We start from the raw sequence: 100473 nt of genomic DNA on the forward strand, positions 1-100473 counted from the left end.
GCTGTGGGCCTCCGGCAGCGCGTAGTGGGCGCCCGTGCCCGTGTCGGCGATGCCGGGGCCGGCCTCGCCGGGCGCTGGTATCACGACGATCGGACTTTCGTCCGCCGCATGGGCGAAGGCGTCCCGCAAATGGGCGGCGGCGACCCGCCATCCGTTGGTCGGGAGATCAACGAGCGCGTAGATCAGCGCCCGGCCGGCGCGCTGCGCCACGAGATCGCGGATGAGGCCGTGAGAGTTAACGCCGTCGGCGGCGCCCAGATCGGACACGCGGAGCACCGGCTCGTCCGCAAGCCGCTCCGCTGCGGCCATCACCGCCGGGTGCGTCGCCTCGAAGCAGGCGCGTTGCGAGAGGGCGTGCCGCGCATAGTCGTCCGCCATGCTCGAGAGCTCGTGGCGACGTGGCGGCGTGGTGCTTGCCTCCCGCACAGTTCCTCCGTGGTCCGGACGCCATAACAGGGCTTATCGTCCCACCGGGCACCGGGTCCGCCAAGCGCGACAAGAGCAGGGCCACTGTTTGGAAATAGACCAAGTCTCGAACGCCTAGACGTCGGGCCGCAGCGGGTTGACCGCGAACTGGATCACCCGGTACGGCGCGGCAACGCGTGCCCGAGTGTCCCACTGGCTCACGAAGATTCGCAGCTCGTCAAGCGTCGAACCGGGCGAGATGTAACCGCCATACGGTTGCGCGAGCCGGTTGTCGTAGGGCGCCGGCAGGCTCTCGGCCGGCTCCGGCCACTCGTCGTGCTGCACCACCGTGGTGACCGGCGCGTCGCCCAGCGACGTCGGGTCGTTGGCCACCCGGACCTCCATGTTGCCGGTGACGGCATTGAAGTAGGACAGCACCGCCTTGCCGTCGATCTGCCGGATGCACAATTCGCCCACCGCGTCCGGCCACAGCGGCGTCGGCGGCTTGCCCCAGCCCCCGCCCGGGCCCGCCGCCCAACCCTGCCACTTCGACCGGTCGGTGAACGCCTGCGGCGTCGCCCGATACAGCAGCACCGGGTCCCTGCGGGTGAAACTGTCGGCGACCATGTACACCCACCCGCCCGGTGAGTCCGGGGTCGGGATCGGGTCGTAGTAGCCGCTGATCTGGGTCTGCGAGCCGCCCTGGTACGACGCGGGTCGCTTGGATCCCGGGATGGTCTGCCAGCCCGAGCGCGCCGGTTCGGCGGTCACCAGCCGGGAGGTTTGCGGCTCGAGGTTCTTGGTCGTCGTCACCATCAGGTAGTTGCGCCGGTTGATCTGCACGACCCCGGCGGGCAGCTGCGAGGTTCCGGGCGGGGTGGGATCGGCCAGCAGCGGTTTGCTGACGCCGGTGACCCCGGTGTAGCGGACTCCGCCGGGGTCGTCGACGGAGGAGGTGTCGACGCGCAACGCGACCGGTGCGTACCAACCGCCGAATCCGACCCCCTCACCGGCGAAGCTGTCACCGCACACTTGGAGCAACTCGGCGGGAAACTCGATGAACTCGCACAGGTCCGTCGCGCCGATGCCGTAGTCCACGGTCGGCGTGCCGGTTCCGGCGCTGGGACCGATGCGCAGCACCTGACCGGGCGCCAGCGGCTGCAGCACGGGCTCGGGGGCCGGTGCCGCCGGGTCGGCGCACGCGACGCTCATCCACTGCGGCAGAACCAAACAGACGGCCGACGCGGCGAACAGTGAGCACCGCGCGACCAAGCGAGTGTGGGTGATGCTCACCCGCTTGTCACAGCTGGGCGGCCAGCAGCTCGGCGATCTGGATGGTGTTCAGCGCCGCCCCCTTGCGCAAGTTGTCACCGGAGATGAACAGTGCCAGGCCGCGGCCGTCGGGTACCCCGGGGTCGTGCCGGATCCGGCCGACCAAGGATTCGTCCACGCCGGCGGCCGCCAGCGGGGTCGGCACGTCGACCACCTTGACGCCCGGCGCAGCCTCGAGCAGCTCGCGAGCCCGCTGTGGTGAGAGCGCCCGGGCGAATTCGGCGTTGATCGACAGCGAGTGCCCGGTGAACACCGGGACCCGCACACAGGTGCCGCTGACGGCCAGGTCGGGAATGCCGAGGATCTTGCGGCTTTCGTGGCGCAGCTTCTGGTCCTCGTCGGTCTCACCCGAGTCGTCGTCCACCAGCGATCCGGCCAGCGGCACCACGTTGAAGGCGATCGGCGCCACATAGGTCTGGGGCGCCGGGAACTGCACCGCGCTGCCGTCGTGCACCAGCTGCTCGGCGCCGTCGATGACCGCGCGCGCCTGGGTGGCCAGCTCCTCGACCCCGGCGACCCCGCTGCCGGATACCGCCTGATAGCTGGACACCACCAGGCGTTGTAGCCCGGCTTCCTCGTGCAGCACCTTCAACGCGGGCATCGCGGCCATCGTGGTGCAGTTCGGGTTGGCGATGATGCCCTTGGCCAGCGAGCGCGCATCCCCAACGTCCCGGTCGAAGTTCACCTCGGATACCACCAACGGCACTTCCGGGTCCTTGCGCCAGGCCGACGAGTTGTCGATCACCGTCACCCCGGCCGCGGCGAATCGCGGCGCCTGCACCAGCGACATCGTCTTGCCGGCGGAGAACAGCGCGATGTCCAGGCCGCTTGGGTCGGCCGCCGCCGCGTCTTCGACCTCGATCTCCTGGCCGCGAAATCCCAGCTTGCGGCCTAGGGAGCGCGATGACGCAAAAAACCGAACCGACGTCGCGGGGAAGTCCCGCTCGTCGAGCAACCGGCGCATCACCTGGCCGACCTGACCGGTGGCGCCCACAACTCCAATGGCAACCATCTATCTACCCGTCCCCGCATACACCGTCGCCGACTCCTCGCCGCCGAGCCCGAACGCCTCGTGCAACGCCACGACGGCCTTATCTAGTTCGGTGTCGCGGCACAGCACCGAGATGCGGATCTCGGACGTCGATATCAGCTCGATGTTGACGCCCACCTCGGCCAGGGACTCACAGAAGGTGGCGGTGACCCCGGGGTGGCTGCGCATGCCCGCGCCGATCAGCGACACCTTGCCGACGTGGTCGTCGTAGAGCAGCTGGCTGAAGCCGATCTCTTCCCGGAGGGCGTCCAGCCTGGCAACCGCGGTGGGTCCGCTGTCGCGCGAGCAGGTGAAGGTGATGTCGGTCTTGCCGTCCTCGACCTTGGAGACGTTCTGCAACACCATGTCGATGTTCACGTCGGCATCGGCGAGCGCCCGGAAAACCCGAGCGGCATATCCGGGGATGTCGGGAATGCCGACGACGGTCACCTTGGCCTCGCTGCGGTCGTGCGCGACTCCGGTCAGAATGGGGTCTTCCATGGGTATGTCCTTGATCGATCCGACGACGATGGTGCCCGGGTTTTCCGAATAGGAGGACCGGACGTGCACCGGAATGTTGTAGCGGCGTGCATATTCCACGCAGCGCAGCATGAGAACTTTGGCGCCGCAAGCCGCCATCTCGAGCATTTCCTCGAAGGTGACCGTGTCCAGCTTGCGGGCGTTGTGCACGATCCTCGGGTCGGCGCTGAAGATGCCGTCGACGTCGGTGTAGATCTCGCAGACGTCGGCGGATAGCGCCGCGGCCAGGGCCACCGCCGTGGTGTCCGAACCTCCGCGGCCCAGCGTGGTCACGTCCCGGGTGTCCTGGCTGACGCCCTGGAATCCGGCCACCAACACGATGCGCCCCTCGTCGAGCGCGGTCTGCAGCCGTCCCGGAGTGACCTCGATGATCTTGGCGTTGCCATGAGTTCCGGTGGTGATCACCCCGGCCTGCGAGCCGGTGAACGAGCGGGCCTCCGCACCCATCGATTCGATCGCCATTGCGACCAATGCGTTGGAGATCCGCTCGCCGGACGTCAGCAGCATGTCAAGCTCCCGCGGTGGCGGCGCCGGACACACCTGGTGGGCCAGGTCCATCAAATCGTCGGTGGTGTCGCCCATCGCGGAGACGACGACGACTACGTCGTTGCCCTGCTTCTTGGTAGCGACGATGCGCTCGGCCACCCGCCGGATCCGGTCGGCGTTCGCCACTGAGGATCCGCCGTACTTTTGCACGACGAGCGCCACGTTATTCCTGCCTCTCCGGCCTGAGCATTTGGTTTCGGCTATAAGTCCACAACAGAATACGTGTCGGTGCATGGTGATTTACGTCGCGATACCGCCCACCCGCGCCCCTGCATTCGCTGCGGTCTAGGCGCAATTTTTGCCTAAGCGCCAAAAGCGGTAAAGTTTTCAACGTGCAGCGGGTGCTCCTCCTCGGACGCCGCGACGGGGTCTGATCCAGACCGGCTTCCCGTCGCGGGTGTTCGCGATGCGCCGGTCTGAAGTTTCCCTTCTGAAATCCCCGGAGCAATCACCGTGACTTCCAATCCCGACGCATTCCGCTCGACACGAACCATCGTTCGCCCGGCCGGCCCACCGGCCGCCGGGCAGCCCGCCTGGAATCCGCAGCGGGGCTCGTCGATGCCGGTCAACCGGTACCGGCCGTTCGCCGACGAGGTCGAGCCCGTCCGACTGCCCGACCGCACTTGGCCCGACCGCGTCATCACTCATGCACCGCTGTGGTGTGCGGTGGATCTGCGCGACGGCAACCAGGCGTTGATCGACCCCATGAGCCCGGCGCGTAAGCGCCGCATGTTCGATTTGCTGGTCCGCATGGGCTACAAGGAAATCGAGGTGGGATTCCCGTCGGCCAGCCAGACCGACTTCGACTTCGTCCGCGAAATCATCACCGACGGCGCCATCCCCGACGACGTCACCATCCAGGTGCTGACCCAGTGCCGGCCAGAGCTGATCGAGCGCACCTTCGAGGCGTGCGCCGGTGCGCCGCAGGCCATCGTGCACTTCTACAACTCGACGTCAATCCTGCAGCGCCGCGTCGTTTTTCGTGCCGACCGGGCCGCCGTACAGGCCATCGCGACCGATGGCGCGCGCAAGTGCGTCGAGGAGGCCGCCAAGCGTCCGGGCACGCGGTGGCGGTTCGAGTATTCGCCGGAGTCCTACACCGGCACGGAACTGGAGTACGCCAAGCAGGTGTGTGACGCCGTCGGCGAGATCATCGCACCGACGCCGGACAACCCGATCATCTTCAACCTGCCCGCCACCGTCGAGATGGCCACGCCCAACATCTACGCCGACTCGATCGAGTGGATGAGCCGCAACCTGGCCAACCGGGAATCGGTCATCCTGAGCCTGCATCCGCACAACGACCGCGGAACCGCCGTTGCCGCAGCGGAGTTGGGCTTTTCTGCCGGTGCCGACCGCATCGAGGGCTGCCTGTTCGGCAACGGCGAGCGCACCGGCAACGTCTGCCTGGTGACACTGGGGCTCAACCTGTTCTCCCGCGGCGTGGACCCGCAGATCGACTTCTCCAACATCGACGAGATCCGCCGCACGGTCGAATACTGCAACCAGCTGCCCGTGCCCGAGCGTCACCCCTACGGCGGCGACCTGGTCTATACCGCGTTCTCCGGCAGCCATCAGGATGCCATCAACAAGGGCCTGGACCAGATGAAGGTCGACGCGGACGCCGCGGACACCGACGTCGAAGACATGCTGTGGCAGGTGCCGTATCTGCCGATTGACCCCAAGGACGTCGGACGCACCTACGAGGCCGTGATCCGGGTCAACTCGCAGTCCGGCAAGGGCGGGGTGGCCTACATCATGAAGGCCGATTACGGCCTGTCGCTGCCGCGGCGACTGCAGATCGAGTTCTCCCAGGTGATCCAAAAGATCGCAGAGGGCACAGCAGGGGAAGGCGGCGAGGTCAGTCCCAAGGAGATGTGGGACGCGTTCTTTGAGGAGTACCTGGCCCCGGTGTTACCACTGGAGCGGATCAAACAGCGCGTCGACGCTTCCGAGGAGGACAGCGGCGTCACCCGCATCACCGCGACCGTCAAGATCAACGGCGCGGAGACCGAGATCAGCGGGGAGGGCAACGGCCCCCTTGCCGCGTTCGTCCACGCGCTGGGCCGTGTCGGTTTCGACGTGGCCGTCCTGGACTATTCCGAGCACGCGATGAGCGCCGGTGACGACGCGCAGGCCGCTGCCTATGTGGAGGCGTCGGTGGACGTGCCGATCGCGAGCGCGGAGCAGCCGGGCGAAGCGGGTGGGCACGCGTCCAGCGAGCGCCGCACGGTGTGGGGAGTCGGCATCGCGCCGTCGATCACCGCCGCGTCGCTGCGTGCGGTCGTGTCGGCGGTCAACCGCGCCGCTCGCGGCTGATCAAAACAGCGCCAGCTGCTGGTCCAGCGTGCTGGCGTCGGTGAATTCGTCCATGCTGGTGCCCCCGATGACGGCGCCGACGTAGTCCATGAACTCCGCATCGCAGATCACCGGCACCCCCAGTTGCCGGGCGAGGTAGCCCTTGCCCTGCTCGGCAGCGGGATCGTTGCAGACGACTAGCGAGGTCTCCCGGTCGACGGCCTCGGTGTAGGCCAGCCCGGCATGCAGGATGCGTTCCACGAGTTCCTCGTGGGTGCGGCCAACCTCGGCCGCGAGCGCCACGCGCATGCCCTGCACAAGCGGTCGGCCGCCCACGTAGGGGCCGGGGTTGAGATACGGACACGGCATCCGGGACGCCAGCACCTTGAGTGGTCGCAGCTCGTCATGGGTGACCCGGCCGTTCGGCCAGCGACGCCGGGTCACCGGATGTATCGGCAACCAGATGTCGCTTTCGCGGGCCAGCTTGAGTGCCGAGGCCAGCACGCCGGTCAGCACCATCGCATCGTCGAAGGCGTCGTGCGGCCGCTCCTGGGTGACGCCCCAGTGCGCGGCGAGCGTCTCCAGCCGCAGGTTGTCGATGCCGAGGTCCAGCCGTCTGGCCAGCTCGACGGTGCACATCACACTGTCGACCGGCAGCTCGGTCTCGGCCAGTTCTGCTTCGGCGGCAAGAAACGCGTAGTCGAACGCCACGTTGTGGGCGACCAATGTGCGACCGCGCAGCACCTCGGCCACGTCGCCGACGATGTCGGCGAACTGGGGCTGGTCTTCCAGCATGGCGGAGGTCAAGCCGTGCACGTGGGTGGGACCCGGGTCCACGCCGGGGTTGAGCAGGCTCACCACCGAATGTTCGACGTTGCCGTCGGCGTCCAGGCCGAGCGCCGCGACGCTGATGATCCGTGCCTGACCCGGCCGAAAGCCCGAGGTCTCGACATCGACGACGGCCCAGCCCCCGTCCGGCTCGCTGGCCGGCCGTCCCCAGGACACCCCGCTCATGCACTGAGGATGGCACGGGCGACCGACATCGCCTGTTCGTTGCGCGCCGTGTCGGGCGATGGAATTACGCCGGGCGACCCGCCGCGCCCGGCGACAACCGCCGCGCTTGCGATCGCCTGAAATAACGCGGGCGACCCGCCGCGCCCGGCGACAACCGCCGCGCTTGCGATCGCCCTGGAAGTCGAAACCGGTGGGGGCGCGCATTTAAACTTCCCGGGTGGTTACCACCCGTGCCCGTCTGGCCCTCGCCGCAGGAGCGAGTGCGCGCTGGGCGTCGCGGGTGACCGGGCGCGGGGCCGGGGCGATGATCGGCGGCCTCATCGCGCTGGCGCTGGACCGCTCGGTGCTCCGGCAACTCGCCGTCGGACGGCGCACCATCATCGTCACCGGCACCAACGGCAAATCCACCACCACGAGGATGACGTCGGCCGCCCTGGCGACGCTGGGTGCGGTCGCCACCAACGCCGAGGGCGCCAACATGGACGCCGGCCTGGTCGCGGCGCTGGCCGGCAGCCGCGATGCATCCCTGGCGGCCCTCGAAGTCGACGAAATGCACGTCCCGCACGTATCCGACGCCGTCGAACCCAGCGTCGTCGTACTGCTCAACCTTTCACGCGACCAGCTGGACCGGGTCGGCGAGATCAACGTCATCGAGCGGACCCTGCGCACCGGGCTGGCCCGGCACCCCACGGCGGTGGTCGTCGCCAACTGCGACGACGTGCTGATGACGTCGGCGGCGTACGACAGTGCCAACGTGATTTGGGTGGCCGCGGGCGGTTCGTGGTCGAACGACTCGGTCAGCTGCCCGCGCAGCGGCGAGATCATCGTCCGCGACCGGGGTCACTGGTATTCCACCGGCGCGGACTTCAAACGGCCCAGCCCGCAATGGTGGTTCGACGACGACACCCTCTACGGGCCCGACGGCCTGGCCCTGCCGATGCGGCTGGCGCTGCCCGGCGCGGTCAATCGGGGCAACGCCGCCCAGGCCGTCGCGGCCGCGGTCGCATTGGGCGCCGATCCCGCATCGGCGGTGGCGGCCGTGTCGGCTGTCGACGAGGTCTCGGGCCGTTATCGGACCGTCCGCGTCGGCGCGCACGAGGTGCGCGTCCTGCTGGCCAAAAACCCGGCGGGCTGGCAGGAGGCGCTGTCGATGGTGGACAAGCATGTTGCCGGGGTGGTCATCTCGGTCAACGGCCAGGTGCCCGACGGAGAAGATTTGTCGTGGCTCTGGGATGTGCGATTCGAGCACTTCGATGAAACCGAAGTCGTAGCCGCCGGCGAGCGCGGCACCGACTTGGCGGTGCGTCTGGCATACGCGGGCGTCGAGCACACCCTGGTGCACGACACGGTCGCCGCGATCGCGTCGTGCCCGCCCGGGCGGGTGGAGGTCGTCGCCAACTACACCGCGTTCCTGCAGCTGCAACGAGCATTGGCGCACCATGGCTGACTCGACGGTGCGGATCGGGTTGGTGCTGCCCGACGTCATGGGCACCTATGGCGACGGCGGCAACGCGCTGGTCTTGCGGCAACGACTTCGGCTGCGCGGGATCGCCGCCGAGATCGTCGAGATCACGCTGGCCGACGCGGTGCCCGAGTCGTTGGATCTCTACACGCTGGGCGGAGCCGAGGATTACGCGCAACGCCTGGCCACCCGGCACCTGGTCAAGCACCCGGGCCTGCAGCGCGCTGCCGAAAGGGGTGCTCCGGTGCTGGCGATCTGTGCGGCCGTGCAGGTGCTCGGGCACTGGTATGAAACGTCGGCCGGGGAACGCGTCGACGGCGTGGGCATGCTGGACGCGACGACGTCACCGCAAGAGGCGCGCACCATCGGCGAGCTGGCGACCAAACCGCTGCTGGCGGGCCTGACCGAGCGTCTCACCGGTTTCGAAAACCACCGAGGGGGCACCGTGCTGGGTCCGGCGGCGTCGCCGCTGGGCGCGGTTGTCAAGGGCGTGGGCAACCGGGCAGGCGACGGCTTCGACGGCGCGGTGCAGGGCAGCGTCGTTGCGACATACATGCACGGGCCCTGCCTGGCCCGCAACCCGGAGCTGGCCGATCTGCTGCTCAGCCAGGTGGTCGGCGGGCTGGCTCCGCTAAAACTTCCCGAGGTGGACTTGCTGCGCCGCGAGCGGTTAGCCGCGCGCTGAGGCACGACCGGTTCCGTGCAGCAAAGTTGTGGGTACGCGACGTGTCAATGAGCATCCGACGCGTCCGGCACGGCACAGGCACTGACTCCCGGGGCACCGGTTCGACGATGCGCCGGGACACACTGGCGACTGCCATCGGCAATTTCATGGAGTGGTACGACTTCGGCGTCTACGGCTACATCGCGACCACCATTGCGCAGGTCTTCTATCCCGGCAATAGCGTCAGCGCGGTCCATCTCATCGCGACCTTCAGCACGCTGGCGGCGGCGTATGTGGTGCGCCCGCTCGGCGGGTTCGTCCTCGGCCCGCTCGGGGATCGCGTCGGGCGCAAGCGGGTTCTGGTGATCACAATCCTGCTGATGGCGGTGGGTACCACCATGACCGGCTTGCTGCCCGGCTACAGCACCATCGGCATCTGGGCGCCGATCCTCCTGCTGGTCGCGCGGATCTTTCAAGGCCTGTCTACCGGCGGCGAGTTTGTCGGCGCCATGACCTATCTGGTCGAGCGGGCCCCCGACCGCAAGCGGGGCATGATGGTCGGGTTCCTTCCGCTGGGCAACCTGGTCGGCTTCGTGCTCGCCGGCCTGCTGGTGACCGCATTGCAGGCCTCGCTGCCAAGCCACTCGATGCTGGTGTGGGGCTGGCGGATTCCGCTGTTGCTGGGAGCGCCCTTGGGGGTCCTCGCTCTCTACTTGCGGCTGCGGATCGAGGAGTCACCCGCCTACAAACTGGTGAGCGACAACACCGATACGCCAGTTGAGCGCGGCTGGCAGCAGATTCGCAGCACAGTGGTGGAGCAGTGGAGGCCGATGGTGGTCTGCGCGGCAATTGTGGTGGCCTCACAGGTGCCCGACTTCATGCTCACCGGCTACTTACCGACATACCTCAAAGTGGTTGTGCACGTGGGTAATACGCCCAGCCTGGTGATAATCGTCGCAACGTTGGCGATCCTGATGGCCGCAGTGGTGTTCGTCGCCATGTTGTCCGACCGTATCGGCGTCAAACCGATCATGTGGACTGGCTGCGGATTGCTCGTTTTGGCGTCGGTCCCGGCATTCTTGCTGATGCGCTTCGGCGGTGTCTTTCCGTTGATCTTCATCGGCGTGCTGCTCGTCGGGCTGATGGAACTATGTTTCGACAGCACCACCCCCGCGGCGCTGCCCGCGCTGTTCCCGACCAGGGTGCGCAATGGGGCCCTGGCAATTTCGTACAACATCGCACTCTCAACCGTGGGCGGAACCACCCCGGTGATCGCTCAAGCGCTGATATCCCGCACCGGCAGCGCCATGGTGCCGGCCTACATGCTGATCTTGGCGGGCCTGGTGGGGACGGTCGCCGTTCGATTCATGCCGGAAGTCGCCGGCAAACCGCTGCCGGGATCGGGGCCCGCAGTCGAAAGCGACGCCGGCGAGTTGGCCGGCGCGTGAGAGCTTGCGAGCCGGTGTTCTAAACCATGGCCCGGCGGCCGGCGAGCGCACGGCCGAGCGTCAGTTCGTCAGCGAACTCCAAGTCACCGCCCATCGGCAGCCCCGATGCGATCCGAGTCACGGTCAGGCCGGGGATGTCGCGCAGCATCCGCACCAGGTAGGTGGCCGTCGCTTCGCCTTCGGTGTTCGGGTCGGTGGCAATGATCACCTCGGTGATGTCGACGTCGTCGACCCGCTCCCCGATCCGGCTCAGCAGCTCGCGGATCCGCAGCTGATCGGGTCCCACGCCGGATAACGGATCGAGCGCACCGCCCAGCACGTGGTAGCGGCCACGGAATTCGCGGGTGCGCTCGACGGCCTGAACGTCTTTGGGCTCCTCGACGACGCACACCTGCGAGCCGTCCCGGCGGGGATCCGCGCAGATCCGGCAGCGCTCGTTGTCCGAGACGTTGCCGCACACCACACAGAACCGCACCCCGTCACGGACCTTCGCCAGCACCGCGGTCAGCCGGTCGATATCCGGCGGTTCAACCGACAACAGGTGAAAGGCGATGCGCTGGGCGCTCTTGGGCCCGATGCCCGGCAGCCTGCCGAGCTCGTCGATCAAGTCCTGAACGGGTCCTTCGAACATGTTGGTCGCGCGGCCTAGAGTCCCTGCGTCGGGGCGGGCGGTTGTCCTGTCGGCGGGCCGAAGCCGCCCGCCAGCGACCCCAGCCGTTCCTGGGCCATCCGGGTGACCTGTTTGGACGCATCACCCATGGCGCCGACGATCAGGTCCTGCAAGGTCTCGACGTCAGACGGGTCGACGACGGAGGGATCGATCTTCACCGCGACCACTTCGCCGCTGCCCTTGACGACGACCTCGACCAAGCCTCCACCGGCCTGACCATGCACCTCGGCGTTCGCCAGTTGTTGCTGCGCCTCCATGAGCTTTTGCTGCATCTGCTGCGCTTGGGCCAGCAGCGCCGACATATCGCCTCCGGGTTGCATGACAATCCCCTCGCATCTTGGTCTCGAGTTGGTTTCGCTCGTGAGTCTCCGGCGATTCGAAACTCCCAGCGTAGACCGCGCGGCGTTAGCTTTGCGCCGTGGACCTACGACTGAGCAGACGTGTCGGGATCAAATTGGCGGCCGGTGTGCTCGCCGCTGCTTCGACGGCGATCATGCCGACCGCGACGGCGGTCCCATCCAACATCGCCGGCATGGTGGTCTTCATCGATCCGGGACACAACGGCTCCAACGATGGCTCCATCAACCGCCAGGTGCCCACCGGTCGCGGTGGCACCAAAGACTGCCAGACCAGCGGGACGGCCACCAACAGCGGCTTTATGGAGCACACCTTCACCTGGGACACCGCGCTGCGCGTGCGCGCCGCGTTGAACGCCCTGGGCGTGCGTACCGCTCTGTCCCGCGCCAACGACAACGGCCTGGGACCATGTGTCGACGAACGCGCTAATGCGGCCAACGCGCTGCATCCCAACGCGGTCCTGTCCATCCACGCCGACGGTGGGCCGCCATCCGGCCGGGGATTCCACGTCAACTACTCGGCGCCGCCGCTCAACCAGGTGCAGGCGGGCCCATCGGTGCAGTACGCGCGGATCATGCGCGACCAGATGCAGGCCTCGGGGATCCCGCCGGCCAACTACATCGGCCAGAACGGTCTTTACGGCCGCTCGGACCTGACCGGCCTGAATCTGGCGCAGTACCCGTCGATCCTGGTCGAGTGCGGCAACATGAAGAATCCCGCGGACTCGACGCTGATGGAGTCCGCGGAGGGCCGGCAGAAGTACGCCGACGCGCTGGTCCGCGGTGTCGCGGGCTTCCTCGCCTCACAGGGCCAGGCTCGCTGACTGCGCGGCGCTAACTCAGCCTTCCAGTTCCTTCTTCAAATTGGCCAGCACCTCGCCCTGAATCCTCTTGAGCCCCAACGGTGCAAAGGTCTTCTCGAAGAAGCCCTTCACACCGCCGGCACCGGTCCACGTGGTCTTCACAGTGACGCTGGAGCCGGGTCCGGCCGGAGCGACCGTCCAGTTGATCACCATCGACGAGTTCGCATCCTTTTCGATCACGGTATGTCCAGCCACATCGACGTTGACCTGCACGTCGCGCACCCGCGATTTGGTGGCCTGCAGCTTCCACTTGGCGACGGTGCCGGACCCCTGCCCACCCTGCAGTACCTGGTAGTCGCTGTACTGCGGGGAGAGGATCTTGGGACGGACAGTCTGATAGTCCGCGACGGCGGCCAGGGTTGCCGCAGGCTCCGCGTTGATCAAGATGGTGCTGTCTGCGCTCACCTGTGCCAAGGCGACCCCTCCTCATGATGTTTTCCCCGGCGCTCCCCTTTCGGCGGGTGCACGGGCTGTTGTCGAAGACTAGGGTATATCTGGTGCCTGTCCTTGGATCTGCACTCTCGGCCCACAAGTCCGGCGTTGACCGGCTGCTGGCAAGCTATCGATCCATCCCCCCGACATCCGCCGTCCGGCTGGCCAAGCCGACCTCAAATCTGTTCCGCGCCCGCACCAAACGCGACGCGCCCGGCCTGGACACGTCCGGGCTGACCGGCGTGCTGAGCGTGGATCCCGAATCCCGCACCGCCGACGTGGCCGGCATGTGTACATACGAGGACCTGGTTGCCGCGACACTGCCGTACGGGCTTTCACCGCTGGTCGTGCCGCAGCTGAAGACCATCACCCTCGGCGGTGCGGTCAGCGGCCTGGGCATCGAGTCGTCGTCGTTCCGCAACGGTCTGCCGCATGAATCGGTGCTCGAGATGGACATCCTCACCGGCGCTGGCGATTTGCTCACCACCTCACGCACCCAACACCCCGACCTCTTCCGCTCCTTCCCGAATTCGTATGGAACGCTTGGGTATTCAACTCGGCTTCGGATCGAGCTGGAATCCGTCACCCCGTTCGTGGCGCTGCGGCACATCCGATTCCGCTCGCTGCGCGATCTGGTGGCGGCCATGGAACGCATCATCGACACCGGTGGCCACGGTGGGACGCCGGTCGACTACCTCGACGGCGTCGTCTTCAGCGCCGACGAAAGCTACTTGTGCGTCGGTCGGCGGACCACCACGCCCGGCCCGGTCAGCGACTACACCGGCCAAAACATTTACTACCAGTCCATCCGGCACGACACTTCCGGGGTCGAAGCCACCAAGGATGACCGGCTGACCATGCACGACTACTTTTGGCGCTGGGACACCGATTGGTTCTGGTGCTCACGCGCGTTCGGCGCGCAGAACCCGCGGCTGCGACGCTGGTGGCCGCGCCGCTATCGGCGCAGCAGCGTCTACTCGAAGCTGATCTCCCTGGATCGGCGCTTCGGGGTGTCCGACCGTATCGAGGCGCGCAGCGGCCGGCCGGCCCGCGAACGGGTGGTGCAAGACATCGAGGTACCGGTCGAACGGACCTGCGACTTCCTCCAGTGGTTCTTAGACAGCGTGCCGATCACGCCAATCTGGTTGTGCCCGTTGCGTTTACGCGATAACCACGGCTGGCCCTTGTACCCGATTCGGCCGGATCACACCTACGTCAACGTCGGCTTCTGGTCGTCGGTGCCGGCCGGCGCCACCGAAGGTGCCACCAACCGGATGATCGAAGCCAAGGTAGCCGAGCTCGGCGGCCACAAGTCGCTGTATTCCGAATCCTTCTACTCCCGTGAGGACTTCGACGAGTTGTACGGCGGCGAGGCCTACAACACCGTCAAGAAAACCTATGACCCCGATTCTCGTTTACTCGACCTCTACGCGAAGGCGGTGCAACGACGATGACGACGACAAAAGAACCCCACCGCTCGCCGACCGGCAAACTGAGCATGGCCGAGATCCTGGAGGTCTTCGCCGCAACCGGGCGACATCCGCTGAAGTTCACCGCCTATGACGGCAGCACGGCCGGAAGCGAAGACGCCGAACTGGGTCTGGACCTTCGGACGCCCCGCGGCGCCACCTACCTGGCGACCGCGCCCGGCGAACTCGGTCTGGCCCGCGCCTACGTGTCGGGCGACCTGCAGGCGTACGGCGTGCATCCGGGTGATCCGTACCAACTGCTCAAGACGCTGACCGACCGGGTCGAATTCAAGCGGCCACCCGCGCGCGTACTGGCCAACGTCGTCCGTTCGATGGGCTTCGAGCGGTTGTTGCCGGTGCCACCGCCACCCCAGGAAACCCGGCCCCGGTGGCGCCGGATCACCGAAGGGCTGATGCACACCAAGACCCGCGACGCGGAGGCCATCCATCACCACTACGACGTCTCCAACACCTTCTACGAATTGGTGTTGGGTCCCTCGATGACGTACACCTGTGCGGTGTATCCCGACCCCCAGTCAACGCTGGAGGATGCGCAGCAAAACAAGTACCGGCTGATCTTCGAAAAGTTGCGGTTGCAGCCGGGCGACCGGTTGCTCGACGTCGGCTGCGGTTGGGGTGGCATGGTGCGTTACGCCGCGCGGCGCGGCGTCCGTGCGATCGGTGCCACCCTGTCGGCCGAGCAGGCGAAGTGGGCGCAGCGAGCGATCGCCGACGAGGGGCTGTCGGAGATGGCCGAGGTGCGGCACTCCGACTACCGCGACGTGAGCGAGACGAAGTTCGACGCCGTCTCCTCGATCGGGCTGACCGAGCACATCGGCGTCAAGAACTACCCGACCTACTTCGGGTTTTTAAAGTCGAAGCTGCGCACCGGCGGTCTGCTGCTCAACCACTGCATCACCCGCCGCGACAACACCGCGACCTCGTTCGCCGGCGGATTCACCGATCGCTACGTCTTCCCCGACGGAGAGCTCACCGGCTCGGGCCGCATCACCAGTGCGGTCCAGGACGTGGGCTTAGAGGTGTTGCACGCGGAGAACTTCCGCCATCACTACGCGATGACATTGCGCGACTGGTGCCACAACCTGGTCGAGCACTGGGACGTGGCCGTGGCCGAGGTCGGCTTGCCGACCGCCAAGGTGTGGGGCTTGTATATGGCGGCTTCTCGGGTGGCGTTCGAGCAGAACAACCTTCAGCTCCATCACGTGCTGGCGGCCAATACCGACTCGCGGGGCGACGACGACCTGCCGCTGCGGCCGTGGTGGACGGCCTGACGCCCTAGCCGTTGGTGGCGACCCGTTACGCCCGGCTACGCCGCGCTTACGGTCGCCACTAGCCGTTGTCGATGCGACGGGCGCCCAGCTCGTTCTGCAGCAGTTCAAGCGCGACCTCTTCGGGGTCGCGGCGCGGCGCCGACGGCTCGTCGCGGACCGCCTCGGCGAGCATGTGTTCCTCTTCGTCGCGGCGCGCGGAATCCACGTCGGCTGCGGGCTCGGCCGCGTCGGGAACCGCTGGACGGGCTTCCCCGGCGGCGGGTGTGGGTGGCGCGGCCGGCGCCGGTGCGCCGGCCTCGCAGCGCACCCGCCAATCGACACCCAGCGCGTCTTTGAGCGCCTCGGCGATGACATCGGCGTTGCGTTGCTCGCAGAGCCTCTTGGCCAGCGGCGCCGATTCATGGCTGAGCACCAATGTGTTGCCCTCGATGGCCCGGACGGTCGCCCCGGCCAGCATCACCTCGGTGGTACGGCTGCGCTGACGCACTTTCTCGCGCACCGTGGGCCACATGCTGCGCACCGCCGCGGTGTTGAGTTCACCTGGCGCAGAAGCCGATTCGGTTACAGGCGCCGGAGCCGGTTCGGGGGGCGCCGCCGCTGCCGGTTCGGCGACCGGAGCCGGCTTGGGCTCAGGCTTCGGCTCGCGCTTGGGTTCGGGGTCGGCGGCGGGGGCCGCGGACGCCCGGGTGAACCGGACGGATTGCTCGGGTTGCGGCCGCGCCGGTGCGCTGCGCGGCGCCGCGGCGGCTTCGGAGCCGGGAATGGACATGTCGAGCCGGGTCTCGATTCTCTCGACGCGTTGCAGCAGCGCCGATTCGGTGTCGCTGGCCGAGGGCAGCAGCAACCGCGCACACACGACTTCGAGCAGCAGACGCGGCGCCGTCGCTCCGCGCATCTCGCCCAGCCCCGCCTGCACCACCTCGGCGTAGCGGGTCAGGGTCGCCGGCCCGATCCGGGTCGCTTGCTCACGCATCCGCTCCAGCACGTCCTCCGGCGCATCCACCACGCCACGGCTGGCGGCATCCGGTACGGCCTGCAGCAGGATCAGGTCGCGAAACCGCTCGAGCAGATCGGTGGCGAAACGCCGTGGGTCGTGGCCGGCATCGATCACCGATTCCACCGCCCCGAACAGCGCCGCGGCATCGGCAGCGGCAAGTGAGTCCACGGCGTCGTCGATCAGCGCGATATCGGTGGCCCCCAAAAGGCCCAGCGCCCGCTGATATGTCACATGGGCGCCCTCGGCGCCGGCAACCAGCTGGTCCAGCACCGACAGGGTGTCGCGAGGCGAGCCGCCGCCGGCGCGGATCACCAGCGGGTAGACGGCGTCGTCAACCACGACGCCCTCCTGCTCGCAGATCCGCGCGATCAACGCCCGCATGGTCTTCGGCGGCAACAGCCGGAACGGATAGTGATGCGTGCGCGATCGAATGGTCGGCAGCACCTTCTCCGGCTCGGTGGTGGCGAAGATGAAGATGAGGTGCTCGGGGGGCTCCTCGACGATCTTGAGCAGCGCGTTGAACCCCGCCGTGGTGACCATGTGCGCCTCGTCGACGATGAACACCCGGTAGCGCGACTGGGCGGGCGCATAGAACGCGCGGTCGCGCAGCTCGCGGGTGTCATCCACGCCGCCGTGGCTGGCGGCGTCGAGTTCGACCACGTCGATGCTGCCGGGCGCGTTGGGCGCCAGCGCCTGGCACGAGTCGCAGACTCCGCACGGGGTGGCCGTCGGGCCCTGAACGCAGTTCAGCGAGCGGGCCAGGATGCGCGCCGACGACGTCTTCCCGCAGCCCCGCGGGCCCGAGAACAGATACGCGTGGTTGATCCGGCCCGCTTCCAGGGCGATCGACAGGGGTTCGGTGACGTGCTCCTGCCCCACCACTTCGGCGAAGGTTGCCGGTCGGTACTTGCGGTAGAGGGCCACGGTCAGCAGGCTACCGGCGCCCGCTGACGAGGGCCCGCGGGGCGGCGAATGTGAACGTAGGGCGGGATTTCGGCGATTTTTCCGCCGTCAGTTCACGCTGGACGCGGACGACGCCAGCAGCGACTCGGATGCCGCCAGCAGCGCGCAGGTGGCCAGGCCGTCTACGGCGTCGCGCAGATCCGGCAGCGACGGAAAGGTGGGCGCGATGCGGATGTTCTTGTCCTCGGGGTCCCGGCGGTACGGGAACGACGCACCCGCCTCGGTGACCGCGATGCCGGCGTCCTTGGCCAGCGCGACGGTCCGTTTCGCCGTGCCGGGCAGGACGTCCAGGCTGATGAAGTAGCCGCCCTTGGGGTCGGTCCACGACGCGATCTTGGAGTCGCTGAGCCGCTGATCCAGGATCTCGGCGGCCAACGCGAACTTCGGCGCCAGGATCTGCTGGTGCCGCAGCATGTGCAGCCGCACGCCGTCGGCGTCGCGGAAGAAGCGCAGGTGCCGCAGCTGGTTGAGCTTGTCGGGTCCGATCGACTTCTTACCCGCGTACTGCAGGTACCAGGCGATGTTGCCCAACGATCCGCCCAGGAAGCTCACGCCGGCACCGGCGAAGGTGATCTTCGAGGTGGACGCGAATACGTAGGGCCGGTGGGGGTTCCCGGCCGCGGCCGCCAGCCCGAGCACGTCAACCTGCCGGACGAAGTCATGCGTCAGCGTGTGCACCGCGTATGCGTTGTCCCAGAACAGCCGGAAGTCAGGCGCCGCGGTCCGCATCTGGACGAGCCGCAGAACCGTGTCCCAGGAATAGGTGACCCCGGTGGGATTGCCGAACACCGGGACCGTCCACATGCCCCTGATGGCCGGGTCGGCGGCGACCAGCTCTTCGATCAGGTCGACATCCGGCCCGTCGGACAGCATCGGGACGGGGATCATCTCGATCCCCATCGTCTCGGTGATGGCGAAGTGCCGGTCGTAGCCGGGGGCCGGGCATAAGAACTTGATGCTCGGTTCGTCCTTCCACGGCCGCTGCGAGTCCACGCCGCCGTACAGCATCGAGAAGGCGACGATGTCGTGCATCAGCTCCAGGCTGGAGTTGTTGCCCGCGATCAGGTTCTGCACCGGGATGCCCAGCAGCTCCCCGAAGATGGCCCGTAGCTCGGGCAGGCCGTGCAGGCCACCGTAGTTGCGGGTGTCGGTGCCCTCGTTGTCGCGGAAGTCGTCCCCTGGCAGGCTCAGCAGTGGGTTGGACAGGTCTAGCTGCGCGGGAGCCGGTTTGCCTCTTGTCAGGTCCAGGGCGAGCTTCTTGGCTTGCAGGTCGGTGTAAGCCTGCTGATGACGATTGTTCGCGGCCGCGAGCTCGGCGTGGGTGAGGGACTCCAGCGACACCATGGATCCTTTCGCTTTCGAAGGCGGGAAACCCCCTAGTGGCGATCGCAAGCGCGCCGAAGCCGGGCGAAGCGGATCGCGACTCACGGAGATAGGGGACCCCGCGCACCCGACAGAGCCCATTGACCCTTGCTGCCTTCCGGCCCTGGGGGAGTTCACAGGATAGACGCCGCGCGGGGTCCAGCGACGAGTCTAATACCTGGCCCGAAGTCGACGGCGAGCAACTGGCGGGGGCCGCCGGGCCCTCGGTTACCATGGCCACGGAGGATTCGCCTAGTGGCCTATGGCGCTCGCCTGGAACGCGGGTTGGGTTAACAGCCCTCGCGGGTTCAAATCCCGCATCCTCCGCCATCGTCCGCAAAGCGGACACGTACGAATTGATATGGATTCGGGTCGGCCGCCTTTAGGCTGGCCTGAATTCACCAGCACGAGGAGGGGTATGGGGCGCAAGGTCGCCATCCCGTGGCACGCGCTATTTTCGATCGCTGCCGGCTTCCTCTACTTCTTCTTCGTGTTGCCCCGCTGGCCTGAGCTGATGGGCGAGACCGCGCATACGTTGGGGACGGCGCTGCGCATCGCGACGGGTGCGCTCATCGCGCTCGCGGCGCTGCCCGTGGTGTTCACCCTGCTGCGCACCCGCAAGCCCGAGTTGGGGACGCCGCAGCTGGCCCTGTCCATCAGGGTCTGGTCGATAGCGGCCCACGTGCTGGCCGGTGTGCTGATCATCGGGACGGCGATCAGCGAGATCTGGCTGAGCCTGGACGCCGCCGGACGGTGGTTGTTCGGAATCTACGGGGCGGCCGCCGCGATCGCGTTGCTCGGCATTTTCGCGTTCTACCTCTCCTTCGTCGCCGAGCTTCCCCCACCGCCGCCTAAACCGATCAAGGCGAAGAAACCCAAGGAGCGTCGCGTGCGGCGCAAGAAAGGCGCCGACGCCGCGGAAGCTGAAGAAGCCGACGCCGAAGAACCCGAGGAAGCCGAAGAGACCCAACAGGCCGAGGCCGCTGAAACTGACGCGGACGCGACGGGCGAGGCGGAAACCGCCCCGGCGGAAGCCGAAGAGACCACGGAAGTTGAGGCTGCGGAGCCGGCGGCGGCCCCCAGCGAAATCACCGCAGAAACCGCGGAAACCGTCGACTCTGAGGCGGCAGCGGAGTCGGCGACCGACGCGTCACCCGTCGCAGACACCACCCAGACGTCCGAGGCGACCGGCGATGCGGGCGACGAGTCGAAGGCCAAATTGCGCAACCGACGCCCGACCGGCAAGGGGTCGCACCGGATGCGACGCAGGCGCACGCGTGCAGGCGTGGCGCTGGACGAAAGCGCCGACGAGAACTAATCAGCGGCGCCGCAGCCGCTCCGCGTAGGCCGCTATGCGTTGCAGCGTCTCGTCGGTGCCCCACATCCGCCGAACCTCGCCATCAACGCCGCGGGCCTCGCGGATCCGCGCCATGGTCGGGGCGTGCAACTGGTTCTTCGTCTGCCGGTAGGCGTCGGCCGGGATGCTGCCCAGGTCCGACGCTTCCGCCACGGCCGCCGCGACGAGCTCGTCGGCGACGACGCGGTGGGCCAGTCCCCGCGCCACGGCCTCCGCGCCCCGATAGTTGCCGCCGCCCAGCAGCACCTCATCGGCGTGCCTCCCGCAGGCGTAACGCATGACCTCCAACGCCGGGACCGGAAACGGCACCCCAACGCGCACCTCGGCCGCGCCGATCTGCGCCTCGGGGCTGATCAAGCGGCGGTCGCAGGCGCATGCAAGGACGCAGCCGCCCGCGATGGCGGCGCCGTTGATCGCGGCGACGGTCGGTCCCGGATAGCTGAACATCGCCTCGAACGCCACGGACAGCGCGGGTACCAGCCGATCGGTGTAGCCCGTGCCGCCCTGCACCACGCGATTGAGGTCGACGCCGGCGCTGAAGGCACGCCCGGCACCCGTGACAACCAGCGCGCCGGCGCCCGAACGTGCCAGCTCGCGCACCGCCGAAACCAGCTCCTCGAGAAGCTCGACATCCTGCGCGTTGACTGGGCCCGACGAAAGGGTCAGCACCCGTACGGTTCCCACGGTGCTGATGTCGATCATGATCATTTCTCCGATCAGCGGCTGACGGCCGCGAGGACCACGGGAATGGGTGTGTTCTCGTCGGTGTGATAGCTCGCGCAGACGCGGTGGTAACCGTCGGCGATCTGCAACGCAACCCCGCTCGTGAAGTCGCCGCGCACCAGCAGGATGGGCGACAGCGGCAAGCCTTTTTCGACCTTGGTCAGGTCCGCGGCGACATGGGGATTGTCCGCCGGCAGCAGGCTCAGCTGCGCCGCCCGCAGAATGTCCTTGGCCTTCCTGTGTGTCACGGTGCCCGATTTCAGCTTCTTGATCACCTTCTTCACGGTCTGTCCGTGCGCAACCATGGTGAGGTAGTCCGCCGCCGCCGGAAAGTCATGAGACTCAGGCTTTTCCAACCATTTCACGCTCAGCATCGCGATACTCCCTTCGGCGGCTCCGACATCGACGCAGCCTACCGGCTCGTCCCCGACCGAATTTGGGATCTTTTCGCCGAAGTATTGGCCTCGGAATCTGCCTATTAGGCCTACTAAGAACCCGGGCCATTCCCTATGCTGAGCGAGTGCCAAACACCTTTCGTGTCGTTCAGTGGAATACCGGAAACGTCGGCAAGAGCTCACTGAAATCGATCGTCACCAACCCCACCCTGGAATTGGTCGGCTGCTACGCCTGGTCGCCGGAGAAGGCCGGGCGCGACGCCGGCGAACTCGTCGGGATCCCGCCGCTTGGGATCACGGCCACCAACGACATCGACGAGTTGCTGGCCCTCAAGCCGGACTGCGTGGTCTACAACCCGATGTGGATCAACGTCGACGAACTGGTCCGCATCCTGTCCGCGGGCGTCAACGTGGTGACCACGGCCTCGTTCATCACCGGGCACAACCTCGGCGACGGCCGCGACCGCATCTTGGCGGCCTGCGAGAAGGGCGGGTCCACGATCTTCGGGTCGGGTGTCAGCCCGGGTTTCGCCGAACTGTTGGCCATCGTGTCGGCCATGGTTTGCAACCGGATCGACAAGGTCACCGTCAACGAGGCCGCCGACACCACCTTCTACGACTCGCCGGAGACCGAGAAGCCCGTCGGCTTCGGCCAGCCGATCGACCACCCCGACCTGCCGGCGATGGCCGCGAAGGGCACGGCCATCTTCGGCGAGGCCGTCCGGCTGGTGGGCGACGCGCTCGGCGTCGAGCTGGACGAAGTGAAGTGTGTCGCCGAGTTCGCCCAGACCACCGAGGATCTCGTCATGGCTTCCTGGACCATCCCCGCGGGACACGTCGCGGGGACCTACATCAGCTGGCAGGGCATCGTCAACGGCAAGACGCTGATCGACCTCAACGTCCGCTGGAAGAAGGGCCAGACCCTGGAGCCCGACTGGAAGATCGAGCAGGACGGCTGGGTCATCCAGGTCGACGGGCAACCGACGGTCACCACCAAGGTCGGCTTCCTGCCACCGCCGTACTTCGAGGCCACCACGCTCGAGGAATTCATGGACCTCGGCCACATCATGACGGCCGTGCCGGCCATCAACGGGATCGCCGCCGTGGTCGCCGCGGCGCCGGGAATTGCCACCTACGCCGATCTTCCGCTGACGCTGCCGCGCGGCAACGCGTATCTCGGGTAGCCGGATCAGCCCTCGCCCGCCGCCACGGCCTCGCGGACATTAGCCCGTCGCCGAGCGGGTTTGGCGTAGCGGGCACCCAGCGGCGGCACCGCGAGCGGGCCCTGGTCACGGACCGCCTCGATGGCGTTGCGCAGCGGACGGGCAAGGCCCGCAAAGGATCCCATGTCGAACAGCAGCGGTGTCAGCAGTCGGTTGTGAATGAAACCGAAGGCGCTGCCGGTCTCGGGGTCGGCCCAGCCGAGCGTTCCGCCCAGACCGACGTGACCGAAACCGCGGAGTAAACCGGGAACCGGCGACTCATGGTAGCCCAAGTGAAAAGGCATGGGCACCACCATGTTCGCATCGGGCCACTTGCGGCGCGCCTGCCCGGCCAGTCCGTGCGCCAGATCTTCGGACAGGAACTTTTTTCCATCGATGCGGCCGTCGTTGGCCAGCGCGCCGAACATTTTGGCGAGCGCGCGGCCGGTGACCACGCCGTTGGCCGCGGGGACCTCGCCGTCCAAAAACGCGGTGTCGCCCTTGATCAGGGAGATGACGCCGGGGAAGTACATCGCGCCCAGCGCACCGGAGAATGGCAGACCGGCCACCCTCGGTGCGATGAAGTTGAACACCGGTGCGCGCAGCCTGCCCTGCGGTATCAGGATTTGCGCCGGTGTGGTCGGTGAGCCCTGCGGTGGGCGGCCTAGATGCAACCCGTCGGTGTTGAGCGGGCGGGCCACCTCCTGCCGGATCAGCTCCCGCATGCCCTTGCCGGTCACCGCCCGGGCCAGACCGGACAGCAGCCAGCCGAAGGTGAGCGCGTGGTAGGCCTGCACGCCGCGCAGGTGGTCGACCGGCGCCGCCGCCAGCCGCTCCTCCATGAGCAGGTGATCCATCAACTCCGTCTTGGTGACTCCGCGCAGGTGTGACAACCCGGAACGGTGCCGCAGGACGTCGCGGACCGTGATCTCGCCCTTTCCATTGGCGCCGAACTCGGGCCAATATTCGGCGACCGGCGCGTCGTAGGACAGCAGGCCGCGGTCGGCGAGCCGGTGAATCACCGTCGCCGCGACCCCCTTGGTCGCCGAGAACACCATGGCGCCGGTGTCCGCGGTCCAGCGCTGCGTGCCGGCCCGGTCCGACCACCCGGTCCACACGTCCACGACGGGAATCCCCCCGACATAAACACTCAGCGCCCCGCCACCGAAGCGACGACCGGGAAAAAGCTGGGAGAACACCCTGATGGCGCTCGCGAAGCGCGGGTCTGCAGCGCCGGACACACCGCGTGGCAAGCCAGCGTCGGTGACCAGCAGAGTCGACGGCGTCACCGCGTCGCGACGCCTCGATCGTTCACGAACTTGAAGCTATCAGCCCTCCGGTGGCTCAGGTTTCGAACCGGGGGCTTGTTCGGTGGGTGAGTCCCTCAAATACCGCCTTAGCCGCAGCAGCTGGTTGACCACCATGCCGATGCCGAGCAGCATCAACACCACCACTACTGCCACCACGATCGCGGTGCTCACCCGTCCATGATGACAGGGTGGGCGTTTTGATAACTCTCATTGCTGGGTAGCCACAGCGGCATGAGCAACGAAGACAAGCTGAAGAACAAGGTCGAGGACCTGGGCGGCCGGGCCAAAGAGGCCATCGGCAAGGCCACCGGAGACCCCGACACCCGGGACGAGGGCAAGGCGGACCAGGCGAAATCCAGCCTGAAGGACGCCGGCGAAAAGGTGAAGGACGCCTTCAAAAAGTAAATGAACAACCGCATGGAGTTGGCCGTGATGTCGGTGCGCCGGTTGGTCGTGTCCGCGCTGTCGGTGGCGGCGGCGGCCGGTTCAGTGGTGTGGAGCGCATCCGTTCCGTCCGCGGCGGCCGAGCCGTGTCCCGACGTCGAAGTCGTTTTCGCCCGAGGATCCGGCGAAGCACCAGGTGTCGGCGGAATAGGTCAGACATTCATCGATTCGTTGCGCTCACAGGTCGGTGACAAATCGCTGACCGTGTATCCAGTCAATTACCCTGCCAGCACTGATTTTTCGAGCCCTGACTTCCCGTTGACCGTCATCGACGGCATCCGGGACGCCAGTTCGCACATCGAGTCGATGGCCGCGAATTGCCCCAACACCAAAGAGGTGCTCGGCGGCTACTCGCAGGGCGCGGCGGTGGCCGGCTACACCACCTCGGCCGCCGTGCCCCCGGGCGTGCCCGCGTCGGCGGTGCCCCCACCGATGCCGCCTGACGTCGCAAAGCACGTCGCCGCCGTGACGTTGTTCGGTACGCCGTCGGGCCAGTTCCTGCGGAAGTACAACGCACCGCCGCTGATTATCGGCCCGTCGTATCAGGCCAAGACGCTCGAGTTGTGCGCGCAGGGCGACCCGATCTGCGGCAACGCCGACGGCAACGACCTCGCCGCGCACACGTCGTATCCGCTTAACGGGATGACCAATCAAGCTGCCAACTTTGCTTCCAGCCACCTCTGATATTGCGGTCTTGCAGAATGAGCCAATGCGGGTTCTGATCACGGGCGGCACCGGATTCGTCGGCGGATGGACCGCCAAGGCCATCTCCGATGCGGGGCACGCGGTCAGGTTCCTGGTCCGAAACCCCGACAAGCTGCACACCACCGTCGCCAAGCTGGGTGTCGACGTCTCGGACTTCGCCGTCGCCGATATCACCGACCGCGTAGCGGTGCGCGCGGCGTTGCAGGGATGCGACGCCGTTGTGCACAGCGCCGCGCTGGTCGCGACCGATCCGCGCCAGACGCCCGAGATGCTCGCCACCAACATGCAGGGGGCCCAGAACGTGCTGGGCCAGTCGGTCGAACTCGGCCTGGATCCCATCGTCCACGTCTCCAGCTTCACCGCGCTGTTTCATCCGGACCTGGAGACGCTGACGGCGGACCTGCCGGTGGTCGGCGGGGCAGACGGATACGGAACGTCCAAGGCGCAGGTCGAGATCTATGCCCGGGGGCTGCAGGACGCAGGTGCGCCGGTCAACATCACGTACCCCGGCATGGTGCTCGGTCCGCCGGTCGGCGACCAATTCGGTGAGGCCGGCGAGGGTGTGCGGGCGGCCGTGCAGATGCACGCGATCCCCGGTCGCAGCGCCGCGTGGCTGATAGTCGACGCCCGCGATCTGGCCGCGCTGCACGCGGCGTTGCTCGAGCCCGGGCGCGGGCCGCGCCGCTACACCGCCGGTGGTCATCGCGTGCCCGCGGCCGACCTCGCGGATCTGCTCGGCGAAGTCGCCGGGACGCCGATGGTCGCCGTCCCGATCCCGGACACCGCGCTGCGCGTTGCGGGCGCGGTGCTGGATCGGGCGAACCGTTTCCTGCCCTTCGATACGCCGTTCACCTGGGCCGGAATGCAGTACTACACGCAGATGCCGGCGTCCGACGATTCCCTGAGCGAACGCGACCTCGGCATCACGTATCGCGACCCCAAACAGACTGTGGCGGACACCTTCGAGGCCATGCGTGCCGGCGGCGGTTAGCCGCCGCGCGATTCAGCTGGCGGGCTTGATTTCCAGGCCGACGTGCACCTTGTCGATGCCGCCCCGGACGATTGAGTGCACGTAGAACCACGGCGCGTGATACCAGTACCGCTTGAGGACGGCGTTGTAGACACGTCGGGTCTCGGACTTCGGCAGCACGCGGGCCTTCGCTTCGACCTCTTCGCTCTTGGGCTTGCCCAGCACCCCACTCCTGGCGATCGTCACCCTGGGAGTGTTGTTGATCCGCTTGGTTTTCCACGAACCGTCGTCGGTGATCACCAACAGCGTGTCGTCGCCGTCGGGCACGCCCCAGATCGGTGTCGGCTTAGGACGCCCGTCCTTGGTGAATGTCGTCAGCAGCAAATACTTGGATTCGATAACGTCTTTGAAGCTGGGGGCCACGCGTGTTCCCTATCTGTGAGTGGATTTGCCCCATCATTCCCCAATCGTGACGTTCCCAATCATCGAGACCGGCGTCGAAACTTCCGCCGAGGCGTCAATTGGTTGCCGCGGCCGAAATGGATTGGCTCACCGTATAACTGTCGATGCCTTCGGTACCGAGGTCCCGGCCGTACCCACTGTCCTTGACCCCGCCGAAAGGTGCCGCCGGATCCATGATGTAGCCCTCGTTGACGGCCGAAGGTGCCCGACCGCACCCTGGCCGCCACGCCGTAACCGCGCTCGACGTCGGCGGTGAATACCGATCCCGCCAGCCCGTACTCGGAGTCGTTGGCGATTCGAACCGCCTCGTCCTCGTCCCGGTAGGAGATGACGGTCAGCACCGGGCCAAAGATCTCCTCGCGGGCGATCCGCATGCCATTGGTGGCGTCACTGAACAGCGTCGGCCTTACGTACCAACCGGTTTCGAGGCCATCAGGCATCTCGCTGCCGCCGGTCACCAGGCGCGCCCCTTCGCTGCTGCCCTCTTCGATGTAGCCGCGAACCCGCTCCTGCTGCCGTTGGTAATTCGCTGCCATGCCGCAGAACGCCGCGATCATGATCAGCGGCAGGCGGACCTGCGCCATCTTGGCGAACGTGATGCGAGCGCCGATCTCGGCCGAGATCAAGGCGGCCATATCGGCTGGGCGCTCCTTGTAGACGCCGGCCAGGCGGGTGAGCGCCTCGATCCGTTCCGCCGGTTGCATGCGCGGCCACGGCCCGGTGTGAAAGCCGTGCGCGCCGCGCCGACGGCGCGGTTCACATCCTGGGGTCCCGCGGCAACCGCGTGACCGATCACCGCCTCGCTGTGCGGCGATATCACCGAAATGACGGTGTCGTGTCCAGAGGCTGGCGCCCTGCACTCCCCACGATGAAGAGCCGGTCCCTTTCGTACATCGATCTCCTTGCGGCTCTGCGTGTTCAGCGATCAGGTGTTGCGCCCGCCATTGACCCCGAGTATCTGGCCGGTGATGTAGCCGGCTTCCTCGGAGACAAAGAACGCGCATGCTGCGGCGATGTCCTCCGGCTTGCCGACGCGGCGTACCGGGGTGCGCTGTATGTGGTCCTCCACCGTGCCACCGAGCAGGTGCCGCCGCTCGGCGCTGCGCAGCATGGGTGTATCGATGAACCCCGGCGGCACCGCGTTGACGGTGATCCCGGCTGGTCCGTATTCGAGGGCCAGCGACTTGGTCAGGCCGTTCACCGCGGACTTCGCGGCCACGTAGTGGGCCATGTACGGCTGGCCGGAGTGGGTGCTCGACGACGAGATGTTGACGATCCGCCCCCATCCCGCCTCGACCATGTCGGGCAGCACCGCCTGGATGGTGTGAAAGACCCCGTGCAGGTTCACGTCGATCACCTTCGACCAGTCCTCGAAAGACATGTCGGAGAACTTTCCGAACCCCTCCACGCCCGCCGCGTTGACCAACACCAGAATCGGCCCGAACTTCTCGCGGATCTTCGCTATCGCGGTCTCGACCTGGGCGCGGTCCGTGACATCGGCGCGGTAACCGAAGCCGTCGTCGGTGGGAGACAGATCGAGGACGGCGACTTGAAATCCGTCTCTACGCAATCGCTGGGCGACGGCTCGGCCGATCCCCGAAGCACCGCCGGTAACGACCGCCGTCTTCACGCGAGCACCACCCGACTTTTGCTGAGCGACCGCCCAAATGCTGGGCTTCACATGCCTATCACCCGGCCTCGGCGACGGTCAAGCGCGCGTTGCCGATTTCGCCTTGATTCCGCTCAGTCGCCCCTCTTAGGGTCCGTCGATGGACGGAGTCACGGTGCAGCAGTCGCAGATCGAACTGTTTGCGCCCGTGGTGGCGCGCCTGCACGGACGGTGAGCCTTGACCACTGCCACCGGAGGTGCAAACATGTCAGCTACCCGGTTTGGGCGATCGCTCAAACGAGCGGGCCGACAGTTTGTCGCAGAATGAACGGCTCAATGGCTAAGCGCACCAGATACAGCGAAATACCACGATCAGTACGCGAATTACCGGCTCGAGCTCGGTATGGCATTGCATGAACAGGATGCCGTCTTGGTCGATCGAGGCCACCCATTCCGCCCTGAAGACGCGCGCGCAGAACACCTTTCATCTCAGCGATCAGGAATTGCCCATCCGCCAGTTCCACACCGTCATTCGCGACACGGTGGACGCCTACCGGTCCGTAGAGTCGTCATGACGCTGGCCCAAGAATTCTCCGACCTTGAACCGTTTGTCGACGACTGGGCTTTGCCAACCCGGGCCGACCGCTACGAGGCGCGGCTGTCCAAGCCCTACGACGACCTCGTCAGGTTTTACGACGCCATCGCACCGCGGGCCGAGGAGGCGATCGCGTACCTGAATGAGCGTGACATCAACGCATTACCGGACGATGCGCGACCAGGCCGCTGCACCTGCTCTATTCGATGATCCTCGTCTCCTATGCTGTCAACGTGTTCAAGCGGAATCGCATCGGACTCCGGCGCCGCGTTCTTCGACATGGCTGTCGAACCGGCCGTGTGATGTGACCTGCCCGTGACCGCATCCGAGCGACCGAAAGCACGCGACTCCACGACGCGCGACATGCTGGTGGAGGCGACGAGTCAGATCATGCTCGAGGAGGGTTACGCCGCGGCCACGTCGCGGCGCGTCGCGGCCAAGGCAGGTGTCAAACCGGCGTTAGTGCATTACTACTTCCCCACGATGGACGATTTGTATCTGGCCGTATTTCGCCGCGGTGCCGCGATCTATCTTGAGCGCCAGCAGAAGGCGTTGGCCTCCGACCAACCGTTGCACGCCTTCTGGGCAACTCTCACAGAGCCCAAGGACACCCGGTTGCTGCTCGAGTTCATGGGGCTTGCCAACCACCGCAAGGAGATTCGGGCCGAAATCTCGGCGTGGTCGGAACGCTGGCGTGAACAGCAGATCACCGCGCTGAACTTCATCATCCGCGAACACGACATCGACACCGACGAATTCCCGCCAGCGGCACTCGCGGTTGTCATCACATCCATCGGGCGCACCCTGATCCTCGAGCAGGGGCTCGGCACCCACGGTGGACACGACGAGGCCGTCGCGTTGGTCAACCGCTTCCTGGACCGGTTTGAGATGCCCGAACCCAGAGCGCGCCGGGAACGCGGCGCGAAGTAGCTCGAATCCCATGCGCCGCATCACTGCGAGCTTTACGATGCGATCCTGCGCCATAGCTACGGCGCTCAAGGAGGCCCGCCATGGCACTGCCCGCTTTGGTTCTTGTGCACGGAGGCGGACTCGCCGCCGATTCTTGGGATCTGACCATCGATGAGATCCATCGGTTGGCACCGGAGTTGACCGTGCTTGCCCTGGACATGCCTGGACGGAGGAACAAACCGGGAGACCTGAGAGAGATGACTATCGCCGACTATGTCGACTCGTTGGTCGGTGACATCGAAAGCGCCGGCTTGAAAGAGATCGTCATCGCTGGTCACTCAATGGGGGCCATACCGCTGCCAGGAGTCGTCGCCAGGTTTGGACCGGCTCTGGTCCGCGAAATAATTTTTGCCGCCGCGTTTCTGCCGCCGGAAGGCACATCGATCGTGGACGACTCACCGTGGCAGATCGCGATGATCGCACGCCGCAGGGCAAAGAAAAACATGCCGACGCCAACGCCGAAGTTGTATGCACGGTTCTTATTCATGAACGGGGTTCCTGCGCGTGGCCGCCGATTCATGACCGGCAAACTCTATCCAGAGTCACTGCGCATTCTCACCGAGAAGGTGTCTCGACGGGGAATGCCCGATGACATTCCGCGCACCTGGATCCTGACCCGGCGGGATCGTGCTCTCGCTCCTAAGCTGCAGCGCAAATACATTGACGCGCTCGGCGGTGTGCAGACACTCATCGAGATCGACACCTGCCACATGGTTATGGTCAGCGAGCCCGAACGGCTGGCGAAGATCCTCGTCGGGCGCTGCCTGCTCTATTCGTAGCCGCTCTCAGGGCAGCACCACCCGCAGCCGCTCCCAGCCGCGCACCGTGGACGTCGACGCCAATTGTGCGGTGTCGTAGTCGATGTCCCACTCCGGCCACCGGTTGAGGATCTCGTCGAGCGCGACGCGCCCCTCGAGGCGAGCCAGGTTGGCGCCCAGGCAGTAGTGCACGCCCTTGCCGAACGTGATGTGTGAGATGTTGTCGCGACGGATGTTGTAGTTGTCCGGATCGGTGTAGCGGCGGGGATCGCGATTGGCGGCGCCGAACAGCAGTAGCATCGCGCTGCCCGCCGGGACAGTCGTGCCGTAGCAGTCGAAATCCTTTGCCATCCAACGTGCGACGTGTGGACCGGTCGGTTCGAATCGCAGTGTCTCGTCGACGGTACGGGTCAACAGGGACCGGTCTTCGTAGACTTCGCGTCGCTGGTCGGGGTGCTCGGCGAGCACCTTGGCCAGCCAACCGATGAGCCGGCCGGTGGTCTCGTTGCCCGCACCGGCGACCACCTGCGTGTAGTGCAGCACCTCTTTGCGCGTCAGCTTGCGGTGCACCCCGTTCTCGTCATCGAATTCGACGTTTAGCAGCGTCGTCATCAGGTCGTCCGAGGGGTTCTTCGATCGCCAGTCGACGTAGTCGGCGTAGATGCGGCCGTCAGCGATGGAGTCGGCGTCGGCGACCTTCAACGGCGCGCCGGGCTTGGTGCGCAGGTTAGCGTCGTTGGCGTCGCGCACCGAGATCTGCTCGGACTCTGGTATTCCCAACAGCATGCCAATCACCCGCATCGGCATCATCGAGGCGAGTTCGGCGATGATGTCGAATCCCCCGGAGCCCAGCAGCGGGTCCAGACAACGCACGCAGTACTGCCGGATCTGATCCTCGAGGGCGGCCATCCGGCGCGGCGTGAACACGCGGGACATCAGCCCGCGGAGCCTGGTGTGCTCCGGCGGGTCCTGGAACATCATGACCCCGCCGGGCATGTCGAATTTCGACTGGACGAGCTCGAGGATATCGCTACGCCTGTTCGAGAAGGTCTCCCAGTCAGACAGCCCGTGCTCGACATCGGAATGCCTTGACAGAGCCCAGAAGTTGTAGCGCTCGTTGTAGTAGATCGGTGCCTCTTCGCGCAGCCGCGCGTAGACCGGGTACGGGTTGGCATTGATGTTGACGTCGTAGGGGTCGTAGTAGACGTCGGTGTCGTTGGTGACGGTCATCGATGCTTCCTGACTTCAGACGGCTGCCGGCATCGACCGGGAGCGCAACGCCGGTGATGTATCGCGCTTCGACGCGGGCCGGAACCACGCGGCATTGACCATGCCCGCGACGATGTCGGCACCTTCCGGTGCGAGCCGGGCGGCGTCACGTCTTCGCTGCGCCCGTGCCGCGCCTGTCACGAATGCGACCTTGCCGTTCATCCGACCCATGACATCCTCCACCCATCAACTTTGGGCGATCGCCCAAACATGTGGCGCAGGCCATGTCTAGCAGCATCGCGACGAGTCCGTCAAGCCCGCGCCGCGGCCTCGATCGGCGTTGCCGCGGCGGCGCGGGCGTGGACGACGAGCGCGGTCGCGTTCCAATCGGCGAGCCCGCCCCGGCGCTGTTGATGGTCCGCCACGCGCCCGACGGTGTGCCGTTCAATATCGGGGCGGCCAAGAGATGATGGTCGGGTGGCGAATGAAAAGGCGGCGACCGGGCTTCTGCTGATCGATCCCTACAACGATTTCATTTCTCCGGGCGGAAAGGTCTGGGACCGGTTACAGCGCGTCATCGAGAGCAATGACTGCGTCACTCATATGCAGCAGGTACTCGACGCCGCCCGCGGCGCGAACCTGCGCGTTTTTTATGCGCTGCATCGCCGCTACCGGCCGGGCGACTACGAAACCTGGAAATACGTCGCGCCGGTGCAACGAGCGGCCTGGTCGCGCAAGACCTTCGAATACGGCAGCTGGGGCGGCGAGATCCGGCCCGGGTTCGAGCCGCAAGCGGGCGACATCGTCGCCCATGAGCATTGGTGCTCAAGCGGTTTCGCCAACACCGACTTGGACCTGCAACTCAAGCGTCATGGCATCGAACGGGTCATCGTGATGGGTTTGATCGCCCATACCTGCGTCGAGGCGACGGTTCGCTTCGCCGCCGAGCTTGGTTATGACGTCACGGTGGTCCGGGACGCCACGGCCGACTACTCGGACGCCGAAATGCGCGCCGCCCTCGAGGTGAACATGCCCAACTACGCCTCGGCCATCGTGACCGCCGATGAGGCCGTTGCTGTGATCACCTCCCCGTAACGAGACGTCAGAAGCCAGATCAATTCCGTGAAGATTGGCGCGACACCGCGACAGTGACGTGGGATCAGTTACGGCGCGATGTGCGTGCTCGGCGCGTTCACGGCGGCGGTCCGGCGCGCCGGCGCCGGCCGGCGAGCTGGCAGGTGCGTTCATCGGGCTGGCCGGCAATGACTCCCTAGTCAGACGGGCCCGTCAGTGCGTCGATGTGGTAGCGGCTGGCTGTCCAGGGCGGTGAGTCCACGGTAGGCGTCAGGGTGACCGTCAGCTGCGCCTTGCCCGCCGTGACCGACCGCGGCACCAGGTAGGTGTCGTCCAACCATCGGTGAAAGGTGTTGCTGCGCGGCTGCAGCCAGTTCCCGGTCGGCACGCCGTCGACCGCAACGTCAACCGATTGGAAGCCGGTCGCCTGATCCGATGTGCGGCGCAGCAGGATGCCGTGGTTGTCCGGATCGATCTGAACGTGAAACGTGATCGCGCCCTGGGCCCTACGCACCGAGCCCACTACGGGCAGGGTGTCCTGGGTGCCCTCGTACTCACTGACCAGTAACTGATCGGTTGCTTCGGAATCGTTGTAGCCGTGCAGGACTCGATTGACCGGATCGGTGGGGCTCACGTCGTCTGCGCCGGTGACACCGGCGTCCGGCTGCGTGTAGAGGAATGCGGTTGAGCTGTAGTCGGGTTGGACCATGTTCCGCTTGCCGTGCTCGATACCGAACCGGATCGCGGAGTGATAACCGATAGCGTCGGCAAGCATGATCCGGTACACGCAGACGCAGTAGTCGGCGCACCCGCCCGTGGCCGTACGTTGGTCGGGTTGGCCGTTGAGTGGGTCGCTGAAGTGGGTGCCGTTCTTGAAGTACCAGCCGCCCTCGTAGAGGTCCTCGGTGCCGGTCCCGTACCACTGCGGTGATGCGGCGCCGTCGGTGTAGACCCGTTCGGCGCCTTCGAGAAAGTACGGGGCGTCGTCACTGAATGCCGTTTTGGTTCGATAGCCGTGAATGGTTTGACTGACGCCGACGAATTTGCCGTGTCCCTGTTCTTCGGCGAACACCCAATCCTGGCCGGGGATCGTGGGTCCGGCGTGTGAGCGCGCGGTGAAGTAGCCGGCGCGGCCGCTGGTCAGCGCGGGCGCCCACTGGGCGTCGGGTGTGGTGGCGACGTCGCTGTCTATCCCCGTCACCGGTTCGGTGCCTGCATTGACGAGCATCACGCGGACTGACTCAGCGAAAGGCATTGGCCACCAATCGGATAACACCAACGCCCCGTCGGGCTCCACGCTGGTCGCGAACATCAGGGACCGCACGGGGTTCGCGCCCAGCCCGGCGCCGAAGAATTCCCCAAGCGGTGAGTCGACCGTGGTTGCGCCGTCGAACTCGATCTGCAGCCGCAATCCGGTTAACTGTTCTGCCGCCGGCTCGGGCAGGTGCAGCCTCAGCGCCGAGATGCTGGCCGGTCCACCCGATTCGGCAATAGTCAGCTCGGCGCCTGCTGGGAGGTCGGTGACCCGATTGGTGTGTACGGCACTGGCTGCCGCCGGTTTGGGGTCTACCGCGCCGGCGGACCGGAGAGTGCTCAGCACATCGAGCGCGGGGTCGGATGGTGAGAACGTGTTTATCCCGTCGGCGTCGGGAAATTGCCGATAATCGACGTGGTAGTACTCCAAATGGGATGTGACGCTGACCCGCATGGACCGCCGATAAGGCATCGGCACCTTGACGTAGTCGCCTCCGGGCGATTGAGCGGCGTTGGCCACTAGAGGCCACACGAACGGGGCCCCCAAATTGCCGTCGACCAACGATTGCAGTGAAGTGTCTACCACGGACTGCCCGTCCAGCTCGATGCGGATGTTTCCGAGGGCGCGAACATTGCCGCCATCGCGGGTCAGCCAGATCGAATCGATCTCTCCCGTACCGTGATCCTCCGCGATGACGCAGCCGGCACCCCCTGGCGCCAGGCATCCGCCGCTGCCGTTGCGATTGCCGGTGGAGATGTCGAAGTCACCGCCGCTGCGATCAAAGCTCGACACCTGCAGGCTCTGCGAACCCGGGTTCAAATAGGGCAACCGGTCCAACCGGCGGTAGGTGTCCCAGCCGACCATCCTTTCACCGGCTGTGTCGGGGCCGGCCGGCTCCGCACCCGCCGCCCCCGTCCCGGAAATCGCCAGCAGCAGCACCGCGGATACCGCGCAACACGCCCGCGCCGCCACCAACATCCCGCTAGCCCTTGAGATCTCGATCCCGGCTGGGCTGAACACGTTTGGGTTCGCCCGGCATCTTCGGGTAGTTCGGCGGGTACGGCATGTCCCCGAGCCCGCGCTCTTCGTCGGCCTCGGCCATGTCCAACAATGTAGCGATCGATTGGACCGCGTCATCCATTGCGGCCCAAGGGTCTATTCGAGCCTTGACGACGTCGGGCACGGTGGCCATGGTGTAGTCGTCTGGTTCGGCGTCGGCCAGCTCCTCCCACGTCAGCGGCATCGACACCGTCGCGATCGGGGTGCGCCGCACCGAATATGCCGAGGCCATAGTGCGGTCCCGCGCGTTCTGGTTGAAGTCGATGAAGATGCGCTCGCCACGCTCTTCCTTCCACCATGACGTGGTGACGGCGTCGGGTGCGCGGCGCTCGACTTCGCGGGCCAGGGCGATGCCTGCGCGGCGCACCTCGATGAAGTCCCAGTCGCGGGCGATCCGCAGAAAGACGTGGATTCCGCGACCACCCGAGGTCTTCGGGTATCCCACCAGACCGAGTTCATCAAGCAACGGCCGCAGCACGTCGACCGCGACGGTGCGCGCCTGCTCGAACGCGACCCCGGGCTGCGGGTCCAGGTCGATGCGTAGTTCGTCGGGATGCTCGGTATCCGGGCAGCGCACCTGCCACGGGTGCAAGGTGACCGTGCCCATCTGCGCCGCCCACACGACCGCCGCCGGATGGGTCACCTTCAGCGCGTCGGCCGTCCGTCCCGACGGAAAAGTCACCTGGCAGGTCCGCAGGTAGTCGGGGTGGTGCTGCGGGATCCGCTTCTGGTAGATCTCCTCGCCGTCGATGCCGTCCGGGAAGCGTTGCAGGTGGGTGGGCCGGTCGCGCAGCGTGTCGAGCATCGGACCGCCCGCCACGGCACGGTAGTAGTCCACCAGGTGTCGTTTGCTCCCGTTGGATCCCAGTTTGGGGAAATACACCTTGTCCGGATTCGTCAGGCGCACCGCAATGCCATCGACGTCGAGCTCTTCTGCAGCAGCCATGCCTCCGATTCCAGCACAATCGGGCTATGGACCTCCCCGTCATGCCGCCGGTGTCGCCGATGCTCGCGAAGTCGGTTCGCTCGATACCCCCTGACTCGTCCTATGAGCCCAAGTGGGACGGCTTCAGGTCGATCTGTTTCCGCGACCACGACCAGGTCGAGCTGGGCAGCCGCAATGAACGGCCGATGACCCGCTATTTCCCTGAGCTGGTCGAAGCAGTCAGAGCTGAGCTGCCGGACCGCTGCGTGATCGACGGTGAGATCGTCATCGCCACCGACCACGGGTTGGATTTCGAGGCGCTACAACAACGCATCCACCCGGCGGACTCGCGCGTGCAGATGCTCGCCAAGACCACGCCGGCATCCTTCATCGCATTCGATTTGCTCGCCCTCGGCGACGACGACTACACGCGGCGCCCCTTCAGTGAACGACGTGCCACCCTCGTCGACGCTTTGGCCGCCTCGGGGCCCTCGATCCACGTCACGCCGGCGACCACCGATCTGGACACCGCGCAGCGCTGGTTCGACGAATTCGAGGGCGCCGGCCTCGATGGCGTGATCGCCAAGCCACTGAACATCGCGTATCAACCGGACAAGCGGGTCATGTTCAAGGTCAAGCACGAGCGGACGGCCGACTGTGTGGTCGCCGGCTATCGGGTGCACAAGTCCGGTGCCGGCGCGATCGGTTCGTTGTTGCTAGGTCTCTACCAGGACGATGGACAGCTCGCGTCGGTGGGAGTGATCGGCGCGTTTCCGATGGCCGAGCGGCGGCGGTTGTTCGACGAACTACAGCCGCTCGTCACCGATTTCGAGGATCACCCGTGGAATTGGGCGGCCCATGAGGCCGGCGAGCGGACTCCTCGTAAGAACGAATTCTCGCGCTGGAACGCGGGTAAGGACCTGTCGTTCGTGCCGCTGAAGCCCGAGCGAGTGGTCGAGGTCCGCTACGACCATATGGAAGGCCGGCGGTTTCGCCACACCGCACAGTTCAATCGGTGGCGTCCGGACCGTGACCCGCGCTCGTGCACCTACGAACAGCTCGAACAGCCGGTGACCTTCAGTCTCGGCGAGATCCTGCCGGGACTCGGTTCGGGCTAAGACGGCGGTCAATCGCCGGCCGGACGGCATCTGAGCCGGGATGTCGGCTTCTATTGTCACGATGCCGCTGTCGTGCGTATCACCAACGAATTTCTTGATACCTCAACACGTTTGAGGTTTTCCAATGCCGGTGAGCTATCTAGTTGGTTGTCGGTGGTGGTTGCGGCTGGAAGGGTTCGTACCACCACCAGTCGGCGCGCTCGCCGGTGGGCCCGGGACACGGCGGGACGGTGGGCGGGAGTTGAGTTGGTGGGCGCGCGACCGATCCCGGGCGCAGTGGTCGCCCGGAGCTGTCGGTGACGCCGAGATCGTCGGCGCGTCCGACGATGGCGATGACGCCCCGGTGGTGCAACCGATGGTGATAAGGACATACCAACACCAGGTTGGCCAAGTCGGTCAGACCGCCGTCCTCCCAGTGCCGGATGTGGTGTGCGTGCAGACCGCGGGTGGCCCCACAACCCGGAACCACGCACGCGGGATGGCGGTGCTCGAGCGCGCGGCGCAGCCGTCGGTTGATCACCCGCGTCGCACGGCCCGCACCGATGACCTTGCCGTCACGTTCGAACCACACTTCGCAGGTGGCATCACAGGTCAGGTATCGACGTTCGGCGTCGCTGAGCAGCGGACCGAGATGCAGCGCCGCGACGGGCTGCTGAGCATCGACGTGCACCACCACCGTGGTCTGATGGCCGTGTGGCCGGCGGGCCGCCTCAGCGTCCCATCCGGCCTCGACCAGGCGCATAAACGCTTCACCGTTGCTCGGCAACGGCGGCGCCTGATCGCTGGCGCCCTCGGCATTGCTCCGATCGTGCTTCCATTCGGCGATTAGCGCATCACGATGCGACGCCAGCGCCGTGTCGAACTTCGCCGCATCCAGGTGTGGAAGCGTGATCCGCCAACAGGTGAACCCCTCGCCGGAGGTCACGGTGATCGAGCGCTGCGGTTCAGGCCGAGAATCGGGTTCGGGTCGGGGTTCCAGCTTGACCGCCGTACGCAGCTGGTTAACCGTCGCGACGGCGGCCAGCTGCGCATAGTGCTCATCAGACCCCTCCCCGGCCCTCGCGACGATGACGCCAACCTGGTCGAGCGACAGTCGGCCCTCCCGCAGGCCTTGGGCGCAACGAGGAAAAGCCTCGAGCCGGCGCGCGACGGTGGTGATCGTATGGGCGTTCGCCGATGACGAGCCCATCTTCCAGGCCACCAACGCCGGAACCGACCGTGCGCCCGTGACGCCGCCGAGCTCGTCGCGATCAATCTCGGCCACGATCTCCACGATGCGCCCATCAATCGCGTTGCGCTGACCTGTCAACTCCGCCAGCTCGTCGAACAGCACCTCCAGCCGCTCGGCAGGGCTCACCGCGACCGGAGGCGTTGCAGTCGAAGACATGGCCTCATCATCGCAACCGGGTACGACAAATCCGGGCCACCCAATACGGCGACGGCAAGTGACCGCATTACCAAGCCGCGTGACGACCGCGGACCCCGAATCATGAGCCGAAGCGGCGGCTCAGCCGTCGATGTGCGTCGGCGGGTCGGCGAAGGTGAAATCCGAGGGCTGCTGGCCGGGACCCATCAGACCGCAGTGATTGTCGGGCACGAGGTACGAACTCATGCCATTGGGAACCAAGCGGGTGACGGCCACACAACGTTGCCAGGTGCCGTCGGGCTGGACGGGTCCGTCGCACTTGCTGAGTACGGGTCCCCCGTACTGACAGCCGGCGCGGGCGGGTGGCGATGCGGCGATCCAGTGTGCGGCCAGCAGCAAGGCAGCGAATCCTCCGACGATGCACCGCTTCATGGTTGCCTCCCGTCAACGACGCTACCGTCTGTGCGACTGCAAACACACGGTTTAGCCGCGTTTGATCCCGATCGGAGCGGGCACGCGGCAACCATGTCAGTCACAGCCTTTCAAGACCTGCCGTTGGCCGATCGTGACCGCAAATGGGATGGGGACGCGGCCGAAACGCGGGTGCGTAAGTGGGCCGACGCACAGGACGGTCCGAACCAGAAGTACCGCGACGCGCACGTCTGGTACGACGCGGATAAAAAGGACAATTTCACGGCCTACAAGCTGCTGATCGCCGATGTCATCGACGGCAACCTGAAGGCCGTACCCCGCGGCGTGATGGCGGCGGGCGCGATCATGGACGGGGCGCGGGGCGGCATCGACGTGCCCGAGTCCGATGTCGATCGGATCAAGAGCCACTTGGCGAAGTACTACAAGAAGATGGACGAAAGCCCGCCGTGGGAACGGGACTAGACCCTGACCGTGAGCTGCGATAGCCCGCGCAGCGTCACATTGGGCTTGTACTGGGGCTCACTGTCCAATCGGGCGTTCGGAAATCGCGCCGTCACCGCCGACAGGGCCACCCCGGCTTCCAGCCTGGCCAGCGGCGCACCCAGGCAGTAATGCGCGCCGCGACCGAATCCTAAGTGCCGCATCGCTTTCCGATCCGGATCGAAGACATCGGGGCGGTCATACTCGGCGGGATCGCGCTGGGCGGCGGCGGTCAGCAGCATCATGATGTCGCCCTCGGGCACCTCAATGCCCCCAATTGCCATGTCGTCGCCGGCGGTTCGGGCGATCATCTGCACCGGCGGGTCATAGCGCAACGTCTCCTCGATGACCGCGGGAGCACGGCTGGCGTCGGCGCCGAGCGCGGTCCATTGCGACGGTTGGCGCAGCATCGCCAGCACCGCGTTGCCGATCAGGTTCACCGTGGTCTCGTGACCGGCGACCAGCAACAGGACGCAGGTGGAGACGATCTCCTCGGCGGTCAGCTGGTCGCCTGACTCTTCCACGGCGATCAGTCCGGACATCAGGTCGTCGCCGGGCCGCGAGCGTCGCCGGTCGATCAGGCCGTGCAGGTAGGCGCGCAACCACATTCCGGCGGCCATCCGCTCTGTGAAGTTGTCTGATGGCGCTCCGGTGAAGGCGACGAACGGGTCCAGTGATTGCGCCAGCAGCGCGGACACGCGGCTGAACTGTGGCTCGTCCTCGAGCGGCACGCCGAGCAGTCGGCAAATCACCGCTACCGGCAATGGGTAGGCGAGGTCTTCGACGACTTCGAACCGCTCCTTCTCGGCGATCCGGTCGAGCAACCCGGTTATGAGCGCGGTGATGTCGGGCTGCAGCGCGTTCACCACTTTCGGTGCGAACGCCTTGCTGACCAGTTTCCGCAGCCGGGTGTGGTCCGGCGGGTCCTGAAACAAGAAGCCCGGCGGGCTCGGCGGCGGCGCCTCGGCACCCGTCTCGATGAGCTGGCGGGTCTGCGCTTCGACCTGCGCGCGGGCGGCCTTCGACTTGCTCCTGTCGTTACTCGACGACGGGTGGCGCAAGGCGTCGTCGCAGTCACGGTAGGTCGAGAACACCGCGAGGTTGCCTTCCGGCAAGGCGATCGACCCGCGTTCACGAAACTGCGCGAACAGCGGGTAGGGGTCCGCACGGACGGCCGGGTCCAACAGCTGTACCAACAATTGACCGGGCTTGGTGGACTCGGCAGGCGCGGTCGTCATCCTGACATTGTGCCCGGCGCCCGGCGCCCCCCTTACTCAGCGGCGCAAGAACTCCACGATGTGGCCGGCCAGCTCCGCTCCGGCATCCTCCTGCACGAAATGGCCGGCGCCACGGATTACCGGGTGGTCGATCCCCTGGGCGCCACGCATCTGGCGCTGGAAGATGGCGGCCATCGGTCCGGTGATCGGGTCGCTGTCGCTGAAGGCGACCAGCATGGGTGTCGGGCTGGCCGAAAGCATGGTCCAGGCGGTCTTGTTAGCCACCGCGGCGGGGTCGTCCGGTGAGGTGGGCACCAGGCCGGGCATGGCGCGCGGCCCGGCGCAGTAGTCGTCGGTGGGGAAGGGCGCGTCATAGCCGGCGCGCACCTCCTCGCTCATCTTTTGGCGGCAGCCGCCCTGGACGAACGCGCCGATGTTCAACGTCGGCGCCGAGGTGATCGCTTCGCGGAACTTCCACCAGACATCGGCCATGGGCTGCTCGCCATTCGGTAGCCCGGTGTTGGCGACCACCAGTCGAGCGAACCGTTCGGGATGTTCTGCGGCAAGGCGCAATCCGATCAGTCCACCCCAGTCCTGACCTACCAGTGTGACGTCGTGCAGGTCGAGGACATCGAAGGCCACCGCTCGCATCCACTCGACATGGCGGGCGTAGCTGTGGTCTTCGCGGCGGGTCGGCTTGTCCGAGCGCCCGAACCCGACTAGGTCGGGGCAGATGACGCGATGACCGGCGGCGGCGAGGATCGGCATCATCTTGCGGTACAGAAATGACCACGACGGTTCGCCGTGCAGCATGAGAATGGGGTCGGCGCTTTCCGGGCCGTCCTGGACCCAGGCCACGCGCAGCGCGCCGCCTTCGGCGTCGGGCAATTCGCAATACCTTGGGGTGTAAGGGAAATCGGGAAGACCGGCGAAGCGGTCCTCGGGTGTCCGCAGCGTTTGCATGTCACGACCCTTCGGATAGTCCGGCCAGGCCCGGATCCGCCATCAAGCGATCGAGAAAACCGTGCTGGCCTTTCAGCAATTTGACACGCGCGGTCGCCACCGCGAACCAGCCCACGCGATCGACCTCCGGAAACTCCCGGAGCGTGCCCGATCCTTTCGGCCACTCCAATTCGAAAGTGTTGCTGCGCGCGTCGGCGATGTCGAGGTCGCTATGGACGGCGAAGGCGGTCACGACCTTACCGCCGGATTGTTTCAGCTGACCTAGGTCGATGCGGGGCCCGGCCGGCACCGGTAGCCCCAGCTCCTCTGCGAACTCCCGCTGCGCGGCCGCCCAGGGATCTTCCCCATCGGTGTACTCGCCTTTCGGGATCGACCACGCGCCGTCGTCTTTGCGGGCCCAGAATGGCCCACCCGGATGCGCGAGCAAGACCTCGACGACGCGGTCGCGGGTCCGGTACAACATCACACCCGCGCTCAGTTTGGCCATCGAGGCCTATTCTCCCACAGCGCGTTCCAGATCCTTGAGCGAGGACTCCAGGTGCGCGAGCAGGCGTTGCAGGTGCGGCACGCTGCGCCGGCAACCCACTAGGCCGAAGTCCAGATTGCCGGCGTTGCTGGCCAGGGTGATGTTCAGAGCTTGGCCGTCCAGCGCGATGGACAGCGGGTAGTTGCCGTCGAGCCGGGCGCCCCCGTAGTAGATCGGCTGTGTCGGGCCCGGCACATTCGAAATGATGATGTTGAACGGTGGTGACGTCGAGGACACCCAGCCCGGGACCGCCGCCAACGCCAGCGCTGACGTGTTGACGGCCGAGAGCGCCAGCGCCTGGAAACGCGGTAACTGCGAGAACACTTTCTTGTTGCTGCGCATCGAGTCGCTGATGGTCAGCAGACGCTGGGCGGGGTCATCGGCGTCGGTGGCGAGGTTGCACAGAATGGCGCCGACCAGGTTGCCGCCGGCATCAGCCTCTTCCTCCGTGCGCAGGCTCACCGGGACCATCGCGATCAGCGGTGTGTCCGGCAGCGCGTCTTGCTCGAGCAGGTAATAGCGCAGGGCGCCTGAGCACATAGCCAAGACGACGTCGTTCACCGTCACCCCCGCCGCCTTCTTCACGTTCTTGATCCGGTCCAGTGACCAGGACTGCGCGGCACACCGGCGGGCACCGCCGATCTTGACGTTCAACATCGTCTTCGGCGCCCCGAAGGGCAACGTCAGTTGCTGCTCGAACAGCGCCGCGCGCGCCAACCCGATCGTCGAGGGAGCCAGTGCCGCAAGGGATCCCGCTGTGCGGGCCAATGAGCTCAATGGAGACGACGGACTGGACTTGCGCTTGGGCTTAGGCAGAGTCCACGGGGCGCGAATCTCGGGGTCCTCGGGGTCGGTGGTCAATGCGCGCTGCATCAGCTTCTGCGCGGAGACACCGTCGATCAGCGCGTGGTGCACTTTCGTGTAGATGGCGAACCGGCCATCTTTGAGACCTTCGACGATGTGTGTCTCCCACAGCGGGCGGTGACGATCCAGCAGGCTGCTGTGCCACCGCGAGGTGAGCTCCAGCAACTCGCGGACGCGTTTGGGGGACGGCAGCGCCGAGCGTCGGACGTGGTAGTCGATGTCGACGGCGTCGTCGTACGACCAGCCAAGGTTCGCGACTCCGCCGACAAAGCTCGCGGGACGCTTGCGAAATGTGGGCTGGAAATCCCGCTGAGCGGCCAGGCTCTTGTACAGCTCACTAACGAAGCCGCGGCCGGCGCCCGGCGGGGGCTCGAACAACTGCAAGCCTCCGACGTGCATGGGATGTTCGCGAGATTCCCCCAGAAGAAAGATCGCGTCGGTGGGCATCATCAGTTCCATCCACCTATTAGACCCATTTCGGCCTGATCCGGGAAGCTAACGCGGGATTGGACCCGCGTCAGATCATCAGGTCACGACCGACCATGTCGAGGTCGCGATCAAATCCCCGCGTTCCAGCCCGGCGGAGCGGTGCTCGTGCACCTTGGCGTACTCCCGGGTCGTCACCATGTCGACGAAGGCCTGCGGGGTTGGGTACTCGACGATGAGAATCGCGTCCCACCAAGGTCGTTCGCCATCGCCGATCACCACCGATGGCGCACCCCCCGCATACCGCAGGGTGGCGCCCACGCGTTCCAGGTGTGGAGCCACTTCTCGACCGTATTGCACGTAGCTCTGCAGGCCGCCCTCCGGCTTGAACTTCAACAGGTTGACCATCACCACCGGCGCATCAACCGGTCGCGCCGCGAGCGCGGCGAACTGCTCGGGCGTCGGCTGCAAGCTGCTCATGTGAATCTCCCTGCGCTGGTTACCTTCTGAATACATGCGGGGGCGTGGTTACAGCAGATCCGTGATCGTCTTCAGGCCCGCGTCATAGAGCACACCGGGCAGCATCCCACCGTCGCACTCGATGGTGGTGCCGTTGACGAAGTCGGCCTGTCCACCGGCGAGGAAAACGCAGACCCGCCCGACTTCGGCGGGCTCGCCGGCGCGACGCAACGGGACGGCGGCGAAATACTCTGCGCCATCGGGGTCGTCCTTGGGTAGCACGAACGATCGGAAGTTCTCCGTCATCGTCGGGCCCAGGGCGATGCAGTTGACCCGCACCGTGGGCCCCCACTCTTCGGCCAGGGAGCGGGTGAGGTGGTTGAGACCGCTTTTGGCCGCGCCGTAGGAGACCAGGGTCGGAGACCCGGCCGGATGTCCGGCGCCGCTGGAGATGTTGATGATGCACCCGACGCCGTCCTGGGTTTGCATCTGCCGATAAGCGCGGATCGCGAACCACAATGGGCTGATGAGGTTCATCTGCACGGCGAAGGCGTGAAACAGGGCCGTGCGCGCGTAATCGTCGTCGGCGGCGGGCGCGCCCTGAATGCGTTGCACCAGTTCGGGAATGCTTTCGGCATGCGGCGCGGGAACGGTTCCTCCGGCATTGTTCACCAGGATGTCGACCCGACCGTGGGTAGCCACGACCCCGGCGACGAACGTGTCGATCGAGCCATGGTCACCCTGATCGCACACCTGTTGGGAAGCGCGGTCCGCCCACTCCGGTTCGATGCCGGGAATGGTGGGCAGCGGTGACCGCGAGCAGCCGATCACGGTCGCACCGGCGCGCAGCAGTTCATGGGCGATGCCCACGCCCACGCCGCGGCTGGTGCCGGTGACGATCGCGACCTTGCCGTCGAGGACGCCCATTAACAGACCCTCTCACGAAACCACCGATTGTTGACAGTCACTGTCATCCAGTCATAGCCTGCCATTTCATTCGCCGATGTGTAAAGAGCGCACCGTCCGGGAGGTCAATGATGAGCAGGCCAGCCAAATTCCGCGTCATCCAGTGGGCCACTGGGGGCGTGGGCAAAGCGGCGATCGGGTGCGTCATCAATCACCCACAGCTGGAGCTGGTGGGGTGCTGGGTGCACAGCGCGGACAAAAACGGTGTCGATGTCGGCCGGATCGTCGGCACACAGGAGCTTGGCGTCACCGCCACCACCAGCATCGACGAAATACTGGCGTTGGATGCCGACTGCGTCATGTACAGCCCGCTGATACCCAACGACGACGAAGTGATCGCCATTCTGCGGTCCGGCAAGAACGTGGTCACACCCGTTGGCTGGGTCTACCCCGACCCGGACAACAAGCGTCACCGGGCCGTCGCCGACGCCGCGACGGAAGGCGGTGTGACGCTGCATGGTTCGGGCATTCACCCCGGCGGCATCACAGAACGGTTCCCGCTCATGGTGTCCTCCCTGTCGTCGGCGATCACGCACGTGCGTGCCGAAGAGTTCTCCGACATCCGCACCTACAACGCGCCGGACGTGGTGCGCCACATCATGGGATTCGGGGGTACCCCGGAGGAAGCCACACAGGGGCCGATGGCCGGTCTGCTAGCAGGGGGTTTCAAGCAGTCGGTGCGGATGATCGCCGACCACATGGGCTTTCGCATCGATCCCGACATCAGGACGGTTCAGGACGTCGCCGTGGCGACCGCCGACATCGACTACGATCCCTTCCCGATCACGACCGGCACGGTGGCCGCACGCCGGTTCCGCTGGCAGGCCCTCGTCGATGGCGAGCCGGTCATCACCGCGGCGGTCAACTGGCTGATGGGTGAGGAAGATCTGGCCCCGGCCTGGAATTTCGGCGGGCGGGGTGAGCGCTTCGAGGTCGAGATCACCGGTGACCCCGACGTGAGTCTGACCTTCAAGGGTCTGCAACCGGAGACGATCGCGGAGGGCCTGGTGAAGAATCCGGGCGTCGTGGTCACCGCCAACCACTGCGTCAACGCCATTCCTGACGTCTGCGCCGCCGAGCCGGGCATCAAGACCTATCTCGACTTGCCGCTGTTCGCCGGACGTCCGGCTCCCGGCCTCGCCGCGGGAAAGCCATGACCGAGTTCCTCGAAATGCAGCGGGGTGTAGGGCTGCAGATGGGACCCGCCAGATGAGCTACAGCCACCACGATTCGATGCGTGGGCACGTCGCGATCGTCACCGGTGCCGCCCAAGGCGTCGGAAAGGGCGTCGCCGCAGCGCTCCTCGAACGCGGTGCGGCGGTGCTACTGGTTGACATCCAGGAGGAGGTGCTGAACAGGACCGCCATCGAACTCGAGTCGATCGGGCGGATGGAACGGCTCGTCGCGGATTTGCGCGACCCGGACAGCGCGCAGCGTATCGTGGCCGCAGCGGTTGACGCTTTCGGCACGGTTCACGGCCTGGTCAACAACGCCATCGCCACCAACGAGCCGAAGGCGTTCGTCGACATCACCACCGAAGACCTGGCCCTCGGCTATGACGTGGGCCCCCGCGCGACGTTCCTGCTGATGCAGGCCGTGCACCCGTTGATGGTGGAGGCCGGCGGCGGATCGATCGTCAACCTCGGTTCGGGGACGGGCACGGGCGGCGAACCCAAGTGGGGCGGCTATGCCGCGGCCAAGGAAGGCATCCGCGGGCTGTCGAAGGTGGCCGCGCTGGAATGGGGGCGCGACAACATCCGTGTCAATGTCATCTGCCCCTTCGCCGAATCGGACGGCGTCAAGTTCTGGAAGTCGTTCGCGCCCAAGGAGTACGACAAGGCCGTGGGGCGGGTCCCGATGAAGCGTATCGGCGACGTCCGCACTGACGTGGGTGCGCTGGTGGCGTTCCTACTCGGCGATGACGCCACCTTCATCACCGGACAGACCATTCACGTCGACGGTGGGATCGGCTGCTTCCGATGACCGGCGAGTCGCTTCGCGACCGGCAGCGCGCGCAGATCCGGGCCGATATTCGGCGTGCGGCGTTTCGCCTATTCGTCGAGCGCGGGTACGACGCGGTGACTACAGAGGAGATCGCCACGGCCGCAGGCGTTTCGCCACGCACGTTCTTCCGGCATGTGCCGGCGAAAGAAGAACTTCTGCTCGCCCCGGTGCGATACGGTGGCGCCGCGATCGTCAATCTCCTCGAGGGGCGGCCCGCCGCCGAGCCACCCGATGTCGCCTTGATCAACGCCATCGTCACGCGGACCCGCTCATTCCAGCAGGCCGACACCGAGGAATGGCGCGAAGCCCTGCTGGTGGCGCCCGACCTGCTCGCCAAGGTCACGGTGCACCGGCCGGCCGATAAGGAGCGAGCCACCAAGCTGATCGCCGAACGGATGGGCGCCGACCCCGAGGCCGACATTCGTCCGGGCCTGCTGGTTCAACTCGCGTTCGCGGCCGCCGACTTCGCCTTTCAGCAGTGGGTGCGACGGTCGGGGACACCGTGGCCACTGGACCGCTACGTCACCGATGCGCTGGAGGCGGTCAAATCTGGGCACTGGAAACGGAAATGAGTTGTTCAGTGCCGCTGCAGCACTTCGGGATTGGCGAGCCGAATGGGCGTCCCGTCCAGCCACGCCAGCACCGATTCCACCGTTTCGGAGTAGAAGACGCCCAGCATTTCACGCGTGACATATCCCAGGTGGGGAGACAGCGTCACGTTTGAAAGCTGCCGCAGCCGATGGTCTTTCGGCAGCGGCTCGGTGTCATAGACGTCGAGGCCCGCCCCGGCGATGCGCCCGGTTTCCAGCGCGGCCAGCAGGGACGCTTCGTCGACGATCGGCCCCCTGGAGGTGTTGATCAGGTAGGCGTGTGGCTTCATCAGCGCCAGTTCCGCTTCGCCGACCAGTCCCCGGGTGCGTTCCGAGAGCACCAGGTGAATGGAGACCACGTCCGAGGATGCGAACAGCGTGGCCTTATCGACTCGGCGTGCGCCCGCACTCGCGGCGGCGTCCTCGGTGAGATTGCGACTCCACGCGATGACATCCATGTCAAAGGCCCTGGCGTACTCGGCCATGCGTCTGCCGACCCTGCCCAGCCCGAGCAGGCCGAGGGTCTTACCGGACAAGGTCATACCCGCGCTGGTCTGCCACCCGCCATCACGCATGCTGCGATGCTCTTCGGCGAGATTGCGCACCGTCGCAATCATCAGACCCCAGGCGAGTTCCGGCGTGGCGTCGCGCATGGACCTGAATCGGGGATGGGCAAAATCCGAGTGCGCCACCAGAATAGCGTGCTCGCCGGCCGCGGCCACGTCCATGTTCGGCAGGCTCCTGCCGACAATAGTGAGCAGCTTCAGGTTCGGTAGCCGCTCGATCAAGGTCCGCGGAAACGCCATTCGCTCTCGCAGGGTGCACACCACATCAAACGGCCGCAAGGCCTCGGCGGCCTCGTCTTCACCAAGGTGGCGGCCGAAAACGGTTACCTCGGCCCGCTTTTGCACCGGTGACCAGTCGGCAACCTGTAACGCCACGCCGGCGTAGTCGTCCAGAATCGCTACCTTGGGCATGCGGTCTCCCCACTCACCTGCATGACTCACTGGAACATCACGTCGCGGGCGCCGTCAAGGTCGCGACGGTGGTCTGCATGTGGGCGGACCCGTGGACATTGCCGAACACCCACCGCATACTCATCGACTGGGCCTCGGCTCGCTGTATTTCTGCTCGGGTCGGCATGGATGATCAGCGGCGCGCTCATGGCGCTCAACCCACCGCCGCACGATGTTCGCAGAGCGGCGGCGCTGCCGTTCATCGGCTGGATCACGCTGGCTTTCGGGGTCTACATAGCCATCAAAGCGTGTACACGACCGACATGGCGGGCTCCGGCGAACCGCCCCGCCATGAGCGGGATCACCGGGTGGACGGCACACATCATGGAGCAGACCGCGTCCAACGAGCTGATCCGTCCACTGAGCGGGTATGTCGGCCCCCGCAGCGCGCTCTATCGTAAAGACCGTGTTTGCGAAGGTACTGGTCGCCAATCGCGGGGAGATAGCGATCCGCGCGTTCCGCGCGGCCTATGAGCTGGAAATAGGCACGGTCGCGATCTATCCCTATGAGGACCGCAATTCCGTGCATCGGCTCAAGGCCGACGAGTCCTATCAGATCGGCGAGGAGGGCCACCCGGTTCGCGCATACCTATCGGTCGACGACATCGTCGCGACGGCACAGGCTTGCGGAGCGGACGCGATTTATCCCGGCTACGGCTTCTTGTCGGAGAATCCGGACCTGGCGGCGGCGTGCGCGGCGGCGGGCATCACCTTCGTCGGCCCGAGCGCAGAGGTGCTCGAGCTCACGGGCAACAAGTCGCGGGCGGTCGCGGCGGCGCGCGAAGCCGGCCTTCCGGTGCTGGCTTCTTCGGCACCCTCGACGTCGGTCGACGAGCTGCTGGCGGCCGCCGAGTCGATGACCTTCCCGCTATTCGTCAAGGCGGTCGCCGGTGGCGGCGGACGGGGGATGCGCCGGGTGGTCGACACCGCCTCGCTGCCCGAGGCGATCGAGGCCGCCAGCCGCGAGGCCGAATCAGCGTTCGGGGATGCCTCGGTGTTCCTCGAGCAGGCGGTGATCGACCCGCGGCACATCGAGGTGCAAATCCTGGCCGACAGCCAGGGCAATGTCATGCACCTCTACGAGCGCGACTGCAGTGTGCAGCGCCGCCACCAGAAGGTCGTCGAGATTGCGCCGGCACCGAATCTGGACCCAGAGCTGCGCCAACAGATCTGCGCAGACGCGGTGACATTCGCGCGGAGCATCGGGTATACGTGTGCCGGCACGGTCGAATTCCTACTCGATGAACGCGGCAATCACGTGTTCATCGAGATGAATCCCCGAATCCAGGTGGAGCATACGGTCACCGAGGAGATCACCGATGTCGACCTGGTGTCGGCGCAGCTGCGCATCGCCGGGGGACAGAGCCTAAAAGACATTGGTTTGACCCAGGATTCGATCGTCCCCCACGGCGCGGCGTTGCAGTGCCGGATCACCACTGAGGATCCGGCGAACGGTTTCCGCCCGGACACCGGCCGAATCACCGCCTATCGCACGCCCGGCGGCGCGGGAATCCGGTTGGATGGCGGCACGACGCTGGGCGCCGATATCAGCGCCCACTTCGACTCGATGTTGATCAAATTGACATGCCGGGGCCGCGATTTCGCGACGGCCGTGCGCCGGGCACGACGCGCGGTCGCGGAGTTTCGGATCCGGGGTGTGTCGACGAATATTCCGTTCCTGCAAGCGGTCCTGGACGACCGTGATTTTCAGGCCGGCCGCATCACGACATCGTTCATCGAACAGCGCCCGCAGCTACTCACCGCGCGCGGCTCCGCTGACCGCGGCACCAAGATCCTCAACTATCTGGCCGACGTGACCGTCAACAAGCCGCACGGTGAGCGTCCGTCGACGGTGTACCCGCACGACAAGCTGCCAGACATCGATTTGTCTGTTGAGCCCCCGGACGGTTCCAAACAGCGGTTGACCGAACTCGGGCCGGAGCGATTTGCGGCCTGGTTGCGCCAGTCGGCCGGCGTCGGCGTCACCGATACCACGTTCCGCGACGCGCACCAATCCCTACTCGCCACCCGGGTCCGCACCAGCGGCCTGATCAAGGTGGCGCCCTATATCGCGCGGACCACACCGCAACTGCTGTCGATCGAATGCTGGGGCGGGGCGACTTACGATGTGGCGCTGCGGTTCCTGAAAGAAGACCCGTGGGAACGATTGGCGACGCTGCGCGAGGCGTTGCCCAACATCTGTCTGCAGATGCTGCTGCGCGGGCGCAACACCGTCGGCTACACCCCCTATCCGGAGACGGTGACGACGGCGTTCGTCGAGGAGGCGACGGCGACGGGCATCGATATCTTCCGGATCTTCGACGCGTTGAACAACGTCGACTCCATGCGGCCGGCGGTGGACGCCGTGCGCGAAACCGGCGCGGCGGTGGCCGAGGTGGCGATGTCCTACACCGGGGATGTGAGCGATCCGGCCGAAAAGCTTTACACGCTCGACTATTACCTGAAGCTGGCCGAACAGATCGTCGACGCGGGCGCCCACGTGCTGGCGATCAAGGACATGGCTGGGTTGCTGCGTGCGCCGGCGGCAGCGACGCTGGTCTCGGCGCTCAAGTCGCGATTCGACCTACCGGTACACGTGCATACCCACGACACCCCGGGCGGTCAGCTGGCCAGCTACGTGGCGGCGTGGCACGCCGGGGCCGACGCCGTCGACGGCGCCGCGGCCCCCCTAGCGGGAACCACCAGCCAGCCCGCACTGTCGTCCATCGTGGCCGCCGCGGCCAACACGACCTTCGACACCGGCTTATCGCTTTCAGCCGTCTGCGACCTGGAGCCGTATTGGGAGGCGCTCCGAAAAGTGTACGCGCCCTTCGAATCCGGGCTACCCGCCCCGACTGGACGCGTCTATCACCACGAGATCCCCGGTGGCCAGCTATCGAACCTGCGCCAGCAGGCCATCGCGCTGGGACTCGGTGACCGTTTCGAGGATATCGAAAACGCCTACGCCGGAGCCGATGCCATCCTTGGACACCTCGTCAAGGTCACCCCCTCCAGCAAGGTGGTCGGTGACCTGGCGCTGGCACTGGTGGGAGCGGGCGTCAGCGCGCAAGAATTCGCCGACGATCCCGCACGGTACGACATCCCGGAGTCGGTGATCGGGTTTTTGCGCGGAGAACTCGGTGACCCACCGGGCGGCTGGCCCGAGCCGTTACGCACCAAGGCATTAGAGGGGCGCGGCCCGGCGAAACCCGAACAGGCGCTGTCGGCCGACGACGAAAAGGCGTTGGCCACCCCGGGCGTCGAGCGGCAGGCGGCGCTGAACCGGCTGCTGTTCCCCGGGCCGACCAGGGAGCTCGAGGACCATCGCGAACAGTACGGGGACACCTCGCGCCTGAGCGCCAACCAGTTCTTCTACGGACTGCGTCAGGGCGATGAACACCGCGTCGAGCTGGAGCGCGGTGTGGAGCTGTTGATCGGCCTGGAGGCCGTCTCAGACGCGGACGAACGCGGCATGCGCACCGTGATGTGCATACTCAACGGTCAATTACGACCCGTCCTGGTACGTGATCGCAGCGTCGCCTCGGACGTGCCCGCCGCCGAGAAGGCCGACCGTGCCAACCCGGATCACATCGCGGCGCCTTTTGCCGGCGTCGTGACTGTGACCACCGACGTCGGCCAGGAAGTCGAAGCCGGTCAGACGATCGCCACGATCGAGGCGATGAAGATGGAGGCGGCCGTCACCACCCCGAAGTCCGGAAAGGTCGCACGAATCGCGGTCTCGCAGACGGCACAGGTCGAAGGCGGTGACCTGTTGGTGGTGATCGACTAGCGGCGATCGCCGCCGTCAAGCGCGCCTGCCGTTGATCAGCGCCGAGCGCGCCAGCGTCCGCTCCGCCTGCTTCACGTGGGCAGCGTCGACCAGGACACCGTTCACGCCGGTCGCGCCGCGTCCGTTGGCCTCGGATTCCCGGTACGCAGCGACATTGGCTTCGGCCCTGGCGATTTCGTCGGCGGTCGGCGCGTAGACCTCGTTGGCGAAACTCGCCGGGGCTGTTGAATCAGATCAAGCAGGCCGCCCGGGTGGTGCCGAGCAATTTCCTCATCTTGTTCCCCGAGCATGAGAAGCACTCGCTTGACGGACATCAGGAGTCGCTCGACGCGCTCGGTGCCAAAGACGCCGAACGGGCCCGCACCATCGCCGAAAGACACGTGCTGGACGCCGGACGCTCGCTCGCCGACCGGCTGGAGCAGCGTGCGGTCACGCCCGGCGCGCCGCCTCCTGAGCCAGTTGAACGCGCGACGTGAGCCCGAGTTTCGTGTACACGTGGGTGAGGTGTGTTTGCACGGTCTTGGGTGAGACGAACAGCCGCTTGGCAATGTCCTTGTTGCCCAACCCTTCACAGACGAGGCGCACGACATCGTGCTCGGCAGGTGTCAACGACGCCCAGCCGCTGGACGGGCGCTTGCGCTCGCCGCGGCCACGCTGCGCGTAGGCGATCGCCTCCTCGGTCGACAACGCCGCCCCTTCGGCCCACGCCGCGTCGAAGTCCGCCTCATCCATCGCGTCGCGCAACGCCGCAACCGACGAATCGTAGCTGTCTTGATGGACCTTGAACCGCACGTTCTGGGTGCGCTGGCGGAAGGCGTCGGCGGCTCCGAAGAGGCGCGCGGCTTGCTGAGTGTCGATATCTCTGGCCAGTTCGGCGAGGCATTCAAGGATGCCGGCAAGCGGTTGATAAACCCCAGAGCTGGCGGCACAGGCAAGCGCATCATGGGCGTCACGTTCTGCGTTCCCTCGACTGCGCTCTGCGATAGCAACCCGAGCGCGGGCCAGTAGCGCCGCCACCAGGTGCCACCCCGTCGCCACCGAAGCCGCTTCGTCGGCCAAACTGCGCGCCAACACGAGGTCGCCCTCCGCCAGCGCCACTTCAATGGTGTTGAAGGCACGTTGCACCACTGCCATCTGGGGTTGGGACACACCGATGTGGTGCGAGGCCCGCTCGCTCGCGTCATGAGCGGCGCGGACGTCGCCCGCGGCCAGCGCCGCCACCGACGACGCCGCGTGGCCCATTCCCTTGAAAATTTCATCCATGTCCGACGCGGTCTCGAGTGCCTTATCTACCACAGCGCGCGCCGTATCGACGTCACCCTGGTGTGCCAGTGCCATAGCCAGACCCATCCCTGCGATTGGTTTGAGAAACTCGTCGTGATCGGCTTCGCACTCGGCGATTACCCTCTGGAATCGGGCAACGGCGGAGGCAACGTCGCCGTCCATCAACTGCACCCACGCGAGGTACAGGCGACACATCCGCGAGTTGGGCCGGTCGCCAATCGCATCCGCGATATCGCGACCTTCTTCACCGGCGGTGCGGGCCGCGATCGGGTCGCCCACGCTCACCCAGGTGTTCGCCTGCCAGGCGAGGATCCGGCTCAGGCTCCATCGATCGTCCAAACTGCGGGCATACACCATTGCCTCTGCGTAGTACTTTGCGGCCGCCTCCGCGTTGTAATGGACGGCGCCCGCGATCCAGCCACAGGCGGTCAACGTCCTTGCCAGCAGGGCCGGGTCACCGACTTCGCGAGCGATCGCCAGCCCGCGCTCGGCCCGATCGAAGCTGCCGCCGACAAACATGTTCAACACCGCCGCGTCGGCGAGCGCCCGGGCACGCACCGAGGCGGACACCTCGAGAGTGTTCAAATCGCGCTCTCCGAGAACGGTGTCGAACCATGCCCGGCCTTCCAGCACGCGTAAACGCGTGAGCCAAAGTGGTTGGAGCGAGGATGCCAGCGATAGCGCGCGCTCGGTATCGGATGTCTCCAGGTTCCATCCCAACGCGTTGCGCAGGTTGTCCATCTCGGCTTCCGCCTGATCTAGGCGCTGCGCGTAGTCAGTGCGGGCCGGCGCGTCGAGCAGCGCCGCCATCGCCGTGTAGTAGTCACAATGCCGCGACCGGACCACGTCGGCCTCGCCCGACTCCCCCAATTTCTCCAGCGCATATTGGCGCACGGTTTCGAGCAGCCGGTATCGCGTTCTTCCGCCGCTGTTTTCGGCAACCACCAGCGATTTGTCCACCAGCAACGTGAGCTGGTCCAGCACCTGGTAACGCTCGACACCATCGACTCCGGCGACCGCCTGCGCTGCGTCCAGGTCGAAACCACCCAGGAACACTGCCAACCTGCGGAACAAGATCCGCTCCGTATCGGTGAGCAGGGCGTGCGACCAATCCACCGACGCGCGCAACGTCTGCTGTCGACGCACCGACGTTCGCGCGCCTCCGGTGAGCAGACGGAAGCGGTCGTGCAGGCTGCCAAGGATCTCATCAACCGACAACGCGCGCATGCGCGCCGCGGCCAGTTCGATCGCCAATGGCATCCCATCCAGGCGCCGGCAGATCTCGGTGACCGCGCGGGCGTTGTCGTCGTTCACGGTGAAGCCACTTCTAACCAACCGCGCACGGTCGGCGAACAACTCGATGGCGTCGTCGGACAGTGACAGCGAGGGCACCTGCCAACCGGCTTCGCCCGTCACACCGAGCGGCTCACGGCTGGTGGCGAGCACGGTCAGCCGCGGTGCGGACCCGAGGAGGCCAGCGACCATCGCGGCGGACGAGTCGAGCAGATGTTCGCAGTTGTCCACCAGCAGCAGCATGTGGCGGTCGCGAAGATGCTGCTGCAGCGTGTCGATGGTGGATCGACCGGGCTGGTCGGGCAGCCCCAGCGCGCGTGCCGCGGCGACCGGCACGACATTGGGATGGGTGATGGGCGCCAGATCGACGTAACAGATTCCGTCGCCGTACTGCTCGGCGAGGGCCGACGCGACCTGCACGGCTAGGCGCGTCTTGCCCGCTCCGCCGGCTCCGGTGAGGGTGACCAGACGGTTGGTCGCCAGTGTTTCGCATAGGCCATGGATTTCCCACTGGCGCCCAACAAAATTCGTGAGTTGGGTTGGAAGATTATGAGAGACATGAGCTTTTGGTGTACGCAGTGGCGGGAAGTCATTGCGCAGGTCTGGGTGGCACAGCTGCACAACCCTTTCGGGACGGGGCAGGTCCCGAAGCGGATGGCTGCCCATGTCGGCCAGCGACACGTCCGGCGGAAGCTGATCGATGACCAACAGTTCCGTTGCACCCGACAACACCGTCTGTCCGCCGTGCGCGAGATCGCGCAGTCGGGCGGTGCGGTTGATCGTGGGACCGATGTAGTTGCCCTCATCGCGCAGGCGCACTTCCCCGGTGTTGATGCCGATGCGCAGCCGAATCGGCGCCAACGGGGCCCGCTGCAGGTCCAGGGCGCAGGCCACCGCGTCGGACGCGCGAGCAAAGGCGATCACGAAGCTGTCGCCCTCGCCCTGCTCGACCGGGCGGACTCCGTCGTGGGCCGCCACCACGTCCGTCAGCGTCTGGTCCAGCCGCGCGACAGCAACCGCCATTTCGTCCGGCTGGGTCTGCCACAGGCGCGTGGAGCCCTCGACGTCTGCCAGCAGCAACGTCACGGTTCCGGTCGGCAGCTCGCTCACGGCCAGGTCGCTCCACTCAGTCTCGCTCATGCTAGCCAGCATGCGGTGCTGCGGATCGCAGAACATCAGCAAAATTGCTGATGTTCCCTGGCGGCCATGTTCAGGTGGGTGTCTAACCCCGAGAGTAATTAGGTATTTCGCCCGATGGACTGGCGGCGGCGCCGACCAATAGTCGACGTCATGACAACCACCACTCCCGCACCGAGCATCTTTGACAGCACGTGGCCGACCTTCGCGTATCACGACGCGACAGACCCGGACGAGGCGCACCGCATCATCCGGCAAGCCCACCGGCAGGCGCCGATCGCGCTCGGTAAGTTCGGTCCCGAAATTCTCGACTATCGGATGGCCCGCACCGTGCTGCGCGATTCGCGGTTCGCCATACCGCGCGGCATCAGCCTGGTAGTGCAGGGCATCAACTCCGGACCGGTCTGGGACAAGGTCTGCCAGACGCTCATGTCGGTAGAGCCAAACCAACATCACCGGTTGCGCTGTTTGGTGGCAAGGGCTTTCACTCCCCGGGCGGCCGAGCGGATGCGCAGGGCGTGCATCGAGGTGATCAGCAAGCTGGTCGACCGGCACCGCGCCGCCGGCCACTGCGACATGGTCCGCGACATCGCCAGGCAGTACCCGGTTCCGATCATCTGCGCGTTGGTGGGCGCACCGGCTGAAGATTGGCAACTCTTCGCACGCTGGGCCGACGACCTCAGCAAAGCGTTCGACGGCAACGTTGCGGCCGAGGAGTATGCCATTCTGCGGGCCTGGCGGGAGCTCGACGCTTACCTCGAAGAACTGATCTCACGCCGTCGCCGGTCGCTTGGCGACGATCTGATCTCCGACCTGGTCCGCGTCGAAGAGTACGGTGACCGACTCACCCACGACGAACTGGTCAATCTTGTTGCGATCCTTCTCAACGCAGGCACCGACACCACGCGAAACCAATTGGCGGCGGCGGTGCAGGCGCTGTGTGACCATCCGGACCAATGGACGTTGCTGGCCGACCATCCCGAGCTAGCACCGAAGGCGGTTGACGAACTCATTCGCTACTCACCGGTCGTCTTCGCCGCGCTGCGTGTCGCCACCAGCGATGTCGACCTGGATGGTGTTCAGGTGCCCCAAGGGGCATATGTCATGGTCAACACTGCCGCCGCCAATCGCGATCCGGCGATCTACGACGACCCTGATCGCCTCGACATCACACGCGAAGGCGCCGCGCCGGTCCTTACCTTCGGCGGTGGCGTCCACTACTGCCTCGGCGTCCATCTGGCTCGAATCGAGCTCGTCGAGGCGCTGCAGGTGATCACGCAACGGATAGCCAAACCTCGACGGGTCGGACCTGCACTGTGGAAGCCCCCCGCGGGGATCAGTGGTCCGACGTCACTCCCGCTCGCGTTCGACCCCTGACAGGCGAATCCCAACACACTTGATTCCAACGTCTTTCGACGCGTCAGGTCAGTGCGGGCAAGACCTTGTCCGTGAGCAACTGGACCGACTTCCACGCTTCGTCGACCGGCATGCCGCCGACCAACGGGTGCATGACGAGCGGCCCGAAATCATCGGCCTCACGCACCTCCGTGATCAGCTGGCCGGGAGTGAGAAAGCGGTATCGTCCCGATGCCCTGACCTGGTCAAGAGTCTGGACACCCGGCAAGTGCATGAGCGAACGCTGGTCGGTCGACCATTGACCGTAAGTGACTGCTTCCCAGAGGATGTGTTCACCCAGCTCGGCCCATGCCCTGTCCGGATCCTCGTGCAGGTAGATCATTCCGCGGTTGACCGGTCCCGGCATGAGGATGAACGGTGACGTGCCGGCCTCGGCGCACAGCTCGCGGTAGTAATCGGCGATGTCGGGCAAGTGGTCCGCCAAACTGAGCGGCAGCCGGAACCGGGCCGCGCGACGCGCCGTGGCACGAGCGCCGCCACCTACGTACAGCGGTGGATGCGGTCGCGTCCAGGTGCCGGTGCAGATTCCAGTTTCCGCATCAGCGCCGGACCAGACCGCCAGCATGCGTTCGAGCAGGCCATCCATCAGCACGCCACGCCGCCCGAAATCGACTCCTAGGGAGTCGTATTCGACGGGGCGATATCCGAGTCCCACGGTGGTGTGCAGACGGCCGCGGCTCATGTTGTCGACGAGTGCGATGTCTTCGGCGAGCCGCACGGGATTCCACAGCGGTCCCAGTGCGCAATCGACGCTGGCGATCAGTTTCGACGTCCGGGCCAAGAACATCGCCGCGGCCATGATCGGATTGCAGCTCCACCCGTGCCCGGTCGCGTGGTGCTCGTCGACGCTGATCGAGGTGATGCCGCGGGATTCCCCCCACTCCCCGAGCTCAAGGGCGGCGGACAAGAGCGTGGCCTCAGTGCGTGGATCGCCGTGCGGGGACGCGAAGTTGAAGCGCAGCACCGTCAACAAGATGTCCGGCTCCGCTACGCTTCCGGCCCGGCCGCCGCCTGCAGGAAGGCAGGAAAGTCCGGGAACAGTGCTCGATCGACGATCTCGATGCGGGTGCCCGCCGCGTCCACGTAGTAGGCGAATAGCGCTAAATCCGGCGGTGTGGTGTCGGCAGTTGCTTCGAAGGTGAAGCCGTTGTCCGCCAGTACCTTTGCACTCTCGGCCAGGTTGTCCGTCCAGTAGCCGAGGTGATGAATCGCGTTGCCGGGTGCCGCAGTCCACGCCGTCCCTGGTACCTCTTTGATCAGCTCGACGTGTGGAGGCTGCAGCGAGTAGACGAAAGTCGAAGTCACCTCTTGTGTTCCGCTCACCGTGCGAAACGGCAATGTGTAGCTCACGGGGCTGATCCAGCGGTAGCCGGCCAGCGCGCTCAGCCGGGCCATCGCCGCGTCGAGGTCGGGCACGATGATGCCGGTGTGGTAGAAGTCCTCGGGCCGTAGTGCGAATGCCGTCATGCGTTCCTCGCTATCTGATTGCGAAGCCAGGCACTTTCCCAGAAGTTGGTGCTGCTGGCGAGAAGTTTTTCATGGGCGTCCCGCAACACCTCGCGCGCCCCCGGATGGTCCGCGGGGACAAGCGCGGCAAGGTGGATGGCATGCAACGCGCGATCGGCGGCCAGGTGCGCGCGGGCTCGATCCAGCAGCGCGTCGGCGCCGGCAAGCTCGACCACGTCGGCGGCGACGGCATCGAATCCGACGGGGTATAGCTCGGTGGTCGATTCGTGGTGGAACCAGCCCGAGTAGTTCTCCCAGATGGCCCGCACATCCCAGGCCACTTTGCCGTACCCTTGACCCACTTCGCATTCGGCGGGCAGGACGATTTCCCGCATCAAGGTGCGGACGTCCTTGCCGGCGTTCATTCCGGCGACGGTCTGATCGTGGATGCACTGAATCGCGTCGCGCAGCCGAGTCAGTTCCGCGTCGATACGTTGGGCACCGGTGATCGGCTCGAAGTGACCGGTCACCAGCACCTCGGCCTGCAGGCTGCGGACCCTCTCCACCGAGGCGATAGCCGCCAACGCGTCCCGATAGCGATCGCCGCGCATGGTGACGAGATTCGGAATGTGGCCAAAGAGCGGCCCAAACGTGTTTCCACACAGACAGACTCGCTCGTCCGGCAGCCAGATCACCAGCGAGTCGGTGGTCTCGCCGCCGGGCACGGAGATCAACTCCATGCGCCGCCCGCCGACCTCCAACCAGAGGGTGTCGTGGAAGTCGATGTCGACGACGGGCACGCTCTGACCGGGCAACCGCGTAGTGCCCAAGCGCCGTTGGATGGCGTGGATACCGCTGGCCAGGGTGTCCTTGAAGGCGAAAGCGCTGCGGCTGGCCCGGTACGGGATCAGCCGATCGTTGTCGTCTCGCCAGGCCTTCCAATTCGCCTGCGCGACAACGGTCGTGTCGGGATCGCGCACGCTGTCCAGGCCACCGACATGATCTACATGGCCCTGCGTGAAGATGATGTAACGCACCGGTGAGGAGTCCACGGCGTCGAAGTTGGCGCGATGCACCGGTCCCTCGAAGCCCATGCCGGTGTTGACGATTACCCGGCCCTCGGTGGTCGTGAGCAGATACGAGTTGGACAAGCCGGGTGAGCACCATAAGCCCGGTGCGATCTGTTCGGCCTGCTCGGCCGACGCCGGGCGCATCGCCTCAGCGCCCGGTCTGTTCCGATAGACAGGCTCTGACATCGCTGGTGGCTCCTCTATTCGGGACGGACGTCGAACTTGTCGAAGTAGAAGTCGAAGCGACTGCGGAGCTCGTCCGCGGAGATGCCGAAATGCCGCTGCAGCTCATAACGGATTCGGCCGTGTTTGCCGCGCGGATTACCGTCCAGGTAGCGCTGAAAACGTTGTTGCACCTTGGGCGGTAAGTCGACAGCCGCGCACTGGTAAAGCCGCTCGAGCACCGCCATTTCGTTGCCGCCCAACTGGTGGAAGTTGATGTCGATGCTGCGGTCGGACGCCACCAGCTGGCGGTCACGTACGCAGGCGCTGAGCAGCCGGTACACGCGGTCACTCCAATAGTCCAGCAGCCACTGCGGGTCAATGCTGGTGCGGCGCAGCCGATCCGAGTAGGCCATCATGGTGATCGCCGACTGGATCACCGCGCCGGGGTCGCGGTGGGTGAAAGCCACTGTCGCGTCGGGAAAAGTCGCCATGAGCGGACCGAGCTGCTCGCAGTGCTGCGGACTCTTGAGCACCCAGGTGTGCGGCCCGCGCAGGAAGGTCAGCGCCTGCAACACCTTCCTCATGTAGGCATAGTGCCGGGTTTGGTCGAGGCCCAGATAGTAATCTCGCCAGTCAGGCACTCGGGCATGCCATTCCAGCACGTATGAGGCCAGATCGAGGTCAAGAAGCTCGACCTCCTCCTCGATCGCCTCGGGGTACCGGTCATGCATGGCGGCTACCACCGGCGCGCTCGCCATCAACGCATCGTGTTCTGACTTGGCACGCGCATAGCGGGGATCGACGCCGCAGATAGCCGGGCCCTGCCCGGGGGCGGGGATGGGATCCTGGCTCTCCCAATACGGCAGGGCACGCCGGCGGGGATCGGCGGCAATGAGATTCACCAGATGTGTGGTGCCCGAACGCGGCATCCCAACGACGATGAACGGTTTTTCGATCGGGATGGATTCGATCTCGGGGTACCGCTGAATGAGCTCGGTAAGTGACAACCGGTTGCGCAGCAGGCGCACGATTCGTTGGCGCAGGGAGCCCCGGGTGAGCTGGCGCAGGCCTTCGTCGGCTTCGATCGAGGCGACGTGCATCCGCAGGCGGTCAATGAAGCCATCGGCGTCGTCGAGGTCGGCGGTTGCGGGTGTCAAGCCGGCCTGCTCGATCGCCTCCGCGACCATCCTGTCGATGTCGAGGTCGACGGGCTCGGCTTCGGTGAATTCCAGGATCCGGCGCTGCACGTCGGTCAGCTGGGGCGCGGTCAAGTCGTCGAAGTCGATGTCGTCCGCCACAGAACCCACCGGGACCCCTCTTTGACGCGTCAGGTGAGAGATATGACAGAGACGCTAGACGCGGCGCAGATGCGTCGCTCATCCGCCTCGCTCGCGGTCGCGCTACAGGTTGGCCAGGTCGTCGGGAACGTCGACCTTGTGTTCTTGCAGCGCCTCCAGCGGTACCACCTCAAGGGTGCTCTCGTGAGTTGCCGCCAACACCACCGGCGCGGCACAACCGTCGTCGTGGGCGCGTAGCCAGTTCAGCGCGGTCACGCACCAGCGGTCGCCCGGCAGCAGGCCGGGGAACCGATACTCGGGAACCGGCGTCAACAAGTCGTTGCCGATGGAGCGCTGGTGCTCCAAAAATTCGGCGGTCATCACCGCGCAGATTGTGTGGCGCCCGAGGTCCTGAGGGCCGGTCGAGCAACAGCCATCGCGGTAGAAGCCGGTCAGCGGGTCTGTGCTGCACGGTTCCAGCGGACCGCCTAACACATTTCGATCAGGCACCCGTTCAGTATTGCGCTCCCGGGGGTGAAGTTTGAGGCGATTCCGCCGACTGCCTTGATCGGGTTTTCCCGACGTGGCTAGCGGCGCCCGCCGGTGTGGACGCCTGCGCATCGGGCGTGTTAACTCGAAGCGATGTCGACACCGCCTAACCAACCCCTAAATGGGCCCGGTGAGCCGCCCTGGGGATGGCGGCCGCATGGTTACGGATCGCAGCCGGATCCGCACACCCCATCGCCGCCGCCGGGGTATCCGCCCCCTCAGGCCTACCCCGGATACTCCGGCTATCCGGGCCATCCCGGTTACCCAAGCCATGTTGACCCGCAGGCGCCCTTTGGGCGCGACCACGCTACCGGGCTGCCGCTTTCGGATAAGTCCGCCACCACCGCCGGCTTGCTTCAGCTTTTCCTTGGCATGTTCGGAATCGGTCGCTTCTACATCGACTCGACTCAGATTGCGGTGGCGCAGCTATGCCTTGGGCTGTTCGGAGTTCTCTTCAGCGTGTTCTGTTTAATCGGTCTGCCGGTTCTGCTCGGCAGCATCGTTTGGGCCATCGTCGACGCGATCATGATCTTCACCGGCAACGTCAAAGACAATCACGGTCGCAAGCTGCGGTAGGCATCCGAGAGCCCGCCGTCCTAGGGGCTTCTCATGATCGATTGCCCGACAAGGTATTTGGTACACAGTCGGGGCGCATTTTAACCTCACCGGCAGGCATGACGCTGTGGGCTCGCCGATGGCCGATGGTCACGGATTGGTCACGATGAGGAGCGAAGGTCACCGCTCGAGGATGCCCATGACGGCACCATAACGATCGTCATCTGAAGTCGTCGCGACGCGCTGAGCAAATCCCAGGGAAATCGCCCCGAAAACTTATCGTCACATCGTGGAACGACGTACGGCCTTGAAAATCCCTCTGTTATTGGCCGCGGGCGCCGCAGTTGCCCGGATGCCGCGGGCCGCCGCGGAGGAAGCGGGCCGATGGTCACCCGAGCGCGCCAATCGTTGGTATCAAGCGCAGGGCTGGCTCGTTGGATCGAACTACATTCCGGCGAGCGCCATCAACCAGCTCGAGATGTTCCAGCCTGACACCTTCGACCTGCGGCGCATCGATACCGAGCTTGGCTGGGCCCAGTTCTACGGCCACAACACCGCACGTGTGTTCCTTCACGATCAGCTTTGGGCGGCCGACCAGCGCGGCTTTCAAACTCGCCTCGGGCAATTCGTCGACATCGCGGCGCGTCACCGCATCAAACCGCTGTTGGTTTTCTTCGACTCCTGCTGGGATCCGCAACCCCGCGCAGGGCGCCAGCGGGCGCCGAGGCCCGGCGTGCACAACTCGGGCTGGGCGCAGAGCCCGGGCGCCGAACGCCTCGGTGATCCAAAGTACGTCCCGGTCATGCGTGACTACGTCACGGCGGTGATGACCCAATTCCGCAACGACGACCGAATTTTGGGCTGGGACCTGTGGAACGAACCCGACAACCCCGCGCGCCAGTACCGCAATGCCGAACGAAGCGACAAGGAGCAACTGGTCGCAAACCTGCTCCCCCAGGTCTTTCGCTGGGCCCGGGCCGTGGATCCCAGCCAGCCGCTGACAAGTGGTGTGTGGCGGGGTGATTGGGGACAGCCGCAGGGACGCAGCGCAATCAGTGACATACAGCTCGCCAACGCCGACGTGATCACCTTCCACTCCTACGCGGGACCAGCTGGGTTCGAGAACCGGATCAACGAACTCACCCCGTTGGGCCGGCCGATCCTGTGCACGGAATACATGGCGCGACCCCAGGGCAGCACCGTCCAATCAATTCTGCCGGTGGCAAAGCGCCACAACGTCGGCGCGATCAACTGGGGTTTGGTGGCCGGCAAGACGCAGACCTACTTCCCCTGGGATTCATGGGATCACCCTTACACCTCGGTCCCTAAAGTGTGGTTCCACGATCTGATCCGGCCCGAGGGGCGACCGTTCCAAGACATCGAAGCGCTGACGGTTCGAAAGCTGGCCGGCAGCCAGACCTGAATCAGGTGAGTTCGCCGCCGCCGTTCCGGTATTAGGGTTCTACCAGCACAGAAGCGGGCGGCGATGCGCGTCGGTGTTTGTCGGCGGCGGGCGGCACCATGCAGCTGATAAACCTGAGCGAGGCCGAGCTCATCGCGTCGGGCGGGGCGATCCGTGGGCGATCAACCAGAGCCTGCAGGCCGGCAGCCCCCTTCAGATTTCACTGCTGGCGGAGACCGTTCATGGCGCGGGGCGGCACACCGCCGAGGCCGACCGCGCCTTCGAGGAGGCCCAGAGACGCTTCACCGAATCTTGGAACCACATGCTGGTGGCCATCCCATCAAGGACGCCGATGAAGTACAGCGGGGTGACCAAATCCCTTGGCGCACAAACCGAGCAATCCGCAACGCCTACTCAGACACTTTGCGGAAGTCGATGGACGTTCTGGATACCGCCGGCTGCGACCCCCGGACAACGGTCGACACCCGGATGCAAAGCCCGTTGAAGCCGGGTGAGGCAAGAAACCTGGGCCCGATCGCCGGGACCGGCGGTATCCCAGGCATCCCAGGGATCGGGGCGGCGGACCTGGGAGAAGTGGTGGAGGTAGCTTCAGAAGCTGCGTCGTAAAGAAGACAAACGCACGTGGGCGTCACCACCTTCGCAACCGCCGTCAGCGGCAGCAAAACGTCCCACGAGGCACCGGCAGCTAGACGGCGACGTGGTCGGCGCAGTCGACTCGCAGGTCCGAGATAGACATTGGTGTGTCATAGAACTTACAGCGGTAGCTGCGCGCACCGGTCTGGGATGTTTCGAGTTGGACGCAGGTGCTGCAGGCACGCACGACGGGAAGCATCTGTGCGTCATGGAGTTTGGCCATCACAACGAGGAGCGTGTCGAGCAACCGTTCGGCTTCGGAGCGGTCGAGTTTGGATGTGGCGATCTCGGCAGGTGCGGTCCAGCGTGCCAGCTCGGTCGCGGTTTTGCGGCCGGCCGGGGTGAGTACCAGGCCGTGGCGGCGGCGGTCGTCGGGGTCTGGGGTGCGCACCACCAAGCCTTTGCGGACCAGTGCGGCGATTGCGTCGCTGACGGTGGGATCGGCCACGTTGAGTTCGCGGGCCAGCGCTGTGCTACGTGCCGCAGGCGGCGGTCCGACGTAAAGCCAACTGAGCACCCGCATTTGGGTGCTCGACAGATCATGTATTTCGGCGGCCCGCCTGGCCAGGACGTGCAGAGCGCCGCCGACTCGGTCGAGCGCGGCGACGATCTTGGAGTCCAGGCTTCGGTGGCGTGCGCCGTCGGATTTCAGAACACAACCTCGCTCAGCTTGTCCGTGGCGACGTCAAAGACGAAGCCACATACGGATTCGTGCTTGGTGACGAACGGGCCGGCCTCGATACGGCGCAGCGACTGGCGGACGTCATCCTTGGGGTCGAACGTGCCCGCATATGTGGCGTTGTCGGCCAGGTATTCGCCGGTGACCATCACTGTGACCTCTTCCTCGGTGCTTGCCGTCGAGTTGGCGTCCGCCATCGCAGCGTATTTGGGGCGCGCCTAGCACCCGACGTTGCGAATCACCGTGATCGTAACGCTTAGGACTCCTTGGGGTTTATTGCATCATGGTCTCATTCGCGTCATCAACGCAGTTCAACGCGGCTCAAGCCCGACCGAGGACGACATATGCCCAAACTTTCCCGCAGCGATTGGTACGACCTGGCTCGCGACACCAACTGGACGCTTCGCTACGTCACCGAGGACGAAGTGTTTCCCGAAGAGCTTTCGGGCACGCACCGGGTCTCCTCGGAGGCCTGGCTCAAGTGGGACGAGCCATACAAAGTCGGTTACCGCGAGTACGTGCACAATCAGGTCACCAAGGACACCACGACGTACTCGCTGAAGAACGCCATCGGACGATCGAAGCTGTTCGAGCAACTCGACCCGGGATGGAAGTCGGTCATCGTGGCGCATTACGGCGCCATCACCATGCCCGAATACCTGGCGTCCATCGGTGAAGCGCGGATGGGAAGGTTCGGCCGCTCGGCGGCCTGGCGTAACACCGCGACCTTCGGCACCCTCGACGAGGTCCGCCATGGCCAGATCCAGGCGTTCTTCCCCTACGGCCTACTCGCCAAAGAGCCGCGAGGCGATTGGGCGCTCAAGGCGTTTCACACCAACAACTGGATCGTGCTCGCGGTGCGCTACTTGTTCGACGACATGTTCGTGGCCAACGACGCGTTGTCGATCGCGCTGCAGTTGACCTTCACCCTGGAGACCGGGTTCACCAACCTGCAGTTCCTCGGCATGGCCGCCGACGCCATCGACGTCGGCGACCTGGAATTCGGCGCGCTGATCAGCTCCATCCAGACCGACGAGGCCCGCCACGCCCAGCAGGGCGAGCCCACGATCAAGGTGCTCACCGACAACGGTGAGGCCGAGTGGGGCCAGTTCCTCATCGACCACATGTTCTGGCGGTCGTGGCGCATCTTCGCTCTGCTGACGGGTCTGTCGATGGATTACTACACGCCGCTAAAGAGCCGGCGGATGAGTTTCAAAGAATTCATCGAGGACTGGGTGGTCAAGCAGTTCGCCGACCAGTTCCGCGACTACGGGCTCGAATTCCCCTGGTACTGGCAGGAATTCATCGACGAGCTGACCTGGTATCACCATGCCATCCATTTGGGTGTGTGGTACTACCGGCCCACCGTGTGGTGGAACCCCGACGCGGGCGTCTCCGAGGCGGAGCGGCTGTGGCTGGAGGAGAAGTACCCGGGCTGGAACCGCGATTTCGGCAAGCAGTGGGATGTCATCACCGACAACATCCGCGACGGCGACATCGACGCCACCCTGCCTGAGACGCTGCCGATCACCTGCAACCTGTGCCAGTTGCCGATCGTGCGAGCCGCCGGGGTGATCGTCGGCGCGCACACCGATGCCGCTCCACTGACGCACGTGCACAACGACCGCAAGTACCTGTTCTGCTCGGAGCCGTGCCGGTGGATCTTCACCCAACGGCCCGACCGGTTCGCCGGCCACCAGTCGCTGATCGATCGGGTCCTGTCCGGCGAGATCAGCCCACCCGACCTCGGCACCGTCTTGCAGTACTTCGGGCTGTCGGCCGACGAACAGGGCCAAGACGCCGACAACTACGGGTGGGCACGCAACGGTGCACGCCACGGATCGAAGGGCTGACAATCGTGGCGCTGCTTCCCCTGACTGCTCTGTTCGAGGGCGACGTGCTCGAACTGCTCATCCCCGTCGATGACGCCGACAGCGTCGAAGCTGTCAGCGCAGCGATCGCCCATCACGTGGTCGGTCACCGCGTCGCCGAACGCGATGCCCCAATCCGGCTGCGGCACAACGGCAACGTGCTGGACCCCAAAGCGGGAATCGGGGCGTCCGGAGTCGGGCCACTGGACCACGTCGAGGTGTTCTATGACCAGCGCTAGCATCTGGACCCCGGTGGCCACCCTCGATGATCTCTGGGAGGGCGAGGTGGCGGAATTCCAGGTGGGGGGTCGATCGATCCTGCTCGCCCACCTGCGCAGCGGAGAAATCCGCGCCTATGACGGTTTGTGCCCGCACGCCGGGTTCCCGCTGGCTGACGGCGACGTCGACGGCGACATCTTGACGTGCAGCGCCCACAGCTGGGAATTCGACCTCGCCACCGGCGCCGGGGTGAACCCGGCCGACTGCCGGCTGCACACCCACCCGGTTCGCCTCGACGGCGACCAGATCGCCGTGTCGCTCACCGAAGGAGACCACCGATGACCGCCGCTGCAGAACAGGACAAACTCGTCGGTCCGGTCGTGCGCGGTTTCGACCCCGACATCGTCGCCGCCCTGGCCGACGCCGTCGTCTCCGACAATCCCAACGCCGCCATCACCATTGAGGACCACGGCGGCTATGTCCGCATCCACGCACCGCGATTCCTGCGCGTCACCCGCGCGAGCCTGGAATCAGCTGCAGGCCAACCGTTCCCGCTGGCCACCCTGGAGCCGGCACTGGTGGCATTCGCCGGCCGTATCCGCTACATCGGCGACGACGAACTGCACTGGTACCTGGATCGAGAGGACTGACACATGACCGCCGCGAAAACCCGACCACTCAAGACCTGGAGCATCGCCGGCGACACCCGGCGCAAACCCACCGAGTACGAAGCCGTCACCGGCAGATTCCACTATCACTTCAACCGCCGGCCGGCTCCCTTCGACCTCGATCCCGGCAGCGCCATCAACCGCTGGTATCTAAAACATCGCGAAGGCTCACCACTGCAGGCCGAAAGCTGGGAAGGCTTCCGAGATCCGGCTGCGCTGAACTACCGCCGCTACATCGCGCTGCAACACGACCGCGAGGTCTACGCCGAGGGCGTGGTCGACCACTACGAGGCACTCGACGGCGACGGCAAGCTCGATCCCGCCTGGATCGAGACCCTCGCCCGCATCTACGTGCCCGCCCGCTACTTGTTTCATGTCCTGCAGATCACCAGCCTTTACGTCGGACAGCTCGCGCCGAGCGCGTACATCACCAACGCGGCGTTCTTCCAAGCCGCCGACGAACTACGGGCATTGCAGTGGATCGCCTACCGTGCCAAGTCGCTGTCGCTCACCCACGGCACGCATTTAGCCAATACCGAAGCGACACGGCGAACCTGGGAGACCGACCAGGCTTGGCAGCCCGCCCGCGAGACGCTGGAACGCCTGCTGCTGGCCTACGACTGGGGCGAGGCCTTCACCGCGCTGAACTTGGTGGTCAAACCAGCGCTCGACGCGTTGTTCAAAGAGGCGTTCGTCGCGCTGGCAACCGACCGTGGCGACGGCCTGACGGCGGCGCTGCTGCAGGAATCCGGCGTCGATACCACCCGCAACCAAGCCTGGAGCGCCGCACTCGCCCGCTACGCGCTGACCGCCAATTCCACCAACGGTGCGGTCATCGACGGCTGGATCGAAAAATGGCGCCCCCGCGCCGACCGGGCCGTCGCCGGCCTCGCCGACGCCCTGCCGGATCCCGGCGCTACCCGGGAGCGGGTCGCGCGCTCCGTCGCCGCATTCACCGACGAGTGGGCGGGCTAGTCACACCGACCACTCCGTAGACACCGTTACTGCCCCGGATGATGCGAAACGAAACGGCTTGGCGCAGCGTATTTACGACGCCGCGAAGTCACCGACGGCGGTCATCTTATTGCCGTCCCAGGCGGTGGCGAAGCCGCCCGCGTTATATGCACAATTCAGGATGATCGTACGGTGTGGGGGACTTTGCATCCACATATCGAGGGCTTTGTTGGGATTCGCGGCGGATCCGGTGCCCCAGAAGACGATCTCGCCCGAGTACCTGCTCCGATAGCCCGCATCCGTGATGCGCGCCTGCGGCGAAGAGCCATCCGAGCCGATGTGTCCGTTTACCCCGCTGCGCAGCATGTCGTCGGCGTGGCGCTGGGCCGCTTCGGCCAACCGCGGATCGTCACTGATAGGCCCGCATCCCTGACGAAGCTGGTTGACTCCGCTGTACAGCGCGGTCCCCGAATCGTCCGCGCGCGCTGGGAAGTTGGATAAGGTTCCGGGAGTCGTGACGAAGGCAGTACAGATCGCGATGACGGCGATGCTCTCGACGTTCCTGGCCATGATGCCTCGTGCCATGCGCCCGTTGTACTGCTTTTGGTATCCAAATGTTATCCGTTGTCAACCAAGAACGATGGCGAATCGCAAATCCGTCGGCGCCGCTGACATGGCGCATGACCGCGGTGTCCGACGCGAGCCGCTCCTAGTGGCCGACGTTGTGAACTAGATCGATGGCGTACTGGTTCACGAAGTTGCCGGCCGGTGGATCACCTTTGCCGCACGTCCCGTCGGATTCACCGGGACGTTTGATCCACAGGTAGGCGTCGGCATGCGCGCCCGCAGTAGCCGCGGTAGGCGGGGTGCCCAGCGCACGACCGCTGGGGTTGCACCAGTTCAGGTCGGAGTCGGGCGCCGGCCCAGCACCGTTGCGAGACGTGTCGATTACATAGTGCGAACCATTCGTGAGCCCGGAAATCGCCTCGCCGTAACCGATCTCGTCCTCGGTGGTGAAGAAGTTCGCAGTGTTGACGCTGAAACCCCGCGCGTGGCCGACACCGGCCTGGTTGAGCCTGGCGGCCATGTCGTCGGCGCTGTGCCAGCGCAGGTGACCCGCGTCGACGTAGACGGCCGCGTTCGGATCCCGGGTCAGCGTGTCGACGGCGTAGCGAATCAGGTCGAAGCGCTCTTGGCGCTGATCACCCGACAGGCAGTCGGCCATGGCGAGCGCATCGGGCTCGACGATGATCGCCACCCGGGAGGCGCCCACACCGGACGCGATGCCGTCGATCCAGCCTCGGTAGTCATCGGCCGACCTCATGCCGCCGGCGGCGAAGCTACCACAGTCGCGGTGGGGGATTCCGTACAGCGCGAGGATCGGGATGGCGCCCGCAGCGGTGGCATCGCCGACATACTTCCCGACCGTTCCCGCCGACGAGCCCGGGACGATCCAGTAGGCCTGCGGTGTGTTGGCGATGGCCGTCAGCTCGGGGCTTGGCGGATCGGCACTCTGCGCGGCGCGCATGGCGGCCGACGTCGGGTTGACGTAGAACGGCGCCCCCGCCAACGGATCCCCGTCGGCAACCAGGCGCACCGCCGGGGCAGGACGAACCTGGTCAGGGCCGCCGAATTGCGCAATGCCGGTGACGGCCGCAACCGTGAGCAAGGGGACGATCCATCGCGCGACTGCACCAGCAGCGGAGATCTTCACCTCAGAGAAGTTAGTGGCTCGCGGTCATCCAGCGCCAATCGTCGACGCCCCGATCCATGGTTCGGTCGTTCTGGAGATGGCCGGGGCCACCGGCTTACATCGATCCGGCCCCGCCTGGACCTCCGCCAAGCAGATTGGCCGCAAAGGCTGCGCCCTGGCCGATCACTGCCGTGTTGGTCGAATACGTGTCGTGTGCGGCGAAATTCATGCCCTCGGAGCAGATCGGGTCCTGGGCAGCGCACACCTGGATGGTCTTGGCCGCATAGAGCGGCCCGATGACGACGGGCGGCTCGCCGAAGAACTTCATCGCCTTTTCGTTGGGCAAGGCGTAGAGGACAACGGAGGAGACGTGGTTGGCCACTTCCGGATCCAATGGTTTGGGCACTGCCGCGGGATCGATCCCGTCCGGTACGACAGGCGAGGTGACGAAGCCCATCACGGCCGCGCCTTGGGAGTAACCGCCGAGCACCATCTTGGTGTTGGGACAGTTATGCGCCATCGAAACGACGTGCGCACCCGCGTCTCTGACGCCGGCCTCTCCCGCGTTCGTCCAGTCGTGGGTAGCGGGGTAATCCACCGGATATACGTCGAACGACCTAGCACCAATGCTCGAATGCAACGAGTCGACGAAAGCCTGTCCGGTCGGGCCGAGGCCGGGTGGATCGTCGGTGCCGCGGGCGAACACCACCTGAACGTCCGGGCACGGATCTGCGACGGCGGTGGGGACGGCGGACACGAGCACCCCAGCGGCAACACTCGACGCCGCGGCTACTGCAGCAGCAAGGAAACTAGAGCTGTGACGCGCAATCATGCCGCCGTGTTCCCTTAAGTGTGATTTTTAAACCGCGACTTTTCGGCCGCAGACGGTGCCGGACATAAATTTGCAGACACAATGATCAGCCAGCTTCTAGCAAATCTGAAACCGCTGAGGTTCCCCGCTGCCGTCGATAGACGTGGCGGATCGCTGCCGAATGAACGCGACGGGCGGAACGGACGTCGAGGGCGCTCCCGGGTTTGTCCACCACCTTGGCACCGCCAGCTGGTCCGCACCGGCTTGACGCCGTTCTCCGGGAAGCTCTCGTCTAGTAATCCCCACACTTGTGCGGTCATTAACCGCTCTGATGGGCGATAGCAAGGCTGTGGCCAGAGCCCGCGGCATATGCGACGACGTGGTCAATGCTCGTCACACGGGCAGGCCCATTGTCACCGATCACGCCGGTTCCAAGCTCGCCGACATCATTGCTGCCCCACGCCCATAGTGTTCCGTTGGGTTCATTCGTCGTGTTGAAGCTGGCGGTCCCAGAGGAAATATAGGTACGGCAGGTGACCCGTATTCAGGTCACTGGCTGTCGCTGCCGGGTATTGGTCTGTGTACACGATGGCGGCATACGACGCCGTGTGTCTAAATCCATTTAAGCGTGACCTATTTCGACCGACCTGTCCCGCCGTGCCAGGAGCCTGACCCTTGCTTGTGTTGGGAGTGGCTGTATGTGCCATCTGCGTCGGGAAGGTTGCTCCGTGTGTGGTCTGGCGAGGGCACGCATTGCCCGTTGGCATTTGTGTAGCCGCCGCACGACGAAAAATGGGGCCATCGGCGACAGCGGTGCCACCACCGAGAGCGGTTGTGCGCTGACGACGGGCGCCGTACCGATAGTGCCTCCGATGAAAATTGCAGTGCCAACGAGCACCGAACGGACCATTCGCATAACTCCCCTGAGTCCCCTTGCAACGATCTGTTGTGGCAGTCCCGAGTACCCCTAGGGAGGCTAGCTTGAGAGCCGACGTTCTGGAGGCAATTTTCAGACGAAAGTACCAAAAGGTCTCGCAGGACTCGACCAAAATCAAGCTCGCCGCTCGCGGACGACACCCACCACACGAAGGTCGGAACATCCGAGAAACCAAGAGCCTTGGTGTCATGCCATGCCGCACGTAGCACACCTGTTGTGGCGCAACGCCCGACTAAACTCGCCGATGGAGCCTGATCGTGGTTTCCGAAATCGCTTGTGTGGGTCCAGGCTGCAACCTCTTTCGAGATCCGCATATGTCGCCCAATACGAGACAGCGCTGAGTTGCGCTGGGGCCTGGTCGCTTTGGTTGACTACGTAGGTCACCACCGCGCCGGTTTTTAACCGGAACCCCTACGGCGCGACGTGGTGCGCCGTCGGTAGACGCTCCAATCGCCGCTTGAGCTGGGGTTGTGTTCCTGCAGCTACAGCCGTAGGGGTAAGCGCTGGGGGTTGTTTGGGCCTCGCCGTTTGTTTCACGAACAGCCTGTCCCTGGTTTCGGAAGATGGTCGCTGGACTGCTCCACCCCATTGGTCTCATCTGTCTCATTTGTCAAAACGGCGTACAGCCAACGGTATTCGCAGTAGGCTCGGCTCGAAAGTCTCGTCGCTGCCGATTCGGGTGTGCGGCTACGCCCCCGCTCAATCGGAAAAGACACTAGACGACTGATGAATAAACTGACCCGCGCTGTCGGGGCGTTGGCCGCGGTCGCGGCGGCAACCCTCCCCGCCAGCGGCATTGCAATCGCGTCACCTCACACGCAAGCACCGAATCCTCCGCAACCCGGCCACGGGTCGAGCGGTGGCGGGCTTGGCGGTGGCTCCTTCGGCGGCGGTGGGCCGTCCGGCGGCGGTCTGTTCCCGCGTCCGCAGCAACCCGTTCAACCGCCACCAGTACAGGCGCCACCGCCCGTGCAGCACCCCGCTCCGGCTCCTGTTGAGGAAGCGCCAGCGCCGCCCGTGCATCAGCCGCCCGTGCAGCACCCCGCTCCCGCTCCTGTTGAGGAAGCGCCAGCGCCGCCCGTGCAGCAGCCGTCCGTGCAGCAGCAGCCGCAGGAAGAACCTGCACCACCCGTGCACAAACCGGACCCGCCGCAGCATCAGGAACCTGCACCCGTGAACAAGCCCGACCCGCAATTGCAGGAACCCGCGCCCCCCGCACACGCACCTCAACAGAAGCAACCCAGCGGCCCGAACAGCGAGCCGCACGCTGGTGGTCCGACTGATGCGATACCAGGACAGCACACCGATTCTGGCTTCCAAACCGACGGGCCGATGCCGCCGCGCGGCGGTGGTTCGACTGACCCGCACACGGATGTAACCGTGCCCGACGGGCCGGTGCCAGGACACACCGGTCCCGGCACACAGACTGACGGCCCCCTACCCCGCGTCGGCGGGCAGACCATGCCCAGCGGTTCGCCGGAGCCGCTAGGACCGCATAACGCGCCGCGACCAGCGCACTCCGAGCCCGGTCAGCAAACCACGGTGATAAACCGCAACGGCGGGACGCAGCAAGTACCGATCGCGGCCAGCCCGCCAGGCGTGGAGGCGTCGTCGCATGAAGCGGTCGAGGCGGCTCGCACCGCACCGCCGAATAAGGTCGATGCTATGTCGCCGCCACCCGTGCGAGTCGACTTTCGTGACCGAACCGAGCACGCGATTCGGGTTAACGTCGACCATGACGAGTCATTCGTCCGACCGCGGCACTGGGATTACATCGACTACGACGAATATCACCGGCCCCGCTTCTTCAACCCGACGGCCAGCGAGATGTCGTTCAGATACTTCTACGGTGGCGACTACCGCACCGTCGTGGTACCGGTGGGTGGAAACGTTGTACTCGACGCCGCGATCGCCGGCGTGTACCCAATCACTGTGGTCGCCGGGGACGTCATCTCCGCGGCCACCTTCATTGGCGGGGCGTTTATCCCGCCTGACGGGTGGGTCGGCCCGCCGCCCGACGACTGGGCACCGTATCAACCGGTCGTGTACGACAGTGTCCCGGTCGACTTCGTCAACGCCGATGGCCAGACAGCGTTGGTGGACCGAGTCACGATGGTCGGTCACGATGACAGCCTGCCGCAAGGCCAGCGCGACGTATTCACTATCAACGATTCGACCCTGGCCCGCGGCCAAGTCACTCCGGCGCCTGATGGCGGGCCGCCGCAGGTGAAGGTGCAGCAGACCCAACCCCTGCCGGGTGTCAGTCCGTGGAACGACGGCAAGCAGTACGTCAATACGCAGGTGACTCCCCTGGCCGCCAGCCACCGCAACCTCGTCCCGTGGATTATCTGCGGACTAGCTGCTGTGCTGGCCGCCCTGAGCGGGATCGCAGCCTGGGTGTGGAAGCATCCACGCGGCGCACATGGGTATGCGGCCACCGCGAATGCGCCGACGGAAACCTTCGATCCGATACCGCCCACCAATTGGATGTATGACGGCGCCGACGCCGACCGCACCGGTCGCGCGTGGAGCGAAACGGCCAACTGGCGGCGGCCCCCGGCGAGCTGACTGCAAGCTCGTAGAAAGGACACAGCTACTGACGGCCAACACGCCGAGCGGCTGGCACTACATGGATCCAACGACGATCGGTGAAGGCGTCCATGAGAACCCTGATCACAGCCGTCGCTGTAATGGACGCGGTTTTGAGCGCCGTCCCGGCCCACGCAGACCCCAACCAGGGCGAGGGCGGCCAAGGCCAAGCTAGCTACCTGACCCAAGTTGAAGAGATGGCACCGGGTCTGGGTAAGAGCGACGCCGTGCTGCTCGCGGACGGTCGGCGGTCTGCGATTACCGGCGCGCTGGTCACGAAAGCATCGACCTGCCGGGTATCGCTGGACCGGAGGTCGCGCGCACTGACCGATCTTTGCCCAGAAGTCCGTGACTTGTGATGGCGAATCAAGTATGGCGGTGGCGGAGGGATTTGAACCCTCGGACGGTTTTAGCCGTCACACGCTTTCGAGGCGTGCTCCTTAGGCCGCTCGGACACGCCACCGCCGAGCAGCTTACCCAACCGAGGGCCGGTCACCCCAATCGCTGGCGGGCGAAGAAGGCCTCCAGCGGCGCGGCACACTCCTGCGCCAGCACACCACCGCGCACCTCCGGGCGGTGATTGAGCCGCCGATCGCGGACCACGTCCCACAACGACCCGACCGCTCCCGTCTTGGGCTCCCAGGCACCGAATACCAGCCGCGCGATGCGGGACAGCACGAGCGCGCCCGCGCACATGGTGCACGGCTCGACCGTGACCGCGAGCGTGGCGCCTTCCAGCCGCCACCCGTCCCCGAGCGCCTCGGCCGCGGCACGCAGCGCCAAAATCTCGGCGTGGGCAGTCGGGTCTCCGCATGCCTCGCGGGCATTGACCGCGCGGGCCAGTTCCGTTCCGTCGGCGCCAATCACCACCGCCCCGATCGGCACGTCACGCGGACCCGCCGTCGCGGCAACCGACAATGCGGAGCGGATCAGGTCCTCGTCGCTGGTCACCGATGGTCCTGATGGCGGCGACCCGCCGCGCCCGGCTCGGTCATTCGTGGCGACCCGCTGCGCCCGGCTCGGCCGCGCTTGCGATCGCCACCGCCGCGCTTGCGATCACCGACCGAGGCGGTCGATCACCGCCGACAACTCATCGGCGAAGCCCATCTCACGGGCAATCCGGCCCAACTGTTCGTCGGCGTACAGATCGGTCTCGTCGAGGATTACCCCAAGCACCGCCTCGGGCAGCCCGACGTCGGATAACAGCCCTAAGTCGCCCTCTTCGAAAGGGTCTGAGTCCTCGAGATCCTCTGGATCGATGTCGGCGTCCAGCTTGTCGAGCACTTCCGCGGCGATGTCGTAGTCCAGCGCGGCGGTGGCATCGGAGAGCAACAACCGTGTCCCCGACGGAGCCGGCCGCACGATGACGAAGAATTCGTCGTCCACGTCCAGCAGGCCGAACACCGCCCCGGAACTGCGCAATTCACGCAGCTCCGTTTCCGCGGCCGACAAACTCAACAGCGCCTTCCGGGCCATCGGAGCACACCGCCACTGCCCCTCCTCACGCACCACCGCAACGCCGAAACCGTCCGGCGTGTCGGCGGACAGGCGCTGGGCGGAGGCCCGTTGTGCTCCCATGGCCGCTTACGGTAGTCCCTGACCAGGCCTCTGACCAGATGGCGCCTGGTAGCCGCGAGGTCTGACGGCGCCATTCCCGGCCGAATGTGCCAACCTTGGAGTGTGGCAAGCCCTCGTTCTAAGACACCGGTGTGTGTGCTCGGGCTGGGGCTGATCGGTGGCTCGATTATGCGGGCCGCCACGGCGGCCGGCCGTGAAGTATTCGGCTACAACCGCTCGGTCGAGGGCGCGCAGGCCGCTACCGCCGATGGATTCGACGCGGACACCGATCTGATCGCGACCCTGTCTCGCGCCGCCGACTCCGAGGCGTTGATCGTGCTGGCCGTGCCGATGCCGGCGATGGCGGGCATGCTCGCCCACATCAAAGAGACGGCTCCGGCGTGTCCGCTGACCGACGTCACCAGCGTCAAGCAAGCGGTGCTCGATCAGGTGGTCGCGGCAGGTCTGCAGGAGCGCTTCGTCGGGGGCCACCCGATGGCGGGCACGGCGCATTCGGGATGGACCGCCGGCTACGCCGGATTGTTCACCGGAGCCCCATGGGTGGTCAGCGTCGACGATCATGTCGATGCCTCGGTCTGGTCGATGGTGATGACGTTGGCGCTGGACTGCGGCGCAGTGGTCGTGCCGGCCAGGTCCGACGAACACGACGCCGCCGCGGCGGCCATCTCGCACCTGCCCCACCTGCTCGCGGAGGCGCTGGCGATCGTGGCTGGAGATGTCCCGTTGGCATTCGCATTGGCAGCGGGGTCATTCCGGGACGGAACCCGGGTGGCGGGCACCGCCCCAGACCTGGTCCGGGCGATGTGCGAAGGCAACTCCGACCAATTGGCGCCCACCGTTGATCGCGCCATCGAGTTGCTGAACCGTGCCCGCGAATCGTTGGCTTCCCACAACTCGGTCGCCGACCTCATCGAGGCCGGCCATGCCGCCCGCACGCGGTACGACAGCTTTCCGCGCAGCGACATCTTCCACGTTGTCATCGGCGCGGAGGACTGGCGTCAGGAACTGGCCGCGGCGGGCCGGGCCGGCGGGGTGATCAGATCCGCTCTGCCAAGCCTGGATAGTCGACGATGAATCCCTCATCGTCGACGCTGACCGTGGTATCGGAGATCGGCGAGTGCAACTTGATCTCGTCCAGACTGCCGGTGCTGCTGTAGCTCACGGTATCCGCGGTGATCGACATGTCCGGCACGTTCACATAGACCACCGGCAGCGTGACCGAGGCCGCCCGCTCGTATAACCCGAGCCGCCGGATGGGCAGCGCATTGAAGAACGGGCTGAACTCCACGTCGACGTCGAGCGCACCGTTGTAGGCCGCGCGGTGCTCGCCCTGATGATCGGTGACCAGCCACATGTTCTCTTCGTCGCGGGCGAAGGAGAACACGCGTTCCCGCTCGGCCAGGGTCACGGTCATGCCCAGCCGCTTGGTGGCGCCGGTCTCATCGGTCAGCAGATCGTAATAGGCGCCGAACGCCGGATGGGCCTCGGTTGCGGCGGCAATGATGCGGCCGTTGGCCTTGATTCTGTTGCCGGACACCTGGAGTCGTACCGATTCCATCCGGGGTGCATCCTGTGCGCGCCAGGTGAGCATCGCCTGCCACACGCGGCGCGACGGTTCAGAGGGGGCTGCGTTCACTCATCTACCGTAAGACGTGCCCGCCAACCGCTGCGGAAGTGCCCGGTATGTTCGGCGCAGCCGCCCGGTCCCCGGCACCGAAGCCCACACCGCCAGCGCCAGCAGTCCGTCGAGCACCAGCGCCAACCCGGCCACCATCAGCGCGCCGACCAGGGCGAGATGAAACTCGCGTTCTTTGATCCCGTCGATCAGGTATCTGCCCAGACCACCAAGGCTGGCGTAGGCGGCCACCGTCGCGGTGGCAACCACCTGCAACGTCGCGTTACGCAGTCCACCCAGGATCAACGGCAAGGCGTTCGGCACTTCGACGCGCATCAACACTTGGGCCTCGGTCATACCCATCGCCCGGGCGGCGTCGACCACCGTCGGCTCGACATTGGCAACCCCGGCATAGGTGCCGGCCAGCAACGCCGGCACACCCAGCAGCATCAGCGCCACCAGCGACGGACCCAGGCCCAGCCCGAACTGCAGCGTCCCGAACAGCAACACGCCCAACGTCGGCAGAGAACGCAAGCCGTTGACGGCGCCGACCACCAGCAGCGTGCCGCGGCCGGTGTGCCCGATGATCAGCCCGACGGGAATCGCGATCAGCGCCGAGGCACCCACCGCCAGGGCGGTGTACTCGAGATGCTCGAGGACGCGGGCCGCGAGTCCAACCGGGCCGGTCCAGTTGTCGACGGTCAGCACATAGGAGATCGCCGCCTCGACGAAGTTCACCGTGCGCCACCCACCACGGGTGCCACGACCGAGCGGCGGCCGGTGGCGCGGGTGGCGTGTGCCCACGGCGTGGCCAGCCGGCCGGCCAGCACGATGAGCACGTCGATGACCACCGCCAGCAGAAACAGCGCGATGATGCCGGCCAGAATCTGATCGCTCTTGTTGGTTTGGTAACCCTGGGTGAACCAGCTGCCCAGGCCGCCGATGCCGATCACCGAACCGACCGAAACCATCGCGATATTGGTGACCACGACCACCCGCAAACCGGCGATGAGCACCGGAATAGACAGTGGCAGTTCGACTTTCAACATTCGCGTGATCGGCGAGTAGCCGACCGCGGTAGCGGCGTCACGTACCTGGGCAGGCACGGCGTCCAGCGCCTCGAGCACCGCCCGCACCAGTAGCGCGGCGGTGTAAGCCGTCAACGCCACCATGACGTTGGCTTCGTCGAGGATGCGGGTTCCGATCAGCATCGGCAACACCACGAACAGCGCCAGCGAGGGAATGGTGAACACGACGCTGGCGGCCGCCGTCGTCAGCCGGCGGGCGATTCGCGTGCGCTGCACCAGCATGCCCAGCGGCAGCGCGATCGTGAGCCCGATCAGCACCGGTATCAACGACAGCCACAGATGTAGGACGGTCAGCGCCCGGGCGTCATCGAGATGGGTCAGCAGATAGCGCATCGGCTAAGTCCCTTGAGGTTCCGGTGAACCCAGTCGTTGGGCCTGGACGGCGGTCAACACGTCGGCGGCAAGCACACCGCCGATCACCTTGCCGCCGTCGTCAACGGCCACGCCGATCCCCGACGGAGACGACAGCGCCGCGTCCAGCGCCTGGCTGAGATTGCCTCGCGGTCGAAACAGCGATCCGACCCCGCTCATGGTTTCGGACAACGACAGATTCTCGCCGTACCGACGCAGTCCCGCCTCGTCGATCCAGCCGAGGGGCGCACCGGCATCGTCGATGACGACCGCCCAGCCGTCGGAAAGCTCTGCCTCTGACAACTTCTCGGCAGTGATCCGTTCGACGTCGTGCAGCGGCAGACCAGCCGCGTCGAGCAGTTGCAACCATCGATAACCGCGGCCCAGGCCGATGAACCTCGACACGAAATCATTGGCCGGCCGCGACAGCAGCCGCCCGGGTTCGTCGTACTGCTGCAACGAACCGCCCTTGAACACCGCCACCCGTTCGCCGAGCCGCAGCGCCTCATCGATGTCATGAGTGACGAAGACGATGGTCTTGTGCATTTCGCTTTGCAGACTCAGTATTTCGTCCTGTAGGTCGTGGCGTACCACCGGATCGACGGCGGAGAACGGCTCGTCCATCAACAGGATCGGGGGGTCGGCGGCAAGCGCGCGCGCCACGCCGACCCGTTGTTGCTCTCCGCCGGAGAGCTGCGCGGGGTAGCGGGTCGCGAGTTTGGCGTCCAACCCCACCCGTTCGAGCACCGCGTAGGCGGCTTTGCGAGCGGCCCGGCGTGGCTGCCCTCGTAAAACTGGAACCGTTGCCACGTTGTCGATTACGCGTTGGTGGGGCATCAGTCCGGCGTGCTGGATGACGTATCCGATGCCGAGGCGCAGCTTTACCGGGTCGCGGGTACAAACATCGACGCCGTCGATCGAGATGGTGCCCGAGGTGGGCTCCATCATCCGGTTGATCATGCGCAGTGCGGTGGTCTTACCGCTGCCGGAGGACCCGACGAATACCGTCAGCTTGCCGTTGGGGATGCTCAGGCTGAGCTGGTTCACCGCGGTGGTGCCGTCGGCGAAGGCCTTGCTGACGTTGTCGAAGATGATCAAGTCATCCTCCGATCGGATGGTCGAAGCCGTTGACCTGTACCCAGTTTCGCGCCGCATCGTCGGGGTCGATGCCCGAGTTTCCCGACACCGCGGCGTTGAGTCCGGCGACACCGGAAGTCGTCAGCTTCGCTGAGACCGCGTCCAGCACCACCTTCAGACGATCGGATCGCTTTTCCGAATTAAGTAGTGGCACAATGTTTCCAGCTACGAAATTGTGCTCGGGGTCGTCGAGGACCACCAAATGATTCTGCGGTATGGCCGGTGATGTGGTGAAGATATTGGCGGCATTCACCCTTCCCTCCGTCAGCGCGCGCACGGTTACCGCACCTCCGCCGTCGTCGATGGCGACGAAGTTGCCCGGCCTGATGTCGAGTCCATACTTCTGCCGCAGCCCCGGCAGGCCCGCAGGCCGTGTCGCGAAGGCCGAAGGCGCCCCGAATCGCACGTCCGCCGAATGGGGAGCCAAATCGGCGATCGCCTTCAGGTTCCAGGAGTTCGCAGTTTGCCCAGTCACGCTGACCGTATCGGTGTCGGTGGCCGGGGCGGGCGTCAGAATCGACAGGTCAGCGGGCAGGCGCTGGTCGAGCTCCCGCTCGACGGCCGCCAAGGTGGTGGCGTTGGACTGCGGCCAGACATAGAGCAGCAGATTGCCGATGTACTCCGGCACCAGGTCAATGGAATGGTCTTTGAGCGCAGGAATATACGTCTCCCGGCTACCGATACCCATTCGCTTGCCCACTTCGAAACCATTGGCCTGCAACGCTTGTGCGTAGATTTCGGCGATGATCTGCGATTCGGGGAAGTCACCGGAACCAATGACAATGGAGTTGGGACTGCGAACCTGCGCTCCCAGCGGATCGGAATTGCTGCACGCCGCAACGACGGACATCGCGATCGCAAACGCTGCCGCGCGCGCGATCGCGCCCCGCGGGCGCGGGAGTGTCCTCATACCGCCGACCCTAACTCCCGAACCTCGCGGGCGGGGGCACGTGAGAACGGTTGCCCGAATCGGTTTCAATCTGCGTCGGATAGGGCAAAGATGGCATTATGAGCAGCCAAACCCCTGCCTCGCCCGGGCAGCCGCCCCCCGAGCCCACCCCTGCGGCCAAGACCGGCGCACCCGCCAAAGAACCGGCCATCGGGTTCACCCGCGCCGGTGCCTTGTGGTCCTCGCTGATCGCCGGCTTCGTGATCCTGATCCTGTTGCTGATCTTCATCACCCAGAACACGACACCGACGGACTTTCAGTTCTTGGGCTGGCACTGGAGCCAGCCCAAGGGCGTCGCGATCTTACTGGCGGCCGTGGTCGGCGGGTTGATCACGGTGGCGGTCGGAACCGCGCGGATCTTGCAGCTGCGTCGCGCGGCGAAAAGGCAACACGCGGCCGCCGCGCGCTAGCCGGGCAGCTTGGCCAGTTCGGCCAAACCCCTGGAGATCAGCGGCGCCACCACCTCTGGTGCGTGGTCGGAGTCCATGCCGCGGGCTTGATCCGACATCCGCCGGCGGAAGTCGATGCCCGCGGCGATGATGGCGAGCTTGAAGTAGGCCAACGCCATATAGAACTCCCAATGCGCCAACGGTGTACCGGCCGCCAACGAGTACCGGTCGGCCAGTTCGTCCGCCGTCGGCAACAACGGCGATGTCCAAGCGGCTTGCGCGTTGACGATCAAATCCAGCGCCGGGTCGCGATATACGCACATGAGGGCCGCGTCGGATAGCGGATCGCCCAGCGTGGAGAGCTCCCAGTCGACGACGGCACGAACCTTCGTCGGATCCTCGGCATCCAGGATCGTGTTGTCGATCCGGTAGTCGCCGTGCACGATCGACGTGCGGCTCTGCTGCGGAATAGCCTCGCTCAGACCGGAATGCAGGCGTTCTACGTCGGCATCGCGCCGATCTTCGGGCAACCGCACCAGCGACCATTGCGAGCCCCATCGCCGCACCTGACGCTCCAGATAACCGCTGGGCTTGCCGAAATCGGCCAGACCGACGGCATTGGGATCGACGTTGTGTAGGTCGACAAGCACCCGGATCAACGAGTCAACGCAGCCCCCAATGACGGTGTGGCTGAACGATTCGAGTTGAGCGCGACGGCGCACCACCTGCCCGGCGACGAAGTCGACGATCTGGAAGGGGGCGCCGAGCACCGAATCGTCCTCGCAGAGCGCGATCGTGCGCGCCACCGGAACCGGCGTGTCCTGCAGCGCGGCAACGACGCGATACTCGCGGGCCATGTCGTGCGCGGACGGGGTCAACCCATGCAGCGGCGGTCGCCGCACCAGCCAACTGGTGCTGTCGTCGTAGACACGGAACGTCAGATTGGAGCGGCCACCCGAGATGAAGTCCGCGCGTAACTCGCCGTCGCGCCCGATCCCGAGTGAACGCAGGTAGGAGTCCAACGAGGCCAGGTCGAGCCCCTCGAGTTGGTCAGCTGAAGTCACCGAACTTGTCTACCATCGCCGACCCCGACCCGGTGCACCACCTGCGATGTGCCGGTCTTGCGCTCAGCCCGCGCCGCGGCTCGCGTCCTCGTCGAGCATCCTTTGGTTCCGCGGCAACAGGTCCCAGACGTGTTCGGTGGTGTTGACCGCGGCGACCGTCGCTTGACCGGACCGGGAGAACAACAGCCGGGTGACCGACGCGTAGTCGACGGGAAAGGACAGCAGTCGCGCGGTACCCAGAATCTCGTGCAGGAGGACGTTGATGACCCCGCCGTGGCTGAACACCGCGACGGTGTCGTCGGGGTCGGCGGTGGCCACGAGGTCGTCGACCGCGGCGCGCACCCGGGCAAGGAAAGCATCCTCGTCGACCGCGCTCGGCAGATGCCCCTGAGCCAGTCGCGCCCACTCTTCGGGCATCTCCGCGCGGATCTGCTCGACGGGGATGTACACCGGCAGGTCGCGGTCGTACTCGGCGAAACGGTCGTCGATCTCGACGGTCAGGCCGCGATTCGCCGCGACCGGTTCGGCGGTCTGGATGGCCCGCCGCTGCGGACTGCTCACCACGCGCGAAATGGGAAACCTGGCGAGCGCCTTAGGTAGTCGTTGGATCTGGGCCAACCCTTCGTCCGACAGGTCCGGGTCGGAACCTTGACCGTGCTCGCTGCGCAGCGGCAGCGCGTGCCGGACCAGAAGCACTTGCATATGTCTTCCCGTCTTATCGAACGTTATGCCGGTCCGAAGTCTCTCATCGCCCGCTCTCCGTCGTTCACGGCGTGCACAATGACATCGCTGTACCCAAGCATCGCTGTACCCAACTCAATGCGCTCCAGTGGCAAGGAGGACGGATGACCGAACCGGACCGGGATTGGGACGCCGCCTACCGGCAAGCCGTTCCGCCGCCGTGGAGCATCGGCCGGCCCCAGCCGGCGCTGGCGCAGCTCATCGACCAAGGCAAGGTGCGCAGCGAGGTGCTGGACTCCGGCTGCGGCCACGCCGCGCTCTCGCTGACGCTTGCCGCACTCGGCCACACCGTCGTCGGCCTGGATGCGAGCGCGACCGCGATTGCCGCGGCCACCGCCGCGGCCGCCGAGCAAGGGCTCACCACGGCGACCTTCGCCCAGGCCGACGTCACCACCTTCGGCGGCTATGACGGCCGCTTCTCCACCATCCTGGACAGCGGGCTGTTCCATGCGCTGCCGACCGACCGGCGCCAGGACTATGTGCAATCCATCTTCCGCGCCGCGGCCCCCGGCGCCTCGCTGTACATCCTGGCCTTCGCCGCCGGGGCACTCGACGACGCCCATTCGGACCGGCCTGGCCCGCCCGGCTTCACCGAAACCGAATTGCACGATGCCGTCGCGACGCTCTGGCGGGTTGACGACGTTCGCCCCGCGAAGGTGTACGGCACAGACGACACATTCGGATCGCCGGACGGTCCGCTTTCGCACCTGGAGCACGATGACGAGGGCCACTTCATGGCACCCGGATTTCTATTGGCCGCGCACAAGCCGGACTGAGCCGCAGTGGCCGCGGCGAGCATGGAGAATGCTATTCTCCATCCTGAGATTGGGGTGTGCAGTGATGGTTGGACGGTGACAAGCGTGGCCGACTCGGGACTGGACGCGGGCGTGCTCGCCCGATGGCTGGATGCCAATGGCGCGCCGGGGGATGGAGAAGGGCCGCGGCTGACCGAGCTGACGGGAGGTTCGCAGAACACCCTTTACCTGATCGAGCGCGGCCCGTCGGAAGCCCCCGTGCGGATGGTGTTGCGAATGCCCGGCGCCCGGGCCGACGCCGCCCGCATCGACGGGTTGCTGCGAGAGATTCGCCTGGTTCGGGCGCTGTCCGGCACCGACGTCCCGCACGCGGCGCTGATCGCGGCCGATGAAACCGGCGCCGTGCTCGGGATGCCGTTTTACGTCATGCAGGCGATCGACGGCTGGAGCCCGATGGACGGCGGGTGGCAACCCCCGTTCGACACCGACTTCGACGCCCGGCGCGGCCTGGCCTTCCAATTGGTCGACGGCGCGGCCAAGTTGGGCCGCGTGGATTGGCCCAAGCAAGGACTCGAAGGCTTCGGCCGCCCCGACGGATTCCACGAGCGGCAGGTCGATCGCTGGCTGGCGTTTTTGGACGCCTACCGGGTCCGCGAGTTGCCGGGTCTGGACGTCGCATCGGACTGGCTGCGCCGCAACCGTCCCGCCCATTACCGGGCGGGCATCATGCACGGCGACTACCAGTTCGCCAACGTGATGTTCGCGCACGGCAGCCCGGCACGTTTGGCCGCGATCGTGGACTGGGAGATGACCACCGTCGGCGATCCGCTGCTCGACCTGGCATGGTGCCTACTGGGCTACGACGGTGAAAAGCCGCGCGAGGACGGCTTTTATCTCGACATGCGCGGCATGCCTACGCGCAGCGAGCTGTTGGAGCACTACGAGACCGTCAGCGGGTTGCCGACCGAGAACATCGACTACTACCTGGTGCTGGCCAACTGGAAGCTGGGCATCGTGCTGGAAAAGACCTATGCGGCCGGGGTGCGCACCGGGAACGTCGACCCCAAGATCACCGACGCGTTCGGTCCGATGATTCTGCAGCTCATCGCCACGGCGGCCGAACTCGCCCGGTCTAACGAGGGGTCCTGAAATGGGTTACGCCGACAGACTTTTCGACCTCACCGACCGGGTCATCCTGATCACCGGTGGCAGCCGCGGGCTGGGGCGCGAGATGGCGTTCGGCGCGGCCCACTGCGGTGCGGACGTCGTGGTCGCGAGCCGCAACATGGACAACTGCGTCTCAACCGCCAAAGAGATCGAGGCCGAGACCGGCCGTTCCGCGATGGCTTATCAGGTGCACGTGGGACGCTGGGATCAGCTCGACGGCCTGGTCGAGGCGACCTACGAACGTTTCGGCAAGGTCGACACACTGATCAACAACGCGGGCATGTCCCCGTTGTACGACAAGCTCACCGATGTGACCGAGAAGCTGTTCGACGCCGTGGTCAACCTCAACCTCAAGGGCCCATTCCGGTTGTCGGCGTTGGTGGGTGAGCGCATGGTGGCAGCCGGCCGGGGTTCGATCATCAACGTGAGTACGGCCGGCTCACTTCGGCCGACGCCCGACATCATCCCCTACGCCGCGTCCAAGGCCGGTCTCAACGCCATGACCGAAGCATTGGCGAAGGCGTTCGGCCCAGCGGTGCGGGTCAACACGCTGATGGCCGGGCCGTTCCTCACCGACGTGAGCAAGGCGTGGAATCTCGGGTCGGCCGAACAGAAACCGTTCAAGCACCTTTCGTTGCAGCGCGCTGGCGACCCGCGTGAAATCGTGGGCGCAGCACTGTTCTTGGCGTCCGATGCGTCCAGCTTCACCACCGGCTCGATCCTGCGGGCCGACGGCGGAATCCCCTGACGTGGCGATCGCAAGCGCGGCGCAGCCGGGCGCAGCGGGTCGCCACCATCGGTCCAGTGGCGATCGCAAGCGCGGCGCAGCCGGGCGCAGCGGGTCGCCACCATCGGTCCAGTGGCGATCGCAAGCGACCCGCAGCCGGGCGCAGCGGGTCGCCACCAATGAAAGGAGTGTTCGAATGTCCTGGGATTTTTCTACCGAGCCCGAGTTCGAGGAGAAGCTCGAGTGGATCCGCGTGTTCGTTCGCGATGAGGTGGAACCGCTCGAGGTGCTGTTTCCGGGCTGCGAGTTTCTGCCGCTGAACGACGAGCGGCGCCGCATTGTCGACCCACTCAAGCAGCAGGTGCGCGACAAGGGTTTGTGGGCACCGCATCTTGGGCCGGAGTTGGGCGGGCAGGGATTCGGCGCGGTCAAGCTGACCTTGATCAACGAGATTCTGGGTCGCAGCCCGTGGGCACCGATCGTCTTCGGGACGCAAGCGCCTGACACCGGCAACGCCGAGATCATCGCCCGCTTCGGAACCCAGGAGCAGAAGGATCGCTATCTGGCTGGGCTGCTGTCCGGGGAGATCTTCTCGTGCTTCTCGATGACCGAGCCGCAGGGAGGCGCGGACCCGAGGGTCTTCACCACCCGCGCCGTCCGTGACGGCGACGAGTGGGTCATTACCGGACGAAAGTACTTCTCCTCCAACGCCTCCGTCGCGTCGTTCTTCATCGTCGTCGCGATCACCGATCCCGACGTACCGGTCCATACCGGCGCTTCGACCTTCCTGATCCCGGCCGGCGCCGAGGGGCTGGCTCTGGAAGCCAACCACCATCTGGTCGGGGCCGACCCACACGAGCCGGGCCATTCGCTGGTGCATTACAACGACGTCCGAGTGCCCGCCGACGCGCTGCTCGGCGACCCCGGCCAGGGCTTTTTGATATTGCAGACCCGACTAGCCGGGGGGCGGCTGCATCACGCGATGCGATCCATCGGGATGGCGCAGCGCGCCGTCGAGATCATGTCGCGCCGGGCGAAAAGCCGCTTCACCCAGGGCAGTCTGCTGGCCGACAAACAACTGGTGCAGGAGTTCGTCGCCGACTCCTACACCGAGCTGATCCCATTCCGGCTGACGGTGTTGCACGCCGCATGGCTGATCGACAACGGCAAGGAACGCGCCGCCCGAGCCGAGATCGCGGCCTGCAAGATCCTGGCCTCCCAAGTGCTCAAATCGATTGCGCTGCGTGCCATTCAGGTGCATGGCGCGCTGGGGCTGACCGACCAGCTACCACTGGTCAACGTGCTGCTGGGCGGCATTGCGCTGGGTCTGGCGGACGGGCCGACCGAGGCACACAAGGTGAACCTGGCCCGGATGCTGCTGAAGGGTTACGAGGCCGAGGAAGGTGACTGGCCGAGCGAGATGCTCGACGTGCGGCGGGCGGCCGCACGTGCGAAATACGGTGAGCTCGTTGACCTCTAACCGGGTGGCCGCCGCCGTCGAGCGCGCGCTGGACGACCGCCAGCGGGAGGCCACCGAAGAAGTGGAACGCATCCTGGCCGCCGCGGTGCGCGTCATGGAACGGGTCGCGCCGGAACCACCTCGGGTCAGCGATATCGTCGCCGAGGCGGGTTCGTCGAACAAAGCGTTCTATCGTTACTTCGCCGGTAAGGACGATTTGATCCTGGCCGTCATGGAGCGCGGGGTGGCCATCGTGGTTTCCTACCTCGAGCATCAGATGGCCAAGGAATCCGAGCCGCGCGCCAAGGTCGTGCGGTGGATCGAGGGCACTCTGGCGCAGGTTGCCGACCCGCACCTGATCAGCATGACCCGAGCGGCGGCCGGCCAGATGTCGGCCGGTGCCAGTTGGCGCGCGGCCGACCAGGCGTTGATGCGGCCGCTTCGTCAGCTTCTCGTTGAACCCGTTGCGGCGCTGGGCAGTAGCGACGTCGAACGCGATGTCGAGGCGGTGTTCAGCTGCACCACGTCGACCATGCGCCGCTATGTCGGCTCGGCCGAGCAGCCCGGTCCTGACGACATCGCACACCTAGCGCATTTCTGTTTACGTGGACTGGGGGTCGGTTGATGCGCGCGGTGATCTGTCGTTCTTATGGCGCACCGGAGGACCTGGTGATAGACGACGTGCCCGATCCCGTTGTGGCTCCTGGCCAACTGCTGGTGCGGGTCCGCGCGGCCGCGGTCAACTTCCCCGACGTGCTCTTCATCGCCGGCAAGTACCAGGTGAAAATTCCGCCGCCGTTCATCCCCGGCAATGAGATTGCCGGCGAGGTCATCGCCGCGGGTGACGGCGTGTCGTTTCGCCCCGGGCAGCGGGTCTCCGGCACCACATTCGGGGCGTTCGCCGAACAGGCGCTGCTCGACGGGAGTCAGGCCGAGCTCGTGCCCGACGACGCCGACTTCGCCTCGGCCGCCGCGTTCGGCGTCACCTACCGCACCGCCTATCACGCGCTGCGCTCGACGGCCGGTGTCGGACAGGGAGATTGGGTGGTCGTGCTCGGGGCTGCGGGCGGCGTGGGTCTGGCCGCGGTCGACCTCGCGGCCGCGCTGGGGGCCCGGGTGCTTGCAGCGGCGTCGAGCGGGGAGAAGCTCGAGTTGTGTCGGCAACGCGGGGCCGAGGCGACCGTGGACTACGACCGCGAGGATCTGAAAACGCGGATCCGTGAACTCACCGGTGACAGCGCCCGTGTGGTGCTGGACCCGGTGGGCGGCTCGTATTCGGAGCCGGCACTGCGCGGACTCGCGCGTGGCGGCACCTTTGTCACGTTGGGCTACGCGGCCGGTACCATCCCCGCGATCCCCCTCAATCTCGTTCTCCTCAAGGACATCTGCGTGCGGGGCATGGAGATTCGCACCTTCATGACCGACCACCCCGACGATGCCGTCCGCGATCTGAAGGAATTGGCTCTGATGTTCGCCGACGGCACGGTGCGGCCCTACATCGGCGCGCGATTCCCCCTCTGCGAGACGGCGGCGGCTTTACGGCATGTGGCCGACCGCAAGGTGCTGGGGAAGGTGGTGATCGACGTCGCGTAACAGTCTGGGTCTCACGGCGTGACGATGTTGAAATTCGGGTCCGGTCCGTCCAGCACACGCAGCAGGTCTTGCAGCGCAGCCTGATCGCCGGAGAGCTCCAGGCCGGGTGAGTTGAAATCGCCCATCGCCACGGCAAAGAAACGAATCTTGTTGTCCAATACGACCGTAACGGCCGCCGTCGAAGGATCTGGCGCGACCTTGCGGTGCACGAGCACCCCGTTGCGCAGGGTGAGCCGATAGTTGGCGGCGGTATCGGCGAAGCTGATGTCGATGGCGATGTCCAGATCCCAGCTGCGCGGGCCGTTGACCCGAATCGCCAGACCGTCGAAGATCTGCTCCGGCGCCAGCTGGCACATCATCGTGGGCGAGGCAACTTGGCCCGCGGTGCCGAAGTTGCCGTCGCGCAGTTCGGCCGCCCCGCTCAAGAAGAAGTTGCGCCAGGTCGCGTTTTCGGCCCCGTAGGCCAGCTGCTCGAGAGTGTCGGAATACAACGCGCGTGCAGCCGTGTGCTCGGAATCGGTGAAGATCGCATGGTCCAGCAACGTTGCGGCCCAACGAAAGTCCCCGGAGTCGAAGGCCGCCCTGGCGAGGTCGACGACGCGGCTGATTCCACCCATCGCCTCCACATACCGGGGCGCCAGCGCCTCGGGCGGATGGGGCCACAGGCGGCCCGGGTTGCCGTCGAACCAACCCATATAACGCTGATAAATCGCCTTGACGTTATGGCTCACCGACCCGTAGTAGCCGTGCGTGTGCCACGCCTGCTCGAGGGCCGGCGGCATCTGGAACATTTCGGCTATTTCGACGCCGGTGTGACCCTGGTTGAGCAATCGCAGCGTCTGGTCGTGCAGATACGCATACATGTCGCGCTGCAGCGACAGGAATTCGACGATGCGGTGCCGTCCCCAGGTCGGCCAGTGATGGGAGGCGAACACGACATCGGTGCGATCGGCAAAAGTGTCTATCGCTTCGGTCAGGTAACCGGACCAGGCGTGCGGGTCACGCACCAGCGCGCCGCGCAGGGTCAGCAGATTATGCAGGTTGTGCGTAGCGTTCTCAGCCATACACAAGGCGCGGAAACGTGGGAAATAGAAATGCATTTCGGCGGGTGCCTCGGTGCCCGGCGCCATTTGGAATTCGATCCCGACCCCGTCGATGGTGTGTGTCTCACCGGTGGTGCGGACGTCGATGGTCGGCACGATGACGGCGACCTCGCCGGTGGATGGCGCCTGGCCCAGCCCGCAGCCGACCTGATCCATCGGTCCGCGCGCCAGCAAAGCGCCGTACATGTAGGTCGCGCGGCGTGTCATTGCCGGCCCGGCGTAGACGTTTTCCTGCACCGCGTGCTCGATGAATCCCTCCGGCGCCAGGACGGCCACCGCGCCGGTGTCCACATCCGCCTGCGAAGTAACACCCAAGACTCCACCGAAATGGTCGACGTGGCTGTGGGTGTAGATCACCGCAACGACGGGGCGCTCGCCACCTCGGTGGGTGCGATACAGCGCGAGCGCCGCGGCCGCCACTTCCGTGGACACCAAAGGATCTATGACGATGATGCCGTTGTCGGATTCCACGAAGGTGATGTTCGAGATGTCGAAGCCGCGAACCTGGTAGATGCCGGGAACCACTTCGTAAAGACCTTGCTTGGCCGCTAACGTCGACTGTCGCCAGAGGCTGGGGTGAACCGACGTCGGAGCCGGACCAGCCAAGAACGAGTAGGCGTCGTTGTCCCACACCACCCGCCCGTCGGCCGCCGTGATCACGCACGGCGACTCCGCGGCAATGAATCCCCGGTCGGCGTCGGCGAAATCCGTCTCGTCATGAAAAGGCAGAACGTGGCCGCGATGGGCCGATTCGATGACTGCGGTGGGGGGTTTGTGTTGCATCGCCAATACTTTGCCATCGATGTGGCTCCCGGCGTTCGGAAGGAATTTTCGCCGAACTCCTCGTGCGCGACTGGGCAAACACGCATACTGCCTTGACGGCCCTCAATGCCGAGGTCCGCAACAATCGGGCAAAGGAGAACAGGTGAAGCGTGGACTGACTGTCGCGGCAGCTGGAGCGGCAATTCTGGTCGCAGGGATATCGGGATGTTCGAGCAACAAATCGAATGGCGTTTCGACCTCGGTGCCGGGAGGCTCCGTGTCGGCCGGAGGCAACAACTCCTCGAAGGTCATCATCGACGGCAAGGACCAGAACGTCCAGGGGACCACTATTTGCACCAAGGCCGGCGGCAATATCTCAATTGCGGTCGGTGGAAACACCACCGGGATCAGCGTCGTGCTCGCTGACGCCGATCCGCTCGCGGTGAAGGCAGTCCAGCTCGGCAACGTCAACGGCGTGACACTTCAGTACGCGCAAGGTGGCCAGGGCAACGCCTCGGCGACCAAGGACGGCAACACGTACAAGGTCACGGGCACTGCCACCGGCGTCGACATGGCGAACCCGATGCAGCCGGTCAACAAGCCGTTCGAAATCGACGCGACTTGCTCCTGACCTAAGGATCGACAGCGGGCGGTTGCCATCCATTGGGTGGCAACCGCACCGTGAACTCCGTGCGGCCCGGCGCGCTGTCCATCGCGATAGTTCCGTTGTGCGCCTTGACAACCGCGGAAACAATCGCCAGGCCAAGTCCGGTGCTGCCGCCCTTGCGGGAGCGCGAGGAGTCACCCCGGGCGAACCGTTCGAACACCTCCGATTGCAACGCCGCCGGAATGCCGGGCCCGTTGTCGATGACCTGCAGCACGGTGTGCGATGACTCGCTGCTCAACCGCGTCGTCACGACGGTGCCCGGCCCGGTATGGACGCGGGCGTTGGCGAGCAGGTTCGTCAGCACCTGATGCAGCCGGGCAGCGTCTCCAGTAACGACCACCGGTTCTTCGGGTAGGTCGAGTTCCCATTGATGGTCGGGTCCGGCGACGTGAGCGTCGTTGACCGCGTCCACCGCCAACCGGGACAGATCCACCGGTTCGCGTTCCAGCGGGCGGCCGGAGTCCAGCCGGGCCAGCAGCAGCAGGTCCTCGACAAGGCGCGTCATCCGCTCGGTCTCGGACGCCACCCGGCTCATGGCCTGCGCCACGGCCTCGCGATCGTCGCCCATCCGTTGAGTCAGTTCGGTGTAGCCGCGAATCGCCGCCAGTGGCGTGCGCAGCTCATGGCTGGCGTCGGCGACGAACTGGCGAACCCGCGTCTCGCTGGCCTGGCGCGCCGAGAGCGCGGCCGCGATGTGGTCCAGCATCTGGTTGAGGGCCGCACCGAGTTGCCCTACCTCGGTGGCGGGGTTCGCGTCGGATTCGTGCACGCGTACCGGCAGTTCGACCTCACCACGCGCCAGCGGCAGGCCGGCCACCTCGCTCGCGGTTTGCGCGACGCGGCGCAACGGCGCCAGCGCCCGCCTGATGATGATCACACCGGCCGTGGTCGCCGCGACCAGCGCGACGACCGTGACGATTCCGAAGATGACCAGCATCCGCATCAGGGTGGCGTCGATGTTGGCCATCGACAAGCCGGTGACGATGACGTCGCCGCCGCTGCGGCTCGGCGCCGCGATCACCCGGTAGCGACCCAGCCCGTCGAGGTTGAGTGTCACCGGCTTGCGGCTGCCGGCGATCCCGGACAGCTGCTGCTGGGCGGCCGGGGTCAGCTCGGCTCGGTCACCGCTGCTCGTCGTGTAGCCGGCGTCCACGGTGTTCCCGTGACTGACCACCGCCGCCACCATGCCCGCCGGCTGGCCCGGGGCATCCAGGAATCGCGGGCCCGGGCCCGGTCGCGGATAGACGTGCCGATGCCGCCAGCCCGAATGGGGCTGCTCGGGGTACATGAGGGCCGAGCGGTAGGAGGTGCCGGCGAGCTGCCCGTCGAGCTGGGCCACCAAGTGGTGCAGCAGCGCCAGTTCGGTCGCGGCGGTGATGCCGACGCAGACGAACGCCAACACGACGATCTGACCGACCAGCAGCCGCAGGCGAAGGGACCAGACCCTTCGGGTATCAGCGGGCCGGCTTGAGGACATAACCCGCACCGCGCAGCGTGTGGATCATCGGTTCTCGGCCGTTGTCGATCTTCTTGCGCAGGTAGGAAATGTAGAGCTCGACGATGTTGGACCGGCCCCCGAAGTCGTAACTCCATACCCGGTCCAGGATTTGGGCTTTGCTCAGCACCCGCTTGGAGTTGCGCATCATGAATCGCAACAGTTCAAACTCGGTGGAGGTCAACGAAATTGGCTCACCCGCGCGGGTGACCTCGTGGCTGTCCTCATCGAGCACCAAGTCTCCGACCACCAGTTGTGCGCCGCTGTCCACCGTCGTCACCCCGGTGCGGCGCAATAAGGCTCGCAGGCGCAGCACCACCTCTTCGATGCTGAACGGCTTGGTGACATAGTCGTCGCCACCGGCCGTCAGTCCGGCGATACGGTCTTCGACGGCATCCTTGGCGGTGAGCAGCAGCACCGGCAACTGCGGGTTCTCCTCGCGGAGTTTGTGCAAGACGTCGAGCCCGCTCATGTCGGGCAGCATGACGTCCAGCACAACCACGTCGGGTCGCTGGGAGCGAGCGGTCGCGATTGCCGATGCCCCGTCGCCGGCGGTCGAGATGTTCCAACCCTCGTACCGCAGTGCCATTGACACCATGTCCGCCAGCACGGATTCGTCGTCTACGACCAGAACGTTGATGGGGTTGCCGTCTGCACGACACATAACAACCCGCTCGACCGAGGCTCGGGGCTGCGTCACAACCTCCAGTATCCGCCGCGGACTGAGCCGAGACTATGGCAAACCTATGTGTGTCCTGTGAAGCGGATCGCGCGACTGCTGAGCAGCCGCGCGATCCGCATTCGGTCTAAGCCGTTAATACCAGTAGCGGCGACCGGCCACCGGGCGGCCGACCGAGCCCAGAATCCAGAGGATCACGCCGATGACAAGGAGCACAACGCCCAGCGTGGTCAGGATAGGTACGTGGAAGAAAAATCCCAGAATAAGCAGGATGATCCCTAAGATAACCATTTTCGACTTTCCTTTGAGTGAGTGGTTAGAGGTTTATCGATTGCATTGAACTTGGTTGCGGCAGATGACAATCCGTCACTTTCGGATTGACACCGAAATAATTCAAGGGTCCAGCGATCACGGTCACCGCAACCGTGCCCGCCGAGGCGCATGATGTGTTGTCGTTTTTGAAGTAGTCGCGCTGCCACGCCGCGATTACTCCGATCAGCAACCACACCAACGCAACCGTTCCGATGATCCCGCTGCCACGCATCGTGACCTCCAATGTGGACGAGAAGGAGTTTCTCGTGGACGTGAAATTACCCATTCAACTCGTGTCTAAACATGCAATAGGTTATGCAACAGCGCTTGTCGGTGCGGCCTGGACGTTACAGGTGGTCGGCGAGCCAGGTGGCGGCCCGCTTCTTCGACGCTCTGGACAACCAGGCGTCCTGGATCAGCTCAGCTAATTCGGTTCTGCTGATTTCCGCCAGCCGACTGGCCCGCACCAACACCGACGGGTGCCCGTCGAAGTGGTCCGTGGTGAAAAACGGCGAAACGGGATCGGAAATCAACGCCAACTTGTCGCTTTCCGACTCCACCCAAAGCATGATCACGTCCGTATAGCGCTCGCCGGTGTCCGGATCGGTCGCGTCGGGCCGAGGCGTGCGAAAGAAGACGAATGACTTCCCGCCCACCTGGTAGATCGCATTGCCCTTCGGGCCCTCCAGGCGCTGGACGTGCGGCATGGCGGCGGCGATCTCATGGACGTCGCTTAACCGGGCGCGTCGAGCGGCCATGACGACGAGGGTACCGTCCGTCCGGCACCGCTCGTCATCCTGGCGAGAGATGTTGTGGTACTTGACGTTTGATCGTCGCAGCGACCCGTCCAGCGGTTAGTCCGCCGTCCGCTGCGCGGATACGTAGAGAGTGGGCGGCATCGAGTCTTCCGAGCCCTTCGGCACGCTGCGGTCATACCGCGCCATCAACTCCGAGAACGACGCCGTCGTGACGTCCCAACCGCGGTCACTCAGGAAGTCGCCGACGGGCGTGCGCTCCTCGGGGTACCAGAGATCGTCGAAGTCCGTGATCTCGGCGTTGACCAGCTGGGCGGCCGCGGCCCGCAGCCGTCGCATCTCGTCGCGCTGCCGCTGCACACGATCGGGGTCGGTGAAGCCCGAGTCGGGCACGTTGGACGCCACCCAGCTGCCCACGGCGCTGAGCGAATTGATCCGCTCGAACAGCAGGTCCTGGGCCTGTGCGGGCAGGTAACGAACCAGGCCCTCGGCCGACCACACGGCGGGCTTGGAGGCGTCAAAGCCCGCTTCCTGCAGCGCTTTCGGCCAATCCTGCCGGAGATCGATCGGGACGTTGACCAGCTGCGCCTTGGGCTTCGCCCCGTGCTCGCTCAGGGTGTTGGATTTGAATTCCAGCACCTTGGGCTGGTCGAGCTCGTAGACGACGGTGCCATCGGGCCACGGGAGCCTCCAAGTGCGTGCGTCCAGGCCGGCGGCCAGGATCACCACCTGCCGAACCCCGGCGTCCGCGGCGCCGAGGAAGAACTCGTCGAAGAACGCCGTCCGGGTGGCCATGAAGTCGACCATCAGCTGTAGCCGATTCCGCAGATCCGGCTCGATGCCGCCGGCCTTGACCAGCAGCGCCGGGTCGGCGTAGATGCTCCACATTCCCTCGCCCGCGGCGTCGACGAACACGCGCGCGAAAGGATCATTGATCAGTGGGTTCTCGCTCTCGGTTTCGGCCGCGCGAGCCGCCGCGACACCCAGCGCGGTGGCCCCGACGCTTTGAGTGATTTCCCAGGAGTCATCGTCGGTCCGCGGCATCGCCAATTTCCTTCCCCAGAAAGTAAGTTATGCACACTATTCTTCCAGCCGCCGCCCGCCGAGGCCGCCCGTCGGCCCTGTCCTAGTCTTTTTCCCAGACGGTCCACAGGTTGCAAGGGAGTGCCATGACGCCCAATCCGCCACGTACGCCGCGGGAGGTATTCGCCCACCACGGCAGTGCCCTGGCGGCGGGCGATCTTGACGAGATTGTCGTCGACTACGCCGAAGATTCCGTGCTGCTCAGCCCCGCAGGCATCGCTCGCGGCAAGGACGCCATCCGTCGAGTATTCGCGGCGTTGCTCGCCGATCTGCCGGATGCGAACTGGGACTTGAGGACCCAGCTGTTCGACGAGGATGTGCTGTTCCTCGAGTGGTCCGCCGACTCGGCCGTCAATCGGGTCGATGACGGCGTTGACACCTTCGTGTTTCGCGACGGCATGATCCGAGCGCAGACCGTCCGGTATACGGCGCACCCGAAGGGCTGAAGAGTGGATCACGTCAACCTGGAAGCGGTGGCGCAGTGGATGTCCGGACAGGGACTCGGCGAGGGACCACTGCAGGACGTTTCCAATGTCACCGGTGGGACCCAGAACGTCATGCTGCGCTTCACCAGGGCCGGCCGGCCCTATGTGCTGCGCCGCGGGCCACGACACTTACGTCCGCGCAGCAACACTGTGATCCTACGTGAGACGAAAGTCCTTGCCGCACTGGCTGGTTCAGATGTCCCCCACCCCCGCCTGATCGCAGCCTGCGAGGACCCGAGCGTGCTGGGCGACGCCGTGTTCTACCTGATGGACCCGGTCGACGGATTCAACGCGGGCGAGGGCCTGCCGCCCCTACACGCCGGCGATGCCACGGTGCGCCACGGCATGGGCCTGTCGATGGCCGACGCGCTGGCGAAGCTCGGTGCCGTCGACCATATCGCGGTGGGACTCGCCGATTTCGGCAAGCCGGAGGGCTTCCTGGAACGCCAGGTGCCGCGCTGGCTTTCGGAGCTGGCGTCCTACAACGAGTACGAGGGTTACCCGGGACCCGACATCCCGGGCATCGAGGAGGTGTCGGCCTGGCTGGAGCGCCACCGCCCGGCCCGCTGGACGCCGGGCATCATGCACGGCGACTATCACGCCGCCAACGTGATGTTCTCCCGCACCGGCCCGGACGTGGTCGCGATCGTCGACTGGGAGATGTGCACGATCGGTGACCCACTGCTGGATCTGGGCTGGCTGCTGGCCACCTGGCGCCAGCCCGACGGTTCCAGCGTGTTCAGCCACGCCCTCGGCGGGCAGGGCGGTCTGGCCACCACCGACGAACTCCTCGAGCGCTACGCCGCCAACACCACCCGCGACCTGTCCCACATCGCCTGGTACACCGTGCTGGCGTGCTTCAAGCTCGGGATCGTGATCGAGGGGACGCTAGCGCGGGCCTGCGCCGGGAAGGCGGAGAAGGAGGTCGGCGACCAACTGCACGCGGCCACGGTTCATCTCTTCGAGCGGGCGCTGGGCCTCATCTCCGACCAGGACTGACCTACTGACACAGTCCGAGCCGCCACCACCGACGCCGTGCTTTGCCGTCAAGCTTTCCCACGACCACTCCACCGGGCGATTACCTGGCCGGCGAAATCAAGCATCTGGTCAAGCGTGTGGAACATTGCGAAGGCATCCACGATCGCCTCATCGGCACCGGACCGGGCGAGGCGCTCGAGCTTATCCGCGACAGAGTCCACGGACGTGCCGGGTTCGAGGTTGATCCGCATGGCCGACTTGAGCGCATCCGGATCGCGGCCGGCGTCCTTCGCCGCGCGGCGCGCAATCGACCACAGGTGGTCGGTGACCTCGTCCTGCAGCCCCTCGACCCCGAGCCAGCCGGTGCCGCTGCGGCCGACCCGACGCATCGCGGCCTCGCTGGCACCGCCGATCCAGATGGGCGGACCGCCGGCCTGGACCGGGCGCAGGTCGGCATGGACCGGTGGCAGTGAGAAGAACTCGCTGTCCCAGGACACCGGGGTGGTCGTCCACCACTCGTGCAGGAACGCGAGCAGGTCATCGAGCATCTTCCCGCGGCGGCGCCAGTCCGCGCCGCGGGCGATGTCGTGTTCGTCCTTCATCCACCCGATTCCCACGCCAACGTCGAGGCGGCCGTCGCTGAGCACGTCGAGCGTGGTCAGCAGCCGGGCCAGGTGCACCGGCTCGTAGTAGAACGTGCTGAGCGTGCTGGCGTTCAGCCGCACCCGGCTGGTCGCCGTCGCGGCGACCGTCCACAGCAGCACCGGATCGAGGTAGCGGGTCATCTGCGGCGGGTACGGCTGCTCTTTGCCCGGGTAGGTGCTGCGCATATCGACCGGCGTGACCAGGCGATCGCCGACCCACAGCGTGTCATAGCCGAGGTCCTCGAGTCCGCGGCAGAACGCACTCAGACCATCGGCGCCGCTGACAGCGGGCCCGACGATGGGAAGTGCGAAACCAAGCTTCATCGCTACAATCCTTTCGATGATCGATCAACCATTTTTCGTGACGCACGGCGCCCCTGCTCGTTCGCTGCTTGGACCCACGGCGGGCGGTCATGCGGGAACGGCGGCGCCGAGGGCGAAGTCGTAGTTCCCCACCCCGTGGCTGGCGAGACCCATGACGACCAGGCCCGTTCCCTCCAGCCAGTGCGCCATGTTCAAGCCGCCGACGTCCAGCGGGCGCAGCCCAAGGCTCTCGATGAACTCCGCGACGCCCTCCTTGGCGCGCGCGTCGTCGCCGGCGATAAAGACGTCCAGCGGCCGGCCCTGGGCCAGGACAACACCGAAGATCGTGTTGAAGGCCTTCACCACGCGGGCGCTGGCCGGGGCCGCCTTGGCGACTTCCTGCGCGATCGAGGTGTCATCGGGGATGGCGAGCCCGTCGGCGGTGGAATTGAAGGGGTTGCTGATGTCGACGATGACCTTGCCCGCGAGGGCCTCGCCGTATTGGGCGACCACCGGAACGACATCGGCGTACAACACTGCCACGATGACGATGTCCCCGGCCGGCACGTCGCCGAACTCTCCCGTCGTGGCGCCGCCGCCGAGAGCTTTGGCCAGTTCAGCGGCCTTGGACCGATCGCGACCGATGACCTCGACGGTGTTTCCGCCCGCTACCGCCAGCGCGCCGATCGCGCGGGCCATGTTCCCGGTGCCGATGATGCTGATGCTGCTCATGAGGTGTCACATCCTGACTATCGAATCGAAAAGGTTGACGATTCAACCTTAGGCATCATTTGTTGATGCGTCAACTAATCCCGTAACATGGCGGTTAATGGAACCGAACTGGCTGAATCCTCGCGAAGACCGCGCCTGGCGGGCGTTCCAGCATGCGCATCATCAACTCGACGTGCACCTGAATCGCGGTCTGCAGGAATCGGGCCTGTCCGGCGCCGACTACGAGATCCTGGCGGTGCTCTCGGGTCACGACGGGGACCGCATGCCCGCACGAGACCTCTGCAAAGCGCTGGGCTGGGAGAAGAGCCGTGTCTCCCACCAAGTGCGACGCATGCAGAAGGACGGGCTGATCTGCCGCGAGCCCAACCCCGACGACGCCCGGAGCACCATGATCTGCCTACTGCCGGCCGGCCGGGCCGCCATCCAGAAGGCGGCGCCCGGGCACGTGGAGGACGTCCGCCGGAACTTCATCGACCTGCTCAGCCCGGCTGAGCTCGACATGCTCGCCGCCCTCAACGAACGAGTCCTGCGGCACCTGGCCAACGACGACGATTCCGCCACCGACGAAGATTCCCCATGACCTTCATCGCCGCTCGGCCACGCTGAACTTCTTCATCCAGGGAGTGTCACCGATCAACCGAAACAACTGTCACGCATCAGCCGAAACACTGTCACGCATCACCCGACGACGAAATGTCACGCATCAGCCGGGGTCATACACCGAGCGCGCCCGAAGGTGTCTGAGTTCACGACATAGGTGACAGATGAGTCGGGTCATGGGTGACATCTGTGTCGATGCCTGATGAGTCGCG

103 protein-coding genes, 2 tRNA genes, 1 other RNA gene and 8 pseudogenes are annotated in these 100473 nt (G+C 65.8%); 50 read left to right on the plus strand and 64 right to left on the minus strand.

The window, feature by feature from the left end; all coding sequences use genetic code 11:
* The 4 genes from A5686_RS06790 to A5686_RS06805 all read right to left on the minus strand — a co-directional run.
* Positions 1–378, minus strand: a 378-nt coding sequence (locus A5686_RS06790) for a hypothetical protein (RefSeq protein WP_156749979.1), incomplete at its 3' end; no start/stop codon positions are given.
* Between the two features lie 162 nt (positions 379–540).
* Positions 541–1698 carry a DUF4185 domain-containing protein gene (locus A5686_RS06795; RefSeq protein WP_067932389.1) on the minus strand — a complete coding sequence of 386 codons (1158 nt, stop codon included), beginning with the start codon at positions 1696–1698 and terminating at the stop codon, positions 541–543.
* Positions 1699–1705: 7 nt separating this feature from the next.
* A complete protein-coding gene (locus A5686_RS06800; RefSeq protein ID WP_067932391.1) occupies positions 1706–2749 on the minus strand; it encodes an aspartate-semialdehyde dehydrogenase in 1044 nt (347 codons plus the stop codon).
* Complete coding sequence (locus tag A5686_RS06805) at positions 2750–4015, minus strand: aspartate kinase (protein ID WP_067932393.1); 1266 nt, start codon at positions 4013–4015, stop codon at positions 2750–2752.
* A gap of 291 nt (positions 4016–4306) precedes the next feature.
* On the opposite strand from A5686_RS06805, the gene leuA reads away from it, so the two are divergent.
* Entirely contained in the window at positions 4307–6172 is a 1866-nt protein-coding gene (gene leuA / locus A5686_RS06810; RefSeq protein ID WP_067932395.1) for a 2-isopropylmalate synthase, read from the plus strand.
* Here leuA and A5686_RS06815 read toward each other — a convergent pair whose 3' ends face one another.
* Complete coding sequence (locus A5686_RS06815) at positions 6173–7165, minus strand: DEDDh family exonuclease (protein ID WP_067932397.1); 993 nt, start codon at positions 7163–7165, stop codon at positions 6173–6175.
* A gap of 217 nt (positions 7166–7382) precedes the next feature.
* Between A5686_RS06815 and A5686_RS06820 the strand changes: the two genes are divergently transcribed.
* From A5686_RS06820 to A5686_RS06830, 3 genes are all read left to right on the plus strand, one after another.
* Positions 7383–8612 (plus strand): Mur ligase family protein, encoded by a 1230-nt coding sequence (locus tag A5686_RS06820; RefSeq protein ID WP_067932399.1) that lies wholly within the window; start codon positions 7383–7385, stop codon positions 8610–8612.
* Complete coding sequence (locus A5686_RS06825; protein ID WP_067932401.1) at positions 8605–9312, plus strand: type 1 glutamine amidotransferase; 708 nt, start codon at positions 8605–8607, stop codon at positions 9310–9312. Before A5686_RS06820 ends, A5686_RS06825 begins: the two co-directional genes overlap by 8 nt.
* A gap of 107 nt (positions 9313–9419) precedes the next feature.
* Complete coding sequence (locus A5686_RS06830; protein ID WP_067932403.1) at positions 9420–10739, plus strand: MFS transporter; 1320 nt, start codon at positions 9420–9422, stop codon at positions 10737–10739.
* Between the two features lie 19 nt (positions 10740–10758).
* On the opposite strand, the gene recR is transcribed toward A5686_RS06830, so the two are convergent.
* Together recR and A5686_RS06840 are read right to left on the minus strand one after the other, a co-directional pair.
* Positions 10759–11370 (minus strand): recombination mediator RecR, encoded by a 612-nt coding sequence (recR, locus tag A5686_RS06835; protein WP_067932405.1) that lies wholly within the window; start codon positions 11368–11370, stop codon positions 10759–10761.
* Between the two features lie 14 nt (positions 11371–11384).
* Positions 11385–11729 carry a YbaB/EbfC family nucleoid-associated protein gene (locus A5686_RS06840; RefSeq protein ID WP_067932407.1) on the minus strand — a complete coding sequence of 115 codons (345 nt, stop codon included), beginning with the start codon at positions 11727–11729 and terminating at the stop codon, positions 11385–11387.
* 98 nt (positions 11730–11827) lie between these two features.
* On the opposite strand from A5686_RS06840, the gene A5686_RS06845 reads away from it, so the two are divergent.
* Positions 11828–12589 carry an Rv3717 family N-acetylmuramoyl-L-alanine amidase gene (locus tag A5686_RS06845; RefSeq protein ID WP_067932409.1) on the plus strand — a complete coding sequence of 254 codons (762 nt, stop codon included), beginning with the start codon at positions 11828–11830 and terminating at the stop codon, positions 12587–12589.
* Positions 12590–12604: 15 nt separating this feature from the next.
* On the opposite strand, the gene A5686_RS06850 is transcribed toward A5686_RS06845, so the two are convergent.
* Positions 12605–13042 carry an SRPBCC family protein gene (locus A5686_RS06850; RefSeq protein WP_067932410.1) on the minus strand — a complete coding sequence of 146 codons (438 nt, stop codon included), beginning with the start codon at positions 13040–13042 and terminating at the stop codon, positions 12605–12607.
* 80 nt (positions 13043–13122) lie between these two features.
* On the opposite strand from A5686_RS06850, the gene A5686_RS06855 reads away from it, so the two are divergent.
* Both A5686_RS06855 and A5686_RS06860 read left to right on the plus strand, forming a co-directional pair.
* The gene (locus tag A5686_RS06855) at positions 13123–14514 is read left to right on the plus strand and encodes an FAD-binding oxidoreductase (RefSeq protein WP_197520505.1); all 1392 of its coding nucleotides are present in this window, start codon (positions 13123–13125) and stop codon (positions 14512–14514) included.
* Positions 14511–15821, plus strand: a complete 1311-nt coding sequence (locus A5686_RS06860) for a class I SAM-dependent methyltransferase (RefSeq protein ID WP_197520500.1) — start codon at positions 14511–14513, stop codon at positions 15819–15821. Before A5686_RS06855 ends, A5686_RS06860 begins: the two co-directional genes overlap by 4 nt.
* A 58-nt stretch (positions 15822–15879) precedes the next feature.
* Here the strand turns inward: A5686_RS06860 and A5686_RS06865 are convergent, their stop codons facing one another.
* From A5686_RS06865 to ffs, 3 genes are all read right to left on the minus strand, one after another.
* Positions 15880–17742: a DNA polymerase III subunits gamma/tau gene (locus A5686_RS06865; protein WP_067932414.1), complete on the minus strand. Its 1863-nt coding sequence runs from the start codon at positions 17740–17742 to the stop codon at positions 15880–15882.
* 87 nt (positions 17743–17829) lie between these two features.
* The gene (locus A5686_RS06870; RefSeq protein ID WP_067932417.1) at positions 17830–19125 is read right to left on the minus strand and encodes an aminotransferase class I/II-fold pyridoxal phosphate-dependent enzyme; all 1296 of its coding nucleotides are present in this window, start codon (positions 19123–19125) and stop codon (positions 17830–17832) included.
* A gap of 86 nt (positions 19126–19211) precedes the next feature.
* An RNA gene (gene ffs, locus A5686_RS06875) (signal recognition particle sRNA small type) lies at positions 19212–19308 on the minus strand.
* Positions 19309–19384: 76 nt separating this feature from the next.
* Here ffs and A5686_RS06880 point away from each other — a divergent pair.
* Positions 19385–19473, plus strand: a tRNA-Ser gene (locus A5686_RS06880).
* Positions 19474–19561: 88 nt separating this feature from the next.
* Entirely contained in the window at positions 19562–20461 is a 900-nt protein-coding gene (locus A5686_RS06885; protein WP_067932419.1) for a hypothetical protein, read from the plus strand.
* Here the strand turns inward: A5686_RS06885 and A5686_RS06890 are convergent, their stop codons facing one another.
* Together A5686_RS06890 and A5686_RS06895 are read right to left on the minus strand one after the other, a co-directional pair.
* On the minus strand, positions 20462–21202 hold the full coding sequence (locus tag A5686_RS06890) for an enoyl-CoA hydratase/isomerase family protein (RefSeq protein ID WP_231986309.1): 741 nt from the start codon (positions 21200–21202) through the stop codon (positions 20462–20464).
* Between the two features lie 14 nt (positions 21203–21216).
* Entirely contained in the window at positions 21217–21597 is a 381-nt protein-coding gene (locus tag A5686_RS06895; protein ID WP_067932422.1) for a hypothetical protein, read from the minus strand.
* A gap of 146 nt (positions 21598–21743) precedes the next feature.
* Here A5686_RS06895 and A5686_RS06900 point away from each other — a divergent pair, with 146 nt between their 5' ends.
* On the plus strand, positions 21744–22802 hold the full coding sequence (locus A5686_RS06900; protein ID WP_067932423.1) for a dihydrodipicolinate reductase: 1059 nt from the start codon (positions 21744–21746) through the stop codon (positions 22800–22802).
* 5 nt (positions 22803–22807) lie between these two features.
* On the opposite strand, the gene A5686_RS06905 is transcribed toward A5686_RS06900, so the two are convergent.
* Both A5686_RS06905 and A5686_RS27555 read right to left on the minus strand, forming a co-directional pair.
* Positions 22808–24109, minus strand: coding sequence for a serine hydrolase domain-containing protein (locus A5686_RS06905; RefSeq protein ID WP_067932426.1), 1302 nt, complete (start codon positions 24107–24109; stop codon positions 22808–22810).
* A 39-nt stretch (positions 24110–24148) separates the two neighbouring features.
* Positions 24149–24301: a hypothetical protein gene (locus A5686_RS27555; RefSeq protein ID WP_197520508.1), complete on the minus strand. Its 153-nt coding sequence runs from the start codon at positions 24299–24301 to the stop codon at positions 24149–24151.
* 60 nt (positions 24302–24361) lie between these two features.
* Between A5686_RS27555 and A5686_RS06910 the strand changes: the two genes are divergently transcribed.
* Genes A5686_RS06910 through A5686_RS06920 form a run of 3 tightly spaced genes read left to right on the plus strand, consistent with a single transcriptional unit; the run spans position 24362 to position 26270 of the window.
* Positions 24362–24535 (plus strand): CsbD family protein, encoded by a 174-nt coding sequence (locus A5686_RS06910; RefSeq protein WP_067932428.1) that lies wholly within the window; start codon positions 24362–24364, stop codon positions 24533–24535.
* Between the two features lie 12 nt (positions 24536–24547).
* Positions 24548–25258: a cutinase family protein gene (locus A5686_RS06915; RefSeq protein ID WP_067932568.1), complete on the plus strand. Its 711-nt coding sequence runs from the start codon at positions 24548–24550 to the stop codon at positions 25256–25258.
* Between the two features lie 25 nt (positions 25259–25283).
* Positions 25284–26270 carry an SDR family NAD(P)-dependent oxidoreductase gene (locus A5686_RS06920; RefSeq protein ID WP_067932430.1) on the plus strand — a complete coding sequence of 329 codons (987 nt, stop codon included), beginning with the start codon at positions 25284–25286 and terminating at the stop codon, positions 26268–26270.
* A gap of 12 nt (positions 26271–26282) precedes the next feature.
* Here A5686_RS06920 and A5686_RS06925 read toward each other — a convergent pair whose 3' ends face one another.
* The 3 genes and pseudogenes from A5686_RS06925 to A5686_RS06935 all read right to left on the minus strand — a co-directional run bounded on the left by A5686_RS06925 (position 26283) and on the right by A5686_RS06935 (position 28341).
* Positions 26283–26672, minus strand: coding sequence for a PPOX class F420-dependent oxidoreductase (locus tag A5686_RS06925; protein WP_067932432.1), 390 nt, complete (start codon positions 26670–26672; stop codon positions 26283–26285).
* 94 nt (positions 26673–26766) lie between these two features.
* Positions 26767–27609: pseudogene (locus tag A5686_RS06930) on the minus strand (aldehyde dehydrogenase family protein).
* 27 nt (positions 27610–27636) lie between these two features.
* Positions 27637–28341, minus strand: a complete 705-nt coding sequence (locus A5686_RS06935) for an SDR family NAD(P)-dependent oxidoreductase (protein WP_067932570.1) — start codon at positions 28339–28341, stop codon at positions 27637–27639.
* 401 nt (positions 28342–28742) lie between these two features.
* Here A5686_RS06935 and A5686_RS27110 point away from each other — a divergent pair, with 401 nt between their 5' ends.
* The 4 genes from A5686_RS27110 (at position 28743) to A5686_RS06950 (ending at position 30663) form a co-directional block, all read left to right on the plus strand.
* Positions 28743–28895 carry a hypothetical protein gene (locus A5686_RS27110; protein WP_231986310.1) on the plus strand — a complete coding sequence of 51 codons (153 nt, stop codon included), beginning with the start codon at positions 28743–28745 and terminating at the stop codon, positions 28893–28895.
* A complete protein-coding gene (locus A5686_RS06940) occupies positions 28892–29125 on the plus strand; it encodes a hypothetical protein (protein WP_369829683.1) in 234 nt (77 codons plus the stop codon). Before A5686_RS27110 ends, A5686_RS06940 begins: the two co-directional genes overlap by 4 nt.
* Positions 29126–29278: 153 nt before the next feature.
* Positions 29279–29845 (plus strand): TetR/AcrR family transcriptional regulator, encoded by a 567-nt coding sequence (locus A5686_RS06945; protein WP_067932572.1) that lies wholly within the window; start codon positions 29279–29281, stop codon positions 29843–29845.
* Positions 29846–29925: 80 nt separating this feature from the next.
* Complete coding sequence (locus A5686_RS06950; protein ID WP_067932437.1) at positions 29926–30663, plus strand: alpha/beta fold hydrolase; 738 nt, start codon at positions 29926–29928, stop codon at positions 30661–30663.
* Between the two features lie 6 nt (positions 30664–30669).
* Here A5686_RS06950 and A5686_RS06955 read toward each other — a convergent pair whose 3' ends face one another.
* Positions 30670–31872 (minus strand): cytochrome P450, encoded by a 1203-nt coding sequence (locus tag A5686_RS06955; RefSeq protein WP_067932439.1) that lies wholly within the window; start codon positions 31870–31872, stop codon positions 30670–30672.
* A gap of 105 nt (positions 31873–31977) precedes the next feature.
* Positions 31978–32082: pseudogene (locus A5686_RS27115) on the minus strand (SDR family mycofactocin-dependent oxidoreductase); the annotation flags it as partial.
* A gap of 246 nt (positions 32083–32328) precedes the next feature.
* Between A5686_RS27115 and A5686_RS06965 the strand changes: the two are divergent.
* Entirely contained in the window at positions 32329–32946 is a 618-nt protein-coding gene (locus A5686_RS06965; protein ID WP_231986311.1) for a cysteine hydrolase family protein, read from the plus strand.
* Positions 32947–33121: 175 nt separating this feature from the next.
* Here A5686_RS06965 and A5686_RS06970 read toward each other — a convergent pair whose 3' ends face one another.
* Together A5686_RS06970 and ligD are read right to left on the minus strand one after the other, a co-directional pair.
* Positions 33122–35158, minus strand: a complete 2037-nt coding sequence (locus A5686_RS06970; protein WP_067932443.1) for a glycoside hydrolase family 172 protein — start codon at positions 35156–35158, stop codon at positions 33122–33124.
* A 4-nt stretch (positions 35159–35162) separates the two neighbouring features.
* On the minus strand, positions 35163–36185 hold the full coding sequence (gene ligD / locus A5686_RS06975; RefSeq protein ID WP_067932446.1) for a non-homologous end-joining DNA ligase: 1023 nt from the start codon (positions 36183–36185) through the stop codon (positions 35163–35165).
* A gap of 26 nt (positions 36186–36211) precedes the next feature.
* Here ligD and A5686_RS06980 point away from each other — a divergent pair, with 26 nt between their 5' ends.
* The gene (locus A5686_RS06980; RefSeq protein ID WP_067932448.1) at positions 36212–37282 is read left to right on the plus strand and encodes an ATP-dependent DNA ligase; all 1071 of its coding nucleotides are present in this window, start codon (positions 36212–36214) and stop codon (positions 37280–37282) included.
* Positions 37283–37421: 139 nt separating this feature from the next.
* Here the strand turns inward: A5686_RS06980 and A5686_RS06985 are convergent, their stop codons facing one another.
* Together A5686_RS06985 and A5686_RS06990 are read right to left on the minus strand one after the other, a co-directional pair.
* The gene (locus A5686_RS06985; RefSeq protein ID WP_067932450.1) at positions 37422–38669 is read right to left on the minus strand and encodes an HNH endonuclease signature motif containing protein; all 1248 of its coding nucleotides are present in this window, start codon (positions 38667–38669) and stop codon (positions 37422–37424) included.
* Between the two features lie 120 nt (positions 38670–38789).
* Positions 38790–39080: a hypothetical protein gene (locus A5686_RS06990; RefSeq protein WP_067932452.1), complete on the minus strand. Its 291-nt coding sequence runs from the start codon at positions 39078–39080 to the stop codon at positions 38790–38792.
* A gap of 93 nt (positions 39081–39173) precedes the next feature.
* Here A5686_RS06990 and A5686_RS06995 point away from each other — a divergent pair, with 93 nt between their 5' ends.
* The gene (locus A5686_RS06995) at positions 39174–39542 is read left to right on the plus strand and encodes a hypothetical protein (RefSeq protein WP_067932454.1); all 369 of its coding nucleotides are present in this window, start codon (positions 39174–39176) and stop codon (positions 39540–39542) included.
* Here the strand turns inward: A5686_RS06995 and A5686_RS07000 are convergent.
* From A5686_RS07000 to A5686_RS07025, 6 genes are all read right to left on the minus strand, one after another.
* Positions 39539–40798 carry a cytochrome P450 gene (locus A5686_RS07000; RefSeq protein ID WP_067932456.1) on the minus strand — a complete coding sequence of 420 codons (1260 nt, stop codon included), beginning with the start codon at positions 40796–40798 and terminating at the stop codon, positions 39539–39541. The genes A5686_RS06995 and A5686_RS07000 overlap by 4 nt on opposite strands.
* Before the next feature lie 36 nt (positions 40799–40834).
* Positions 40835–41740, minus strand: coding sequence for a haloalkane dehalogenase (locus A5686_RS07005; RefSeq protein WP_067932458.1), 906 nt, complete (start codon positions 41738–41740; stop codon positions 40835–40837).
* Position 41741: 1 nt separating this feature from the next.
* The gene (locus A5686_RS07010; protein ID WP_067932460.1) at positions 41742–42227 is read right to left on the minus strand and encodes an NUDIX domain-containing protein; all 486 of its coding nucleotides are present in this window, start codon (positions 42225–42227) and stop codon (positions 41742–41744) included.
* A 6-nt stretch (positions 42228–42233) separates the two neighbouring features.
* Positions 42234–43589 carry a wax ester/triacylglycerol synthase family O-acyltransferase gene (locus tag A5686_RS07015; RefSeq protein ID WP_067932462.1) on the minus strand — a complete coding sequence of 452 codons (1356 nt, stop codon included), beginning with the start codon at positions 43587–43589 and terminating at the stop codon, positions 42234–42236.
* 66 nt (positions 43590–43655) lie between these two features.
* Positions 43656–44036 (minus strand): DUF1330 domain-containing protein, encoded by a 381-nt coding sequence (locus A5686_RS07020; protein WP_067932464.1) that lies wholly within the window; start codon positions 44034–44036, stop codon positions 43656–43658.
* Between the two features lie 48 nt (positions 44037–44084).
* Positions 44085–44942, minus strand: a complete 858-nt coding sequence (locus A5686_RS07025; protein WP_067932466.1) for an SDR family oxidoreductase — start codon at positions 44940–44942, stop codon at positions 44085–44087.
* Positions 44943–45052: 110 nt separating this feature from the next.
* Between A5686_RS07025 and A5686_RS07030 the strand changes: the two genes are divergently transcribed.
* The 3 genes from A5686_RS07030 to A5686_RS07040 are packed head-to-tail and all read left to right on the plus strand — an operon-like array spanning position 45053 to position 47557.
* Positions 45053–46138 (plus strand): dihydrodipicolinate reductase, encoded by a 1086-nt coding sequence (locus A5686_RS07030; RefSeq protein WP_067932576.1) that lies wholly within the window; start codon positions 45053–45055, stop codon positions 46136–46138.
* A gap of 52 nt (positions 46139–46190) precedes the next feature.
* Complete coding sequence (locus A5686_RS07035) at positions 46191–46964, plus strand: SDR family NAD(P)-dependent oxidoreductase (RefSeq protein WP_067932467.1); 774 nt, start codon at positions 46191–46193, stop codon at positions 46962–46964.
* On the plus strand, positions 46961–47557 hold the full coding sequence (locus tag A5686_RS07040) for a TetR/AcrR family transcriptional regulator (RefSeq protein ID WP_067932469.1): 597 nt from the start codon (positions 46961–46963) through the stop codon (positions 47555–47557). Before A5686_RS07035 ends, A5686_RS07040 begins: the two co-directional genes overlap by 4 nt.
* A gap of 5 nt (positions 47558–47562) precedes the next feature.
* Here A5686_RS07040 and A5686_RS07045 read toward each other — a convergent pair whose 3' ends face one another.
* Complete coding sequence (locus tag A5686_RS07045) at positions 47563–48552, minus strand: D-2-hydroxyacid dehydrogenase family protein (protein ID WP_067932471.1); 990 nt, start codon at positions 48550–48552, stop codon at positions 47563–47565.
* A gap of 330 nt (positions 48553–48882) precedes the next feature.
* Here A5686_RS07045 and A5686_RS28365 point away from each other — a divergent pair.
* Positions 48883–48992 (plus strand): annotated as a pseudogene (locus A5686_RS28365) (hypothetical protein); the annotation flags it as partial.
* Between the two features lie 5 nt (positions 48993–48997).
* Entirely contained in the window at positions 48998–52381 is a 3384-nt protein-coding gene (locus A5686_RS07050; protein ID WP_067932472.1) for a pyruvate carboxylase, read from the plus strand.
* A gap of 15 nt (positions 52382–52396) precedes the next feature.
* Here A5686_RS07050 and A5686_RS26465 read toward each other — a convergent pair.
* Positions 52397–52588 (minus strand): annotated as a pseudogene (locus tag A5686_RS26465) (CoA ester lyase); the annotation flags it as partial.
* Between the two features lie 5 nt (positions 52589–52593).
* Here A5686_RS26465 and A5686_RS07055 point away from each other — a divergent pair.
* A pseudogene (locus A5686_RS07055) lies at positions 52594–52857 on the plus strand (GntR family transcriptional regulator); the annotation flags it as partial.
* Here A5686_RS07055 and A5686_RS07060 read toward each other — a convergent pair.
* Positions 52811–56098 carry a LuxR C-terminal-related transcriptional regulator gene (locus A5686_RS07060; protein WP_369829684.1) on the minus strand — a complete coding sequence of 1096 codons (3288 nt, stop codon included), beginning with the start codon at positions 56096–56098 and terminating at the stop codon, positions 52811–52813. The pseudogene A5686_RS07055 and the gene A5686_RS07060 sit on opposite strands and share 47 nt — an antisense overlap.
* 150 nt (positions 56099–56248) lie before the next feature.
* Between A5686_RS07060 and A5686_RS07065 the strand changes: the two genes are divergently transcribed.
* Positions 56249–57472 (plus strand): cytochrome P450, encoded by a 1224-nt coding sequence (locus tag A5686_RS07065; protein WP_067932475.1) that lies wholly within the window; start codon positions 56249–56251, stop codon positions 57470–57472.
* Positions 57473–57515: 43 nt separating this feature from the next.
* Here A5686_RS07065 and A5686_RS07070 read toward each other — a convergent pair whose 3' ends face one another.
* From A5686_RS07070 to A5686_RS07090, 5 genes are all read right to left on the minus strand, one after another.
* Positions 57516–58487 carry an LLM class flavin-dependent oxidoreductase gene (locus tag A5686_RS07070; protein ID WP_067932580.1) on the minus strand — a complete coding sequence of 324 codons (972 nt, stop codon included), beginning with the start codon at positions 58485–58487 and terminating at the stop codon, positions 57516–57518.
* 11 nt (positions 58488–58498) lie between these two features.
* Positions 58499–58978, minus strand: coding sequence for a VOC family protein (locus tag A5686_RS07075; RefSeq protein ID WP_067932477.1), 480 nt, complete (start codon positions 58976–58978; stop codon positions 58499–58501).
* The gene (locus A5686_RS07080) at positions 58975–60213 is read right to left on the minus strand and encodes an MBL fold metallo-hydrolase (RefSeq protein ID WP_067932479.1); all 1239 of its coding nucleotides are present in this window, start codon (positions 60211–60213) and stop codon (positions 58975–58977) included. Before A5686_RS07080 ends, A5686_RS07075 begins: the two co-directional genes overlap by 4 nt.
* A gap of 14 nt (positions 60214–60227) precedes the next feature.
* A complete protein-coding gene (locus A5686_RS07085) occupies positions 60228–61499 on the minus strand; it encodes a sulfotransferase (RefSeq protein ID WP_067932481.1) in 1272 nt (423 codons plus the stop codon).
* 93 nt (positions 61500–61592) lie between these two features.
* Complete coding sequence (locus tag A5686_RS07090; protein WP_067932483.1) at positions 61593–61979, minus strand: DUF2237 family protein; 387 nt, start codon at positions 61977–61979, stop codon at positions 61593–61595.
* A gap of 132 nt (positions 61980–62111) precedes the next feature.
* Here A5686_RS07090 and A5686_RS07095 point away from each other — a divergent pair, with 132 nt between their 5' ends.
* From A5686_RS07095 to A5686_RS28375, 4 genes and pseudogenes are all read left to right on the plus strand, one after another.
* On the plus strand, positions 62112–62594 hold the full coding sequence (locus tag A5686_RS07095) for a TM2 domain-containing protein (RefSeq protein WP_067932486.1): 483 nt from the start codon (positions 62112–62114) through the stop codon (positions 62592–62594).
* 268 nt (positions 62595–62862) lie between these two features.
* A complete protein-coding gene (locus A5686_RS07100) occupies positions 62863–63996 on the plus strand; it encodes a cellulase family glycosylhydrolase (protein ID WP_067932488.1) in 1134 nt (377 codons plus the stop codon).
* A gap of 98 nt (positions 63997–64094) precedes the next feature.
* Positions 64095–64335, plus strand: a pseudogene (locus A5686_RS28370) (hypothetical protein); the annotation flags it as partial.
* A 36-nt stretch (positions 64336–64371) separates the two neighbouring features.
* A pseudogene (locus A5686_RS28375) lies at positions 64372–64590 on the plus strand (hypothetical protein); the annotation flags it as partial.
* 91 nt (positions 64591–64681) lie between these two features.
* Here A5686_RS28375 and A5686_RS07105 read toward each other — a convergent pair.
* A complete protein-coding gene (locus tag A5686_RS07105; protein ID WP_369829685.1) occupies positions 64682–65251 on the minus strand; it encodes a MarR family winged helix-turn-helix transcriptional regulator in 570 nt (189 codons plus the stop codon).
* A gap of 26 nt (positions 65252–65277) precedes the next feature.
* A pseudogene (locus A5686_RS26475) lies at positions 65278–65406 on the minus strand (carbonic anhydrase); the annotation flags it as partial.
* Positions 65407–65652: 246 nt separating this feature from the next.
* Here A5686_RS26475 and A5686_RS07115 point away from each other — a divergent pair.
* Genes A5686_RS07115 through A5686_RS07135 form a run of 5 tightly spaced genes read left to right on the plus strand, consistent with a single transcriptional unit; the run spans position 65653 to position 69041 of the window.
* Entirely contained in the window at positions 65653–67161 is a 1509-nt protein-coding gene (locus A5686_RS07115) for a YHS domain-containing protein (RefSeq protein ID WP_067932492.1), read from the plus strand.
* A 5-nt stretch (positions 67162–67166) separates the two neighbouring features.
* Positions 67167–67418, plus strand: coding sequence for a toluene-4-monooxygenase system B family protein (locus A5686_RS07120; RefSeq protein WP_067932494.1), 252 nt, complete (start codon positions 67167–67169; stop codon positions 67416–67418).
* Entirely contained in the window at positions 67405–67740 is a 336-nt protein-coding gene (locus A5686_RS07125; RefSeq protein ID WP_067932496.1) for a Rieske 2Fe-2S domain-containing protein, read from the plus strand. The genes A5686_RS07120 and A5686_RS07125 overlap by 14 nt, the downstream gene beginning before the upstream one ends.
* A complete protein-coding gene (locus tag A5686_RS07130) occupies positions 67737–68048 on the plus strand; it encodes an MmoB/DmpM family protein (protein ID WP_067932498.1) in 312 nt (103 codons plus the stop codon). Before A5686_RS07125 ends, A5686_RS07130 begins: the two co-directional genes overlap by 4 nt.
* Positions 68049–68051: 3 nt before the next feature.
* Positions 68052–69041 (plus strand): aromatic/alkene monooxygenase hydroxylase subunit beta, encoded by a 990-nt coding sequence (locus A5686_RS07135; protein WP_067932500.1) that lies wholly within the window; start codon positions 68052–68054, stop codon positions 69039–69041.
* Positions 69042–69113: 72 nt separating this feature from the next.
* Here the strand turns inward: A5686_RS07135 and A5686_RS07140 are convergent, their stop codons facing one another.
* From A5686_RS07140 to A5686_RS07155, 5 genes are all read right to left on the minus strand, one after another.
* Complete coding sequence (locus A5686_RS07140) at positions 69114–69590, minus strand: CAP domain-containing protein (protein ID WP_197520506.1); 477 nt, start codon at positions 69588–69590, stop codon at positions 69114–69116.
* A 139-nt stretch (positions 69591–69729) separates the two neighbouring features.
* A complete protein-coding gene (locus A5686_RS07145; protein ID WP_067932502.1) occupies positions 69730–70734 on the minus strand; it encodes a glycoside hydrolase family 6 protein in 1005 nt (334 codons plus the stop codon).
* A gap of 94 nt (positions 70735–70828) precedes the next feature.
* On the minus strand, positions 70829–71545 hold the full coding sequence (locus tag A5686_RS07150; protein WP_067932504.1) for a cutinase family protein: 717 nt from the start codon (positions 71543–71545) through the stop codon (positions 70829–70831).
* A gap of 298 nt (positions 71546–71843) precedes the next feature.
* The gene (locus tag A5686_RS28380; protein ID WP_082947523.1) at positions 71844–72068 is read right to left on the minus strand and encodes an RCC1 domain-containing protein; all 225 of its coding nucleotides are present in this window, start codon (positions 72066–72068) and stop codon (positions 71844–71846) included.
* 1200 nt (positions 72069–73268) lie between these two features.
* Positions 73269–73619, minus strand: a complete 351-nt coding sequence (locus A5686_RS07155; protein WP_156749983.1) for a hypothetical protein — start codon at positions 73617–73619, stop codon at positions 73269–73271.
* A gap of 222 nt (positions 73620–73841) precedes the next feature.
* Between A5686_RS07155 and A5686_RS07160 the strand changes: the two genes are divergently transcribed.
* Both A5686_RS07160 and A5686_RS07165 read left to right on the plus strand, forming a co-directional pair.
* Complete coding sequence (locus tag A5686_RS07160; RefSeq protein ID WP_156749984.1) at positions 73842–75029, plus strand: hypothetical protein; 1188 nt, start codon at positions 73842–73844, stop codon at positions 75027–75029.
* Between the two features lie 92 nt (positions 75030–75121).
* Positions 75122–75409: a hypothetical protein gene (locus tag A5686_RS07165; RefSeq protein ID WP_067932509.1), complete on the plus strand. Its 288-nt coding sequence runs from the start codon at positions 75122–75124 to the stop codon at positions 75407–75409.
* 14 nt (positions 75410–75423) lie between these two features.
* On the opposite strand, the gene A5686_RS07170 is transcribed toward A5686_RS07165, so the two are convergent.
* The 3 genes from A5686_RS07170 to A5686_RS07180 all read right to left on the minus strand — a co-directional run bounded on the left by A5686_RS07170 (position 75424) and on the right by A5686_RS07180 (position 76628).
* Positions 75424–75513: transfer RNA gene (locus tag A5686_RS07170), tRNA-Ser, on the minus strand.
* Positions 75514–75542: 29 nt separating this feature from the next.
* Positions 75543–76001, minus strand: a complete 459-nt coding sequence (locus A5686_RS07175) for a nucleoside deaminase (RefSeq protein ID WP_067932511.1) — start codon at positions 75999–76001, stop codon at positions 75543–75545.
* A gap of 105 nt (positions 76002–76106) precedes the next feature.
* A complete protein-coding gene (locus A5686_RS07180; RefSeq protein ID WP_067932513.1) occupies positions 76107–76628 on the minus strand; it encodes a tRNA adenosine deaminase-associated protein in 522 nt (173 codons plus the stop codon).
* Positions 76629–76757: 129 nt separating this feature from the next.
* Between A5686_RS07180 and A5686_RS07185 the strand changes: the two genes are divergently transcribed.
* On the plus strand, positions 76758–77702 hold the full coding sequence (locus A5686_RS07185) for a prephenate dehydrogenase (protein WP_197520507.1): 945 nt from the start codon (positions 76758–76760) through the stop codon (positions 77700–77702).
* Here A5686_RS07185 and A5686_RS07190 read toward each other — a convergent pair.
* From A5686_RS07190 to A5686_RS07210, 5 genes are read right to left on the minus strand one after another with little or no spacing between them, the layout of a single operon-like run.
* Positions 77665–78264: a putative glycolipid-binding domain-containing protein gene (locus A5686_RS07190; RefSeq protein ID WP_067932517.1), complete on the minus strand. Its 600-nt coding sequence runs from the start codon at positions 78262–78264 to the stop codon at positions 77665–77667. The genes A5686_RS07185 and A5686_RS07190 overlap by 38 nt on opposite strands.
* The gene (locus tag A5686_RS07195) at positions 78265–78981 is read right to left on the minus strand and encodes an ABC transporter permease (protein ID WP_067932518.1); all 717 of its coding nucleotides are present in this window, start codon (positions 78979–78981) and stop codon (positions 78265–78267) included. It lies immediately after the preceding gene.
* Positions 78978–79664: an ABC transporter permease gene (locus A5686_RS07200; protein ID WP_067932521.1), complete on the minus strand. Its 687-nt coding sequence runs from the start codon at positions 79662–79664 to the stop codon at positions 78978–78980. Before A5686_RS07200 ends, A5686_RS07195 begins: the two co-directional genes overlap by 4 nt.
* Before the next feature lie 3 nt (positions 79665–79667).
* The gene (locus A5686_RS07205; RefSeq protein WP_067932523.1) at positions 79668–80780 is read right to left on the minus strand and encodes an ABC transporter ATP-binding protein; all 1113 of its coding nucleotides are present in this window, start codon (positions 80778–80780) and stop codon (positions 79668–79670) included.
* A 1-nt stretch (position 80781) separates the two neighbouring features.
* A complete protein-coding gene (locus A5686_RS07210) occupies positions 80782–81729 on the minus strand; it encodes an ABC transporter substrate-binding protein (RefSeq protein WP_067932525.1) in 948 nt (315 codons plus the stop codon).
* Between the two features lie 98 nt (positions 81730–81827).
* Here A5686_RS07210 and A5686_RS07215 point away from each other — a divergent pair, with 98 nt between their 5' ends.
* Positions 81828–82178 (plus strand): lipopolysaccharide assembly LapA domain-containing protein, encoded by a 351-nt coding sequence (locus A5686_RS07215; RefSeq protein ID WP_067932526.1) that lies wholly within the window; start codon positions 81828–81830, stop codon positions 82176–82178.
* Here the strand turns inward: A5686_RS07215 and A5686_RS07220 are convergent.
* Positions 82175–83221 (minus strand): phosphotransferase family protein, encoded by a 1047-nt coding sequence (locus A5686_RS07220; RefSeq protein ID WP_067932528.1) that lies wholly within the window; start codon positions 83219–83221, stop codon positions 82175–82177. The genes A5686_RS07215 and A5686_RS07220 overlap by 4 nt on opposite strands.
* A gap of 63 nt (positions 83222–83284) precedes the next feature.
* Complete coding sequence (locus A5686_RS07225) at positions 83285–83923, minus strand: histidine phosphatase family protein (protein ID WP_067932530.1); 639 nt, start codon at positions 83921–83923, stop codon at positions 83285–83287.
* 143 nt (positions 83924–84066) lie between these two features.
* Here A5686_RS07225 and A5686_RS07230 point away from each other — a divergent pair, with 143 nt between their 5' ends.
* From A5686_RS07230 to A5686_RS07255, 6 genes are all read left to right on the plus strand, one after another.
* Entirely contained in the window at positions 84067–84738 is a 672-nt protein-coding gene (locus tag A5686_RS07230; RefSeq protein ID WP_067932532.1) for a class I SAM-dependent methyltransferase, read from the plus strand.
* 84 nt (positions 84739–84822) lie between these two features.
* A complete protein-coding gene (locus tag A5686_RS07235; protein ID WP_231986312.1) occupies positions 84823–85866 on the plus strand; it encodes a phosphotransferase family protein in 1044 nt (347 codons plus the stop codon).
* A 1-nt stretch (position 85867) separates the two neighbouring features.
* The gene (locus A5686_RS07240; protein WP_067932537.1) at positions 85868–86632 is read left to right on the plus strand and encodes an SDR family NAD(P)-dependent oxidoreductase; all 765 of its coding nucleotides are present in this window, start codon (positions 85868–85870) and stop codon (positions 86630–86632) included.
* 175 nt (positions 86633–86807) lie between these two features.
* Complete coding sequence (locus A5686_RS07245; RefSeq protein WP_067932539.1) at positions 86808–88091, plus strand: acyl-CoA dehydrogenase family protein; 1284 nt, start codon at positions 86808–86810, stop codon at positions 88089–88091.
* Positions 88072–88695 carry a TetR/AcrR family transcriptional regulator gene (locus tag A5686_RS07250; RefSeq protein WP_067932542.1) on the plus strand — a complete coding sequence of 208 codons (624 nt, stop codon included), beginning with the start codon at positions 88072–88074 and terminating at the stop codon, positions 88693–88695. The genes A5686_RS07245 and A5686_RS07250 overlap by 20 nt, the downstream gene beginning before the upstream one ends.
* Positions 88695–89663, plus strand: coding sequence for an NADPH:quinone oxidoreductase family protein (locus A5686_RS07255; RefSeq protein WP_067932544.1), 969 nt, complete (start codon positions 88695–88697; stop codon positions 89661–89663). Before A5686_RS07250 ends, A5686_RS07255 begins: the two co-directional genes overlap by 1 nt.
* Positions 89664–89674: 11 nt before the next feature.
* On the opposite strand, the gene A5686_RS07260 is transcribed toward A5686_RS07255, so the two are convergent.
* A complete protein-coding gene (locus tag A5686_RS07260) occupies positions 89675–91555 on the minus strand; it encodes an alkyl/aryl-sulfatase (protein ID WP_197520503.1) in 1881 nt (626 codons plus the stop codon).
* A gap of 136 nt (positions 91556–91691) precedes the next feature.
* Here A5686_RS07260 and A5686_RS07265 point away from each other — a divergent pair, with 136 nt between their 5' ends.
* The gene (locus tag A5686_RS07265; protein WP_067932548.1) at positions 91692–92159 is read left to right on the plus strand and encodes a lipoprotein LpqH; all 468 of its coding nucleotides are present in this window, start codon (positions 91692–91694) and stop codon (positions 92157–92159) included.
* A gap of 1 nt (position 92160) precedes the next feature.
* Here A5686_RS07265 and A5686_RS07270 read toward each other — a convergent pair whose 3' ends face one another.
* From A5686_RS07270 to A5686_RS07290, 6 genes are all read right to left on the minus strand, one after another.
* A complete protein-coding gene (locus A5686_RS07270; RefSeq protein ID WP_067932550.1) occupies positions 92161–93672 on the minus strand; it encodes a cell wall metabolism sensor histidine kinase WalK in 1512 nt (503 codons plus the stop codon).
* Entirely contained in the window at positions 93650–94354 is a 705-nt protein-coding gene (locus A5686_RS07275) for a response regulator transcription factor (RefSeq protein ID WP_067932552.1), read from the minus strand. The genes A5686_RS07270 and A5686_RS07275 overlap by 23 nt, the downstream gene beginning before the upstream one ends.
* Positions 94355–94504: 150 nt before the next feature.
* Positions 94505–94660 (minus strand): DUF6131 family protein, encoded by a 156-nt coding sequence (locus A5686_RS27130; RefSeq protein WP_156749985.1) that lies wholly within the window; start codon positions 94658–94660, stop codon positions 94505–94507.
* 25 nt (positions 94661–94685) lie between these two features.
* Positions 94686–94925, minus strand: a complete 240-nt coding sequence (locus tag A5686_RS07280) for a hypothetical protein (RefSeq protein ID WP_067932586.1) — start codon at positions 94923–94925, stop codon at positions 94686–94688.
* 103 nt (positions 94926–95028) lie between these two features.
* Positions 95029–95439, minus strand: a complete 411-nt coding sequence (locus A5686_RS07285; RefSeq protein ID WP_067932554.1) for an MmcQ/YjbR family DNA-binding protein — start codon at positions 95437–95439, stop codon at positions 95029–95031.
* 96 nt (positions 95440–95535) lie between these two features.
* Positions 95536–96480 (minus strand): class I SAM-dependent methyltransferase, encoded by a 945-nt coding sequence (locus A5686_RS07290; protein WP_067932556.1) that lies wholly within the window; start codon positions 96478–96480, stop codon positions 95536–95538.
* Positions 96481–96605: 125 nt separating this feature from the next.
* Between A5686_RS07290 and A5686_RS07295 the strand changes: the two genes are divergently transcribed.
* Both A5686_RS07295 and A5686_RS07300 read left to right on the plus strand, forming a co-directional pair.
* Entirely contained in the window at positions 96606–96965 is a 360-nt protein-coding gene (locus A5686_RS07295) for a nuclear transport factor 2 family protein (protein ID WP_067932558.1), read from the plus strand.
* A gap of 39 nt (positions 96966–97004) precedes the next feature.
* A complete protein-coding gene (locus A5686_RS07300) occupies positions 97005–98003 on the plus strand; it encodes a phosphotransferase family protein (RefSeq protein ID WP_067932588.1) in 999 nt (332 codons plus the stop codon).
* A 47-nt stretch (positions 98004–98050) separates the two neighbouring features.
* On the opposite strand, the gene A5686_RS07305 is transcribed toward A5686_RS07300, so the two are convergent.
* On the minus strand, positions 98051–98950 hold the full coding sequence (locus A5686_RS07305; RefSeq protein ID WP_067932560.1) for a TIGR03619 family F420-dependent LLM class oxidoreductase: 900 nt from the start codon (positions 98948–98950) through the stop codon (positions 98051–98053).
* Between the two features lie 87 nt (positions 98951–99037).
* Entirely contained in the window at positions 99038–99661 is a 624-nt protein-coding gene (locus A5686_RS07310; RefSeq protein ID WP_067932562.1) for an NADPH-dependent F420 reductase, read from the minus strand.
* Between the two features lie 97 nt (positions 99662–99758).
* Between A5686_RS07310 and A5686_RS07315 the strand changes: the two genes are divergently transcribed.
* Complete coding sequence (locus A5686_RS07315) at positions 99759–100241, plus strand: MarR family winged helix-turn-helix transcriptional regulator (RefSeq protein ID WP_067932563.1); 483 nt, start codon at positions 99759–99761, stop codon at positions 100239–100241.
* The last annotated feature ends 232 nt before the right edge of the window (positions 100242–100473 follow it).

This window comes from Mycobacterium sp. E2479 (assembly GCF_001667925.1).
In the GTDB taxonomy this organism is placed as follows: domain Bacteria; phylum Actinomycetota; class Actinomycetes; order Mycobacteriales; family Mycobacteriaceae; genus Mycobacterium.

What these genes read in the sequence shown, in the direction of transcription:
- A5686_RS07310 (WP_067932562.1), bottom strand. Translation starts at nt 99,661, where the DNA reads ATGAGCAGCATCAGCATCATCGGCACCGGGAACATGGCCCGCGCGATC.
- A5686_RS06830 (WP_067932403.1), top strand. Translation starts at nt 9,420, where the DNA reads ATGCGCCGGGACACACTGGCGACTGCCATCGGCAATTTCATGGAGTGG.
- A5686_RS07290 (WP_067932556.1), bottom strand. Translation starts at nt 96,480, where the DNA reads ATGCCGCGGACCGACGATGACTCCTGGGAAATCACTCAAAGCGTCGGG.
- A5686_RS07295 (WP_067932558.1), top strand. Translation starts at nt 96,606, where the DNA reads ATGACGCCCAATCCGCCACGTACGCCGCGGGAGGTATTCGCCCACCAC.
- A5686_RS07275 (WP_067932552.1), bottom strand. Translation starts at nt 94,354, where the DNA reads ATGTGTCGTGCAGACGGCAACCCCATCAACGTTCTGGTCGTAGACGAC.
- A5686_RS07005 (WP_067932458.1), bottom strand. Translation starts at nt 41,740, where the DNA reads ATGCAAACGCTGCGGACACCCGAGGACCGCTTCGCCGGTCTTCCCGAT.
- A5686_RS07060 (WP_369829684.1), bottom strand. Translation starts at nt 56,098, where the DNA reads ATGAGCGAGACTGAGTGGAGCGACCTGGCCGTGAGCGAGCTGCCGACC.
- A5686_RS06980 (WP_067932448.1), top strand. Translation starts at nt 36,212, where the DNA reads ATGGACCTCCCCGTCATGCCGCCGGTGTCGCCGATGCTCGCGAAGTCG.
- A5686_RS07075 (WP_067932477.1), bottom strand. Translation starts at nt 58,978, where the DNA reads ATGACGGCATTCGCACTACGGCCCGAGGACTTCTACCACACCGGCATC.
- A5686_RS06890 (WP_231986309.1), bottom strand. Translation starts at nt 21,202, where the DNA reads ATGATCGACATCAGCACCGTGGGAACCGTACGGGTGCTGACCCTTTCG.
- A5686_RS06940 (WP_369829683.1), top strand. Translation starts at nt 28,892, where the DNA reads ATGACGCTGGCCCAAGAATTCTCCGACCTTGAACCGTTTGTCGACGAC.
- A5686_RS06885 (WP_067932419.1), top strand. Translation starts at nt 19,562, where the DNA reads ATGGGGCGCAAGGTCGCCATCCCGTGGCACGCGCTATTTTCGATCGCT.
- A5686_RS07125 (WP_067932496.1), top strand. Translation starts at nt 67,405, where the DNA reads ATGACCAGCGCTAGCATCTGGACCCCGGTGGCCACCCTCGATGATCTC.
- A5686_RS07040 (WP_067932469.1), top strand. Translation starts at nt 46,961, where the DNA reads ATGACCGGCGAGTCGCTTCGCGACCGGCAGCGCGCGCAGATCCGGGCC.
- A5686_RS07285 (WP_067932554.1), bottom strand. Translation starts at nt 95,439, where the DNA reads ATGGCCGCTCGACGCGCCCGGTTAAGCGACGTCCATGAGATCGCCGCC.
- A5686_RS07270 (WP_067932550.1), bottom strand. Translation starts at nt 93,672, where the DNA reads ATGTCCTCAAGCCGGCCCGCTGATACCCGAAGGGTCTGGTCCCTTCGC.
- A5686_RS07150 (WP_067932504.1), bottom strand. Translation starts at nt 71,545, where the DNA reads ATGATTGCGCGTCACAGCTCTAGTTTCCTTGCTGCTGCAGTAGCCGCG.
- A5686_RS06860 (WP_197520500.1), top strand. Translation starts at nt 14,511, where the DNA reads ATGACGACGACAAAAGAACCCCACCGCTCGCCGACCGGCAAACTGAGC.
- A5686_RS06945 (WP_067932572.1), top strand. Translation starts at nt 29,279, where the DNA reads ATGCTGGTGGAGGCGACGAGTCAGATCATGCTCGAGGAGGGTTACGCC.
- A5686_RS07180 (WP_067932513.1), bottom strand. Translation starts at nt 76,628, where the DNA reads ATGGGAGCACAACGGGCCTCCGCCCAGCGCCTGTCCGCCGACACGCCG.
- A5686_RS07035 (WP_067932467.1), top strand. Translation starts at nt 46,191, where the DNA reads ATGAGCTACAGCCACCACGATTCGATGCGTGGGCACGTCGCGATCGTC.
- A5686_RS07010 (WP_067932460.1), bottom strand. Translation starts at nt 42,227, where the DNA reads ATGGCCAAACTGAGCGCGGGTGTGATGTTGTACCGGACCCGCGACCGC.
- A5686_RS06800 (WP_067932391.1), bottom strand. Translation starts at nt 2,749, where the DNA reads ATGGTTGCCATTGGAGTTGTGGGCGCCACCGGTCAGGTCGGCCAGGTG.
- A5686_RS06815 (WP_067932397.1), bottom strand. Translation starts at nt 7,165, where the DNA reads ATGAGCGGGGTGTCCTGGGGACGGCCGGCCAGCGAGCCGGACGGGGGC.
- A5686_RS07305 (WP_067932560.1), bottom strand. Translation starts at nt 98,950, where the DNA reads ATGAAGCTTGGTTTCGCACTTCCCATCGTCGGGCCCGCTGTCAGCGGC.
- A5686_RS07300 (WP_067932588.1), top strand. Translation starts at nt 97,005, where the DNA reads ATGTCCGGACAGGGACTCGGCGAGGGACCACTGCAGGACGTTTCCAAT.
- A5686_RS07215 (WP_067932526.1), top strand. Translation starts at nt 81,828, where the DNA reads ATGAGCAGCCAAACCCCTGCCTCGCCCGGGCAGCCGCCCCCCGAGCCC.
- A5686_RS07000 (WP_067932456.1), bottom strand. Translation starts at nt 40,798, where the DNA reads ATGACGACCGCGCCTGCCGAGTCCACCAAGCCCGGTCAATTGTTGGTA.
- ligD (WP_067932446.1), bottom strand. Translation starts at nt 36,185, where the DNA reads ATGGCTGCTGCAGAAGAGCTCGACGTCGATGGCATTGCGGTGCGCCTG.
- A5686_RS07045 (WP_067932471.1), bottom strand. Translation starts at nt 48,552, where the DNA reads ATGCCCAAGGTAGCGATTCTGGACGACTACGCCGGCGTGGCGTTACAG.
- A5686_RS07240 (WP_067932537.1), top strand. Translation starts at nt 85,868, where the DNA reads ATGGGTTACGCCGACAGACTTTTCGACCTCACCGACCGGGTCATCCTG.
- A5686_RS07315 (WP_067932563.1), top strand. Translation starts at nt 99,759, where the DNA reads ATGGAACCGAACTGGCTGAATCCTCGCGAAGACCGCGCCTGGCGGGCG.
- A5686_RS07025 (WP_067932466.1), bottom strand. Translation starts at nt 44,942, where the DNA reads ATGGGCGTCCTCGACGGCAAGGTCGCGATCGTCACCGGCACCAGCCGC.
- A5686_RS06870 (WP_067932417.1), bottom strand. Translation starts at nt 19,125, where the DNA reads ATGGTGTCGCTGGAGTCCCTCACCCACGCCGAGCTCGCGGCCGCGAAC.
- A5686_RS06840 (WP_067932407.1), bottom strand. Translation starts at nt 11,729, where the DNA reads ATGCAACCCGGAGGCGATATGTCGGCGCTGCTGGCCCAAGCGCAGCAG.
- A5686_RS06995 (WP_067932454.1), top strand. Translation starts at nt 39,174, where the DNA reads ATGTCAGTCACAGCCTTTCAAGACCTGCCGTTGGCCGATCGTGACCGC.
- A5686_RS06895 (WP_067932422.1), bottom strand. Translation starts at nt 21,597, where the DNA reads ATGCTGAGCGTGAAATGGTTGGAAAAGCCTGAGTCTCATGACTTTCCG.
- A5686_RS07015 (WP_067932462.1), bottom strand. Translation starts at nt 43,589, where the DNA reads ATGGAACTGATGATGCCCACCGACGCGATCTTTCTTCTGGGGGAATCT.
- A5686_RS07065 (WP_067932475.1), top strand. Translation starts at nt 56,249, where the DNA reads ATGACAACCACCACTCCCGCACCGAGCATCTTTGACAGCACGTGGCCG.
- A5686_RS07020 (WP_067932464.1), bottom strand. Translation starts at nt 44,036, where the DNA reads ATGAGCAGCTTGCAGCCGACGCCCGAGCAGTTCGCCGCGCTCGCGGCG.
- A5686_RS07225 (WP_067932530.1), bottom strand. Translation starts at nt 83,923, where the DNA reads ATGCAAGTGCTTCTGGTCCGGCACGCGCTGCCGCTGCGCAGCGAGCAC.
- A5686_RS06955 (WP_067932439.1), bottom strand. Translation starts at nt 31,872, where the DNA reads ATGACCGTCACCAACGACACCGACGTCTACTACGACCCCTACGACGTC.
- A5686_RS06920 (WP_067932430.1), top strand. Translation starts at nt 25,284, where the DNA reads ATGCGGGTTCTGATCACGGGCGGCACCGGATTCGTCGGCGGATGGACC.
- A5686_RS06910 (WP_067932428.1), top strand. Translation starts at nt 24,362, where the DNA reads ATGAGCAACGAAGACAAGCTGAAGAACAAGGTCGAGGACCTGGGCGGC.
- A5686_RS07245 (WP_067932539.1), top strand. Translation starts at nt 86,808, where the DNA reads ATGTCCTGGGATTTTTCTACCGAGCCCGAGTTCGAGGAGAAGCTCGAG.
- A5686_RS07080 (WP_067932479.1), bottom strand. Translation starts at nt 60,213, where the DNA reads ATGTCAGAGCCTGTCTATCGGAACAGACCGGGCGCTGAGGCGATGCGC.
- A5686_RS07255 (WP_067932544.1), top strand. Translation starts at nt 88,695, where the DNA reads ATGCGCGCGGTGATCTGTCGTTCTTATGGCGCACCGGAGGACCTGGTG.
- recR (WP_067932405.1), bottom strand. Translation starts at nt 11,370, where the DNA reads ATGTTCGAAGGACCCGTTCAGGACTTGATCGACGAGCTCGGCAGGCTG.
- A5686_RS06950 (WP_067932437.1), top strand. Translation starts at nt 29,926, where the DNA reads ATGGCACTGCCCGCTTTGGTTCTTGTGCACGGAGGCGGACTCGCCGCC.
- A5686_RS07230 (WP_067932532.1), top strand. Translation starts at nt 84,067, where the DNA reads ATGACCGAACCGGACCGGGATTGGGACGCCGCCTACCGGCAAGCCGTT.
- A5686_RS06990 (WP_067932452.1), bottom strand. Translation starts at nt 39,080, where the DNA reads ATGAAGCGGTGCATCGTCGGAGGATTCGCTGCCTTGCTGCTGGCCGCA.
- A5686_RS07155 (WP_156749983.1), bottom strand. Translation starts at nt 73,619, where the DNA reads ATGCTGCGGCGGGTCCGGTTTGTGCACGGGTGGTGCAGGTTCTTCCTG.
- A5686_RS07135 (WP_067932500.1), top strand. Translation starts at nt 68,052, where the DNA reads ATGACCGCCGCGAAAACCCGACCACTCAAGACCTGGAGCATCGCCGGC.
- A5686_RS07210 (WP_067932525.1), bottom strand. Translation starts at nt 81,729, where the DNA reads ATGAGGACACTCCCGCGCCCGCGGGGCGCGATCGCGCGCGCGGCAGCG.
- A5686_RS07030 (WP_067932576.1), top strand. Translation starts at nt 45,053, where the DNA reads ATGAGCAGGCCAGCCAAATTCCGCGTCATCCAGTGGGCCACTGGGGGC.
- A5686_RS07165 (WP_067932509.1), top strand. Translation starts at nt 75,122, where the DNA reads ATGAGAACCCTGATCACAGCCGTCGCTGTAATGGACGCGGTTTTGAGC.
- A5686_RS07130 (WP_067932498.1), top strand. Translation starts at nt 67,737, where the DNA reads ATGACCGCCGCTGCAGAACAGGACAAACTCGTCGGTCCGGTCGTGCGC.
- A5686_RS06985 (WP_067932450.1), bottom strand. Translation starts at nt 38,669, where the DNA reads ATGTCTTCGACTGCAACGCCTCCGGTCGCGGTGAGCCCTGCCGAGCGG.
- A5686_RS06915 (WP_067932568.1), top strand. Translation starts at nt 24,548, where the DNA reads ATGGAGTTGGCCGTGATGTCGGTGCGCCGGTTGGTCGTGTCCGCGCTG.
- A5686_RS06825 (WP_067932401.1), top strand. Translation starts at nt 8,605, where the DNA reads ATGGCTGACTCGACGGTGCGGATCGGGTTGGTGCTGCCCGACGTCATG.
- A5686_RS27110 (WP_231986310.1), top strand. Translation starts at nt 28,743, where the DNA reads ATGCCGTCTTGGTCGATCGAGGCCACCCATTCCGCCCTGAAGACGCGC.
- A5686_RS07115 (WP_067932492.1), top strand. Translation starts at nt 65,653, where the DNA reads ATGCCCAAACTTTCCCGCAGCGATTGGTACGACCTGGCTCGCGACACC.
- A5686_RS07095 (WP_067932486.1), top strand. Translation starts at nt 62,112, where the DNA reads ATGTCGACACCGCCTAACCAACCCCTAAATGGGCCCGGTGAGCCGCCC.
- A5686_RS27130 (WP_156749985.1), bottom strand. Translation starts at nt 94,660, where the DNA reads ATGGTTATCTTAGGGATCATCCTGCTTATTCTGGGATTTTTCTTCCAC.
- A5686_RS07200 (WP_067932521.1), bottom strand. Translation starts at nt 79,664, where the DNA reads ATGCGCTATCTGCTGACCCATCTCGATGACGCCCGGGCGCTGACCGTC.
- A5686_RS06970 (WP_067932443.1), bottom strand. Translation starts at nt 35,158, where the DNA reads ATGTTGGTGGCGGCGCGGGCGTGTTGCGCGGTATCCGCGGTGCTGCTG.
- A5686_RS07140 (WP_197520506.1), bottom strand. Translation starts at nt 69,590, where the DNA reads ATGGCCAGGAACGTCGAGAGCATCGCCGTCATCGCGATCTGTACTGCC.